The sequence below is a fragment of the Bradyrhizobium sp. CCBAU 53421 genome (genome assembly GCF_015291625.1).
GTDB lineage: Bacteria > Pseudomonadota > Alphaproteobacteria > Rhizobiales > Xanthobacteraceae > Bradyrhizobium.
Map to the genome: position 1 here is coordinate 8,700,871 of NZ_CP030047.1, position 115,343 is coordinate 8,816,213.

Below are 115,343 nucleotides of genomic sequence, written 5' to 3' on the forward strand. Positions count from 1 at the left end.
ACCGCCTGCAGGCGCTGCGCCGCGTTGCCGCGCGTACCTTCGCGCAGTGCGATGCGATCGTGCTGCCGACTGCGCCTACGGTCTATTCCACCGCCGACGTGCTGGCCAACCCGATCGAGCTCAACTCGCGGCTCGGCACCTACACCAACTTCGTCAACCTGCTCGATCTCTGCGGTCTCGCCTTGCCCGCCGCGATGCGGCAGGACGGCGCGCCGTTCGGCATCACCCTGCTCGCCCCCGCAGGCCACGACGCCGCGCTTGCCGGCATCGGCCGCGTATTCCATGCCGACACCGGACTTGCCGTCGGCGCCAAAGCGCTGCCGCAGCCGCCGCTCGCCGCCGTGCCGACGCAGGCCGGCGCCGACGAGATCACGATCGCGGTGGTCGGCGCGCATCTCTCCGGCATGGCGCTAAATCATGAACTGACCATGCTCGATGCGCGCCTGCTGGAAGAGACTGTCACCGCGGCGGACTACAAGCTCTATGCGCTCGATACCACGCCGCCAAAACCCGGCATGCTGCGCATCGAGCCGGGCGCGGGTCATGCGATCAAGCTCGAGCTGTGGGCGATGTCGCCGGCCGCATTCGGAAAATTCGTCGCCGCGATCCCGCCGCCGCTCTCGATCGGCACGATCAGGCTCGCCGACGGACGGCAGGCCAAGGGCTTCATCGTCGAGCCGGCCGCGATTCATGGCGCGAAGGATATTTCGGCCTATGGCGGCTGGCGGGCGTTCATGGCGGAGAAGAAGGTGTAACCGCTGGGCCGGTGCGCTCCTCGCCCCGCTCTTGCGGGGTCGAGACGAGCGAAGCTCGCTCTTAGAGGGTTGGGGTGAGGGGCATCTCTCCGCGTCGTGACTGTCGATAGACCTGTACCCCCTCACCCGGATCGCATCTGCGATGCAATCCGACCTCTCCCCGCAAGCGGGGGCGAGGTAAGAAGGCGCTACACCGACACCGCGTAGGTCTCGTATTCCCCGCGCACCTGCTCGATATGGGCGCGCATCGCAGCCGCAGCGCCGATCTTGTCGCCGCGCAGGATGGCGACGACGACGCGGTCATGCTCGGCATGGGATTTCGCCAGGCGCCCGAGGTTGCGGAACTGGGCGCGGCGGAACGGCTGCACACGCACCCGCGTCGCCAGGGTGATCTCGGCGATATAGGCGTTTTGCGAACCGGAGTAGATCGCGTTGTGGAAGCGCTCATTGACCTCGTGGAAGCGCTCGGGATTGCCGGTGTAGCTCAGCACCCGCAGTTCCTCGTGCACCGCCTCCAGCGCGTGGCGCTCCGCCGGCGTCATCCGCTCGGCGGCAAGACCGGCGCATATCGCTTCCAACTCGGCCATCGCCTCGAACATGCCGGTGAGCCGCTCGAGCGAAGGCCGCGCCACCACGGCGCCGCGATGCGCGCGCGCGTCGATCAGGCCGCTGGCAGCGAGCTGCCGCAACGCCTCGCGCACCGGCGTGCGCGAGACGTTGAAGCGGCGCGCCAAATCGGTTTCATCGAGCCCGGCGCCTGGCGGCAGCGTGCCGCGCACGATCTCGTCGGCGAGCTGCAGCCGCAGTTCTTCGGCGCGGGTGGTCTTGTCGACCAGCGACGCCGCGCGATCGACGCGCCGCACCAGCGGCTCCCCCTCGGTGCCCTGTGCCGATGGCGCGCGGGTCGGAAGATCGTCCAGGCTCATGGCTGAAACGCCCTTTCAATCACCCTGATCAGGCCCCCTCATTTAACCAACCTTGGGCTCATCAATGACGCTGACATGGGCGGCGACGATTCTCCAGCCCTCAGGGAAGCGAATCCATGTCTGCATCTGCCGCCCCACCCGGCCCGGGGCACTGTCCCGGTAGAACAGCGTCGAGGCGATCGCGGTGTCCCGGCCGTAGGTCGTGATCACGGTGCGGTCGATCCTGCGCATCAGCCCGACCGCCGGCCGCCCCGCACGAAACGCCGCGATCTCGGCGTAGCCATAGAGGCTCTCGCCGATGCCATAGCGCAGCGTGCGGGGATCGTTGCGGAACAGCTCGTCGAGCACGGCGACATCGTTCGAGACCAGCGCCTTCTCGTAGCGCTCGAACTGCGCGGTGACCTCGGCGAGCACGTCGGGAAGATCGATTTCCATTTTAGAGTCCTCTCGGCGCCGGCGCGGCCGCGACGCCCATCTGTTCCAACGCGTAGGCGACCCGAAGCGCAATGTCCTCGCACCAGGGCGCGGCAATGATCTGCACGGCGATCGGCATCGGTTCAAGCGGCACCGGCACGGCCGCCACCGGCAGGCCGATGAAGGAGATCGGCTGGGTGTGGATCCCGATATTGGGGCGGACCGGAAGCTCGACCCCGTCGAGCGTAAAGGTGGCCTGACCGATCTTCGGCGCCACACACGGCGTTGCCGGCGCCAGGATCACGTCGACCGACTGGAACAGCTCCAGCACCCTGGCGCGGTACCAGCGGCGGAATTTCTGCGCCTTGTCGACATAGACCGCCGGGATCATCGCGCCCGCAAACAAGCGGTCGCGCACCGGCGGATCAAAGTCGCGGGGCCGCTCGCGCAGCCGATCGAGGTGCAGCGCGGCGCCCTCGGTCGTGGTCATGATGAAGGCGGCCGCGCGGGCGCGCGCCGCCTCCGGCAGCTCCACGGTCTCTGTGGCGCCGAGCGCCTTGGCCACGCGCGCGACTGCTTCGACGGCCTCCGGCAGCAAATTCTGCTGGAAATAGCCGCCGGCGATCGCAACGCGGAGCCCGCTGATGCCTTCGGCAAGTGACGGCAGGGTCAGTTCGAGCGGCCGCGGAACGCAGGCGGGATCTTCAGTGTCGGGCCCCTGCATGACGTCATAGGCGAGCGCGAGATCCTTCACGCTGCGCGCAAACGGGCCGAGATGATCGAGGCTCGCAACGAACGGAAATGAGCGCGCGCGCGACAGCCGGCCATAGGTCGGTTTCAGGCCGAACGTGCCGCAGAACGACGACGGCACCCGGATCGAGCCGTTGGTATCGGAGCCGAGCGCGATCGGCACCAGCGCGCCGCCGACGGCGCTGCCGGAGCCGCCCGACGAGCCGCCGGCCATCCGCGTCGGATCATGCGGATTGCGCGACGGACCGTCATGCACGTTCTCGCCGGTGAAGTCGTAGGCGTATTCGCCCATGTTGAGCGCGCCGACCAGCACCGCGCCCGCCGCTTCCATCCGCTCGATCAGCGTGGCATCGCGCGGCGACGGCGGCAGATCGCGGTTGATCTTCGAGCCGGCGCGGGTCGAGAGGCCCTGCACGTCGAACAGGTTCTTCACCGCGAACGGCACGCCGGCGAGCGGGCCGGCCGGTTGGCCCGCCGCGATCGCGGCATCGATCGCCTTGGCTCTGGCCCGCGCGCGATCGGCGGTGACGTCGGTGAAGGCATTGAGCACCTTGTCGTGCGCCGCGATGCGCGCGAGCGCCGCTTCGGTCGCGGCGAGGGCCGTGATCTTGCGGTTTGAGACGGCCTGCGCGATCTCGGCGGCCGACATGGCAGTGGGAGTTTCGGACATCGCGATCTCAGGTCGAATAGACGGCGGCCGATGCGACGTCATCGGGCAGCGGGAAGTCATCGACCAGCCGCGCCAGCCGCAGCGCGACCTCGAGATTTGCGCGCACCGCCGGACGCCAGGCGTCTTCGAGCGGCAACCCCATCGCGCTTGCGACAGCGTTCATGTAGTCGTCGAGTTGATCGGCCATTTCGCTCCCAATGAGTTTCTCAAGCGACCGGCAACGGCGGATGCGGGATCGCCGTCAGCAGTTCTTTTGTATAGGCATCCTGTGGATTGCCCAAGACGTGTTCGGATGTGCCCTGCTCGACGATGCGGCCGCTGCGCATCACGATGACGCGATCACACAGCAGACGCACCACGTTGAGATCGTGCGACACGAACAGATAGCTCATGCCCATCGACTGCTTGAGGTCCTGCAGGAGATTGAGCACCACCGCCTGCACCGAGACGTCGAGTGCCGCGGTCGGCTCGTCGAGGATGACGAGCTTCGGGTGCAGCGCAATTGCGCGCGCAATACCGACGCGGGCCTTCTGGCCGCCGGAGAGCTGATGCGGAAAGCGGTCGAGCAGATTGACCGGCAGGCCGACCAGCCGCGCCAGCTCCTCGCAGCGGTGGCGGAGCGCATCGCGCCCCCTGATGTCGCCAAGCTGCATGATCGGGTCCGCAATCGCGCGAGCCGCCGTGAAACGCGGATTGAGGCTGTCGGTCGGATCCTGGAACACCATCTGGATCTGGCTGCGCCGCGGCAGCCGCGCGAAGGACTGCGGCGCGATGGCGCCGATGTCCTCGCCGTCGAACATGATGCGGCCGGAGGTCTGGTCGAGCAGCCGCATCACCATCATCGACGTCGTCGACTTGCCGCAGCCGGATTCGCCGACCAGCCCGACGCTCTCGCCGTGATCGACCTGGAAGCTGATGCCGTCGACGGCGCGGAAGATGTCCTCCTCGACCGGCGGCTTGCGGCCGAACAGTTTCGTGAGCACCGAGCCCGCGCCCTGGCGGGGATATTCCTTGACGAGCTTTTCGACCAGCAGGAGGGGCTCTATCCGCTCCCTCTCCCCGTTCTTTACGGGGAGAGGGTTGGGGTGAGGGGCTGTGTCCACGAGCACGGCTCGCGGAGAGTCCCCCTCACCCGCCACGCTGCGCGTGTCGGCCTCTCCCCGCACGCGGGGAGAGGCAAGGGAGTCATCCTCCGGCAACAGATCGCGCAATGACACCCCGAGCCGCGGCGTCGCGCGCATCAGCTTCTTCGTGTAGTCGTGCTGGGGCGCGGCGAAGATGTCGGCCGACTTTGCGGTCTCGACCACGCGGCCCTTCTCCATCACCACGACACGGTCGCAATAGGCGGCGGCGAGGCCGAGATCGTGCGTGATCAGGATCGTCGACATCGCCCGGCGCCGGGTCAGCTCGACGATCAGGTCCATCACCGCCTTCTGGGTGGTGACGTCGAGGCCGGTGGTCGGCTCGTCGGCGATCAGTAGTTGCGGGTTGCAGGCCAGCGCCAGCGCGATGACGACGCGCTGGCACATGCCGCCGGACAGCTCGAACGGATAGGCGTGATAGCGCTCGCGCGGACGCGCGATCTTGACCTGCTCCAGCGCCTCGATCGCCTTCTCGCCGCGATCGGTGACCTGCGCCTGCTGCACATGCTGGCGCAGCACGTCCTCGATCTGGTGACCGACCTTGCGGATCGGATTGAGTGCGGCGCGCGGATTCTGGAAGATCATCGAGACTTCGCGGCCGCGCAGGTCGCGCATCTGGCTCTCCGAGGCCGACTTGACGTCGATGCCCGAAAACATCACCGAACCATCGGCGATCCGGCCGGCGCGATCCAGGATCCGCATCACGGCATATGATGTCACCGACTTGCCGGAGCCGGACTCGCCGACGATGCCGACGGTCTCGCCCTTGCCGACGGAGATGTTGACGTGCTGCACCGCCTTGACGATCCCGCGGCGGGTGGTGAACTCGACGGTGAGGTCCTGGACGTCGAGCAATGGCTGCGCGGTCATCCGCACCTCCCTTGATGCGAGGCGTCATCCAAGAATCCGCAAAACAACCCCATGCAAAGTAAGGCGGGCACCGGTCTCACGCTCCCTCCCCCTTTGCGGGGGAGGGTTGGGGAGAGGGGTGGCCCCAGGCGAGGTCGGAGTTCGTGGCTACCCCTCTCCCTGCCCCTCCCCCGCAAGGGGGGAGGGAATGAGAGAGCAGTGCCCGCCTCACTTCCATACGTTGCGCTTCGCTGCCCGCTGCCCGTCATCACGTCCTCCGCTGCGGGTCGACGATGTCGCGCAGGCCGTCGCCGAGCAGGTTGAAGCAGAACACCGCGATCATCAGCGCAAGGCCCGGGAACAGCGCGATCCACCATTCGCCTGAGACCATGAAGCCCGCGCCCTCGGCGACCATGATGCCCCACTCGGCGGTCGGCGGACGGACGCCGAGGCCGATGAAGGACAGGCCCGCGGCATTGAGGATCGCGTAGCCCATGGTGAGCGACATCTGCACGATCATGATCGGCATGGTGTTGGGCAGGATGTGCCCCAGCAGGATACGGTATTCACCATTGCCGGACAGCCGCGCCGCCTGCACGAAGCCGGCGTTGCGACGGACGTTGGCTTCGGCGCGTGCGACGCGGGCATAGAGCGGAAAATTCACGATCGCGGTCGCGATGATGATGTTCTGCACGGTGTTGCCGAGCGCGGCGACGATGCCCATCGCCAGCACGAACAGCGGAAACGCCATGATGGTGTCGGCGATGCGGCCGACGATGCGATCGGTCCAGCCGCCGAAATAACCGGCGGCGATGCCGGCCAGTCCGCCCATCAGAAACACCAGCACGACGGAGGCGACCGCGATGAAGGTATCGAGCCGCGTCGCCACGATGACGCGGCTGAAGATGTCGCGGCCGAGCTGATCGGTGCCGAACCAGTGCGCGACCGACGGCGGCTTCAGCGCGGCCGCGGTGTCGGAGGCGAGCGGGTCGTAGGGCACCACATAAGGCCCGAACAGCGCGGCGAACATGATCAAGACCAGGAGCGCGAAGGCAAAGCCGGTGACCTTGTTCTCGCTCAGCACATAGCGGGTCTGCTCGAAGACTGCGGCGAGCCCGGAGGTGCGGGCGGGACCGACCGGCTCAACAGTGGGGGCAACGCTGCTCATCTGTCCTCCCTAGCCTTCCAACCTGACGCGCGGATCGATCACGCCGTAAAGGATGTCGATCAGCAGATTGAGCAGCACGTACATGACCGCCATGGTCAGTACGAAGCCCTGGACGGGTGCGAAGTCCGACGCGATCAGCGCCTCGACCGCGTAGGAGCCGATGCCGGGCCAGGCGAACACCTTCTCGACCAGCACATTGGCCCCGAGCAGGAAGGAGAACACCATGCTGAGCGTGGTGATGACCGGCAGCATCGCATTGCGAAAGGCGTAGGTGACGATCACCTTGCCGGGCGACAGGCCGCTGGCGCGCGCGGTGCGGACGAAATCGGACGCCAGCACCGCCAGCATCGAGGCACGCGTCATGCGCGCGATCGGCGCCAACGAGAAGATCGCGAGCGTCACCGCCGGCAGGATCAGCTGGCTGAGCGCAGAACGAAACGCCTCGAAGTCGCGCGCGATCAGCGTGTCGATGAGATAGAAGCCGGTGACGGTCGGCGGCGCGCTGTAGAACACGTCGAGCCGGCCGAGCGGCGCAGGTGCCCAGCCGAGCCGGAAATAGAACAGATAGACCAGCACGAGCCCGGTGAAGAACACCGGCAGCGACACGCCCGCCGTCGTGGTGACGCGGCAGAGATGATCGATCCAGGAGCCCGGCCGCGTCGCCGCCAGCACGCCGAGCGGGATCGCGATCACGATCGAGACGACGAGGCCGAGCAGCGTGAGTTCGGCCGACGCCGGCAGGCGGTTACGCAACTCGGCCGCCACCGGTTGCCCCGTGGTGAGCGACGTGCCGAGATCGCCATGAGCGAGATCGTTGGTGTAGCGGACGAACTGCTCGATCAGCGGCTTGTCGAAGCCCAGCTTCTTCCTGATCTGGTCGACCGCCTCCTTGGTTGCCGCAGGGCCGGCGAAATACGCCGCGGGATCGCCGGGCAGCGCGCGCGTCAGCAGGAACGTCACGATCACGACCCCGATCAAAGAGGGGATCGCGAACAGCAGCCGCTTGCCGATCAGGGTCAGCATGGCGCGCTCCGGATGTCGAAGAAAGCCGCAACGGGACTGGCAGGGCTCCCTCCCCCCTTGCGGGGGAGGGTTGGGGAGAGGGGTGCCGCTTGCTCCGATGCCAGATAGAACGCCGCGCCAATCCGCACGCGATGCGGCGAATGATTGGGTACGATCTCGCCGGACGTCGTCCTTGCGCGTATGCGGCGTACCCCTCTCCCCACCCTCCCCCGCAAGGGGGGAGGGAGCCCGAGAGATGTGCTCACCTCACTTGCGCGTGCCGATGCGTGGCGAACCGTCAGCATCTGCTCCTCACCCCTTCGCCATCGCGCGATAGTCCAGCCGGCGGTGGAACCAGTATTGGTAGCCGGAGATGTTCTTCTGCATCGCGACGTTGACGAACGGCTGATAGAGCGGGATGCGCGGGATGTCGGTGAAGGCGAGATCGACGAAGCCCTTGACGTCGGCGTCGTACGCCGCGGTGTCGCCGTTGGCGGCGGCGATGCGCGCGCCGTCGATGAGCTTGTCCATCTCGGGCGACTTGTAGCTCATCGTGTTGAAGATCGAATTGTTGCCGTGATAGCACCAGTAGAAGAAGTACTCGGGGTAATCGAGCCAGCCGGAGAACACGTTGGTGAACAGCGGCATTTCCTTCTTGGTGAGCTCGGTGCGCCAGTTGGCGCCGGGCACTTTGTTGATCGTGGTCTTGATGCCGAGCTGCGCGAGGCTCTCCTGCACCAAGACGCAGAGCGGCTCGTTGACACCAGCGAAATTCAGGTCGAACGAGATCGTGGTCTCGAAGCCGTTGGCGTAGCCGGCTTCAGCGAGCAGCGCCTTGGCCTTCTCCATGTCGGTGACATACTTGGTCGGCTGCGGCCAGGCGACCTCGGTCGGCTTGTCCTTGGCCGCGCCGAACATCGGGTTGGCGAGGCCGAACAGCACCGCATCCATGATCTTCTGATACGGCATCGCGTAGGCCATCGCCTGCCGCACCTTCGGATTGTCGAACGGCGGCTTGGTCACGTTCATGCCGATGTACTGGATGCCGTTGGAGAACGGCAGCGACACCACGTTGAGCTTGCCGTTGGCCTTCATCTCCTGGAAATCCTTGAACGGCAGTTCGTAGGAGATGTCGGCATCGCCGCGTTCGAGCAGCGCACGGCGGTTGCCGGCCTGCGGCACCATGCGCCAGATCACGCGCTTGATCTTCGGCATCGGGCCAGAGACCCAGTCGTCGTTGCGCTCCATGATCACTTCGGTGCCCGCGGTCCATTTGGTCACCTTGTAGGCGCCGGAGCCCGCGGTCTGCTGCTTGGTGAATTCGAGACCCCAGGGATCCTTCTCGCTCGCGTTCTTCTTCACCAGCTCGGAGTTGACGACGCAGGGCACGATGACCGCGAGGTCGGGGATCGTCAGCCTGTCTTTCTTCAGGAAGTCGACGCGCACCGTGCTGTCGTCGACGACGACGAACTGCTCGGGCTTGGTCAGCGAGCCCGCGCTCATCTGGAAGGTCGGGAAGCCGCCGACGCTGACGGCACGGTCGAGCGACCATTTGACGTCCTTGGCCGTCACCGGCGTGCCGTCGTGGAATTTGGCGTTCTTGCGCAGCTTGAACGTGACCGACATGTCGCCGACGTTGAAGTCCTCGGCGAGCTCGGGCTTGAACTTGTCGCGGTCGTAATAGGGCACGCCGCCCGGACCGCTCTTCATCTCGTGGCTGATCAGCCGGTCGTAGCAATTCCACGACACCTCATAGCCGGGCACGTTGGTGCCGATGCCGTGGATATCGAGATTGTTGGGACCGCCTTCGGAGACGATCAGCAGCGTCTCGGAGCGCGCGTCGGCTTTGGCCGGCGACCAGATCGCAGGCGCCGTCGGCGCCAGGGCGCCGGCGGCTAGTCCGGACACCGATTTGAGGAAATCGCGACGCTTCATGTGATGCTCCAACGCCCTTGAGAACGGCCTTGGAACTCAGATCGCAAGGATTGTGCCAACCCTTAACGAAACCTTATGAGGCGCTAACACGCTGCAAATATGGGAAAAATAGCTGAACGTATCTTGTTCTGACACCGATCAACGCGACTCGGATTGCATACAAAGGAGGGCCACCTGCCTAATAGATGGGCGCACACGGAGTGCTGCTCGCTTTCTGGCCGGCGACCGGTATCGCGTCCAAACAATTAGTCCGGCCAGATCAGCTCCTGCAGCTGGACGAAATCATCGACCCGGTCCGGCCAGCCGGCGATGCAGATGTGCCGGAGCGGATCGCTGGCCGAGTGCAGCATCAGGAGCGCCATCAGCCGCCGCTTCAGCGCGAAATTCACCTCGCTGCGCGGGATGCCGAAGCCGTCGAACAGGCTGCGCACCCGGCGCGGATGCCCGGCCGCCATGAAGGCGCTCGGACCAAGCAGGTCGTACTCGCCCCACCCGGTCCGGACGTCGCCGAAGTCGAACAGGCCGGCGACGTGCCAGCCGTCGGTGCGGCGGCCGAGCAGGAAATTCTCCGGGATGTACTCGCCGGTCAGGATCACCGGCGGCGCGTGCATCGGGATCAACTCAGCCGCGTCACGCAGCAGATCGTCGAGCGAGGTGAGGAATTTCGCCGGCAGGCCGAGCCGCTGATGCCGCGCCCTGCACTGCGCGATCTGGGCGCGCATGAAGGCCTCCCAGCGCGGCTCGAGCGCCAGCAGGCTGGCGGGCGGCACGCGCTGCACCTCGGCAATCACGGCGCCGATCTCGCCGAGCACGCGCTCCCGTTCGGCTTCCGGCAGCGCCGGCCACACCTGTGAGCCGACGGTGCCGGCGAGGTGCGTGATGACGACATAGGGCCAGCCGTCGCGCTCGCCTTCGGCGACGAGGTCGGGGATCGGAATGCCGAGCCGCCCGCGCAACTCGGCGAGCGCGCCGCGTTTGGAGATGAATTGCGGGCGCAGAAACGGCGGGAACAGTTTCAGGATCAGGTCGTCGCCTTCGATACCGATCACGAGATTGGTGCCGGTCGAGAACACATGCGGCGTAGCGCATGATAGCCCGTGGCCATCGGCGATATCGCGCGCCACCGGCAGCCAGCGCGACGTGTCGCCGCGCCAGGCGCGGTAGGTGTCATAGTCGGCGATGGGTGGAAGGGATATCATTTCAAGGAATCTCGTCGCCCAATCCATCCCCGTCATCCCCGCGCAAAGGCTTCGCCTTTGTCGCTGGAGGTGCGAGCGGAGCGAGCCTCGAAGGATGAATCGGCCCGACTGGTGGCCGTCGATCCTTCGAGACGCCGCTTCGCGGCTCCTCAGGATGACGGAGAAACAGTTGAGCAGTCTGGATGCCCCTCACCTATCCGGATTGGCGCGCTCGAACTGGCGCAGCAGGCGGTTGCCGCGTTCGACGGCGTTGTCCATCGCGGCCTGCGCCGAACGCTTGCCGGCGAACACCTGCTCGAGCTCCTCCTCGATCACGTCGCGGATCAGGACGAACGAGCCGAGCCGGATGCCCTTGGAATTGTCGGTCGGCGGCTTCAGCGTGACCTCCTCGATCGAGATCGAGGCGCCGGGATTGCGCTCGTAGAATCCCTGCGTGCGGCTGAGATCGAATGCGGCACGGGTGATCGGCAGATAGCCCGTGTTCTGGTGCCAGGCAGCCTGCACCTCGGGCCGCGACAGATAGGCGAAGAATTTTGCCACCCCGGCATATTCGGCGCGCGGCCGGTCGCGCAGCACCCACAGCGTCGCGCCGCCGATGATCGAGTTCTGCGGCGCGCCCTGCACGTCGGGATCATACGGCATCATGCCGTAGCCGACCTCGAATTTCGAGTTGGCCTTGATGTCGGCGCGCGTGCCCGACGAGCCGATGAAGATGCCGCACTCGCCCTTCTGGAAGCGCGGCTCGGCGGTCTGGCCGCGGCCGCTATAGTCGAATGTCTTGTCGGCCTGCCACTGCGCGAGCTGCGCGATGTGGCGCACCACCAGCGGGTTGTTGAAGATCAGCTGCGCATCGAGCCCGGAGAAACCGTTGGCCTTGGTCGCGATCGGCAGGTTGTGGAAGGCGGAAAAGTTTTCGACATTGATCCAGGACGGCCACGACGTGGTCACGCCGCACATCGCACCGGCGGCGCGCAGCCGCTTGGCGACGATGCCGAGCTCCGGCCAGGTCTTCGGCGGCTCGCTCGGATCGAGCCCGGCGGAGCGGAACATATCCTTGTTGTAGTAGAGGATCGGCGTCGAAGCGTTGAACGGGAACGACAGCATGTTGCCGTCGACATCGGCGTAATAGCCCGCCACCGCGGGCAGATAGGCCGACGGCGCGAACGCCGCCGATTGATCACGCATCAGCTCGAACACCGGATAGATCGCGCCGCGCGCCGCCATCATGGTTGCGGTGGCGATCTCGTTGACCTGGACGATCGCGGGCTGGCTGCGCGAGCGGAAGGCGAAGATCGCCGCGGTGACGGTCTCGGTGTAGTTGCCCTTGTAGGCGGGCACGATCCGGTAGTCGGATTGCGAGGCATTGAAATCGGCGGCGAGCTTCTCGAGCTGCTTGCCGAGCTCGCCCGACATCGCGTGCCACCACATGATCTCGGTCGCAGCTTGCGCTGGTGCCACAAGCAGCAGGGCCGCGACGACGAGATGCAAGACCGTCAAGACGGGCGTCAAGGCGAGCTTCAAGGCGGACTTCACGATGAGCCGTTTCCCGGTGCGAACACGCCGTCATACGGCGCTACAACCGCAAATTCAATCGACACCGCAGGTTGCAGCGCGGCTTTAACGTTTGGCCGATGGGCGAACCAGCGTCATTCTGCTAAAAAGCGTTGAACCTTTTCCTCCCGCCCTGGACACAAATCACAAGGGGAATTGTAGCCAGTGTACCGCCGCGCCGGCCTTTCGCGGACAGTAACGCTTGCCGTCGCGCTGTTATGCACAGTGGTCTCGGCGAGTACTTTCGCGCGCGAATTCCGCACCGCCGATACCCAGAATGAAGACTATCCGACCGTTCAGGCGCTGAATTACATGGACCGCCTGATCGCCGAACGCACCGGCGGCCGGCACCGCATCGTGGTCTTCCATTCCCGCCAACTCGGCGAGGAGAAGGAGACCCTGGAGCAGACCCGGGCCGGCGCCATCGACCTGAACCGGACCAATGTCGCGCTGATCGGAACCATGGCGCCTTCGGTGAATGTGCTGGCAATGCCGTTCCTGTTTCGATCCCTTGAGCACCTGCAACATGTGCTGGATGGCCCGATCGGCAACGACATCTTGAGCAGTCTCGAGGCCCACGGCTTCGTCGGGCTGGCCTTCTACGATTCCGGCGCCCGCTCGATCTATAACAGCGTCCGCCCGGTGCGCTCGCTCGACGACCTCAAGGGGCTGCGGTTGCGCGTGCAGCAGTCCGAACAGATGTCGGACATGATCCGCGCGCTTGGCGCCGAGCCGATCCAGATGGCCTATGGCCAGGTGCTGACCGGGCTCGCCAACCGGCTGATCGACGGCGCGGAGAACAACTGGCCGTCCTTCGTCACCACCGGCCACTACAAATACGCCGGCTACTATACGTTGACCCAGCACACCGTGAGCCCCGAAGTGCTGGTGATGTCGCGCAAGGCCTGGGCCAGCCTGACGCCGGATGAGCAGATCATCTTCCGCGAAGCCGCGCAGCGCTCCAGCCTCTACATGCGCGAGAAGTGGCGGGAGCTCGAGGAGCGCTCGCGCAAGCAGGCGGAGCTGGCGGGCGTCAAGGTCGTGGCCGACTTCGACCGCAGGCCATTCGAGGCGGCGATGGCCGGCATCTATGCCAAGGCGGAGCGCGATCCGGCGGTAGCCGAGTTGATCGAACGCATCCGCAACGTGGAGTGACCGGATCTTGGACGCGCCTCAACAGGACGGGACGATGCGACGGCGGACGGCCTTTGGGCCGCAGGGCCGTTTCCGCATCGTCCAGTTGCTGCGCGCGGTGCCGATCCGCTGGCGCATCCTCTCCATCGCGCTGCTCAATTCCGCCGTGGTGATCGTGCTCGCGGTGCTGATCTGGAACGGCTCGAAGGTACTCGGCTCGGCCTGGGACGATGTCCGCCAGGTCCGGGAATCCGACAAGATCCTGGCCAAGCTGGAAAGCGAGACCAGCCGTCTGCAGAACCTGATCCATCGCTACATCAACCAGCCGAGCCCGGACCTGTTCGCGGAGATCCTGCTGCTGCGCGAGGCCGTGCTCGGCACGCTGACCAACCGGGCCTCGACCGACCCGATGCTGTCGGGCTCGGTCGAGCAGCTGGAGCGCGTCACCAGCCGCTTCCTCGACGGCTTCGGTGAATTGCGCACTGTGCAAACCAGGATCTCGAAGACCTATGACGAGCAGGTGCTGAGCCCGACCAAGGACATGGCCGGGCTCTATTCGATCATCGAGGGCGCCACCGGCCATCGCGACGCACTGATCTGGCCCGCGCTCGGCAAGTCGCGCGAAGCCTTCACCTCGCTGCTGGTCGCCGCCAACGCCTACTACCTCTCGCTTGCCTCATCATCGGCCGAGGAAGCCCGCCGCAACATCGATACGATCGAGAAGACGATCCCGGTCATGACCGATCTGGCCGAGAACGATCTGCAGCGCATGGCGCTGGCGCGGCTCAAGGTCAAGACCGCCGAGCTGCGCGACGGGCTCGCCAAGCTCGGCGAACAGCTCACCAACCGCACCGATCTGCTGCGCAACTCGATCGACGCCAGCCAGGCCGATGCGATCGGCGCGATCGACGATCTCTCGGTGAAGATGCGCCAGCGCGAGCAGAAGGCGCAGGAGACGTTCGACAAGACGCTGACGTCGATCTCGCGCCGGGTGCTGTCGATCGCGGTGATCTTCCTCGGCGTCATCATGTCGGCCGGCGTCATGATCGCATTGTCGATCCGGCTGCCGCTGGCGCAGATCATGGCCGCGATGCGCACCATCACCTCGGGCGACCTCGACCGGCCGGTGCAGGGCACCTCCGCCAAGGACGAGGTCGGCGCGATGGCGCGCGCGGTCGAGGTATTCCGCGAGAACGCGATCGCCAAGCGCAAGACCGAGGACGAGCTGCGCACCGCCAAGGAGAAGGCCGAGAGCGCGCTGCTCGAGCTCAACGCCGCGCAGCAGAACCTGATCGATGCCGAGCGCCTTGCCGCGCTCGGCGGGCTCGTTGCGGGCGTCGCCCACGAGGTCAACAATCCGATCGGCATCAGCCTGACGGTGGCCTCGAGCTTCGCCCGCCGCAGCGAGATGTTCGAGAACGACCTCAAGACCGAGCCGCTGCGTCGCTCCAAGCTCGACGAATTCGTGCGCGCCTCGCGTGACGCATCGCAGCAACTGGTCTCCAACCTGCAGCGCGCCGGCGAGCTGATCCAGTCGTTCAAGCAGGTCGCGGTCGATCGCTCGCATGCCGAGCGCCGCCAGTTCGCCCTGAGCGAATCGACCGACCAGATCGTGGCGAGCCTGCGGCCGGTGCTGAAGAAGGCCGCGATCGCGCTGTCGGTCGATGTGCCCGACGGGCTCCTGATCGACGGCTATCCCGGCGCTTATGGGCAGATCTTAACCAATCTTTTCCTCAACGCCGTCAATCATGCCTTCGCCGGCGGCCGCTCCGGCAACATCACGATCTCGGCGCGCGGCCGCGGCGCTGATGATGTCGAGATCATCTTCGCGGATGACGGGGCTGGCATGACGCCGGACGTGCAGCGGCAGGCGTTCGACCCGTTCTTTACGACGCGACGCAACGAAGGTGGTACGGGCCTCGGCCTCCATATCGTCTATAACCTCGTCACCCAGCAGCTCGGCGGACGCATGATGCTGGAGTCAAGGGTAGGACAAGGCACCACTTTTCGCATTATCATGCCCAGGATCGCCAAGGGGGCCGTCAAGGGTGAGCCCACGATCACTGACGCAGCAGCCGACGGAACCAGTCAATGGCCGAACAGGACGATGTCCTCCAACTGATCGACGATACCGAGAGCCCCCCGGAGGACTCGTCGGCCCGCAAATGGAAGATCGCCGTGATCGACGACGATCACGCCGTTCATGAAGGCACCCGTTTTGCGCTGAGCGATTACAACCTGAACGGCGCCACGCTGGAGATCCTCTCCGCTTACTCTGCGGCCGAAGGCCGCACGCTGATGCGGGACAACCCCGACATCGCAGCCGTGCTGCTCGACGTCATCATGGAGACCGACATCGCCGGCCTCGAGCTCGTCGAATACATCCGCAACGAGATCAAGAACGAGACCGTCCGCATCATCCTGCGCACCGGCCAGCCCGGCCAGGCGCCGGAGCGGCGCGTCATCGTGCAATACGACATCAACGACTACAAGGCGAAGACCGAGCTCACCGCCGACAAGCTGTTCACCTCGCTGACGGCCGCGCTGCGCAGCTACCAGCAGCTCGAGCGCATGGTGCAGACGAGGCGCGGGCTCGAGATCATCATCGACGCGGCCTCGACGCTGTACGACTTCAAGTCGATGCAGCGGCTGGCCGAGGGCGTCCTGACGCAACTCGCCTCGCTGCTCAATGTCGATTGCGCCGGGATCCTGGTGCTGCGCGACGACGGCAATGCAGCCGCATGTGATTTCTCGGTGCTGGCCTGCTCCGGCTGCTACAGCCGCTTCATCGGCACGACGTCGTCGAAGGCGCTCGACGCCGATTTGCGGCATATGGTCGAGGAAGCATTCCAGCGCCGCAAGAACGAGTTCGCCGACCACCGCAGCGTGCTCTATTCGCGCACCGGCAGCGGCCGCGAAGTCGTGGTGCTGCTGCAGGCCGAGCGACAGCTCTCCGACACCGATCGTGCGCTGGTCGAGATCTTCTCGAGCCGGCTGTCGATCGCGTTCGACAACGTGATCCTCTACCAGCAGCTGCACGAGGCCAACACCCAGCTCGAGGATCGCGTCGCGCAGCGCACCCGCGCGCTGATGCAGGCCAACCGGCGGCTGTCCGCGCAATGGCTGCGGCTGCAGCGCGCCAACGGCTTCAAGAACGAAATCCTCGGCACCGTCGCCCACGACCTGAAGAATCCGCTCGGCGTGATCCTCGGCCGCACCGAGATGCTGACCGAACTGATCGGCGCCGGCTCGCCGAAGGAGAACGTCACCGCCCAGGTCGAGCACATCAGGGACGCCACCAAGCGGCTGACCTCGATGGTCGACCATCTGATCTCCGATGCGATGGCCGACGCCTTCGACATCACCATCCGCCGCGAGCCGGTCGACGTCGCGGCCCTCGTCAACGAGGTCACCGAGGCCAATCTGCCCTCGGCCGTCAACAAGCAGCAGAGCATCTCGGTGTCGGGGCCGCAGCATTTCGTCACGATGTGCGACGCCGACCGGATCCGCGAGGCGATCGACAATCTGGTCAGCAATGCCATCAAATATTCGCCGATCGGCGGCAAGATTACGGTCGGGGTCAGCCACGAGGGTGAGGACACCGTGATCCGGATCGCCGACCAGGGCCCCGGCCTCAGCCCCGAGGACCTCGGCCGGCTGTTCGGCCGGTTCCAGCGGCTGTCGGCCAAGCCGACCGCGGGCGAGAGCTCGACCGGCCTCGGCCTTTCCATCGTCAAGCGCATCATCGACATGCATGGCGGCCATGTGACCGCACAGAGCCCGGGCCCCGGACAGGGGTCGACCTTTACGGTTACACTCCCGGCGACAGAGACATCATGAACCAGAACCCGCATATCTTCATCGTCGACGATGAGGCGCCGGCCCGCGAGATGGTCGGCGATTACCTCAAGATGCACGGCTTCGGCGTGACGCTGTGCGATGGCGGCAAGAGCCTGCGCAAGGAGATCGAGAGCAGCACGCCCGATCTCGTGGTGCTGGACCTCAACATGCCCGAGGAGGATGGTCTGTCGATCATCCGCGACCTCAAGAGCAAGATCAACGTCCCCGTCATCATGCTGACAGCTACTGCCAGCCCGATCGACCGGGTGGTCGGGCTCGAGCTCGGCGCCGACGATTACGTGGCAAAACCCTGCGAATTGCGCGAGCTGATGGCGCGCATCCGCTCGGTGCTGCGACGGAGCGGGCCCGCGAAATCAGCCGCGCCGGAACCTTCGAGCGCCAAGGCCGAAAAGGAGCAGCTGGTGCGGTTCGGCACCAAATGGCTCGATCTCGAGGCCCAGGCGCTGCGCGACGACGAGGGTAATGAACACCCGCTGACCGCCTCCGAATTCGGCCTGCTCAAGGTGTTCGCGGCCAATCCGAAGCGCGTGCTGTCGCGCGAGCGGCTCTTGGAACTCGCCAATGCCCGCGACGCCGAAGCCTTCGACCGCGCGGTCGACCTGCGCATCATGCGCATCCGCCGCAAGATCGAATTCGACCCGACCAAGCCGTCGGTGATCCGGACCATTCGCGGCGGCGGCTACCTGTTCTCGCCGACCGGGGACAAGGCTTAGCGGTTTTGCCTTTATCCCCGTCATCCTGAGGAGCGCGCAGCGCGTCTCGAAGGATGAACGGCCCGGATGGTGGCCGTCGATCCTTCGAGACGCCTGCTACGCAGGCACCTCAGGATGACGGGTCTCAAATCCACCGAATTCGCTGTGCGGCACACCCGGAATCCACACAGCTAAGGCTGTCAATCCGCGCAAAAATCCCTAAGTTTCGGCCATGCCGAAAACAGCCTCCCAAGACCCCGCCAAGCCAGCCCCGAAGACCGCAGCCAAGCCCGTCGCCGCCAAGCCGGCGGCCAAGGGCGACCATATCTTTTTGGTCGACGGGTCGGGCTACATCTTCCGCGCCTATCACGCGCTGCCGCCGCTCAACCGCAAGTCCGACGGGCTGCAGGTCAATGCCGTGCTCGGCTTCTGCAACATGCTGTGGAAGCTGCTCCGCGACATGCCGGAGGACAACCGCCCGACCCATCTGGCGATCGTGTTCGACAAGTCGGAGATCACGTTCCGCAACAAGCTCTATCCCGACTACAAGGCGCACCGGCCGCCGGCGCCCGACGACCTGATCCCGCAATTCGCGCTGATCCGCGAGGCAGTGCGCGCCTTCCAGCTGCCCTGCCTCGAGCAGGTCGGCTTCGAGGCCGACGATCTGATCGCGACCTATGCGCGGCTCGCGACCGAGCGCGGCGCGACCACGACGATCGTGTCGTCCGACAAGGACCTGATGCAGCTCGTCAACGACAAGGTCGTGATGTACGACACGATGAAGGATCGCCGCATCGGCCGCGACGAGGTGATCGAGAAATTCGGCGTGCCGCCGGAGAAGGTGGTCGAGGTGCAGGCGCTGGCCGGCGATTCCACGGACAACGTGCCCGGCGTGCCCGGCATCGGCATCAAGACCGCCGCCCAACTGATCATCGAATATGGCGATCTCGATCAGCTGCTGTTCCGCGCCACCGAGATCAAGCAGCCGAAGCGGCGCGAGGCGCTGCTCGAGAATGCCGAGAAGGCGCGCATCTCGCGCCAGCTGGTGCTGCTCGACGACAAGGTCGATCTCGAAGTGCCGCTCGACGACCTCGCCGTGCACGAGCCCGATTCGCGCCGGCTGATCGCCTTCCTGAAGGCGATGGAGTTCTCCACCCTCACCCGCCGCGTCGCCGACTATGCGCAGATCGACCCGGCCAATGTCGATGCCGATCCCGGCAACAAGAGCGGCGCCAGCGTATTCTCGCCGCTGCCACCGTCGGATGTGACGCCCGCGCCGGGAGACGCGTCGACATCCGCGGCTCCCCTGCCGAAAGCCAAGCCGACCGGCGCCCGCGACGACAAGAACTCCAACCGCAGGGGCACGCCTGCGACGCTTGCCGAAGCGCGTGGCGAGGCAATCCGCAAGACCGGCTTCGATCGCAAGGCCTACCAGGCGATCGGCAGCCTCGACCAGCTCAATGCCTTTGTCGCGCGTGCGCACGACACCGGCTACATTGCGATCGAGGCGATGTCGGAATCGATCGACCCGATGCAGGCCGAGCTGTCGGGACTGGCGCTCGCCGTGGCGCCCAATGACGCCTGCTATGTGCCGCTTGGCCACAAAGCCGCCGGCGGCGGCGCCGGCCTGTTCGATGCCGGCCTCGCGCCCGGCCAGATCAAGACCGCCGACGCGCTGAAGGCGCTCAAGCCACTATTGGAATCCGCCGGCATCCAGAAGGTCGGCTTCAACGTCAAGTTCACCTCGGTGACCCTGGCGCAGCACGGCGTCACGCTGCGCAACATCGACGATGCGCAGCTGATGTCCTATGCGCTCGATGCCGGCCGCGGCTCGCACGCGCTGGAGGCGCTCGCCGAGCGCTGGTTCGGCCATGCCGTCGTCAGCTACGGCGGCCTCGTCGGCAGCGGCAAGGGCAAGCTGACCTTCGATCAGGTCACCATCGACAAGGCCACTGAATACGCGGCCGAAAGCGCCGACGTGATCCTGCGGCTGTGGCGGGTGCTGAAGCCGCGCCTCGTCGCCGAGCGGATGACGACGGTCTACGAGACGCTGGAGCGGCCGCTGGTGTCGGTGCTGGCGCGGATGGAGCGCCGCGGCATCTCGATCGACCGCCAGGTGCTGTCGCGGCTGTCGGGCGATTTCGCCCAGACCGCGGCGCGCGTCGAGGCCGAGATCCAGGAGATCGCCGGCGAGCCGGTCAACGTCGGCAGCCCGAAACAGATCGGCGACATCATCTTCGGCAAGATGGGATTGCCCGGCGGCACCAAGACCAAGACAGGCGCCTGGTCGACCACCGCCCAGGTGCTCGACGATCTCGCCGAGCAAGGCCACGAATTCCCGAAGAAGATTTTGGAGTGGCGCCAGGTCTCGAAGCTGAAGTCGACCTACACCGACGCGCTGCCGACCTACGTCAATCCGCAGACCCATCGCGTCCACACCACCTACGCGCTGGCCGCGACCACCACAGGCCGGCTGTCGTCGAACGAGCCGAACTTGCAGAACATCCCGGTTCGCACCGAGGACGGCCGCAAGATTCGCCGCGCCTTCATCGCAACGCCCGGCCACAAGCTGGTGTCGGCGGACTATTCGCAGATCGAGCTGCGGCTACTCGCCGAGATCGCCGACGTGCCGGTGCTGCGCCAGGCGTTCCGCGACGGGCTCGACATCCACGCCATGACCGCCTCCGAAATGTTCGGCGTGCCGATCAAGGACATGCCGAGCGAGGTGCGCCGCCGCGCCAAGGCGATCAATTTCGGCATCATCTACGGCATCTCGGCGTTCGGCCTCGCCAACCAGCTCGGCATCGCCCGCGAGGAAGCCTCGGCCTACATCAAGAAGTACTTCGAGCGCTTCCCGGGCATCCGCGCCTACATGGATGAGACCAAGGACTCTTGCCGCCGCAACGGCTATGTCACCACGTTGTTCGGCCGTAAGATGTACTACCCGGATATCAAGGCGTCCAACGCCTCGGTGCGCGCCTTCAACGAACGCGCCTCGATCAACGCGCGCTTGCAGGGCACCGCGGCCGACATCATCCGCCGCGCCATGATCCGGGTCGAGGACGCACTCGCCGAGAAGAAGCTCTCGGCGCAGATGCTGCTGCAGGTGCACGACGAATTGATCTTCGAGGTACCCGACGACGAGGTCGCGGCAACGCTACCCGTGGTGCAAAAGGTGATGCAGGACGCGCCGTTCCCGGCCGTGCTGCTGTCACTGCCGCTACAAGTCGACGCCCGCGCCGCCAACAATTGGGACGAGGCGCATTAGAGTCTCGGGAGCGGAGCTCGCCGACACTGGCTGTTCATTGGTGAAGTAAGCTCGCCGCGTATGCCGGGCCGCTCCAAGTAACGGTCCAAGTGAGGTGAGCACCGGCAGACGGGCTCCCTCCCCCCTTGCGGGGGAGGGTGGGGAGAGGGGTATCACACGACGCGCTCTCAACATCAGCTTCGATGACGCGCGGTTCGATATTGCACGAGCCGCGCGTCCATTGATCATCTGGCCCGCGGCTACCCCTCTCCCCACCCTCTCCCGCAAGGGGAGAGGGAGCCTGACCGATGTGCTCACCTAACTTGCGCCGCGACATTGCTCCGAGAGCAATTCCTGCATGGCTGCGCAGCTCATGACACGCTAGAAGTGCGTGCAGACCCATCATGCCCCACACATCCGCCCTGCTCGGCTTTGCGCTCGTCTGCCTCGGCATGGTGCTGACGCCCGGGCCGAACATGATGTACCTGATCTCGCGCTCGATCACGCAAGGGCCCGGGGCCGGCATCGTCTCGCTCGGCGGCGTCGCGCTCGGCTTCGTGTTCTACATGCTGTGCGCGGCGTTCGGCATCACCGCGCTGCTGTTTGCGATTCCCTACGCTTACGACGCGCTGCGTTTCGCCGGCGCCGCCTATCTGCTGTGGCTGGCGTGGCAGGCCGTGAGGCCCGGCGGCCGCTCGCCGTTCCAGGTCAAGGCGCTGAAGGTCGACGGCCCGCGCAAATTGTTCGCGATGGGCTTTCTCACCAATCTGCTCAACCCGAAGATCGCGATGCTTTATCTCGCGCTGCTGCCGCAGTTCATCGATCCCGCCGGCGGCAGCGTGCTGGCGCAGTCGGTGATGCTCGGCTCGATCCAGATCGTGATCAGTGTCAGCGTCAACGCGATGATCGCGCTCGCCGCCGGTTCGATCGCGGTGTTCCTCGGCACCCGCCCGACCTGGCTTTTGGTGCAGCGCTGGCTGATGGGCACCGTGCTCGCGGGGCTGGCGATGAAGATGGCGCTCGAGGCGCGAAAGGCCTGATCAGTATCCTCTCCCCTTGTGGGAGAGGGTGGCTTCGATGCTTCGCATCGAAGCCGGGTGAGGGGTCTCTCTCCACGAACTCACGCGCGGAGACAACCCCTCATCCGGCGCTTCGCGCCACCTTCTCCCACAAGGGGAGAAGGGAAGAGCGCGCTCCGCCGCCCTCAATCCAGCTTCGCTTCCATCCCGCGCTTGGTCGCCGGGCGGGCCATCAGTGTCTCGTACCAGCGCTTGACGTTGGGGAAGTCTGATAGCTCGACCTTGTGGCGCGGATGGCGCCAGGCCCAGCCGAGGATGGCGAAATCGGCAACCGAGAGATCGCCGGCGACGAATTCGCGACCATCCAGCCAGCGATCCAGCACGCCGTAGAGCCGCCGCGTCTCGGCCATGTAGCGCTTCAGGCCATAGGCGCGGTCCTGCTCGTTCTCCAGCGCGATGAAATGATGCACCTGGCCCGGCATCGGGCCGAAACCGCCCATCTGCCACATCAGCCACTCATAGACCGGGATCCGCTCGGAGAGCGGTTTCGGCAGGAACTTGCCGGTCTTCTCGCCGAGATAAAGCAGGATCGCGCCTGATTCGAAGATGCTGACCGGCTTGCCGCCGGGGCCATCCGGATCGACGATCGCCGGGATCTTGTTGTTCGGGCTGATCGCCAGGAAGGCGGGCGCCATCTGCTCGCCCTTGCCGATGTTCACCGGGATCACCTTGTACGGCAGCCCCATCTCCTCCAGCGCCACCGAGATCTTGCGGCCATTGGGCGTGTTCCAGGTGTGCAGCTCGATGGTCATTTCCGCTTCCCGTGCAAATGTTTGGCGCCTGCTTACGGGGAACGGAACGGCCGCACAACCCGCGCTTTCCGCACACCACTGCGCTGAAATGGCGGCGTAGGCACTGTTGACGGCGGGATTTACCCGCTGGAATGTGCGAAAGACCGCCGATAGATTGCCGGCCGCCTGAAACCCCCAAGAACCCCTCAAGGGAAAAAGCCTTTGTCCAAATCAGCCTCCCGCGCCCGCCTCGCCGAGATCATCCGCAAGCGTTCGTTCGGCCGCGGCGAGATCACGTTGGCATCGGGCCGCAAGAGCGATTTCTATTTCAACCTGAAGCCGACAATGCTCGATCCTGAAGGCGCGGCGCTGCTCGCGGAGCTCACCTATGAGGCGCTGAAGGACGACAAGCTCGATTTCGTCGGCGGCCTCGAGATGGGCGCGGTGCCGCTCGCGGGCGCCATCGCGCAGCTGTCCTGGCTGAAGGGTCATCCGATCGCCGCCTTCTTCGTGCGCAAGAAACCGAAGGAGCACGGCGCGAAGCTTTCGGTCGAAGGCCTCGCCAAGGGCGAGAGTCTTGCCGGCAAGCGCATCGTGATCGTCGAGGACGTCACCACCACAGGCGGCTCGGCGCTGAAGGCGGTGGAAGCGGTGCGCGAGGCCGGCGGCGAGATCGCGCTGGTCTTCACCATGGTCGACCGCGAGGAAGGCGCGACCGAGACGTTCGCTGAAGCCGGGCTGCAATTCCGCGCGCTGTACAAGGCTGGCGAGTTCCTGAAGGACTGACGGTCTTCTCCCTCGCCCCGTTCTTACGGGGAGAGGGTCGGGGTGAGGGGCTGCTTCCACGAGCCGTGAATGCGGTGAGAACTGTACCCCCTCACCCGGATCGCATTCCGCTCCGCTCCATGCGATCCGACCTCTCCCCGCAAGCGGGGCGAGGTGAAGAGAAGTTCCCGCGCCCGCGCCTGCTCCGTGTGACGCCGTCACCCCAAATCAATCGCTCGTTTACCATCCCGTCTTAAGGTGAAGCCGCCGGGGCACTTTGTCGCCGCGGCGTGGCGCGTCGGGTGGAGTTGGCGTTGCGTACAGAGTTGAGTGATCGGCGCATGCGGCGCCGCGTGATGCTTGCCGCCGCTGCGTTCGCGGGTTCCGTCCTGGTCGTGCCCGCGCCCGTCTCGGCCGAAGGGCTGTTCGACTTCTTCTTCGGCGGTTCCCAGAAGCAGCAGGGCCGGCAGGCCCCACCGCAAGCCAATTTCTTCGCCGATCCGTTCGGCCTCAACCAGCAGCCGGATCGGCAGCAGTCGGCGCCGATCTCGGCGCCGCGCGTGGCCGGCTCCGGACCGGCGTATTGCGTGCGCAGCTGCGACGGCAAGTATTTCCCGCTGACGATGCGCGGCAACGCGACGCCGGCGCAGCTCTGCCAGGCCTTCTGCCCGGCAAGCGCGACCAAGGTCTATTACGGCAGCCATATCGACAGCTCCGCCTCGGCCACGGGTGAGCGCTACGCCGACAGCGAGAACGCCTTCGCCTATCGCAAGGCACTGCGCGCCGATTGCACCTGCAACGGCCGCGATCCGGCCGGACTGGCGCCGGTCGACCTCGCGCTCGATGCCTCGCTGAAGGCCGGCGACGTGATCGCGACCACCGACGGCCTCGTCGCCTATACCGGCGTCCGCGTCGGCAACGAGCAGACGTTCGACTTCACGCCGGTCGCCTCCTATCCCGGGTTGACCGCCGCGGTCCGCGCGCGGCTCGGCGAGATGAAGGTTGCACCCGTCAGCGCCGAGCTCGCCGGCGATGCGCCGCTGCCGGAAACCAGGAGCGATGCCGCGCCGCCGGCGCCGACATCCGTTGTGCCGAAGGGCAATGCGGCAAAGCCCGCCAAGCGGGCCGAGGCGAACTGACGGCTTTGAGTTGGCGCGCCAATCAGCGCGCCACGATCACGCCGATCACGTTCGGCGCGGCCATGTATTTCTCCTCGATCGCGGCCCGCGCGGCGGCGCGGTTCTCCGGATTGAGGATGCCGCGCTTCTCGGCCAGGATCATCCAGCAATAGCCCCACCAGTCCGTCAGCATGCCCTGATCGTCGACCAGGTCGTAGCCCTGCTCGGCGGCAAAGATCCGCGCATGCGCCTCATCGAGCGAATCGAGCCAAGCGTGATCCTCCAATGAGAACAGCTCGTCGCTGAAATCGTCGGTGGTGTAGCCCCAGATCGACATGCAGACCGCGTTGAACTCGCGATCGAGCTGATCGTCGTCGATCGGCTGGCGCCGCGAGGCCTGGTGCAGCCGCGACAGCGAGCGCGCGAAATCGGCAATCCGGGTCAGGGCGAATTGATCAAAGGCGATGGTGGACATGTAGTCCTCGCGGAGACTTGGAGACCATAGATATTGTGTCGGCGCAGGCGCCGAATCACAATGATATATCAGAGACTTGCTAAAGTGTTCTTAATTCGTTCTGATGGGTTAATAGATCATCCCTCAGGCGTCGTCTGGCGAAAGCCAGGACCCATTACCCCGGCTGCTCGACATATTGCGAGCTTGGGCCCATCCATGAGCGCAGCAAGCAACTACTATGTCTACGTCCTCGCGAGCCGTCATCACGGAACGATCTACATCGGCGTCACCAACGATATTCGCCTGCGGCTCGAACTGCATCGTTCGGGCCGAGGCTCTAAGTTTGTCTATAAATATCGGGTCTTCCGTCTCGTTCACCTCGAGGAATTCGAGACACCGCAGGAGGCCATCGCCCGCGAGAAGCAGCTGAAGTTCTGGAAGCGCGATTGGAAGATCAAGCTGATTGAAGCGGAAAACCCGGATTGGAACGACCTGTCGGGCCTCATTTGACGATTGGGGTAATGGGTCCTGGCTTTCGCCAGGACGACGAAGCAGGCATCATCACTCGGTCGCGCGGATGGCAGCCCCCGCAAAGCAATTCGGGCCGCTGAGTGATGTCAGCGGCCCGTTGAAAATTGCTTCGGTATGAAATGCGTCGGAGCTTGAAAAATATGCCCGCCCCACGAGCGACAGGTGTGTTTGTAAAGAACTCGTTAAGCCTTGGAAATCCGTATCACTCCGGTGTTTCCGAACGCGCGCGAAGCCGCGTTGCGCGGCGGCTCAATTCGCTGCCGACAGCAGCTTGTCGCCGCAGGCATTGGCGTAGAACTTGCCGCCGCATTGCCGCTTGATGGCGGCGCAACGCGCGGCCGGCGATGCGTTCTGCTTGACGCTGAAGCCGCACGTCAGGCCGTCGGCGCTGCGGCCCGGTCTGCCCGCTGCATAGGCTGCGCTGGTCGCCGTGATGCACACGACGAGCAATGCCGCGGCCGCGATTTCAATCAGGAGTCTCATCACGCATCCTCCGCTAAATTGTCGCGAAAGCCCGGCTTTCAGGGCCCATCGTAGCATCGGCGGCGGGTGTCCTGAAGGGTTCCCGGAGCGGCCCGGTCCTTGCATAAAATCACGGCAGCGCTGTGTACGGCCTTGTTCCGGACGGTTTCGGTTGCCATGCAACGCGCGTATCATTGCGTCGGAGCATGAACGGGGAACCGCGGATATCGGAATTTCCGGGGACCATGCTCGAACAGGAGATGAGATCGTGATCATCGCATCACGATCGGCTTGAACGGCAGGGATTGGGCGCGTTGCAGGAACAGACAAACTACCCGGCATTGAACCAGCCGATCGACGAGCTGGCGCTGACCGAGATCAAGGGCGCGATCCTTGCCAAGCTCCGGCTTGCGATCGGCAAGGACGCCACCGTTGCGACCCGGCGCGACTGGTACAAGGCGGCGGCGCTGGCGCTGCGCGACCGCATCGTGCACCACTGGCTGACGGCCGAGAAGCAGAGCTACGACGCCGGCGCCAAGCGCGTCTATTATCTCTCGCTCGAATTCCTGATCGGCCGGCTGTTCACCGACGCGCTGAACAATATGGGATTGCTGCCGCTGTTCGAGGCCGCGCTCGGCGACCTCGGCGTCGACCTCTCTGACCTGCGCAAATGCGAGCCGGATGCAGCGCTCGGCAATGGGGGCCTCGGGCGGCTCGCGGCCTGCTTCATGGAGAGCATGGCGACGCTCGCGATCCCCGCGACCGGCTACGGTATCCGTTACGATTTCGGCCTGTTCCGCCAGATCATGAACCAGGGCTGGCAGCAGGAATATCCCGACGAATGGCTCGCCTTCGGCAACCCCTGGGAATTCCAGCGGCCCGAGGTGGTCTACAACGTCCACTTCGGCGGTCATGTCGAGCATGTCGACGACCGCGGCCGCGACCGCGCCACCTGGCATCCGGCGGAAACCGTCGAGGCGATGGCGTACGACACGCCGATCGTCGGCTGGCGCGGCCAGCACGTCAACGCGCTCCGCCTCTGGTCGGCGCATGCGCCCGACCCGCTCGAGCTCGACGTCTTCAACACCGGCGACTACGTCTCGGCGAGCGCCGAGCAGGCGCGCGCGGAAGCGATCTGCAAATTCCTCTATCCGAACGACGAGAGCGCGGCGGGCCGCGAGCTCCGCCTGCGCCAGGAATATTTCTTCGTCTCGGCCTCGTTGCAGGACCTCGTGAAGCGGCATCTCGCCTCCGATGGCGGCCTGCGCAACCTCGCGCAGAAGGCGGCGGTGCAGCTCAACGACACCCATCCGAGCCTTGCGGTCACCGAGCTGATGCGCATCCTGGTCGACCTGCACAATTTCCGCTGGGACGAGGCCTGGAAGATCACGGTCGCGACCCTGTCCTACACCAACCACACCCTGCTGCCGGAGGCGCTCGAGACCTGGCCGGTCGAACTGTTCGAGCGGTTGCTGCCGCGGCATCTGGAGATCATCTACCGCATCAACGTGGCGCATCTCGCGCTCGCCGAGGAGCGCTTCCCCGGCGACATCGAATACCGCGCCTCGGTCTCGCTGATCGACGAGCGCAGCGGCCGCCGAGTGCGCATGGGCCAGCTCGCCTTCGTCGGCTCGCATCGCATCAACGGCGTCTCCGCGATGCATTCCGACCTGATGAAGGAGACCGTGTTCCACGACCTGCATCACCTCTATCCGTCGCGCATCACCAACAAGACCAACGGCATCACCTTCCGCCGCTGGCTGATGCTGGCCAACCCGCGACTGACCGCATTGCTGCGCGAGACCTGCGGCGAGGCCGTGCTCGACGACTTCTCACTGCTCGAGCGGCTCGAGACCCATTCGAGCGACCTCGAATTCCAGAAGCGCTTCCGCGACGTCAAGCATCACAACAAGCTGTCGCTGGCGCGGCTGATCGGCGAGCGCAACCACATCAAGGTCGACCCGTCGGCGCTGTTCGACGTGCAGATCAAGCGCATCCACGAATACAAGCGGCAGCTGCTCAACATCCTGGAGACCATCGCGCTGTATCACGCGATGAAGGACGATCCGGGTGCGAACTGGGTGCCGCGGGTAAAAATCTTCGCGGGCAAGGCGGCGGCGAGCTACCGCTACGCCAAGCTGATCATCAAGTTGATCAGCGACGTCGCCGAGGTCGTCAACAATGACGCGTCGCTCGGCGGCAGACTGAAAGTCGCCTTCCTCGCCGACTACAATGTCAGCCTCGCCGAGGTGATCATCCCCGCCGCCGATCTCTCCGAGCAGATCTCGACCGCCGGCATGGAAGCCTCCGGCACCGGCAACATGAAGCTCGCGCTGAACGGCGCGCTGACCATCGGCACGCTCGACGGCGCCAATATCGAGATCCGCGACAATGTCGGCGAGGAGAACATCGCGATCTTCGGCCTCGAAGCCGGCGACGTCATGGTTCGCCGCAAGCAGGGGCTCGATGCCAGCGACATCATCCGCAAATCGCCGCGGCTCGAGCGCGCGATCCGCGCCATCGAGAGCGGCGAGTTCTCGCCGGGCGATGCGGCGCGCTTCGCCTCGATCGGGCACGCGCTGCGCTACCTCGACCACTACATGGTTTCGGCCGATTTCGATTCATACTATGCCGCGCAGCGCGGCATCGACGACCGATGGCAGGTACCCCCGGCCTGGACCCGCGCCTCGATCCTCAACGTGGCGCGCATGGCGTGGTTCTCCTCCGACCGCACCATCCGCGAATATGCCGAGGACATCTGGCACGTGCCGGTGCATCCGAACGCCTCGCCGCAGCTCGGCAATCAGCGCGAGGCGAAGGGCTAATCCCGGGACGCGGAAATCGATGACGTCCGACGTCATTGAATTCGGCACCCTCGCCGCGATATTGCATGTCGAGCGTCATTCCGAGCGTAGCGCGGCTGTCCATTGCACCCCACATGCGGATCGACGGATTGCTTCGGCCTTCGCTTAGGCTTCGGCGGACAAGTCGTCGCCCAATGACCGCGGCACAGTTTGGTATTTAGGGAATTGCATGCTCACCAAGGCTCCGCACCTCTTCGATGAAGCCACCGCCGTGACTGCCGGCGACAGCCGCTGGCAGGGACGGACCAGCCCGGATTACTGGGCGTTCGTCGGCCCGTTTGGCGGCTGCACCGCCGCGACGATCCTGCGCGCCCTGATGCAGCACCCGCAGCGCGCGGGCGAGCCGCTGGCGCTGACGGTGAATTACTGTGCGCCAGTCGCCGAGGGCGTGTTCGATCTGGACGTCCGCCTGGTGAGAAGCAACCGCTCGAGCCAGCACTGGTCGATCGAGATGACGCAAGGCGGCGGCGAGGTCACGACCTTGGCGACGGCGGTGTTCGCCGAGCGCCGCCCGTCGTGGTCGCACCAGCCGGCCGAGTTTCCCGGCGCGGTGCCGTTCGAGCAGCTGCGGCCCTATCCAAAGCTCGCGATGACCTGGGCCAACCAGTATGACTTCCGCTTCGCCGAGGGCGAACCCAAGCTTAACGGCGGCGCCGCGAAGCAGCCCTTGAGCCCCTACTCAAAACTCTGGATCGCCGACCGCGTGCCGCGCAAGCTCGACGCGCTGTCGCTGATGTCGATGTCGGACGCGTTCTTCGGCCGTGTGTTCCATGCGCGGCAGGAGCTGGTGCCGTTCGGCACGGTGTCGCTGACGACCTATTTCCACGTCGATGCCGCCGACCTGGACGCGGAGAATACCACCCGCGTGCTCGCCACCGCCGATGCCAAGAACTTCCACAAGAGCTATGGCGACCAGCACGGCGAATTGTGGTCGCCGTCCGGCCGCCTGCTCGCCACCACGACGCAGATCGCCTATTTCAAGGCGTAGTGCGTTTCCGAGCGAAGCCTGTCCCGCACTTGATGCGGGATGGGCACCGGTTCGCGGTGAAGAGAACGCGTCAAATCTGGACGCACGCCGCAACTATCCACATGGCCGGATTGGACCGGGTTGCCTATTTCAGGGGTTGAGGGAACATTGGCGGGTCGCTTCTGTTCCACGCCTTTGGGAGCCCCGCCGCATGTCCGAAGCCGACAACTCAAAACATCAGCGCATCGCCCTGCTTGGCGTTCCCATCGAGATCGGCGCGTCGCAGCCCGGCCCGCTGATGGGCCCGGACGCGCTGCGCACCGCAGGCATCGCGCGCCTGCTCGAGCAGCTCGACTTCCACGTCGATGATCACGGCAACCTTGCGATCCCGGCGGTCCTCGCCGACGGCCCGGCGCCGGCGAACACCAAATTCTACGACGAGGTGAAGACCTGGACCCGCGCGCTCTCGGAGCGCGCCTACTGGCTGGCGCATTCCGGCGCGATCCCGATCTTCATGGGCGGCGACCACTCATTGTCGATGGGGTCGATCAACGGCGTCGCGCGCTACTGGCAAGAGAAAGGCCGGCCGCTGTTTGCGTTGTGGGTCGACGCGCATGCCGACTACAACACGCCGGCCACCACCATCACCGGCAACATGCACGGCATGTCGGCGGCCTTCCTGTGCGGAGAGCCTGGGCTCGACGATTTGCTCGGCGGGCTGCCGCGCGCCTCGATCCCGCCGGATCAGCTCGACCTGATCGGCACCCGCTCGGTCGATCCGCTGGAGCGCAAGCTGCTGCGGCAACGCAACGTCTCGATCGCCGACATGCGCCAGATCGACGAGTTTGGCGTCGCCGTGCTCACGCGCCGCGTCATCGACCGCGTCAAGGCGAAGAACGGCGTGCTGCATGTCTCGTTCGACGTCGACTTCCTCGATCCCGAAGTCGCGCCCGGCGTCGGCACCACGGTGCCGGGCGGCGCGACCTATCGGGAAGCGCATCTGATCATGGAGCTGCTGCACGATTCCGGATTGGTGCGCTCGCTCGACATCGTCGAGCTCAACCCGTTCCTCGACGAGCGCGGCCGCACCGCGCGCGTCGCGGTCGAATTGATCGGCAGCCTGTTCGGATTGCAGATCACCGATCGCCAGACCCCGAGCAACGCGGTGCTGCCGGAGATGGGGGAGTAGCTGGTAGTCAGCGCGTAGCACGCACCCCGCCAGTCCCGTCATCCTGAGGAGCGCCGCAGGCGCGTCTCGAAGGATGCACGGCCCGGCCGGTGGCCGTCGACCCTTCGAGACGCGCTTCGCGCTCCTCAGGGTGACGGATCAAGTTAGCATCGCGCGCGACAGAGTAATCAAAACAAAAAGGCGGCCACCAGGGCCGCCTTTTCAAATCGCGAGATCAGCGCGAGCGGCTTACTCCGCCGCGAGCTTCACTTCCGGCGCGGCGGCGCGGACTTCGGCGTCGACCTGTGCTTCGAACTTGGCGAAGTTCTTCTGGAACATGCCGACCAGCGCACGCGCGGTCTTGTCGAACTCGGCCTTGTCGGCCCAGGTCTTGATCGGATCGAGGATGTGCGGCTCGACGCCCGGCAGCGAGGTCGGCACCGCGAAGCCGAAATACTTGTCGGTGCGGAAATCGGCATTGCGGAGCGAGCCGTTCAGCGCCGCGGTGAGCAGCGCGCGCGTCACCTTGATCGGCATGCGGCGGCCGGTGCCGTACTTGCCGCCGGTCCAGCCGGTGTTGACCAGCCAGCAATCGACATTGTGCTTGGCGATCAGCTCGCGCAGCATGTTGCCGTAGACCGACGGATCGCGCGGCAGGAACGGCGAACCGAAGCAGGTGGAGAATTCCGGCTGCGGCTCGTTGCCCAAGCCGCGCTCGGTGCCGGCGACCTTCGCGGTGTAGCCGGACAGGAAGTGATACATCGCCTGCGCCGGCGTCAGCTTGGCGATCGGCGGCATCACGCCGAAGGCGTCGGCGGCGAGCATCACGACGTTCTTCGGATGCGGCGCGCAGCCGGTGCGCGAAGCGTTCGGGATGAAATCGAGCGGATAGGCCGAGCGGGTGTTCTCGGTCTTCGAGCCGTCGTCGAAATCGGGCACGCGATCACTCGCACCGAGCACGACGTTTTCCAGCACTGCGCCGAAGCGCTTGCTGGCGGCATAGATTTCCGGCTCGGCTTCGCCGGATAGCTTGATGCACTTGGCGTAGCAGCCGCCTTCGAAATTGAAGACGCCGTCCTCGCTCCAGCCATGCTCGTCATCGCCGATCAGCGTACGCTTGGGATCGGCCGACAGCGTGGTCTTGCCGGTGCCGGACAGGCCGAAGAAGATCGCGGTGTCGCCGTCGGGGCCGACATTGGCCGAGCAGTGCATCGGCATCACGCCCTTCTCGGGCAGGTAATAGTTCAGCGTGGTGAACACGCTCTTCTTCATCTCGCCGGCATATTGCGAGCCGCCGATCAGGACGATCTTGCGGGCGAAATCGATCGCGACGACGTTCTCCGACTTGCAGCCGTGACGTTTCGGATCGGCGCGGAAGCTCGGCAGGTCGATGATTGTCAGCTCCGGCACGAAGCCCGCGAGCTCTGACGTCTCGGGACGAATGAGAAGCGTACGGATGAACAGCGAGTGCCAGGCGAGCTCGGTGAAGACGCGGGTCTTGATCCGATGCTTCGGATCGGCGCCGCCGTAGAGATCCTGCGCGAACAGCGTCATGCCTTCGGCATGCTTGAGGAAGTCGGCATGGAGCGTCGCGAACTGCTCCGAGGTGATCGACTGGTTGCCGGCCCACCACATGTTCTTGTCGGTGAGATCGTCGCGGACGGTGAACTTGTCCTTCGGGCTACGGCCGGTGAACACACCGGTGTCCGCGCAGAGCGCGCCGTCGGCCGAGAGCACGGCTTCGTTGTTGCGCAACGCGTGCTCGTAGAGCTGCGGCGCACCATAGTTCCAATGCACGCCCTTGAGATTTTTTAAGCCGAATTTGTCGGCGCCGAAGGCACCGTTATGCACGCCCGTCTCTTGCACGAAGAACCTCCTCGAACCCGCGTATCCTTGTTCGCGCGAATATCGCTAGTCGCGCTCCGCCGCGGTGACCGTCATCGGAATATAGCCTCTCGGCCCCGGTCCGGCGACCTAATAGTGGGGATCGCCGGGCTTGCCAAGCCAGTCGGATGGCTTTTGGTTGATTCCGAGGCAGGCACATGATCTGGCGCAAATACCGCAGCGCGAAACGCTTTCGCTTTGTTTTCGCTTTCTCGTCGTTTTCGCAGCGGTCGGGCGACGTTTCATAGCCTTTCGCGCTGCGCGCAAGGCGTTGCGATGCACAAAGAGTGCCAGCGATCGGCTTGTGTCTGCGCTGAGCGCAGCAGGAGGCACAGAGAATGCCGGGTATGCATTTCGCGCTGAGGATGTGTCGTTGAGATCGACTGCCGCGAGTTGAGGCGGCGCTGCAGTGCCGGGCCTGTCGTCCACGATCGTGTTGCACGCGGATAGCACCACTTGGTCGGTGTTGAGCTGCATTCGATCGAACTCAACACCACGCCGTCGAAGCTGGGTTACTTCAATGCCCGGCGGCGGCAAATGTTCCGCAGCGCGAACTGCGTTCGGCGGCAGCGCGATCACCGGCCGCTGCGATCGATGGTAACGCAATCAACGCGCGGCAACTCTCCGTCAGCGCGGTTGAACCTCGCGATCCCGCCGATTTTCCGATGCAGCAGCGCAAGCAATTCTGGCACGCGCATCGCGCCCGTCGGCAACCATAACGGCGCCGGCACGAAATGATCGCGCTGTCAGAAACGCCACACCGGCTTCGGCAACCATGCGCGGAAGCCGCATTGTGCGACACCATGCCTCGCCGCGCGCAGCACCGCCGTCCGGTGCCGTCGGGTCGCGCTCGCCATGCTCCGCTATCCCTTTCCTTTGGCGCGTGCTTCGCCGGCGAGCCGCACCAGCATCTTGCGCAGCTCGGTGCCGCTTGTGACCCGCTCCGGGAAATCGAGCCGCAGCGTGTCGCGACCGGCCTGCATGTCCATGCCGTCGGGGTCGCAGCCGGTGCACAGCCAGTCGGCACTTTGCGCGCCGAGCAGCCGTGTCGCGTAGAGGTTCATGGCCTCGCGGTGATCCTCGTTCATATGCGCGACCGCGCCTGGCTCGGCCTCCAGCAGCGCGTCGGCGCCACCGAGGTCGGTCAGAAACTGCGCAGGGCTGAGGTCGACGATCCGGCCGAACCCGGCCACCAGATGCGCGCCGCTCGGCCGGATCACGAAGAACGAGAAATCCTTAAATTCTACAAAAGCTTCCGCCGACGGATGGGCGCCGAGGTAGCGCCGTTGGGCGAGCTCCCGCTCGGCGTCCGCGACCTCCTCCGCCCGCCCCGCCAGCATGATCCGCGCGCCTTCCAGCGGATCGCCTTCGACACGCTCGTCCAGCATCAGCGACACCCTGCTGTCGGCCAGAATGTTCTTCGTGTGCAGCGCCAGCCGGGAAATCAGCAGGATCGGCGCGCCGTCGGGGTGGCTCGCCAGATTGACCAGGGAGCAATAGGGATCGCCGGAGCCGGCCATCAGCGTCGCGAGCGCGCCCTGGCGGCTGCGGCGGAGCAGCGAGCGGGCAAGGTGGGCAGGGTCGAAGTCGGCGGTCGGTTGCATGGGCTTATCGGGTCATTTTGAGGGCGAATCGGGCGGTTCCCGTCGAAAAAAGGGCCTTTTCTCACGATCTCAGGGTGCTATATGGGGTCCAACGCTTGGGTCGCAGAGCGTCTTTTGCGGAACTCGGTCACACTTCAGCCCAGCTTGCATTGCTCGTTGACCGCGTTCGAAGCCCATATTCTACGGCGAGTCGCCAGAGTGCCCGCCGTCCAAGCCACTCTCATTGTGAAAGCAGCTCATGCCCACAATCGCCTTGGTCGACGACGACCGCAACATTCTCACGTCGGTCTCGATCGCGCTCGAAGCCGAAGGCTATCGCATCATGACCTACACGGACGGTGCGTCGGCGCTGGATGGATTTCGCACCTCGCCGCCGGATCTGGCGATCCTCGATATCAAGATGCCGCGCATGGACGGCATGGAAACCCTGCGCCGGCTGCGCCAGAAGTCCGACCTGCCGGTGATCTTCCTCACCTCGAAGGATGAGGAGATCGACGAATTGTTCGGCCTGAAGATGGGCGCCGACGATTTTATCCGCAAGCCGTTCTCGCAGCGCCTCTTGGTCGAACGCGTCAAGGCCGTGCTCCGCCGCGGCCAGCCGAAGGATCCGACCGCCGCGCCGAAGGAGCCGGACGCCCGCGCGCTCGACCGCGGCCTGCTGCGGATGGATCCGGAGCGCCACACCTGCACCTGGAAGAACGAGCCGGTGACGCTCACCGTGACCGAATTCCTGATCCTGCAGGCGCTCGCCACCCGCCCCGGCGTGGTGAAGAGCCGCAACGCGCTGATGGACGCGGCGTATGACGACCAGGTCTATGTCGACGACCGCACCATCGACAGCCACATCAAGCGGCTGCGCAAGAAGTTCAAAGTGGTCGACGACGACTTCGAGATGATCGAGACGCTGTACGGCGTCGGCTATCGCTTCAAGGAAGCCTGATCTGCGCTACCGGAGCGGCTTGTTGACTGACAGGCTCCGCACGGCTGGGGTAAGCTTGGGCGACTGTCTGCTTCGCGGGACGACATCCATACCAACCGGCAGCTTTGCCAGTGCTTGATCGAACGCAGCTCGAGCAAGGCCAGAACACCGAGGACGCGTCGCAGCTCCTCGATCAAGAGGTCGTGGCCGACGATCTGGCGCGGGACAAAGGCTGGCGCCGACCGCTCGGCTGGCTGCGCCGCGCCGGTCAGTTCTTCTTCGCGCTGTCGTTCTCGAGCCTGACGCGCCGCATCGTCTCGCTCAACCTCGCCGGCCTCGTCGCGCTCGTCGCCAGCATCCTCTATCTCTCGCAATTCCGCGCCGGCCTGATCGAGGCGCGGACGCAGAGCCTGCTGGTCTATGCCGAGATCATCTCGGAGGCGATCGCGGCGTCCGCGACCGTCGAAGGCAATACCGTCACCATCGATCCCGATCGCCTGCTCGACCTCAAGCCCGGCGAGAGTTATGGCCAGCCGGATGAATCGGCGGATTTTCCGATCAACCCCGAGCGCGTCGCGCCGGTCCTGCGCCGCCTGATCGCACCGACCAAGACGCGGGCCCGCATCTTCGACCGCGACGGCGGGCTGATCCTCGACAGCCGCAACCTGTTCGCGCGCGGCGACGTGCTGCGCATGGAGCTGCCGCCGCCGTCGGAGAAGCCGTCGCTGTATGAGAAGACCAAGGCCACGATCAAGACCTGGCTCAACCGCGGCGACCTGCCGATCTACCGCGAACTCGGCCCGGAAGGCGGCAAGGGCTATTCCGAAGTCGCGCAATCGCTCGAGGGCATGAAGGGCAGCGCGGTGCGCGTCACCGATCGCGGCGCGATCATCGTCTCGGTTGCGGTTCCGGTGCAGCATTTCCGCGCCGTGCGCGGCGCATTAATGCTGACGACGCAAGGCGACGACATCGACCAGCTGGTGATGTCCGAACGCCTCGCCATCCTCAAGATCGGCGGGGTCGCCTCCGCCGTCATGATCATGCTGTCGCTGCTGCTGGCGAGCACGATCGCGGGCCCGGTGCGGCGGCTCGCCGAAAGCGCCGAGCGCGTCCGTCACCGCATCCAGACCCGCGTCGAGATTCCCGACTTCACCGGACGCCGCGACGAGATCGGCCATCTCTCCGGCGCACTGCGCGACATGACCAACGCGCTTTATAGCCGCATAGAGGCGATCGAGATGTTCGCCGCCGATGTCGCCCACGAGCTGAAGAACCCGCTGACCTCGTTGCGCTCGGCGGTCGAGACGCTGCCATTGGCGCGCAACGAGAACAGCCGCGCGCGGCTGCTCGCCGTGATCGAGCATGACGTCAAGCGGCTCGACCGCCTGATCTCCGATATCTCCGACGCCAGCCGGCTCGACGCCGAATTGCAGCGCCAGGACATGGCGCCGGTCGATCTGCGCCGCCTTCTGACCACGCTGACCGGCGTCGCCAACGAGACGAGGCTCGGCCACGACGTCGCCGTCGAAGCCCGCTTCGAGGGCCGCGGGCCGACCGACACACTCTCGGTGCCCGGCCATGATTCCCGGCTCGGCCAGGTGATCTCGAACCTCTTGTCGAATGCGCAATCATTCTCCAAGCCGGGCGACAAGGTGCGCATCATCTGCCGCCGCACCCGCGGCGAGGTCGAGATCGTGGTCGACGACGACGGCCCCGGCATCGGCGAGGACGCGCTGGAGCGGATCTTCGAGCGCTTCTACACCGACCGGCCGCACCAGGGATTCGGCCAGAACTCCGGCCTCGGGCTCTCGATCTCCAAGCAGATCATCGAAGCGCATGGCGGACGCATCTGGGCCGAGAACCGCTTTGGTCCCGCGGACGCAGACGGCAAGCCCACGGTCGCCGGCGCCCGTTTCGTGGTCAGGCTGCCGACGCTATGAGCGACAATTCAAGCGTGCACGCATCCGCCGTTCTGGTCGGCGAGCGTGCGGTGCTGATCCGCGGCCCGTCGGGGGCCGGCAAGTCGCGCCTCGCCTTCGATCTGATTCTCGCCGGACGCACCGGAGCGCTTCCGCCGGCCATTTTGGTGGGGGATGACCGTGTCCATCTCGACACAGCCGGCGAACAATTGTGGGTTCGCCCGGCACGGCAATTGGCCGGTCTGATCGAGATACGAGGCCTCGGAATCCGCCATTGTGCGTTCGCCGGCGAGGCCGTCGTCGGCCTGGTCGTCGACCTTGCTGCCGACGACGCCGAGCGGCTGCCGCCGCCCGAGGCGCTCAAGATCAGCATAAATGGTGTTTCAATACCGCGAATTCCCGTACCGGCCGGCTTCCAACCCCTGCCGCTGGTTGTCGCAGTGCTGACGACAACCTGAAAGTTCATGTTCCCGTAATCTTGCGGCCAATTGTGGGAAGGGAATTGGTAACCATATCACATCCACTATCGCGTCGGATTTTGCCGGCGCAGCCTCCCCTCTCTACCGCCAGGAACCGGGAGACTAGCCAAGATGCCCTCTTGCGCAGGGCCTCTGGATGGTCAAAGTGGCGCGTTCGTGCGGTGCACCAAAGGGCGCCCGCGAGGAGTTTCCGATGATTGGTCTAGTGCTGGTGACCCATGGGCGCCTTGCCGACGAGTTCAGAGCGGCGCTCGAACACGTCATGGGTCCGCAGAAACAAATTGAAGCAATTACGATCGGAGCCGAGGACGATTCCGATCTCTGTCGCAGCGACATCATCGAGGCGGTGAACCGCGTCGATAGCGGCGACGGCGTTGCGATCCTCACCGACATGTTCGGCGGCACGCCGTCGAACCTTGCGATCTCCTGCATGAGCCGCCCGAAGGTGGAAGTGCTCGCGGGCATCAATCTTCCCATGCTGGTCAAGCTCGCCAAGGTTCGCGAGGAGCGCTCGTTGCCCGACGCGATCGCGATGGCGCAGGAAGCCGGCCGCAAATACGTCACCATCGCCAGCCGCGTTCTCGCAGGCAAATGAGCGACGAGGCCCCGGGCGAAAACCATGTCGGCCCGGGCGTGCCAGCGGGCGCCATTTCGCGTGAACTCCTGATCGTCAACAAGCGCGGCCTGCATGCGCGGGCATCGGCGAAGTTCGTCCAGCTGGTCGAGCGCTTCAACGCCGAGGTCTGGGTGACGCGCGGCAGCGAAACCGTCGGCGGCACCTCGATCATGGGCTTGATGATGCTGGCCGCAGGGCCCGGCACCACCGTCATTGTCTCCGCGAAGGGCGACGAAGCGCAGCAGGCGCTCGACGCCATCGCCGAACTCGTCGCCAGCAAGTTCAACGAGGAAGGCACGTAAGGGCCGCCTCGCCCGCTACGCCAAGCGAAAGCCTAGCACCGTCATCCTGAGGAGCGCGAAGCGCGTCTCGAAGGGTCGACGGCCACCAGCGGGGCCGTACATCCTTCGAGGCTCGCTCCGCTCGCACCTCAGGATGACGGGAGCAGCACTGATGTCGCGAAGCGCTACTTCGCCGGCGGCACCAGATAGACTTTCCACGCCGTCGACGGACCGGGATGGCCGTTGAAGAAGCGCATGGTGGTCATCACAAGCGGCTCGGCATTCTTGGCATGCTCCGCCATCCACGCCTCGCAGGGCTGCAGGAACACCGGATCGGTGGTGTCGCAGACGCCGATGAAGCCGAGACGCCTGGCTTCGTCGAGCGAGGTCAGCCCCGACGACCACGCTTCGCCCGGCACCAGCGAGGCCGGATGATCCGGACTGTAGAACGTCATCGGCTCGCCGATGTCGGAGCGCGCGACGACCACCGCCCAGCGCGAATGGAATCTGTCCTGCCAGGTCTGGGTCAGCTCGCGCGCGAGTTCGGAGCGCGCGGCGTAGGTCGAGCCGCCGATCCGGTTGGACGCGATCTCCTGTGTGGCGATGCTGGGCGCGGCGATCAGCGTGGCGATCGTGGCCGCGAACCAGATCGCCGTGATGGCGAACAGCGCCATGCGCGGGAAACGCAGCGAGGGGATCGCAACCAATGCCAGCGGCACCAGGAAGAACAGCGGGATGCCCCAGTCGGTCTTGATGTAGACGGTGAATGCCAGCGCGCCGAGCGGCGGCCCGATCGCGACGATCGACTGGATGATCCAGACGTTGAGCGCCTGCGGAAGATTGACGGCCGGATTGGGTCCGCGCGACCAGATCCGCGCCAGCACGTCCGACGGCCGCCACGGCACCGACCCCAGCAGCAGCGCCACGAGGCCCAGCACGACCGGGATCGCGAGCAGGCCGAGATTGTGCAGGATGTAGCCGATCACGAGCTGGACGTTGAGCTCGCGGCTCGACAGCGCGTAGACGTCGCCGGCGTAGGTGAACGGCACGAAGTTCACCTCCTCCAGCCAGACCAGATGCGGAATCATCGCCACGATCATCGTGCCGATCGCAACCCACGGCGCCGGCGAGCGCAGGAATTGCGTGCGCTGCGGATGGATCAGCGCTGCAAGCCCGATGGCGCCGATCATCGTCACCACCCAGTACTTGGTCATCAGCGCCAGCATGCCGGCAAAACCGAGCCAGAGACCCGATTTGAAACTGCGTTTCTCGAACGCGTTCAGATAGGCCAGCACCAGGAGCGGCAGCGGCACCAGCTGCGCAAGGTCGGCGTTGTATTTGAAGCCCTTGAAATTGAAGATCGGGTAGAGCGCGAGCATCACCACCATGAAGAACGCACGGCGGCGATCGACGACGCGCAGCGCGATCAGCCAGCACACGACAAGCGCGAAGCTGACGGAGGCCATCGCGAGCGCATAGGTCGACCAGTTGGTGACCGGGAAGATCCGGAACCAGACCCCGGCGATCCAGCCCGACAGCGGCGGATGCTTGCCATAGCCGAGCAGGAAGCGCTGGCCCCAGGCATAGGCCTCCGCGACGTCCATGTGGACGTCCTGCGCGGCCTTGAGCTTGACCAGGATCAGCGTCCACAGCAGCGCGTGAACCAGCGCGAAGCCGATCACGAACCACAGGCTGGTCCTGGGATCGATGGCGCGCGAGGCGATCCAGGCGGCGATCCGCCGGATCGTCAGCCTACGGGTGGTACGCCTTGCGGCAGGGAGCGTGGTGGCGGTCGACATGGCCTGTGCCTGAGGCATGACCCGGAAACGTGGAAAGCGGTATTCCGGAAGGGTCATGCCCGAATGGAAGTGGAAGCGCGATGAGTGAATGCTCACCGGCACTTCAGCGCCCTTTAGCGCGTTTTTGTGGCCAGTGAAATCAGCTTGGCGTGAGAATGGCTCAAGAGCGGGATGGCTTTTCTTCGAATCGTCATCCCGCTCTATTTTCTTGTCTCGAGCACGATCTCTTCGGAAAGCCGCGGCACACTTTTCCGGATCATGCTCAAGCCGACCAGTTCACTTTTCGAGAAGCTCCGGCCGGTATTCGAAGTGCATGGTATCGTAGTGGTACCACTTGCCGCCCCAGATGAAGCCGTGGCGCTCGAAGATGTCGACGATCTCGCGCGGCATCCGGTTCTTGTAGGGGATGGTTTTGGCCTTGCCTTCCCCCTTGCCCGCCCACAGCCAGTAATCCGAGACCTTGAGGTTGAGGTCGATCGCCGCCGCATAACCGTGCATGCTCATCCGGCCGGTATCGGCAACAGTGCGACAAGACAGCACACCCGCGATCGGAAAGGCCGCGGCGCGCAGCGCCGGATCGAGCGCGTCGATCTCGGCGGAGACCCGCTTGAGACGCTCGGCGACGCCGTTGACCCGCGTCACCTGGACCGCCTTGCCCCAGGACCGCGGTAGCCAGGTGATCGTCACCAGGTTCCGCCGGACCTCGGCCGTGTTGCAGTCGCCATACATCTTCTTGAAGAAGGCCTCGTTGCGGAAGCGGCCGGGATCGACATTCGGGGCCGGCGGCGCCGCTGGCCCGGACGGATAAGGCAGCCGCATCTGGTCGAGGATCGAGGCATTGCGCAGCAGCTGATCGAACGGCTTGCCGGAGACGCCGTCATCGACCGGCATCACCGTGCCGTCGCGCCAGGTGATCGTGGTGTCGTCATGGGCGGCGAGCGCATCGGGATAGGCGCGCACCAGGCGGTCGAGCATCTCGCTGCTGCTTTGAGCGCGCGCAAGCGGCGGCAGCAGTGTCAGCAAGGCAACGATGCAGGCGGGCCAGCGCGCGGCCATTCAGCGTTTTCCGACCTGATCGATCAGCGCGACGTTGGCCTCCTCGATCGCGTTCAGCTTCGGATTCCAGCTGTTCGGCGCATACCAGGGAAAGCGCGAAAAATACGCCTTTAGATCGGCGGAGTCGAAATAGCGTCCTCGGCGGGCGAAGATCTCGTTGCGCGCGATCCGCAGCTCGTCCCGCGACAGCCGTCGCAGATCGGCGGGCGTCAGTAGACGCCGGTCGGAATCCGGGAAGATGAAGCCGCTCGGCGCGGCACCGCCGCCGGATTCGAAGCGATCGATCAACGCGACATTGGCGCTCTCGATCGCACTGAGCGGCGGATCCCACGAGCGCGGCACGTACCACGCGAACCTGCTGAACCGCGCGGTCAGGTCGGGTGCGTTGAAGTAGCGTCCGCGACGCGCGAAGATCTCGTTGCGCGCAATCCGCAGGTCGTCCTTGCTGAGCGCCCTGAGATCGTTCTCCGACAACAGGCGGCTGTCGGAATCCGGAATGATGAAATCCGATTGCGTGCGCACCGCCGGCGACGCGGATGGCGGCGCGTTCTGCGGCGGCAGCGTCTGCTGCGGCGGGATCACCGTCGCCGGCGGATCGGCGGTCGCGACCTGGTTTGTCAAGTTCTGTGCCGGCGCGTTGCCGGCAAAATAGAACGCGCCGTCGATCGGCGAGGTCGAGACCCAGGGCTGCTGTGCGTTGCCGGTGGCGCGCTTGACGACGAGGCCGACCTGATTGAACGCCTGCAGCACGTCGAGCCCAGGCTTCTGCACGACGTCGACGAGGGCGCGCGTGTAGGGGCTGTGACCGTCATCGCCGTCGAGCGCGACGTTGCCCGGCTGGGTCGCATACGACAGCAGCGTGCCCTCCGGCGCGCGGATCTGGGCGAGGCCACCGTCGGCGGCGCGCAGGCCGCGCCCGCCGAACGGATTGTTCCGGCAGGCGTCGAGGATGACGATGTTGAGCCGGGTGCCCGCGCCTTCCATCTGCCGCAGCACCAGGCCGACGTCGACCATCTGGAAATCGACATCGGCCTCGCGCGTGGGGTTCGCGGAGACCGGCACCAGATAGTTCGTGCCGCGAACCTGGATGCCGTGGCCGGCGTAATAGAACAGCGCGACATCCGCCCCCATCAGCTGGCTGCCGAAGCGCTGGATCGCGGCATCGAAGCCGGCCTTGTCGAGATCGACCTGGGCCTGCCCGCCGATGAGCGCAAAGCCGAGCCGCTGCAGCGTGCCGGCCACGAGCTCGGCATCGTTCTTCGGGTTCTGCAGCCGCGGCACGTTCTGGTAGGCCGAATTGCCGATCACCAGCGCGACACGCTTGTCGGCGGCCGCCGGCGCCGCGAACAACACGGCGAGCAATCCGGCGGCGAGAAGGGTCCAGCGCATCGTCAAATCCACGATTTTCGGGCCGCCAGACCTAGCAGAAACATGCCCGAAAATCGATCATTGCAACCCTGCCGGAAACGCCCCCGTGATTCGCCGTCACACCCCTGCAAAATACCGCAATATGGTTGCCCGCGCGGGGGTGCGGATGCTATCCCGCGCCCCATGACAACTGCCCCGATTTCGAACATCCGCAACTTCTCCATCGTCGCCCATATCGACCATGGAAAATCGACCCTTGCCGACCGCCTGATCCAGATGACGGGCGGCCTGTCGGATCGCGAAATGGCGGGCAAGGAGCAGGTGCTCGATTCGATGGATATCGAGCGCGAGCGCGGCATCACCATCAAGGCACAGACCGTCCGGCTGAACTACCGCGCCAAGGACGGCGAGGATTACATCTTCAACCTGATGGACACGCCCGGCCACGTCGACTTCGCCTACGAGGTCTCGCGGTCGCTGGCGGCCTGCGAGGGTTCCCTGCTGGTGGTCGACGCCAGCCAGGGCGTCGAGGCGCAGACGCTCGCCAACGTCTACCAGGCGCTCGACAACAATCACGAGATCGTGCCGGTCCTGAACAAGGTCGACCTGCCCGCGGCCGAGCCCGAGAAGGTCAAGCAGCAGATCGAGGACGTGATCGGCATCGACGCCTCGGACGCCGTGATGATCTCGGCCAAGACCGGCGTCGGCGTGCCCGACGTGCTGGAAGCGATCGTCACCCGCCTGCCGCCGCCGAAGGGCGACCGCGACGCGACCTTGAAGGCGCTGCTCGTCGACAGCTGGTACGACGTCTATCTCGGCGTGGTCGTGCTGATCCGCGTGGTCGACGGCGTGATGAAGAAGGGCCAGCGCATCCGCATGATGGGCACGGGTGCGGCCTACGACATCGAGCGCGTCGGCTTCTTCACGCCGAAGATGCAGCAGGTCGACGAGCTCGGCCCCGGCGAGATCGGCTTCATCACCGCGGCCATCAAGGAAGTCGCCGACACCCGCGTGGGCGACACCATCACCGACGACCGGAAGCCGGTCACCGAAATGCTGCCGGGCTTCAAGCCGGCGATCCCGGTGGTGTTCTGCGGCCTGTTCCCGGTCGACGCCGACGATTTCGAGACGCTGCGCGCGGCGATGGGCAAGCTGCGCCTGAACGACGCCAGCTTCTCCTTCGAGATGGAAACCTCCGCCGCGCTCGGCTTCGGCTTCCGCTGCGGCTTCCTCGGGCTGCTGCACCTCGAGATCATCCAGGAGCGGCTGTCGCGCGAGTTCGATCTCAACCTGATCGCGACCGCGCCAAGCGTCATCTACAAGATGAAGCTGACCGACGGCACCGAGCTCGAGATCCACAACCCGGTCGACATGCCCGACGTGGTCAAGATCGCCGAGATCGAAGAGCCGTGGATCGAGGCGACGATCCTCACGCCGGACGAATATCTCGGCAGCGTGCTGAAGCTGTGCCAGGACCGCCGCGGCGCGCAGAAGGAGCTCACCTATGTGGGTTCGCGCGCGATGGTGAAATACGATTTGCCGCTCAACGAAGTGGTGTTCGACTTCTACGATCGCCTGAAGTCGGTGTCCAAGGGCTATGCCTCGTTCGATTATCATCTGACCGACTACAAGCCGGCCGACCTGGTCAAGATGCAGATCCTGGTCAACGCCGAGCCGGTCGACGCGCTGTCGATGCTGGTGCATCGGACCCGCGCCGAAGGCCGCGGCCGCGCCATGGTCGAGAAGATGAAGGAACTGATCCCGCCGCACATGTTCCAGATCCCGATCCAGGCGGCGATCGGCGGCAAGGTGATCGCGCGCGAAACCGTTCGCGCGCTGCGCAAGGACGTCACCGCGAAGTGCTACGGCGGCGACATCACGCGCAAGCGCAAGCTTCTGGAGAAGCAGAAGGAAGGCAAGAAGAAGATGCGGCAGTTCGGCAAGGTCGACATCCCGCAGGAAGCCTTCATCGCCGCGCTCAAGGTGGACAGCTGAGGCGCGGTCACCGCCGCGCCTGTTCCGCCCTAACCGAAAATCTCGAAAACAACCCCATGCACAGTAGCCGGATAGCTGACGCGCTGTCGCAGGCGCGCTTGTTGCCCGTCCTTGTCCCAGCAACAAAACGCACCATGATTTGAATCGCCATCGCAGGGCGGCCCGACTAAGCTTCGACCATGTTGCGCATCCTGTCCCTCCTTGTCGTCATCCTCGCATTGCTGCAGCCGGACCTGAGCTCGGCCGCGTCCTCGAAAAAGCGGCACGGCTCTACCCGCTGGCATGGCTATGGCTTCCTGCCCGGCTACCGGCAGCCGCCCAATCAGACCATTCCGGTGCTCGGTCCGCGCGGCGCCGCCCGCGGCTACCCGGACTTTTCGCCTGAGTATTACTATGGCGGCGATTGGCACTATTTCGGCCGGCCCGGCTTCCATGGCGGCGGGCGCTACAATGGCGGCAGCTACGGCCCGTGCTGGGTCTGGACGCCGATCGGACGCGCTTGGCAGTGCGGCTAGCCGCGCGTCGCTGCGACATTCTTGCGCATGCAACGCACAATCCGTTGATCCCGGAATGAGAGGCATGTTGCCCGTCATATTGCCCCTGGACCTCGGATAGGCCACCATCCCTACTGCGCGCACCACAACAAACAACAGCGCCGGGGAAACGCATGAGCAAGGACGCTCGGTTCGACTATGGCTGGGTCGTCGTCGGCGCGGGCGCGCTGATGACCTGCGTCGGCTTCGGCACCATGCTGTCGCTCGCCGTGTTCCTGCAGCCGATCTCGGATGCGATGGGCTGGTCGCGTGCCGGCGTCTCGGCGGCCGCGACGCTGGATTTCCTCTGCATGGGTTTTGCGGCGTTCGCCTGGGGCGCGCTGTCCGACCGCTTCGGCACCCGCATCCTGGTGCTGGCGGGCAGCGTGCTGCTCGGGCTTGGCGTCGTGACGGCAAGCCAGGCGCAGAGCCTGTGGCAATTCCAGCTCTGCTTCGGCGTGCTGATCGGGATCGCCGCCGGCAGCTTCTATGCGCCGATGATGGCGCTTGCCAGCGCCTGGATCGACAAGCATCGCAGCCTCGCCGTCGCCCTGGTGTCGGCCGGCATGGGCGTGTCGCCGCTGACGGTCGCACCATCCGCGAGCTGGCTGATCACGGCCTATGACTGGCGCTTCGCGATGCTCGTGATCGGCATCGCCGCATGGGCGCTCTTGATCCCCGCATCGTTCCTGGTGCGCCCGGCGCCGCAGGGATCGAACGTCGCGATGCCGACCGCGGCAAGCGCGCCGCGAGCGGAATGGACCGTGGCGCAGGCGCTGCGCACGCCGCAATTCATCACGCTCGCGTTGGCGCATTTCGCCTGCTGCGCGGCGCATTCCGGCCCGATCTTCCACATGGTGTCCTACGCCATGGTGTGCGGCATCGCGCCGCTCACCGCGGTCACGGTCTACAGCCTCGCCGGCTTTTCCGGGCTCGGCGGACGCCTGCTGCTCGGCGTGCTGGCGGACCGGCTCGGCGCCAAGCCGGTTTTGGTCGGCGGCCTCCTGGTCCAGGCGCTGTCGATCGCGACCTATCTTGCGGTGGCGCAGCTCGGCCAGTTCTACGCGCTGTCTGTCGTGTTCGGCCTCGCCTATGGCGGCGTGATGCCGCTCTATGCCGTGCTGGTGCGCGAGTTCTTCGGCGCGCGCATCATGGGCACCGTGTTCGGCGCGGTGTCGGCCTTCGCGAGTCTGGGCATGTCGCTCGGGCCATGGGCCGGCGGTTATGTGTTCGACACGTTCCATGGCTACACATGGCTGCACGCCGGTTCCTTCGCGATCGGCCTTGCCGCGGTTGCGGTGGCGCTGAGCTTCTCGACCAAGCGCCAGCCGTCGCTCGATCTTGGCCGCGCCGCCGCCTGAGCGCGGACGCATCGTCGATCGCGCGAAGGCGCCGCGCGCGGATGGCTGATCTGCGCATCATCCCGCCTTGCCCTCCCTTGCCGGATGAGCCACCATCGCTTGGCCGCCCAACAAGAACGACAGAAGGCGCCGAGGACACGCATGAACAAGCCGCAGGGAGTAGACCTTGTCGAGCGGGCGCGCGCGCTGGCGCCTTTGATCATCAGCGAAGCCGACGAGATCGAACGGACGCGGCGGCTGACGCCTTCGGTCACCGCGGCCCTGGTCGACAACGGGCTGTATCGCGCGCTGCTGCCGAAGCGTTTCGGCGGCGCCGAGGCGACGCTGGACGCCTTCATGCAGATGCAGGAGGAGATCGCCAAGGCCGACGCCTCGACTGCGTGGTGCCTTGGCCAGTGCAGCGTCTGCGCCATGACCGCGGCCTATCTCGAGCCCGACGCCGCAAACGAGATCTTCAACACCGCGCCCGGCATCCTCGCCTGGGGCGCGATCGCCCACGAAGTGCGCGCCGAGCCCGGCGGCTACCGCGCCAGCGCGCGCTGGGATTTCGCCTCGGGCTCACGGCAGGCGAGCTGGCTCGGCGCTCATGTTCGCGTCGTCGAGGCCGACGGCTCGCCGCGCAGGAAGGCGGACGGTTCGCCGGAGATCCGCACCATCCTGTTCCCGATGTCGTCAGCTACGATGTACGACGTCTGGGACGTGATCGGCCTGAAAGGCACCGGCACCGATTCCTACTCGGTCGACAATCTCTTCATCCCGGAAAAATTCGCCGCGCTGCGCGACGATCCCGCCGCGTGCCGCGAACCGGGCCCGCTCTACAAGCTCTCCACCAACATGGTGTTCAGCATGGGCTTTGCCGCCACCTCGCTCGGCGTCGCCCGCGCCATGCTGGATGCGGCAACCGAGCTTGCCCGCGGCAAGACCCCGCAAGGCCTCAAGGCAATGCGCGACAACAACGCCGTGCAGGGCCAGATCGGCCGCACCGAGGCGAGCCTGCGCGCCGCGCGCGCCTATCTGTATGCGACGGCGAACGACGTCTGGAGCGATCTCGCCCGCGGTGAAGCGATCAGCGAGGCGCATCGCATCGCGATCCGTATCGCCTCGACCTGGACCATCCACCAATCCGCCGCGGTGGTCGACGTCGCCTATCACATGTCGGGCGCGACGGCGGTGTTCGCGAAAAATCCGTTCGAGCGCCGGTTTCGCGACATGCACGCGATCGCGCAGCAGATCCAGGCCCGCGACACCCAGTACGAGGACGCCGGCAAGGCGATCCTGGCGGGCAATCTCTCCGCGCCGCCGACCGCGCGATAAAGGCGTGATGAAGTCAGATTGAACCGGGGGCGTGGTCTCATCAATCCGCAGTGTCGGCTCTGCCCCTTAAGACCTGACATCGCCGGTAACCACGGCATGCGGGTTTGGGCCAAGGGCGGACGTTCGGATGTGGAGCATCAATCCTAAGCCGCAGGCGAGCCGCTGCGTTGATGAAACAGCCGAGGTGCGCCGTCCGGAAGTAGCCCGTAAGCCTGGAGCACGGCGTAAACGAGTGCCGCTAGAACTATGAAGCCGACAATGCGATTTAGTTTGAACATATCGCTAGCCGCACTTTGGAATGAGGCCAAGGAGAGGCAAACTTAGGAAGCCGCCGCCCGGGCAGATCAACGTTTATCGATTGCGATAACCGATATCCGCCACCGGTACGATGCGTCATGAAGTCTGCTGCGGGTCAAAGCCGCGAATAGCGACCGAACCCTAGGAGCTTCCGCTTCACTTCGGAGAGCCGACGTTCTCGATGGCCAGACCGCCAGCCATGAGCCGAACCGGACCTGTCTCAAACCGCGCGTCGCTGCGCGATTCTGGCAAACGCCGCGGCCCGGGACAAGCCACGATCATGGCTGGCAGCCAGGATCGCGGGAGCGTTCTCTTTTGTCCGCCGCCGGTGTTTGATCGCGACCGGCGGGAGGACGGGCGATGCGGGGATCCCTCGGCGAGAAGATCAACCAGGGCGGCACGGCGGACATCCACGCCTGGGCGCCGGGTCAGATCGTCAAACTGTTCAAGGAAGGTTTTCCGCCGCAGCTCGTCCGGCAAGAGGCACGGATGACCCGGGCGGTCTTCGCCGCCGGCGTGCCTGCGCCGGAGGTGTTCGGCGAGGTGACGCTCGACGGACGCTTCGGCATCGTGCTCGGCCGCCTCGACGGACCGACACTGCTGCAGGTCACGCGCAGCGGCGCCGTGACGTTCGCCCAGGCCGGCGCGATCCTTGCGTCCCTCGTCCTGTCCGTTCACAGGATGTCGCCGCCGCCGGAGGCCTTGCATCTACGACGCTGGATGGACATCGCCTTCAGGGACTCAGGTGACATCGTGCCCGAGCACATCGCCTCCGGTATCCTCGCGCTGATCGACCGCCTGCAGCAGCCGGGGGACTTGCTGTGCCATGGCGACATCCACCCTAACAACGTGATCATGACTGCGGACGGTCCGCGGCTGATCGACTGGACCTTTTCGATCCGCGCGCCCGCGGCCTTCGATCACGGGCACTTTCACATCAACCTGACCGAGCTCGCCCTCGACGTCACCGACAATCCGCAGCGGCCGCTTGCGGTCTACGCGGCCGCGCAAGCCGAATACGCGCGGCTGTCCGGCATCCCGACAGCGGCGCTGAAGCAAGCGATGGAGACCTGGCTGCCGATCGCGATCGTCCGCTACTTCCTGCTGATAGGCGGGCCGACAAGCGAGCGATGGCGGCGAATGATGCAGCGCGCCGAAGCGGCCCTGCGCCCGCAGGACTGAATCCTTCATCGCGCGCGCGTGGCCGTCGATGCGGCTGCTCGGTGTCGGCTTCGGGTCAAGAGCCATCGATCGCGACCGAACCCGGGCACTTCCAGACCGTCAACTATGGGCCGGAAGCAGAAGTCCGCGAGAATTGGCAACAGCGTGAATTTGTCAGGGCCCCGGTCGGTGCCTTCGTTGGGCAAATACAACGTTCGACATTGTTCGTTCGCCGTGTTTCCGGCCGTCGCACCTTGATTATCAGAGCCGTCGCACTATCAGGCCTATCTTACAAGAGGCAGGGTGATCTCGAATGTTGAACCCTGCGGCCCCGATTTGCCAAGAACCAAACGGCCGTTATACCTCTCGATGATCGTGCGGCATATCGCTAGTCCCAATCCCATGCCCGCCGGCTTGGTCGTAAAGAACGCCTCAAATACGCGGTCCTGATCCTGCGGAGGCACTCCAATGCCAGTATCCTGGATGGACAGGAGAACGAACGAATTTCGCTCGATCCGCGTATCAACGTTCAATCGGCGGCCGTCGCGGGGAGTGAAGACCATCGCGTCGATGGCGTTTTTTAACAGGTTCAGAATTACTTGCTGCAGCTGTACCGGATCCGCATGCACGAAAGGCGCTTCGACTCGAAAGTCCGTCACGACGAGGACCTCGTTGAACTGCAATTCGTGCTGCAGCAGCCGTAACACCTGTCGCGCGACACCCTCGATGCTGATCATGGCCGGTTGATCGGTCGCATCCTTGAACAGCCTGCGAACGCTTTTGATTGTCTCGCTTACCCTGAGGCTGGCTTCGCCAATATCTTTGAGAATGGCAACTACCTCTTCGAGCCGGGGAGGTTGTGCGACAAGCACCTCCTGAGCAGCGTCTGCGTTTAACGTGATTGACCCCAGCGGCGACCTTATTTCATGAGCAATTGCCGCAGTGGCTGCATCTATACTCACGAAGCGATTGGCGCGCTCGCGCCGCTGCATCACCAGGGCGCTGGCCAGCCGCGAATAGAGGACGGTCATTTCTGTGACCAGTACGGACAGCAGCAAGCAGCTCGCGATCAGGGCGAAGCCGCGAGCGGTGTACCAACCTACGGAAAACCGAGCCGAGCCAGCATATGCCGCCACCAGAAAGTTAGGGACCGCGGCAAACAACGTGACCATCAGCCATAGGTCGAGCACTGTGCGTCTACGGACAAAAAGCACGAGGAGTACGAAGCAACCCAGTAGCGCGAGGCCTACGTTGAATTGATTGCTGAGTGGCGTCTGCAGCATGAGACCTGTGGTGAAGAATCTCGGCAGATGCTCGACTTCGCCTATCGCCAGCCACGACAGAACAGCTATTGTCGCCACTACACATATCAGCGTGATCGCGATGCTTGCCGTCGTCGACCGGCGCGAGGTCTTTCCCTTATCCTTGAGCAGCGCATAGGCAAGGACACTTAGTGGAAATGTGGTGTACCAAAGTACGAAGAACCAAGCCGGCGTGTTGTAGACGTCCCCTATGAGCCCGTTGGGTGCATAGCTGCCCGGAAAACTCAAAGTCTGCAGAAAGGCAAACGAGCCAGCGAAGATGTATCCACTCGCCACGACCAGCAAGGCGCGGTGCGGCTGCACCGAATATTGAGCGAATAAGAGGATTGCCGTTAGCAGATCAGCCGCGCTCAATACCGTCTGAACGACCGGGAGAAAGCTGTCAATTCTGCCAATTTGTAGGCTCACGAAAGGAGCGATAAGCGCTGAAACGGCCAGCATACCGGCCACGACACTGACAGCTATCGCTCGGTGTCGGGGGGTATAAGGCATCAAAGCGACCACTATCGGAGGGTCGTGATCCGCAGCGAGCGCAAACTGACGGGTATCCGCGTTCAGCATTGTGGCCTCGTCTATCCCCGATGTTAGCAGCATATCGAAGGTTTCGGCATTCGATTAAATGCCTGCGCCAGGTCATTCTCAGCCGATTTCAACGTGGCATCGCGATGTCTGCTCGTTCTCCGGAAGCGGACATCGGATCGCTGGCGTTTATGAGCGCACGGCCGCGAGCAGGCTGCGCTCCAACTCCCGCTTACGGGGATGGCTGGGGTCGCCTGTCGCGAATCGCATCGTGGAGCGAGCCCCCAACCGCCGCAAGCAGGAGAGGCGAAGCGAGTCCCCGGTCGAACTGCTTCAACCCAATCTCATCGCGCTTTAGCCGCCCAGTACGAAAGTAGCACCAGCGGCAACGGTCGCGGCGCGAACTTTCGGCGGCGCAACATCCGGTTGTTAAGCTTTTTCTGAGAGTTTGCGGACGGCGCTAATGCCTGGAGTTCCACTGGCCCCATGTTCAAGCTTCGATCGATTGCCGCCCGCCTGATCCTGGCGATTTCACTGACCGTTGCGGTCGCCTGCGCCATCCTCGGCGGCTTCTCCATCAGCCAGCAGCGGGCACTGACACGGCTCGCGCTCGATCAGCAGCTCAAGCTGCAATATGACAGCGTGATTGCAGCGATCGACTACGAGGGCCGCACCGCGCTCGCGGTCTCGGCGGTCATCGCCGCGTTGCCGCCGGTCGAGGATGCCATCGCCAAGGGCGACCGCGATGGCCTCGGCAGGCTGCTCGGCGCGCCCTGGGCCGCGATCAAGGCGCAGGGCATCCCGCTGATCTCGTTCTGGCAGGCCCCGGCGACCAGCTTCTACCGGGTCCACACGCCAAAAATCTTCGGCGACGACGCCTCCACACGGCGCATAACCGTGGTGGAATCGATCAAGGCCGGCAAGCCGATCGTCGGCGTAGAGCCCGCCCGCGAAGCCCTTTCGATCTTCGGCATGACCCCGGTCATGCACGACGGCAAGACGCTGGCCAATGTCGACATCGGCGTCGCCTTCGGCAAGGAATTCGTCGATCGCGCCAAGAAGCGCTTCGGCATCGACCTCGCCGTGCATTCCTTCGACGGCAAGACCTTCAAGCGGCTATCCTCGACCTTCGGCGACAGTGTGGTTGCGACCGAGGACGAGCTCAAGAATGTGATGAACGGCGCGGCGCTGCTGCGCGACGCAACGCTCGATGGCCACGCGGTCGAGCTCTATCTCGGGCAGATCAAGAACTATGCCGGCGAACCGGTCGCCGTGCTCGAGATCGTCAAGGACACCAGCGACTATGAAGCCGCCGCGGCGAGCGCGCAGCGCAATCTGATCCTCGGCACCGTCGCGATCCTGGCCGCGGCCGTGCTGCTCGCATTCCTGCTCGGCCGCGGCCTGTCGCGGCCGCTCGCCGCGATCACCGCGGTCATGAACCGCCTGTCCAGCGGCGACACCGGCGTCACGATCCCCGGCAGCGAGCGCCGCGACGAGCTCGGCACGATGGCGAAGGCGGTCGACGTGTTCCGCCGCAGCATGATCGAGACCTCCTCGCTGCGCGATGCGCAGGAGGCGGACAAGGTGAAGGCAGCGGCCGACAAGCAGGCGCTGCAGCGGCAGATGGCCGACCGCTTCGAATCCGACGTCAAGGGCATGGTCGCCGCCGTCGCGCAGTCGTCGAGCGCCATGCAGCGCGTCGCGGGCGAGATCACCACCAGCGTCAACGGCACCTCCGAACGGACCGCGGCGGCGGCCGCCGCGTCCGAGGAGGCGTCGGCGAGCGTCAATGCGGTCGCGGCCGCAACCGAGGAGCTGGCCTCCTCGATCACCGAGATCGGCCGCCAGGTCACCCATTCCAGCCGCGTCGCCGACAATGCCGTGGCCAAGGCGATGGAGACCACGGAGATGGTGACGAGTCTCGCCGCATCCGCGGAGAAGATCGGCGACGTGCTGCGCCTGATCAGCGCGATCGCCAGCCAGACCAATCTGCTGGCGCTCAACGCCACCATCGAGGCTGCCCGCGCCGGCGAGGCCGGCCGCGGCTTTGCCGTGGTCGCCGCCGAGGTGAAGGAATTGGCGAGCCAGACCGCGAAGGCGACCGACGAGATCGCCGGCCAGGTCGGCGCGATCCAGTCCGCCACCGGCAATTGCGTCAGCGCGATCGGCGACATCAGCGGCACCATCCGCGAGATCTCGGGCATCGCCACCGCGATCGCGGCCGCCGTCGAGCAGCAGGACTCGGCGACGCGGGAGATCGCCCGCAGCGTACAGCAGGCGTCGTCCGGGACCGTCGAGGTCTCCGCCAATATCGCGGGCGCGAGCGAAGCCGCCGGCCAGTCCCGCGCCCTCACCGGCAATGTGCTGGATACCTCAAGCCAGCTCGGCGATCACGCCTCCGCGCTGTCGCACAGCGTGGACACGTTCCTCGCCGGATTGCGCAACGCGGCCTGAGCGGTCGCGGTCTGGATGACGTTCAAGGCGCTGTGGTAGACAGACGCGGGACGTCCTCCTCGCGGAGCCTACCATGCGCAAGCCGGCGACATCGACCAGCAAGGCGGCACGACGACCGCAAGCGAAGGCTGATGCGCTGTTCGACGCCTATCCTGCCCCCGTGAAGACAAAACTGCTGGCGCTGCGGCGCCTGATCTTCGAGATCGCGAAGACAACCAAGGGCGTCGGCGCGCTGGAAGAGACGCTGAAATGGGGGCAGCCGAGCTATCTCACGCCGGAGACCGGCAGCGGCAGCACGGTCCGGATCGATCAGGTGAAGCCGGCCGCCGACCAGGTCGCGGTCTATTTCCACTGCCAGACCAATCTGGTCGAGACTTTTCGCGAGCTCTATCCCGAGCTCAAATACAGCGGCAACCGCGCGATCCTGCTCGATGTCGCGGGCAAGCTCCCCGAGCCGGCGCTGCGCCACTGCGTGGCGCTGGCGCTGACGTATCATCTCAACAAGCGGACGACTGGCAGCGGCAAGTAACCCACCCGTCATTGCGAGCGAAGCGAAGCAATCCATGCCTCCGCGTGTGCGGGACGATGGATTGCTTCGTCGCTTCGCTCCTCGCAATGACGCTATGGCAACGACCGTTCCTACGCCGCCGTCGCGACGCGCTGCGCCCTCAACAGGCTGATGACCTCGGCGTTCGGCCGGGCGCGGCTGAACAGAAAACCTTGGCCCTCGTGGCAGCCTTCGGCGCGCAGGCAGCTCAGCTCCGCCTCGGTCTCGACGCCCTCGGCGGTGATGGTGACGCCGAGCCCGACGCCGAGGCTGACGATCGAGCGCACGATCGCCTGCGCGTCTGGGTTGGCGCCGAGGTCGCGCACGAACGACTGGTCGATCTTGATCTTGTCGAACGGAAAGCTGCGCAGATAGCTCAGGCTCGAATAGCCGGTACCGAAATCGTCCATCGACATCCGCACCCCGAGCGCGCGCAGCGCATGCAGCGTCGCCAGCACCTGGCTGCTCTTCTCGAGCAGCAGCGTCTCGGTGATCTCGAGCTCGAGCCGCCGCGCCGGCAGGCCGGATTGCCGCAGCGCGTCGGTGACCAGCGCCAGCAAATTGCCGGTGCGGAATTGCAGCGGCGACAGATTGACCGCGACGCGCACGTCGTCGGGCCACTGCGCCGCGTCCATGCAGGCGCGATGCAGCATCAGCGAACCGAGCGGATTGATCAGGCCGGTCTCCTCGGCCACCGGGATGAACTCGCCGGGCGAGATCATGCCGCGCTCCGGATGCGGCCAGCGCACCAGCGCCTCGAAGCCGGTGATGCGCCCGCTGGTGAGATCGACCAGCGGCTGGTAATAGGGTTGCAGGCCCTCATTCTGGATCGCATCGCGCAGATCGATCTCGATCTTGCGGCGGCTCTGCGCGCGCGCATCCATCTCGGCCTCGAAGAACGAGAAGGTGCCGCGGAATTCGCTCTTGGCGCGCGACAGCGCCATGTCGGCGCTCTTCAACAGCTTCTCGGAATCCTCGCCGTCGCCGGGCGACATCGCGATCCCGATGCTGGCGCCGACCACCACCGAATGGCCGTCGAGCAGATAGGGCTCGCCGATCGCATCCAGGATCCGCCGCGCCAGCAGCACCGCATCCTCGGGCCGCATCACGCCGCCCTGCACGATGGTGAATTCATCGGAGTTGAGCCGGGCCAGCGCGTCTTCCTCGCGCAGCGTCGAGCGCAGCCGCTTGGCGACTCCGCGCAACAGCTTGTCGCCGATGCCGTGGCCGAGCGTGTCGTTGACCGCCTTGAAATTGTCGAGCCCGAGCATCAGCACCGCGACCTTGTCGGTGGAGCGGCGGGTGTGCTGCAGCATGTCTTCCATCTGCTGGCGCAGCAGATTGCGGTTCGGCAGGCCGGTCAGGCTGTCGTGCTGGGCCATGAAGGCGAGCCGCGCCTCGGCGCGCTTGCGCTCGGTGATGTCCATCAGCGCGAGCAGCATCGCCGGCTGGTCGCCATGCATCAGCTGGCGCGAATAGATCGCAAGATCGATCAGCGTGCCGTCCGCGCGCACATGCTTCCAGGTCCGCGCCGCCTGCTCGTCGCTGCTGCGGCCTGCGGCCCAGGGCAGCTCGGCATCGAACGCCTGCAGGCTCCTGATCGTCATCTTCTCGAATTCGGCACGCACATAACCATAATGCGCGATCGCGGCGTCGTTGACGGCGAGGATCCTTTCGCCGTCGAGCGCGCACAGGATCATCGGCACCGGATTGCCGTCGAACAGCAGGCGGAACGACGCCTCGCGCTGCTTCAGTTCGGTGATGTCGACGCGCAGGCCGACGATGCCGCCATCCGAGGTCAGCCGCTCCTCGATCAGCACCACGCGGCCATCGGCGAGCACCTGCTCGTGCCGCTCGCCCGGCCGGTACATCTTTGCGAGCCGCTCGGCGATCCACGCCTCCTCGCGGCCGGCGGCCTCGGGATAGTCGCCGCGCGCGACGCCGATGCGGATGGTATCTTCCAGGCGCGCGCCGTGTTCGAACAGGTCGGAACTGCGCTTGTAGATTTCCGAGTATTTCTTGTTCCAGAGAGTATAGCGGCCTTCGGGGTCGAGGAACACGATGCCTTGCGGCAGGATGTCGATCGCCTCGCGCAGCCGCGCATTGGACTTGCGGGCCTCGGCGATCGCGGCATCGGCCTGCGCGCGCTGGCGCACCAGTTCGCCGATCTCGACGGCTGCGCGGCGCGAACCGCCGGACATTTTCGGCAACGGTCTCGGCCGGCGGCCCTGAGGACCTGACAGTTTGGCCTGCTTCGGTTTCTTGGTCTTTTTCGGCCGCATCATTGCTATCGCACGCCCACGCGCATTCCAGTTCGGTGACATTTCTGCGATAAGTCTCTGAAAAATTGGTATCTCTCGGCGAATGGCTGCGCTGGCTGAGAAAGCCGTCCATGCCTGCTTTGCGGGCGAGTTCACGCCCAACGCGAGGGGCTGGTACTGCGCAAGCGGCGCTCCGCCCCAATTTGCGGCGTGGAAGCGCCACGGCGTGGTGAAGGAAGAGTAAACCCGTGCGCGTCTGCACAATGAATGCGCGAAACGCTGCAACCGCGACAATGCTTGTCAGCGTGCGACAGGGTTATCGCGCGGTAAACGCGCGACCGGACTGACGCGTTTTTGTCACGCGAACCGATCCACTTCGTTCGAAAACGCTTTTAGTTAGTGATCTCGATCCGCGTGCCGCCGCGGCCGTTGCGTTCGACCAGCCCGTAGAGCTGCGCCGCGTGCGAGGGATTGAGGCGCACGCAACCATGCGAGACCGGCCCGCCGAGACGCGTGAGCTCGTAGGTGCCGTGGATGGCGAAGCCGCCGTGGAAGAAGATCGCGTACGGCATCGGCGAATTGTAGTATTTCCGCGAGTACCAGCGGCGCGCCATCATCTGCGGGCGGAACACGCCGCTCGGCGTGCCGTAGCCGCGGCGCCCGGTCGACACCGGCCAGTTGTAGCGCGTCATGCCGTCGACGCTGACCGCCATGCGCTGCGATGATTTATCGATGTGAACGACGATGTCGGCTTTCGCCGGCGAGAATGCCAATGTCGACGCGGCAATCGCGGCGGCACATGCCGGCCGTACGCAAGATACGCTTGTCATAATAACGCCAGCCCTGAAATTATCGTGCGCATGATGTCGCCTGCAACGTGTGCTTGTAAAGTGGCGTGGATCACATGCGGGTCGGGAAGCCGCGGGTAATCTTAATCCGCCTTGTGGGCGATCAAGCAAATGGGATGAAAGCGCGGTTCGCCTGCTTCGAATCCATGTTAGCGTTGCGCAGACAGAGTGATCCGAATGACACCCCGCCTGCGTCTGATCCCGCTCCTGATCCTATCCCTCCTCGCCGGCAGCATCTCCGCGCGCGCGCAGGACAAGGGCTCGCTCAATCCGCAGCCATTGCCGCCGCTCGCTAACCCTAGCGATCCGACGATTGGAGCGAAGCAGCTGTTCGCGCGCAAGGTGTTGCCGGCGGCGATGCCGACCCAATCGATCGGCGGCTACACCAAGGGCTGTCTCGCCGGAGCCGCGCAGATGCCGCTCAATGGCGACACCTGGCAGGTGATGCGCCTGTCGCGCAATCGCTATTGGGGCCACCCCGCCATGGTCGCGCTGCTGAAGCGGCTGGCCGCCAACGCCCACAGGGACGCCGGCTGGCCCGGCATCCTGGTCGGCGATATCGGCCAGCCACGCGGCGGCCCCGCGCTCTCGGGCCATGCCAGCCACCAGATCGGGCTCGACGCCGACATCTGGCTGACGCCGATGCCGGACCGCAAATTGTCGCGCGAGGATCGCGAGGAGATGTCCGCAGTGATGATGGTGCGCGACGACCGGCTCGATATCGATCCGCGCGTGTTCACGCCGGCTCATGTGCTGGTCATCCGCGATGCCGCGCGCGAGCCCGCCGTGCAGCGCATCTTCGTCAATCCCGCGATCAAGAAGGCGCTGTGCCGCGAGGCCAAGGGCGACCGCCGCTGGCTGTCAAAGATCCGGCCGTGGTGGGGCCACGACTACCACTTCCATATCCGCATGCGCTGTCCGCCAGGCAGCCCTGCGTGCGAGGCGCAGAAACCGCAGACGGAAGGCGAAGGCTGCAAGCCTTCCGATCTCGCCTTCTGGTTCAAGGACTCGGTGCTGCATCCGAAGCCTCCGCCGAAGCCGCCGAAACCGCGCCCGCCGATGACGCTGGCGCAGATGCCGGCGGCCTGCAAGACGGTGCTGGACGCAGCCGACGCCAAACAGCAGCTGCCAGGGCAATAACATCTTCGTCAGGCGGCTATGCCGGCCGGCTTGAACTGCGTTATGATCCCGCGTCGTCGCGCCGTAAGCGCGATCGAGCGATGGATCGGGGCCGCTGATCTATTTTCATCCGTCACAATTGCATTGGATCAGACATGCGCACATCGCTCCTCGCCGCATCGCTGCTGCTTGCCTCAGTTCCCGCCTTCGCGGCGGAGGAGCCGAGCGGCTGCGACAAGTTCAAATGGTCGATCGACCGCGCGCGCGCCGCGCTCACCGCGCCCGATCGCGCCAAGCTCGCCTCGGGCAGCGAACAGGCCGCTCTGCCGCCAACCGCCATCACGCTGGCGCTGGTCGCCCCCGCCGATGCCAAATTGCCGACCCCGCCGGAGCGCGCGCCGAAGGACGGCACCTTCGCCGGCTTCACCAGCTTCAAGGCCGCGCCGAAGGCCGGGCTCTATACCGTCAGCCTGTCGGCCGGCGCCTGGGTCGACCTGGTGCAGGACGGGCACTTCCTGAAGCCGAAGGCGTTCAGCGGCGCGACCGACTGCGACGGTATCCGCAAGACCATGAAATACAACCTCGCCGCCAGCCCGTTCGTGCTGCAGGTCAGCGGCTCGAAGGACAATTCGCTGTCGATCGCGATCCAGCCGTCGGACGAATAGGGCGCCCTGTTAGACAAACGGTCGCCTTTACCGTAAGTCCCAGCCTGCTATGTTTGCAGTGCGATATCCCCGAGGACCGTAAGTCCTTCGGAGACCAGCGGAACAGCGCTTTCCGTCCGTCGCGCCCAGACCCCACCAACGCCTGATTTGCGCGTGCCGTTCGCGCGCGAGCTCGCACGGAGCGCTTTCGATGTCACGACTTTCAATTTCACGACTTGCCGGACTTTTCACTGCCTTCGTCATCCTGCTCGGCGCGATCCATTCGCCCGCGCGCGCCGAAGACAAGACCCTCACCGTCTTTGCCGCAGCCTCGATGAAGAATGCGCTCGACGAGATCGATGCGGCCTACACCGCCAAGACCGGCGTCAAGATCAGCGCCAGCTATGCCGCGAGCTCGGCGCTCGCAAAACAGATCGAGCAGGGCGCGCCGGCCGACGTGTTCGTCTCCGCCGACACCGACTGGATGGACTATGCGATCAAGCAGAAGAACGTCAATGAAGCGACGCGGGTGAACCTGCTCGGCAATTCGATCGTGCTGATCGCGCCGAAGGATTCCAAGATCGACAACGTCAACATCGCACCCGGCTTCGATCTCGCCAAGCTCGCCGGCGACGGCAGGATCGCGACCGGCGACGTCAAGGCGGTGCCGGTCGGCAAATACGCCAAGGCCGCGCTCGAGAAGCTCGGCGCCTGGCAGGCGGCGGAGCCGAAATTCGCGATGGCCGAGAGCGTGCGCGCGGCGTTGACGCTGGTGGCGCGCGGCGAAGCCGTGCTCGGCATCGTCTATTCGACCGACGCCAAGGTCGAACCGGGCGTCAAGATCGTCGGCACCTTCCCGGCCGACACCCATCCCACGATCATCTATCCGGTCGCGGCGACCACGACCGCGAAGCCCGAGACCACCGACTACCTCGCCTTCCTGCGCTCGTCCGCGGCGAAGACGATCCTCGAGAAGTACGGCTTCAAGTTCCTGATCAGCCCGACGACTTAATCGCGTGTTCGAGATCTCGCCGACCGAATGGACGGCGATCCTGCTGTCGCTGCGGGTCGCCATCATCGCAACGCTGGTGGCGACCCCGTTCGGGATCGCGCTCGCCTGGCTGCTGGCGCGGCGCGATTTCTGGGGCAAGTCGCTGCTCGATGCCGCGGTGCATCTGCCGCTGGTGCTGCCGCCCGTCGTCACCGGCTATTTGCTGCTGCTGACCTTCGGCAAGCGCGGCCTGGTCGGCGGCTGGCTGGCCGATCACCTCGGCATCGTGTTCGCATTCCGCTGGACCGGCGCCGCGCTTGCCTGCGGCGTAATGTCGTTTCCGCTGCTGGTGCGCCCGATCCGCCTGTCGATCGAAGCGGTCGACCGCCGCCTCGAGCAGGCGGCCGAGACGCTCGGCGCCGCGCCCTGGCGGGTGTTCGCAACCGTGACGCTGCCGCTGGCGCTGCCTGGCGTGCTGGCCGGCATGGTGCTCGGCTTTGCCAAGGCGATCGGCGAGTTCGGCGCTACCATCACCTTCGTCTCCAACATCCCCGGCGAGACCCAGACCATTTCATCGGCGATCTATTCGCTGATCCAGACACCCGACGGCGACGCCGCGGCGGCGCGGCTCGTGATCATCTCGGTCGTGCTCGCGGTCGGCGCGTTGATCGCCGCCGAAGTGTTCGCGCGCCGCGCCACCGCGCGCCTGCACGGGCAATAGAGCATGCTGCGCGTCGACATCACCAAGCAGCTCGGCGAATTCACGCTCGCGGCGTCGTTCAGCAGCGAGGGCCGCGTCACCGGCCTGTTCGGCGCGTCCGGCTCCGGCAAGACCTCGCTCATCAACACGATCGCAGGGCTGGTGCGTCCCGATCGCGGCACCATCGTGATCGACGGCGAGACGGTCGACGATACGTCGGCCGGCATTCACGTCCCGACATATCGCCGCCGGATCGGCTACGTGTTCCAGGACGCGCGGCTGTTTCCGCATCTTAGTATCAGGCAGAACCTCGACTATGGCCGCCGGATGAACGGCCTCACCGAGGATCCCGCGCAGCACAAGCGCGTCGTCGACCTGCTCGACATCGGCGCCTTGCTCGACCGCCGCCCCGGAAAGCTCTCCGGCGGCGAACGCCAGCGCGTCGCGCTCGGCCGCGCGCTGCTGTCCAGGCCGCGGCTGCTGCTGCTGGACGAGCCGCTCGGCGCGCTCGACGAAAGCCGCAAGCTCGAGATCCTGCCCTATCTGGTCCGGCTGCGCGACGAGGCCGGCGTCCCGATGGTCTATGTCAGCCACGACGCGGCCGAGCTGCGCCAGCTCGCCACCCAGATCGTGATGCTGCGTCGCGGCCAGGTCACCGCGTTCGGCGGTGTCAAGGTGTTGACGGGCGGCACCTAGAGCTACGGTTCTGGTCTCGAGGCGTTTTCTTCACGCGAACCGGTGCCCACTTCGCTCGAAAACGCCCCGGCTGGCCGTTTTTCCGAAAGTCGGCATAAGATAGCCCATCTTGTCTGCTAGGCCCGGATCGGGACGTCCGATCGAGCATGGGGAAAGGTGCACTTTGCGACTGACTGGCTGGGTATTGCTGCTGATCGGCGGGCTGCTGTGCGCCACGATTTCGTGGGCCGCACTCGGCTTCCTGCTGATGGGCATCGGCCTGATCTCGCTGCAGATCGCCGAGCGGCGTCGGCGCGAGGGGGATGCCCCCGTGCCGGCCGGGGCTGGCGGATTCACCCCGCCGCGCCTCAGCGCCGGGCTGCAGCCGCCGACCTTCGACCCCGTCACCAGCCAAGACACTGGCCAGGACACCGGCCAAGACAGCGGCCAAGACAGCGGACCACAGCGCCAGCCGCGCCGGGTGGCCTGGCCCGACAAGAAGGACGACGCCCCCTACGACCGGCAGACCTGGCGCCGGCTGGTCGAGAGCGATCCCGATCTCGCCCAACTGGCCAAGGTGCTGGCCGATTACGGCCCGCAATATGTCGATGAGCTCGCGGCGAGCTATCTCGCCGCCCCCGACAAGAGCCGGCTCGGCGAGATTGTCGACGGCATCATCGCGCGCGCCCGGGACGGCCAGCCCACGCCGCCGCCCACGCCGGTCGAAGCTTCGCGGCCACCGCCCCTGCCGCCCCGGCCGGAGCCAAAGCAGGCGGCCGCCCCTGCCGCCAAGCCAGCGGCTTCGGGCAATCCCGCCGATGCGCTGGAAGCGTCCCTGCTCGCCACGGTCGAGGAGGCTTCCGCCAGGATCGCCGCCGAACGCGCGGGACTCTTCAAGCCTGGCAAGGAGCTTGGTAGAGAGCCTGGCAAGGCCACCGACAGCCGGCCGTCGACGGCGGGCCAGCGGGAACCGCTGTTCGGTCGCGCCCCCCGGGACGCGAAGCCCGCCGCGCCGCCAATGCCAGCGGCGCCACCGCCGATGCCAGCCGCAGCCCCGGCCATGCCGGCGGAGACGCCCGCCGATCTCGAAGCATCGTTGATCGCCGCGGTCAGCAAGTCCGCCGCAAGACGGGCGGACACATCCAAGCCGGTCCCGGTACCGGAGCCGACAAAGCCGCCCCCGGCGGAGGCCGAGATCGACGCCAACCCGCCGAAGCCCACCCCGCCCCCGCCCGCCAGCGCGCCGCCTGCCAAGACATCGCCTGCCAAGACACCGTCTGCGAAGACGGCGGCCGACAATCTCGACGAGACGCTGCTCGCGGCGCTGGCCGAGATTTCCGGCCAGAAGTTCAAGGATGAGCCGAAGTCGGACGCTGCGTCGAAGGGCTCACCGGCCGACGACGGCCTGTCCGACATGATCAAGAAGTTCGCCCCGGATTCGAGCTTCCTGCGCAAGCAGTGACGGCCGGTCTTGTTCTGACGCGTTTTCTTCACGCGAACCGGCATCCACTTCGCTCGAAAACGCTTTAGACGCCGGCGACCGACGCCCAGATATCGGCGAGCTTGCGCCGGACGGTCTGCATCCGCGTCTGCGGCACGACCACCTCGTCTTCCTCCGGCAGGCGCAGGCCGACCACATTGACGCGGCCGCCGCTGATGCTGCGTGCCACCAGCACGATCTCGTCGAGCGCAAGCTCGGCGCCTTCCTTCGGCGCGCGGTCGAGATTGACGTCGAAATAATCCGCCAGCGTCAGCTTGGCCTGGTGCTCGTCGACCTTGACGCCGTAGATCTCGGCGAGCTCGCCGAGCGTATGCTCGCCCGACACCATGAAGTCGCCGAGCAGATGCGGATCGGGCGCTGACGACGGCGCCATGTCGACGAAGAAGCGGTCGAGCGCCTCGGCGCGCTCCGGCGGCGCCAGCAGGTAGATGTAGTCGCCGGGCGCGACCGGATCGGCCTCGACCGGGGTCAGGATCCGCTCCTCGCGGATCACCAGCGTCGGCTTCGACCAGGACGGGATCAGCCCGCGGCGGAAATACAGGCTCTTCGGCCGCACCGGATAACCGACCAACTGCTGCTCGAGCTGGCCCGGCAGATCCAGCTCGACACGGCGCGGGCCGCGTTCGGCGCGGGGCAGTGCGACGTGCAGCCGCCGCGCCGCCGGCGCCAGCGTCCAGCCCTGCAGCAGCAGCGAGATGATGACGACGACAAAGGCGACGTCGAAATAGAGATAGGCCTTCGACAGCCCGACCAGCATCGGGATCGAGGCGAGGAAGATCGCGACCGCGCCACGCAAGCCGGTCCAGGCGATGAAGACCTTCTCGCGCCAGTTGAACTTGAACGGCGCAAGGCAGATCAGCACCGCCAGCGGCCGTGCCACCAGCATCAGCGCGAACGCCACCAGCACAGCGCCGCCGGCGCTGGAGAGCAGGCGATGCGGCGAGACCAGCAGGCCGAGCAGCACGAACATCACGATCTGCGCCAGCCAGGTCGCGGCGTCGAGGAACGTCACCACCGAATTATGCGCGCGGGTCGGCCGGTTGCCGATGATGATACCGGCGAGATAGACCGCGAGGAATCCCGAGGCATGCACCATCTGCGAGCCGCCGAAGATCACCAGCGCCGCGGTCGTGACGAACGGCGCATGCAGGCCCTGCGGCAGCGCCACGTAATTCAGCGCGATCACCACCAGCCGGCCGCCGATCACCCCGATGATGGCGCCGAGCACGGCCTCCTGGATGAACTCCATCGCGATGTGCGAAGCCGAGCTCTGGCCGATCGAGATGAACTCGACCAGCATCAAGGTGAGGAAGATCGCGAACGGATCGTTGGTGCCGGACTCCGCCTCCAAGGTCGCGCCGACGCGCGGGCGCAGGCGCAGGCCCTGGGTGTGCACCAGCAGGAACACCGCCGCGGCGTCGGTCGAGGCGACGACGGCGCCGACCAGAAGCGACTCGGTCCAGTTGAGGTCGAGCACGTAGCGGGCGACCGGCGCCGTGATCAGCGCGGTCAGCAGCACGCCGGCGGTCGCCAGCATCATCGAGGGCGCCAGCACGGTGCGGATGCTGGCAAACCGCGTCTTCAGTCCGCCGTCGAACAGGATCAGCGCCAGCGCCACCGAGCCGACCAGATAGGTGGTGCGGACGTCGTCGAACTGCAGCCGGCCGGGGCCGGAATCGCCAGCCAGCATGCCGACCAGCAAGAACACCAGCAGCAAGGGGGCGCCGAACCGCAGCGCCAGCAGGCTGGACAGGATGCCGGCCATCACCAGCACCGCACCGAGCAGGATCGCTATACTGACGGAGTCGAGGGATGCCATGCGTCTTTGGAGGTCTCAAGGACTTCGGAGGTCTCAAATACTTGCAATTGCATCCTTATCGTCGCCACACTGGGACGCCAACCGATTTCTGTCCTAAGCGGCAATGTGCCCGATCCTCCCGGGCCTAGGTCGCCCCGACACTGTGGTGTATCGATGGTCGCGTGCGCGCCATTGTGGGATTCTGGCTGCACCTTCGAATCACATTTGCCTGACCCGCGCTTCGAGTTGAGACTTTGCAGATGGACATGAGCTGGAAGGACGTTCTGGAATCGATCCAAATGGCGGCGCGCTCGGTCGGCGCCGAGGTCGCCTCGCCCTGGTTCTATCTGCAGTTCGGCATCATCCTCGCCGCCGCAGGCCTCGCCTACGCCGCCGATACCGCCATCCATGCGCGGGTCAACATGTCGACGCTGGCGAGCCGCTGGCCGCTGCCGCTCCGGCACTTTGCCCGCGTGATGGTGACGAGCGCCTCGACCGCGGTGTTCGCGGCGCTGATGGTGATCTCGCGCATCGTGATGTGGCACGCGACCTGGCCGAGCCGCAGCTATCTGATCGCGGTGTCCGCCAAGCTGGCGCTGGCCTGGCTCGTGATCCGCCTCGTCACCTCGGTGATCGACAACGCCTTCATCGTCAAGCTGGTCTCGATCGCGGCCTGGGTGGTCGCCGCCCTCAGCATCATCGGCCAGCTCGACTGGGCGGCCGATACGCTGGATTCGTTCGCCGTCGTCATGGGCGGTCTGCGGCTGAGCCCGCTGCTGCTGATCAAGGCCGGCGCGGTGCTGATCCTGGCGCTGTGGCTGAGCAATATCGCCAGCAATTTCATCGACGGCCAGATCACCCGCTCGACCGATCTGACCCCGTCGATCCAGGTGCTGCTGGTCAAGATCATCCGCATCGGCCTGATGGTGGTCGCGGTCGCCATTGCCTTGAGCGCGGTCGGGATCAACCTGTCGGCGCTCGCGGTGCTGTCCGGCGCCGTCGGCGTCGGCATCGGTTTCGGCCTGCAGAAGATCGTCGCCAACTTCATCTCGGGCATCATCCTGTTGGTCGACAAATCGGTGAAGCCCGGCGACCTCGTCACCATCGGCGACAGCCAGGGCCGCATCAGCGCGATGAAGACCCGCTACATCTCGGTCGCCGCCGGCGACGGCCGCGAGTTCCTGATCCCGAACGAGGATCTGGTGACGCAGAAGGTCACCAACTGGACCTATACCGACAAGAATACCCTGGTGAAGATCGCTTTCGCCGCCAATTACGACGCCGATCCGCGGCTGGTCTGCAAGCTCGCGATCAATACCGCCACGGCCCACGCCCGCGCGCTCAAGGGCAAGCCGCCGAACTGCATCCTGACCGAATTCGCCGAGCTCGGCATGAAGTTCTCGCTGACCTTCTGGATCGCCGACCCTGACGGCATGGACGGTGTGAAGAGCGACGTCATGCTGGCGCTGTGGGACGCCTTCAAGCAGGACGGCATCAAGGTGCCCTACCCGGTGCGGGAACTCCGCATCCGCGGCGGCGCGCTGCCGGTCGAGAGCGTGGTCGAGGTCTCCAGCTAGCGCTTCCGCGCGGTTTTTCGGACCAGCGGCCGTCGCTGCTCCGGATTTGGCCGGGAAATCAAGCCGTTTGGACATTGTCCCCATGCCCAACCTTGGCTTGCGCCGGGCGCGCCGATCATTAGATTAGGGCCTGAAATCAGCCCCTTGCCTGCAGAAACATCCCGCCCATGAGCTATATCGACGCCACCGACACCTCGCTTCGCAAGACCGGCCAGATCAAGCTGCACGGACCGAGCGGCTTTGCCGGCATGCGCAAGGCTGGCGCCCTGGTGTCGAAATGCCTCGACGCGCTCACCGACATCGTCAAGCCGGGCGTCCCGACCTCGGTCATCGACGAGTTCGTCCGCAAGTTCGCGTTCGATCACGGCGCCTATCCGGCGACGCTGATGTATCGCGGCTACCGCTACTCGACCTGCACCTCGATCAATCACGTGGTCTGCCACGGCATGCCGGGCGACCGCCCGCTGAAGGAAGGCGACATCGTCAATGTCGACGTCACCTTCATCGTCGACGGCTGGTATGGCGATTCCAGTCGCATGTATGCGATCGGCGCGATCGCGCGGAAGGCCGAGCGGCTGATCGAGGTGACCTATGAGGCGATGATGCGCGGCATTGCCGCCGTGAAGCCCGGCGCCACCACCGGCGATATCGGCCACGCCATCCAGAGCTTCGTCGAGCCGCAGGGCATGAGCGTGGTGCGCGACTTCTGCGGCCACGGCCTCGGCCGCCTGTTCCACGACGAGCCGAACATCATCCATATCGGCCGCCCCGGCGAAGGCGCGCCGCTGAAGCCCGGCATGTTCTTCACCATCGAGCCGATGATCAATCTCGGCAAGCCGCATGTGAAGATCCTGTCCGACGGCTGGACCGCGGTGACCCGCGACCGCTCGCTGTCGGCGCAGTTCGAGCACTCGGTCGGCGTCACCGCCGACGGCGTCGAGATCTTCACGCTGTCCGAGCGCCACGGCGAGAAGCCGTGGGTTCAGGTGTGATCGGGTTCAAGTGTAATCCGCGACAAGTTCAATAATCGCTCCGCGTGCGCTCGATGATCTCCTCGGGCGTATGGTTCTCGCCGATCGACATCGCGCAGATCCGCGACAGATGCAGGTAGGACAGCCCGGTCTCTTCCGCCCAGGCGTTGAACTGCGCCTGCACCTTGGCAAGGTCGCGCTTCGACTTCACTTCCTCGGCGATATCGACGCCGGCATCGCGCAGGCAGGCGACGACGTCGCGCGAGGTGACGAAGCCGTCCCAGCCGAGGAAGCGCAGCAGCATCTGCCCGGTGTTGCCGCCGAGCCGGCTGCCGCGCTTGGTGAGCAGGTCCAGCAGCCCGACCTCATCCGATGACGGCCAGGCGCTAAGGAATTTGCCGAAGCTGCCATGCTCGCGTGCGATCTCCTGCACGAAGCGGCCATTGTCGCGCACCGACATGATCTTGGCGCCGTTGCGCACGATCCTGGCGTCGCTCGTGAGCTTCTCCCAAAATTCGTCGGGCTTGAAGGCGAGCTTGGCCGGCTGAAAGCCGAGGAAGGCCGCCTCGAAGCCCTGCCATTTGGCGTCGATCACGCTCCAGGCAAAGCCCGCGCAGAACACGCGCCTGGTCATCTCGGCCAGCACGCGGTCGTCGCCGAGCTTGGCCAGCGCCTTGGCGCCGGCCGGCGGCCGCAGCAGTTTCTCCAGCGCCTTCGGCCCGCCCTTGCGCTTCTCGGCGCGCGCGCGGATCACCTTGAACGATGTCACGCCGCCCTCCCTTTTCGATCCCAAACGTTGCGGCCGACGGTAATTCGCCCGCCGCATCGTGGCAAACCGGGAAGTTGCATCGGCTCTTGCAAAACCCGGCAGGCACGGCATGGTTGTGGCCGATGCCCGCCAAACCCGATGCCAGCAACGATGAGGCCGACGAGACGCCGCACTATCACGGCCATCGCGAACGGCTGCGCGAGCGCTTTTACGCCGCGGGGCCGGAGACGCTGACCGATTATGAGCTGCTGGAGATGGCGCTGTTCGCCGCGATCCCGCGCCGCGACACCAAACCCCTGGCCAAGGCGCTGTTGAAGAAGTTCGGCTCGTTCGCCGAGGTCGTGCATGCGCCGCCGGCGCGACTGCGCGAGGTCGAGGGCGTCAAGGATGCCGCGATCAACCAGCTCAAGCTGCTCGCCGCGGCCGCCGGCCGCATCGCCAAGGGCGAGATCAGGCGCAACATCGCGCTGTCGTCCTGGAACGACGTCATCGACTACTGCCGCACCGGCATGGCGTTCGCCGACAAGGAGCAGTTCCGCCTGCTGTTCCTCGACAAGCGCAACCAGCTGATCGCCGACGAGGTGCAGCAGACCGGCACCGTCGACCACACCCCGGTCTATCCGCGCGAGGTGATCAAGCGCGCGCTGGAATTGTCCGCGACCGCGCTGATCCTGGTGCACAACCACCCCTCCGGCGACCCGACGCCGTCGCAGGCCGACATCCAGATGACGAAAGCGATCGTCGATATCGCGAGGCCGCTGGGGATTGCCGTGCATGATCACATCATCGTCGGCAAGAACGGGCACACGAGCTTCAAGGGGATGCGACTGATTTAGGCTGGCCAAGTGTGCTTTCGCGTATGTCGGCAGGCACGCCCGCGTGGACTCGGAAATACAATGCGTTCACGCTTCCGCACCGCTTTCCTCGTCTACCAAGAACTTGGCAACATCCTCGTCGATCGTGAACTCATCACCGCGCAGTTCGGGATTGTCCCATGCGAGGAAGCGCCGCCAGTTGCGCGTATAATCCTCGGCCCACAGTGCCGCCGCCACGCCCTTTGCGACGCGCTCTGCGCCGACGCTGATCGCCGGGACGTCGCCGGTAATGGGCCCGTGGCTCAGAAAGGCCGGGAAGTTGAAGCAGTGCACGCGCTCGACCCATGGCGCCGTGCCCGCGGCCCGCTCGAGGAATTCGAGATCGGTCCAAGGAACGGGTGGTCGGCCTGGGCGAATTCGCGATCGGCGGGCGCGAAGCGATCGCGCCATTTGAGGACATGCGGCGCGAGCGCGGCCAGCTCCGGTCGGCGCGGCCAATCCACGGTGAAGCCCGTGGCGAGAATCAGGAAATCGAACGCGAGCCTTCCACGCGTCGTGTCGAGCACGACGCGGCCGTTGCGCAACGCGATGTCGCGCGGGGCGCAGCGCGTGACAATGGAAAAGTTGCTGTGCCGCGAGCATCGAAGCATCGAGGCGCGCGGCGGTGGGACCGCCGCATCGTCGATGCCCTGCACGAACGACCAGCGCTGAGCAAGCGTCAGCCGGTTGAAGCCGTGCCACATGCCGGGGCTTCCGATGCCCATGCCGCGATTGAAGCGCGGCACGTCCGTGCGCCGAACCAGCATCGCGACGCGCGTTGCCCCGGACTCCAATGCCTCGGCTGCGGCGTCGACGGCGGATGCGCCGGAACCGATCACGCCGACCACCTTGCCGCGCAGTGCGGCGAAATCGATGTCGTCGCTGGTGTGCGCGCAGCACTTTCGGTCAAGCCCGGCAAACAGCTGCGGCACATAGGCGCCGCCGAGACCGTCGCGGCCACTGGCGAGGATGAGACGACGTGCGGCCACGCGCTCGATGCCGGCAGCCGAGCGCAGGGTAAGCAGCACCGTCTCGGAATCGCCGCCGAGGTCGACGAGCTCGGTGCGGTTCTCGACCGGCAGGTCGGTCACTTTGCGGTACCAGCGCAGATAGTCCGACCACTGCAACCGCGGGATACGATGCACCCCGGTCCAGGCCACCCGACCGAACTGCGCCTCGAACCAGGCACGGAAGGTTAGATTGGCGAAGCCGAGCGCGGGGCCAGCAAGCTCCGGGGGCGAGCGCAGCGTCTCCATGCGCGCGAAGGTCGCCCACGGCCCCTCGAAGCCTTCCGGGGAGCGGTCGAACACACGCATGTTGCGCACGCCGAGGCATTTGAGCGCAAAGCCTGCAGACAGCCCGGCCATCCCGGCACCGACAATGGCGACATCGAGCACCGGTCCCCACTCGGGATGGGTTCGCGGCTCAAGCCAGTCCTTCGCCGGCGGCGACAACGCCAGAAAGTCGAGATCGCGCGCAAGGCGCGCCTCAAGCTCGGCGAGCGAGCGCGGCCCGGGGTCATCAGCCGGAAATGCGATGGCGTCGTCCATGGCTCGTCTCGGATCAGCACCCGACGGCTCGAATGACACATATTACTTGAACCGGTCATGCGGATCTCATGCTATTGTTGGATGAGCTCATATCAATACCGTCATGGGGGACGCCGCCATGCAGTTGAGCGAACGCGTAGGCCGCCGAATGAAGTTGCGAGACCTCCATGTCTTCATGACGGTGGTGCAGGCCGGCAGTATGGGGAAGGCGGCACAACGCCTCAACACGGGTCAGCCCGCAGTATCGAGATCGATCGCAGAACTGGAGCACGTGCTCGGTGTGCGCCTGCTCGACCGCGACCGCCAGGGCGTAGAGCCGACGCCTTATGGTCGCGCCCTGCTCGATTGCGGAGTGACCGTATTTGACGGCTTGCGCCGGGGCGTGAGGGACCTGGAGTTCCTGGCCGATCCTGCCGCGGGGGAAGTGCGGATTGGATGCAATCCGTTTTTGGCTGCAGGCTTCGTCTCAGCCGTCGTTGATCGGTTGTCGCGGCGCTATCCCCGCATGGCGTTCCACCTGGTGACGGAGCAGACCGAGACACTCTATCGGAGCCTGAATGAGCGCGACGTCGATTTCTTGATCGCAGTATTGCGCGCTCCCGTCGCCAATGAGCGACTGGAGCTTGAAGCGCTCTATGAGGATCCCTTGATCGTCGCTGCGGGCGTGCAGAGTCCGTGGGCGCGGCGGCGAAGGATTGAGCTTTCCGAACTCGTGAATGAATCCTGGGTATTGGCCCCGCCGGAAGCAACGATCTCGTCGCTCTTCGACCAAGCCTTCCTCGTCAACGGGCTCCCGTGCCCTCGTGCGACTGTGGTCGCCGTCCCACCTGAAGCGCGGATCAGCCTCGTGACAACCGGACGCTTCCTTTCGGTTTTGCCGGCTTCCGTGTTGAGGTTCTTCAGTCGGCGCGCCGAGGTAAAGATCTTGCCCGTCGAACTGCCCGTCACGGGCATACCAAACGGAATAGTGACACTGAAGAATCGCACGCTCGGCCCCGCCTCGCAAAGATTCATCCAGGCCGCGCGCGAGGTTGGGCGATCGTTTGCAGCGCCTTAGAGACGGGTCGGACGGGCGCTTTCGTGTGTTAACGTGATCGCGAGGCCGCTCGGCATAGCCGTACACGCACACCGAGGCGCCTCAACGGAGACGATGATGTCGAATGGTCCGAGCGCGATTCTCTCGTCCGACGAGATCGGTGCGATCGCGCGTGACGCGGTTGCAGAGGGACAGGCGGGCCACACGCTGGCGGCATCGCAAAGGATCGAACCGTTGCGAAAGGCCCAGCGCCGTCAGGCCGAGGCGGCGATGGCATTGCTGTGGATCGTCGACAGGCGAAGCCTTGCGAGGGAAGAGGCGGCCGGCATCCTTGCCGAGATAGCCGATGCCCACGATGACGACTTGGCTATCCTCTCGAGGCTCGGCCTGTGCCTCGAAGCCGTCCGCGACATTGACGATCTGAATGCGCCCCCGCCGGAGCACCCGATATTTCAGACGATGGTCGCAAGACTGGACCGCCTGGCCAGGCGCTACGAGGGGCGGCCCGAACATGAGCAGATCCTGCGCGGGCTCGCCACGGCGGCGCGAATGACGGCGCGCCAGAACGATGCGATCGCCGAGGCCAGTCTTCGCAGGCTGATCGAAATTGATCCGCAAAGAAGCGCACATCATTACAATCTGGGGCTCTTCTACAAGACGCGCGGCAGATTCGCGGAAGGCGTTGCGGCAAACCGGGCCGCAGCAGACCTGTCGCAAGAGGTCGTCGACAGCACCGAATGGAACCTCGGCATCTGCGCCACGGGAGCTCTGGATGCCGAAACCGCCTTGGGCGTGTGGAAGCGGATGGGGCAGAAGATCGAGCATGGACGCTTTGGGTTGCCGGAGGGTGGATATCCCGCTTGCAAGGTGAGGCTTGCCGCGCGTCCGCTCGCTGAGCGGACGGCTGACGGTGACGACCCGGGCGAGGAGGAGACGGTCTGGATCGAACGGCTGTCTCCGTGCCACGGCATTGTCCGCAGCGTGCTGTACGGCGATCTCGGCGTCGACTATGGCGACGTCATCCTGATGGACGGCGCACCGATCACGCATCACGCCTACGGTGACGAAGAGATCCCCGTCTTCCCGCATCTGGCAACGCTGCTGCGGCAAAACTACCAGTTCTTCGATTTCGCGGGCACGCAGGAGACCACACGGCAATTGGCCGGCATCAGCGCGGAGTTGGACGGGGACGCCGTCGTCTATTCGCATTCGGAAAGCGTCAAGATCATGTGCGCCAATTGCTGGCGCAACCCCGACATCGATCACGCCGATCACGAGACGATGGAGAAGCACGTCGTCATCGGTCGCATCGCCGCGCCTCCCGACCTCACGCCCGCGCAGCTTCTGGACATGATCGACAAGGCGATCGAAGCACGCGGAAGCTGCCAGCTCTACGCGCCCGATCTTTGCGCCGCAGCCGGACAATCGGCGCGCGAGCGGATCGACCGACGGCGGTTTGCGCTGTTGACGGACAATTAGTGCCGTCGTCCTGGCAAGGGCGGGTAACTCAGTGATTGAACGTTAGGTAAGCACCGAAGGAAGGGTTCCCTCTCCCCTTGCGGGAGAGGGTTAGGGAGAGGGGTGCCGCTTGCTCCGCTGTTGATCAAAGGGCGGGCGCTCCCTCGGCATCGGCTTGTTGATGAAACGCTCCATCATTCGCATCTCGCCTGGGGCCCCCTCTCCCCACCCCTCCCCGCAAGGGGGGAGGGAGCCTAACCAGCGTGCTCACCTCCCTCTCATTGCGGCGCCGTCTCCGAACGACGAGAGAGACGCAGCATCGCTTGAAGCGTCACACGAACCACTGGCAACTGCCGCTAAAATCGCCATGCAACGTTTTCCGCGCGGCGGCGTTTGTTGCAGGTTGATTTCATGGCTGGGGGACCGATGTCCGATTTCGTGATCGAGGAGGGGCTGCCCTATCCGCTGGGCGCCCATTGGAGCGGCCACGGCACCAACTTCGCGGTGTTTTCCGCCAATGCCACCAAGGTCGAGGTCTGCCTGTTCGACGGCGAGCGCGAGACGCATCGCTTCGAGCTGCCGGAATATACCGACCAGGTGTTTCACGGCTTCATCAACGGCGTGCAGCCCCGCACATTCTACGGCTATCGCGTCTACGGCCCCTACCAGCCCGACGGCGGCCACCGCTTCAACGCGAACAAGCTGCTGCTCGATCCCTATGCTTGCGCCCATGCCGGCAGCCTCACCTGGAATCCGGCGGTGTTCGGCTACAAGATGGAGACCGGCGACGACCTGACCTTCGACGAGCGCGACAGCGCGCCGTTCATGCCGAAATGCGTGGTGGTCGATCCCAATTTCGACTGGGTCCAGGAAGCGCAGCGGCAGGACGTGCACTGGGACGAGACCGTCGTCTACGAGACCCACGTCAAGGGTTTTACCAAACAGCATCCGGGCATCCCTGAGAACCTGCGCGGCACCTATGCCGGCTTTGGCGCGGACGCCGCGCTCGATCATCTCAAGGCGCTCGGCATCACCTCGGTCGAATTGCTGCCGGTGCATTCCTTCATCAACGACAGCAACCTGCTGGAGAAACATCTCACCAATTACTGGGGCTACAACACGATCGGCTTCTTCGCGCCGGACCCGCGCTACGCCGCCGACGTGCCGAACAGCCTGCGCGAATTCAAGGAGATGGTGTCGCGGCTGCACGGCGCCGGGCTCGAAGTCATCCTCGACGTGGTCTACAACCACACCGCCGAAGGCAATGAACGCGGCCCGACGCTGTCGTTCAAGGGCATCGACAATGCGAGCTATTACCGGCTGCTGCCGGACAAGCGGCGCTATTACATCAATGACACCGGCACCGGCAACACGGTGAACCTGTCGCATCCGCGGGTGATCCAGATGGTGATGGACAGCCTGCGCTACTGGGCCGGCCACATGCATGTCGACGGCTTCCGCTTCGACCTCGGCACCATTCTGGCGCGCGAGGTCTACGGCTTCGACGAGCAGTCCGGCTTCCTGAAGTCGATGAACCAGGACCCGCTGCTCGCGACCGTGAAGCTGATCGCAGAACCCTGGGACTGCGGTCCCGGCGGCTACCAGGTCGGCGGCTTCCCGCCGGGCTGGGCGGAATGGAACGACAAGTACCGCAACACCGTGCGCGATTTCTGGCGTGGCGAGGCGGCGCCCGGCACGCTGGCGCCGCGGCTGCTCGGCTCGCACGACGTGTTCAACCGCGAGGGACGCCGCACCTGGGCCAGCGTCAACTTCATCACCGCCCATGACGGCTTCACGCTGAACGACTGGGCGAGCTACAACTCCAAGCACAACGAGGCCAACGGCGAGAACAACAACGACGGCTCGTCCGACAACCATTCCTGGAATTGCGGCGCCGAGGGCCCGACCGACAATCCCGATATCCGCACGTTGCGCGAACGCCAGAAGCGCAACATGCTGGCGACGCTCGTGGCCTCGCAGGGCACGCCGATGCTGCTCGGCGGCGACGAGTTCGGCCGCACCCAGCGCGGCAACAACAACGCCTATTGCCAGGACAACGACATCTCGTGGTTCGACTGGAATTTTTCCGACGACGGCAACAAGCTGCTCGCATTCACCAGGCGGATGATCAAGCTCAGGCGCGACTATCCGATCCTGCGCCGCAGCCGCTTCCTGTCCGGCGATCGCGATCCGCAGCTCGAGATCCGCGACGTGGTCTGGATCAACGCCTCGGGCGTGGAGATGACACAGGCCGACTGGAGCACCGGCTGGATCAAATGTTTCGGCGCCGTGCTCGATGGCCGCGCGCGCAAGACCGCGATTGCCCGCGAAGGCGAGGACGACACCGTGCTCGTGATCCTCAACAGCTATCAGGGCGAGGTGGATTTCAAGCTGCCGGCGACGTCCGCCGGCCCGCACTGGTCGCTGCTGCTCGATACCAATACGCCAGAGGAACCGGCGGGCGCGCAGTTTGCGTTCGACAGCACATACAAGGCGGCGGGGCGCTCGTTCGTGCTGCTCACGGCCGGGGCGGTGAAGTAGCTCCATCCGGGCTACAAGCCCGCCTTCTCCTTCCCCCTGAAGGGGGGAAGGTCGGGATGCGGGTCAGCCGCGGGCTCCGCTGCAAGTGGAGAGAGCGGATCCCCACCCGCTTTGCTCTCGCGAGCAAAGCGACCTCCCCTTTTCAAGGGGAGGTTGGCCACTCAAACCGTGCAGGCCTGAACGATCTTCGGCAGATAGCCCTGGCAGAAATCCAGATAAGTGCGCACGATGGTCGATTGGTGACGGTGCGGCGGGTAAAGCAGATTGAGCGACCACTCCGGCAGCGGATGCTGTGGCAGCAACCGGACCAGACGCTTCTCGCGGATTGCCGCCGCGGCCAGGAAGGGCGGCAGCTCCGTGACCACGTCGCCGCGCAACGCCCGCGTGCACAGATGATGGTAGTCGTTGGTCGACAGCACGGCCCTGGGCTCGACAGCATGGTCACCCAGCTCCCATCGCACGGGGGTATCGACCCGCGACGCCCATACGCCGCACGGCAGACGATCAAGCGCGTCCGGATGCTTCGGCAGCCCGAAGCGTTTGATCAAGCGCGGACTGGCGACGAGCACATTGCGGAACGACAGCACGCGGCGCGCCACCATCGCCTCGTGAACGATCGCGCCGACCCGAAGCGCGACATCGATGCCGTCCTCGACCAGATCGACGCGGCGCTCGGTCGAGTAGAGGTGAATTTGAATATCCGGATAGCGCTGCTGGAAGGCAGCCAGCAGCTCCCACCACGGCTCGAATGTCTGCGGCAGCGACAGGCGCAAGCGCCCCTTCAACTTCATCTGGTCGTCGACGACGGCCTGCTCGGCCTCCAGCAGTTGCTCGATACCTAGCCCGGCACGCTCGTACAGCCGCGCTCCGGCGTCGGTGAGTTTCGCGCCGCGTGCCGAGCGCGCGAGCAGCTGCACATTGAGCTGTCGTTCGAGGTCCCGGATGCGGCGGCTCAATGTCGGCAGCGGGACGTCGAGGCGGGCGGCCGCCGCCGAGAGGCTGCCGGCCTGAACGACCGCGACGAACATCCTGACCGCGTTGAGATCCATGAGTCAGCCTATCATATCTGGAAGGCTTGTTGCCAATCCTAGGCATTCATTTTCATATTTGACTGCCTACGTCTCCGGCCATGAGGGACCTCATCTCCGGAGAGCCAATGAAAACGAGCATCCTGACAGCCATGACGTTCGCGCTCGCGAGTTCGGCCGCATCGGCACAAACACCGGTGTCACCGCCGCAACCCGTCACCATCGAGACCTACAATCGAGCCCAGACCGACGTCTATTTCGCCGGCGTGGTCAAAGGCGGCGGCTTCGGAAAATTCCGTCACGGCCGCGAACTTGCCCCACCGCTGCCGTCAGGCATCGTCCGTCCGAACCGCGATACGCTGTACTCGTTCGCGATCTTCGATCTCGATGCCGGACCGGTGACGATCACGCTGCCGGACGGCGCCAGGCGCTTCATGGCGATGCAGATCGTCAATGAGGATCAATACACCACGGGCGTCTACTACGGCGCGGGCAGCCACACCTTGACGCGGGAGATAGTTGGCACGCGCTATGCCATTGCAGTGGTCCGCTTCCTGGTCGATTTTTCGAACGCCGACGAGATCCAGCACGTCCACGCTTTGCAGGACGCGATCGCATCGAAGCAGGAACACCCCGGCGCATTCGAGATTCCGAACTGGAACGAAGCCAGCCTCGGCAAAGTGAAGGCAGCGCTGCTGCAACTCGGCACCACGGTCTCCGACACACGGCGCATGTTCGGCGCCGACGCGCACCAGGTCGATCCGGTGAAGCACCTGATCGGCAGCGCCATGCTGTGGGGAGGCAATCCCGAGAGGGACGCGCTGTATCTTCCGATCACGCCGGCGCGCAACGACGGCAGCACCGTCCACACGCTGACGGTGAAGCACGTTCCCGTCGACGGCTTCTGGTCGCTCACGGTCTACAACAGTGAGGGCTATCTGCAGCCGAACCCGACCAACAGCTACGCGGTGAACAGCGTGACTGCCAGGACAGCCGCCGATGGCGCGATCACCATCCAGTTCGGCGGCTGCGACGGCCAGGTCGCCAACTGCCTGCCGATCACGCCGGGGTGGAATTACACCGTGCGGCTGTTTCAACCGCGCGCTGCGGTTCTCGACGGCAGCTGGAAATTTCCCGAGGCGCGGCCTGCGGATTGAGTCGCGTCTGCGGCTGCGATCCCTCCAAGGTCTCCTCCCCGCGACCGCGTCGGCCAATTGACATTCGGCCATGGGCTGCCAGACTTCGCGGAAAATTAGGGGTGGAGACCTCTGGATGGCCAATCTTTCGGCCTCAAATCACGTTGCCCGTGTCTTATCGGCGGCCAATCAGGTGGCCGGCGTCGACACCGAGGCGCGGATTGCGGCGTCCTGGCGGCGCTGCGTGGTCAATCACAACCTTGATCCGGCCCGGCGCGGGCCGCCGCAGACCCTCACCGAAGCCGAGGTCCGGCATATCGCCGAACCGATGGAGGATTTGATCCAGGTCGCGGTCCCGGAACTCGAGGACCTTGCCCGCCTGCTCCACGACGCCGGCTACTGCGTCAACCTCGCCGATCCCAACGCGACCATGCTGGTGAGCCGGCTGCCCGGGGGCGACTACGCGCGGATGTTCCTGGAATGGAAGATCTACACCGGCTCGAACTTCGCCGAGACCTTCGAGGGCACCAACGGGCTCGGCACCGCGCTCGCCGAGCAGCGGCCGATCATCGTGCATGGCGACGAGCATTTCCGCGAGCAGTGGCACATGTTCACCTGCGCGGTGTCGCCGCTGTTCGACCATGCCGGCCGGCTCGCCGGTGCCGTCAACATCTCCTCGTGCCGCAGCGATCTCGGCCGCAGCGCGCATGAACTGGCACTCGCCGTCACCACGGAGGCGACGCGGCGGATCGAGCAGTCGTTCTTCCGCCGGCGCTACCGCGCCGCCTGGATCGCGACCTTGCCCGGCGACGGGCACGGCATGCTCGCCTATGACGACGACCGCCGCGTGGTCGGCGCCTGCCGCACCGCGCGCGGCGTATTCGGACTGACCGACGCGATGATCGATGACGGCATCGACCTGTCGCATCTGATTCAACTGGACGATCGCGCGACGCGGGCCGCGGACGAGCCGGTCACGCTACGCCGCGCCGACGGCACGCCATGGGGCCGCGGCCGCGTGGCGCCGCCGGTGCGCACGGGTGTCTCCCGTACGCCGACGGCGCCGTCGCGAGAGGTGCCGGCCGGACAGTTCGGCGCCCAGCATCGGCTCGCGGGCCGCGATCCCGTGCTGATCAAGGGCGTGAAGCGGCTGATGACGGTCGGCAATCTCGATCTGCCGATCCTGCTGCGTGGCGAGACCGGCGCCGGCAAGGACGTGTTCGCGCGCGCCATCCACGCCGCCAGCAACCGCGCCGGCCGCAACTATGTCGCGCTGAACTGCGCGGCGATGCCGGAGAGCCTGATCGATGCCGAGCTGTTCGGCTACGAGGCCGGCGCCTTCACGGGCGCGCGGCGCGACGGATCGAAGGGGCTGATCGTGCAGGCGAGCGGCGGCACGTTGTTCCTCGACGAGATCGGCGACATGCCGCTTGCGCTGCAGACGCGGCTGCTGCGCGTGCTGGAGAATCGCGAGGTCTGGCCGCTCGGCGCGCTGAAGCCGGTGCCGGTCGACATCCGCCTGATCAGCGCCACGCACCGTGATCTGGCGCGGATGGCCGAGGACGGCAGCTTCCGCTCCGATTTGTACTACCGGCTGCGCGGCATGGAGATCCGCCTGCCCGCCTTGCGCGAACGCGCCGACCGCAGGGACGTCGTCGCGCAGATCGCCGACGAGGAAGCACCGCACTGCCACATCGCGCCGGACGCCTGGGCGCAGCTGATGGCCTATCCGTTCCCCGGCAACATGCGCCAGCTCCGCCATGTGCTGCGGCTCGCCGGGGCCACCGCCGAGGGCGGCGTCATCACCGAGGCAGACCTCGATCTGCCGCTAGTCGGCACGCGCCATGTGGAGGCCGATCACACTGCGCGCGAGCGCGCCGCGATCGTCGAGACGCTGCGCGCCAATGACGGAAGAGTGACGAACGCTGCCAAGGCGCTCGGGCTCAGCCGCGCGACGTTGTACCGGAAGATCAAGGCGTTAGGGATCGAGCTGGACAGCTAGACCCGAAGCGCAGCTGTTGTTCCGGCCGTGCGGGAAAGGTGCTATCCTACGCCTTTCATTCAACGCCACGGAGCGGGTCCCATGACACGGTTTCCCCTCGCTGTGGTCGTTGGCCTCATTGCCGCGACCATTTCGCAACCTGCTGCTTCCGATTCTACTGAACAACGATTGGGCAAAGTCCATTTTGCAACGTCCTGCAAGCCCGAGGCGCAGGAGCTGTTCGATCGCGCCATGCTGTACCAGCATTCGTTCTGGTACAGCGCATCGCGACGCACCTTCGAGGAGGTGCTCGAAGCCGACCCGCAATGCGCCATCGCCTATTGGGGGATCGCGCTCAGCTATCTCTACAATCCGCACGGGCCGCCACCACCCGAGAACCTTCCGCTCGGCCTTGAGGCCGTGAAGAAAGGCCAGGCGCTGAATGCCGGCACGCCGCGCGAGCGCGAGTACATCGATGCGATCGCGGCGATGTATGTCGACTACGACAAGGTCGATCACCGCACCCGCGTGCAGCGGTTCCTCGCGGCCGAAGAGCAGGTCGCGGCGCACTATGCCGACGATGACGAGGCCCAGATCGCCTATGCGATCACGCTCAACGTCGCGGCATCGCCGACCGACAAGACCTATGCCAACCAGCTGAAGGGCGCGGCGCTGCTCGAACCGATCTTCAAGCGCCAGCCCGAGCACCCCGGCATCGCCCACTATCTGATCCATCTCTACGACTATCCGGCGCTCGCGGAGAAGGGCCTGCCCGCGGCGATGCGCTATGCCAAGATCGCCGAACAGGCGCCGCATGCCCAGCACATGCCGTCGCACATCTTCACGCGCGTCGGCTACTGGAAGGAGTCGATCGCATCGAACAAGGAATCCGCCCGCATCGCCAGGGAAGACGGCGAGCAGCAGGACCAGGCGCATGCGATGGACTATCTGGTGTATGCCTATCTCCAGCTGGGCCAGGACAAGGAGGCACGGGCGGTGGTCGACGAGCTCGGCCAACTCCAATTCAAGCAGGATCGGTTCGCCGGCCCCTTCGCGGTGGCGGCAAGCCAGGCCCGCTATGTGTTCGAACGCGGTGACTGGAAGGGAGCCGCCGCGCTTGAAGTGCATCCGACCAAATACGCTTATGCGGATGCCATCACCTATTTCGCCCGTGCGGTCGGCGCCGCGCGCTCCGGTGACCCCGGCGCCGCCAAGGCCGATGTCGCCAAGCTGGTCGAGCTGCGCGACAGACTGAAGGACGCCAAGGACGCCTACTGGTCCAATATCGTCGACATCCAGCAGCAGATCGCGAGCGCCTGGGTGCTGTACGCCGAGGGCAAATACGACGAGGCGCTCGGTGCGATGAGTGCCGCCGCGGAGGCGGAAGACAAGACCGAGAAGCATCCCGTCACCCCGGGACCGCTGGCGCCGGCGCGCGAGCTCTACGCGGCGATGCTGCTCGATCGCGGCAAAGCCGCCGACGCGCTCGCCGCCTACGAGGCGGTGCTGAAGAAGGAGCCGAACCGGCTCGCGGCCTATGTCGGGATGATCAAGAGCGCCAAGGCATCCGGCGATCAGGCCAAGACTCAGGAATGCGCAGCGCAGATCGCTCGGCTCACCGCGGATTCCGACGTATCGAGACCGGAGCTGATCGAACTGCGCCAGACCACCGGAAGCAAGCTGTGATGCCGCTGACGACATGGCGCAATGAAGGATGGCGCAACGGTGGGGCGGCGCTGCTCGGCGCCGTCGCGCTGTCGCTTTGCCACGTGCCGCCGCTTGGCGCGATGGAGATCCTCGGCCAGGCCGGCGTGCTCGGCGAATGGGAGCTGACCGGGCATCTCACGGAAAGCGCGCCGGGCGCGCGCGGGCAATTCTCCGGACCGTTGAAGATGAAGCATGTCGGAATCTGCACGCAGGACGGGCCGGAGGAGCGCGCCGGCGAGATCCGACTGCAGATCACCGGTGCGGATTCGCAGGTCACGGCCGAGCTGGTGCTGGACGGCGCGCCTTGCACCTACAGCGCCCGCAAGGCGCGCAACTACGAGGGCACGCTGTCCTGCGAGGGCCGCGCGCCCGTACCACTGCTGGTGTGGCTCAAATAGACGTTGCCGTCAGTCAGGCGGCGGGCCGCGAGCGGCGCAGCCATTCGTTCAGATCGATGCGGCCGATGCGCGCCTCGCCCAGCGGCACCAGCGAGTGCTCCTCGACCCGTCCACCCCAGTAAAGCGCATCGGGATCCTTCACCACCTGACGCGGGTCGCCTTTTGCCTTCAGGTAGCGGGCGACGATGTCGTTGAACGGCGCGCGGTCGGGACCGGCGATCTCGACGATGCCGTTGCGCGGGGCCTCCAGCGCGACATCGGCAACGAGCGCAGACACGTCGTCCGCCGCGATCGGCTGGAACAGACCGGGCGAGAGCCTGATGGTGTCTCCAACCGCACTGGCATCGGCGATGGCTCCGACGAACTCCATGAACTGGGTCGCGCGGATGATGGTGTAGGGAATGCCTGACGCCTCGATCAGTTTCTCCTGCGCGACCTTGGCGCGGAAATAGCCGTTCTCGGGCGTGCGGTCGGTGCCGACGATCGAGAGCGCGACGTGATGCTTGACGCCGGCCGGCTTCTCCGCCGCGAGCAGGTTGCGGCCGGAGGTCTCGAAGAATTCCATCACCGCCTTGTTCTCGAATGACGGCGAATTGGCGAGGTCGATCACCACGGCCGCGCCGGACAGCGCCTCTTTCAGCCCCTCGCCGGTGATGGTGTTGATGCCGTTCCTGGGCGAGGCGGCGACGACCTCGTGGCCGCGCTGGCGCAGAATGGCTGTCGTCCTGGAGCCGATCAGCCCGGTGCCGCCGATCACAACGATCTTCATGGTTGGGTCTCCCTTGTCGATGACTGGAGATCTCGAGATGCGCTTGGGGTCCCAAACTGCCGACGGAAAGCGCAGCGGCGCTTATAGCATGCCGCTCACGCGCATGACGCGCGCGTCAAAGTGATCAGGATTGGTCAGCGGTGCTGATTGACTATGGCAGGCGTGCCGCGCGCCAGCCGCTTCAGGAAAACTCGTTCCAGCTGACGCGCCGCGCGTCGACGTCGCCGAGCGTGATCGGATCATGAATGTTGCGTACGCTCTGGAAGCCGCTTCGCAGATAGATCAGCGGATCGACCGTGGTCGCGGCACGGACGTGCTGGACCTCGCCGATGAAGATCGAATGGGTCTTGGTCTCGAGCTCCTGCGCCAGCACGCAGTCGAACGCCGCGACCGCATCCTCCAGCACCGGGGCGCCGGTGGCGCCGGTGGTCCAGCGGCCGAACGCAAACCGGTCGTCGCCGTTGACGCCCTTCTGACCGGAGAAGGTCAGCGCCAGCAGCGCGTGGTCCTCGTTCAGGAAGTTGATGACGAAATGGCGCTCGGCGCGGATGCGCTCGTGCGCGCTGGCATTACGGTTAACGCAGACCAGGACCGAAGGCGGGTTGTCCGACAACGAGCAGGCCGAGGTCACGGTCAGGCCGGTGCGCTGTCCCGGCTCGCGGCCGACCGTCACCAGCGCCACCGCGCCGGCGCAATGCCGCATCGCCTGCTTGAAACTCTGTGCGTCGACCGTCATGCCGCAAAACCTCATAGAAAAGCTCCATCTAAGATATGCGACGGGGGGTGCGAGGCAAGCCCCGCACCCCGCGCAGCTGTCATGCGGCCTTCTCGAACTCGGCGCCGAGATGCTTCAGCCGCGGCATCACCTCGTTCTTGAGCAGGTCCAGCGAGTGCCGCCAGGCCTCCGGCTTGTGCTTGTAGTCGAAGCCGAACACGCAGAGCACGCCGAAGCCGCCGACCTCCCGGTAGATCTTCTCGATCTTCTCGGTGACCGTCGCCGGCGAGCCGACGATCCAATTCCGGCGTGCGCAATATTCGACGGTGACGTCGCTGTCGGGCACGTCAGGGGCGTGCTTCAGATAGTCCTTGAAGCCGAAATGGCCGAGCAGCGGCAGGAAGTACTCGCTCATCATCCGGCCCATCATGTCGCCGGTCGACAGCTTCCACGCCTCCTCATCGGTATCAGCCACGAACACCTCGCGCACCAGCCGCCAATCCCTGCGGCTCGGCTTGCGGCCGGTCTTGGCAGCTCCCGCTTCGACCGACTCCCAGTGACTGCCGACATAGGCCGGGTTGAGGTTGAGGCTCATCGGGATGAAGCCGCGCTCGCCGGCGAGCTTCAGCGTGTCCGAGTTCTTCGACAGGCCGGCAACGCCGATCGGTGGGTGCGGACCCTGCAGCGGCTTGATGTGTGGTTTGAGGAAGTCGAACATCGTGTCCGGCTTGCTCACCGTCCAGTACTTGCCCTTGTGCGTCCAGGGGCCGGGCTCCGACCACATCTTCAGGATGATCTCGAGCGCCTCGCGGGTCATGTCACGGTTCTGGCCCGACATGCCGTCGACATTGAACATCGCCCAGTCGCTCGGCAGGCCCGAGGCGGCGACGCCGAAGTTGAGCCGCCCGTTCGAAAGATGATCGAGCATCGCGACGCGGTTGGCGAGCTCGGCGGGATGATGATACGGCAGCAGGAAGCCGCCAGGGCCGATGCGCAGATTCTTGGTCTGCGATAGCGCCTGCGCCACCAGCAGGTCGGGCGACGGGTGCGGCTCCCAGGGTGCGGTGTGATGCTCGCCGATCCAGGCTTCCTGATAGCCGAGCTCGTCGAGCCAGCGCAGCGTCTGCAGGTCCCAGTCGTGGCCCTCCTTCAATCCGCACTCCGGCGGGTGCGAGGGCATGGTGAAGTAGCCAAGCTCCATGTGCGTTTCCTTCCTTCGCGTTTGGGTTCAGTCGTGCAATGCGTCTTGCGCGCATTCGCACGACGTTCAGCAAGCGCTGTGCCAGCGAGGAAATCGCAGGGAATGGGCGGGATCGGCGGGATTTCGGCAGGCTGCGGCCGATCGCCAGGCTCAAGAGAGCTGACAGCGTCTCACCGTCGCGAGACGGGTCGCAACCGTGAGACGCGCCGATCGCGTTCAGTTCGTCTACTCCCTCTCCCCGTTCTTACGGGGAGAGGGTTGGGGTGAGGGGCTTTCTCCGCACAAAAGGGCGGCAGTTGAGCTCGCGGAGCCTCCCCCTCACCCGGATCGCATCTCCGATGCGATCCGACCTCTCCCCGCAGGCGGGGCGAGGTGAAGCGGAGCGGCAGATCAGCCCGCAGCGCGGCGCGGCAGCGTGTTGGCGTCGGGCTCGGAGGGCGAGGGAAGCTGCATCAGGATGGTCTGGCCCATCGAGGCGATCTCGATGCCCTCCTCCTGGAAGCGCCGCTTCATGCGGCGGTTGAACTCGCGCTGCACCGACCAGCGGCCGCTATCAGTACAGCGGATCTGGCCGACGATGGTCACGACCGAGCCGTCGACCTTGTCGACGCCCCACAATTCGAGGTCGCCGCGGATGAATGCGCGATACGCCGTCTCCTGACGCATTTGGGCGACGATGTCCTTCAGCACCTCGCCGGCACGATCCGTATCCTCCTTGTAGGACACGTTGACGCTGACCGCGGCATTGCCGGCGCCGCGGCTGGAGTTGGTGATCGTCGTCACCGCGCTGAACGGCACCACATGCACCGAGCCGTCGCCGGCGCGCAGCCGCATGGTGCGGATCGAGACGTTCTCGACCACTCCGGAGAGGCCCGACACCGTGACGGTGTCGCCGACCTGCACGGTGTTCTCGATCAGGAGGAACAACCCGGTGATGAGATCCTGCACCAGTTTCTGCGAACCGAAGCCGATCGCGATGCCGACGATGCCGGCACCGGCGAGCAGCGGCGCGACATTGACGCCGATCTCGCTGAGCGCGGTGAGCCCGACCACCGCGACGATCATGCAGAACAGCGCGGTGCGCAGCATCGGCTGGAAGGTGCGCAGGCGCGCGGCGCGGGCGTAATGCCCTTCGCGCGACAGCGTGTCGATCTGCCGGTCCATCAACGCGTTGGCGACTTCCCAGATCACGGCGGCGGCGAGCGCGGCAATGCCGATCGTCACCAACGCCGAGATCAGGCGGGAGCCGATCTGGCCGCCATAGAACCAGACGATGGCATCGACGCCCCAGACCTCGAGCAGCGCGACGAAGCCAACCAGCGCGATCACCGCCGTGACCACCCTGCGCAGCAGCGGCAGATAGCGGTTGGCGCGGGTCTCCAGTCCCGGGAAGCGCTGCATCAGGTCCGGGCTGATGCGGAAGCCGCGATCGATCAGGCTCAGCACCACCATGGTGACGAGCCGGGTGACCAGCAGCACCGCGACGGTGCCGACGAAATATTGCAGCAGCAGCGAATAGCCGTTGCGGATGTTGAGCGCCCATACCGCCCACAGCGCGAGGTCGAGCGCGATCGCCAGCACGTGCCAGAGCGAAGCGAGACGGTTGCGCGTCCGCGCCGCGAGGCCGGTGCGATCGGCCGGCGCGCGGATGACGTCGGCGACCTGCCGGCGGCACTGCAGAATGATGACGACGATGAAGAGGTGCACCACCAGCATCACCAGCCGGATCAGCGCGGCGTAGCCTGCGCGATGCAGCCCGAGCAGCAGCGCGACATTGGCAAAGGCGATGCCGGAGACGCCGACGGCGACGATGCGCCGCGCCCAGATCTCGACATAGGCCGCGGTCTCGGCACGGACGCGGAACAGGCCGAACGGGCCGGCCAACGCGCGCACCACGCAGATCAGCGCGCGCGAGAACGCATAGGCGTTGACGACCGCGAGGATCACCAACCGCGTGGTCGACTGATCACCGATCTCGGTGCCGAGCAGCGCGGTGGCGACGCCGCCGAACACGACCACCGGCAGCAATTCGAGCAGCAGGCGGCCGAGCACGAACGGCACCCGGACCAGCGACTGCCAGGCCCGCGCCAGGCTGATCCGGCGGCGATGCAGATCGCCCTCCGGCGTGACGTCGGTAACCGATGACGGCGGATCGGCGCTGGCGAGCACCGGCACCGGAACACGCGCGGTCTGCGGCAGCCGCGCCTCCAGGAACGCGACGGGCCGCTTGATCAGGCGGAACACCACCCATTCGGCGGCCAGCGCGCAACCGAACACCAGTGCCAGCTTCCAGGCGATGTCGATCAAGAGGCCATAGGCGGCCGGATCATTGGCAGTGCGCACAAACCAGTAATAGAACGCCGAAAAATTCGTCAGCGTGCGCGCGACGTCGGCGATCTCGTGCGACATCTCGCCGACCTGCTCCGAGACCATCAGCAGGAGCTGCGCGCCGAGGCTGTCCGCATTGAGCGGAATCGGCGAATGCTGCTCGGGTGCCGGCTCCGCGGCAGCCGGCTGCGGCGAGGCATTGGCGATGGCGCGCAACGTGTTGATGATCTCGCCGCGCTTCTTGTCGTCCTGCAGCGTGTCGAGCGCGCGCTTGGCCTGCTCGGGCGTCAGTGTATCGCCGGCCACGGGTTGCGGCGGCGCCGGCTTCGCGGCCGCCTGCGCCAGCGCGGGAGAGACGAACAAGATGAGGATGAGCAGAAGCGCAAAGCGAAGTGTGTGCGACACGAGGGCCTCTTATTAAAATAATTGCGCGACCGCAGCTCCCCCTTAAGGACTCTGCTCTCGCGCTCGCGCCATGTCGGATCGCCCCTTTTCGCCTTGATGATGTGTCGGAAGTTTGCCGCTGCGACGACCATCTCTTGGCATTTGCCGCAACACAAACGTCACAAGTGTTGAGCGGCGTTTACGCATGCAGGCGTGTTCCCGGCTCAGCCGGCCGATCGGCGCATCACACGTCAGAGATGAGGCGGCAGAATCTTTCGCTTGACGCGCAAGGGCCGCCGTGATGTTCTTATTTTGTTCTTTTTGTTTCCGATTGCGTTTCGAGGTGACCATGCACGACGTCTTTGCCGAGAACGGTCCGATCAGGCTCTTCATTCACGACGACAGCGAGACACCGATAGAATTCATGCGCGACCTGCTGCGCACGGTATTCGGCAAATCCCGGAAAGAGGCGGTTGCCGCTGCCGCACGAATCGAGACCCAGAACGGAATCGCATGCGGTCCCTATCCAGCACCTGTGGCCCAAGCCCTGCTGGAGTCCGCACAGCAACTGATCCGCAGCAATGGCCATCCGTTAACGATCACGACGGAGGCTGCCGACGCGGCGCGGCCATGCAACCTCTGTGGCTCACTGGAACCCGTGACGGATGTCTTTCTCTTCCGCAAGACGATCTGCCTGTGCAGCAACTGCTTGCTCGCTGCCAGGGCCAGCTCGGAAAAACTGCCGGGCGAAGAATTCAGATATGCCTTTATAGCACTCGATTGGCATTTTGCCGGAGTGCCGCGCAACCAGATCATGACCCGGTCGCGGCAGTTTCCTGGTCACATGCGTGCCGATGTTCAGATCGCGATTGACAGGCTGTTCGACGCGCCGATCCATTTCTTCGGCCTTCATGAGGAACACCGCTACGAGACCTTGGCCTTCGCCGCACTGATGGAGAACAGCCGCAACGCGCCGGCGATCGCCCCGCCGCAGTATCACGACGTCGACGTCGGGGAGTCCGAGCCGGTGAAATGCCTCACCAACGGGCTGTGGCTATGCCAGACCGAAGAGCTGCGCTACGCGGTGCTGCTCAGCTATCATCGCGATTATCGAAGCGAGCCGGGCTTGCGGCTCGAGCTCGCGGTGCCCGCAGGCGCCGCGGGAAACACCCTGGTGCAGCGGACCTTCGCCGAGCTGGAAGCTGCCGTGCATGCGGCACGGTCCTATCGCGGCAAGATCCTGTCGCTGGAAGATGCCCCGGACTATCGCGGCCGCGCCCGCGGCGTGACCGTGCATCGGCTGCCGACGGTTGCGCGCGATGACGTGATCCTGCCGGAACGGACGCTGCGGCTGCTCGACCGCAACGTGCTTGGCTTTGTCGAAAGCCGCGATCTGCTGCGCAAGCTCGGCCAGTCGACCCGCAAGGGCATCCTGCTGTACGGACCGCCCGGCACCGGCAAGACCCACACCATTCGCTATCTCGCCACCAACCTGCCGGATCACACCACACTGATCATCACCGCCGAACAGGTCGGGCTGCTCGGCGCCTATATGAATCTGGCGAGGCTGCTGCAGCCGACCATGGTCGTGATCGAAGATGTCGATCTGATCGCGCGCGACCGTGAAGACATGGGCGGACCGTGCGAGGAATCCCTGCTCAACAAGCTGCTCAACGAGATGGACGGCCTGAAGGAGGATTGCGACATCCTGTTTCTGCTGACCACCAACCGCCCCGAAGAGCTCGAGGGCGCGCTGGCCGGCCGGCCCGGCCGCATCGACCAGGCGATCGAGGTACCGCTGCCCGACGAGACCGGACGCGACAAGCTGATCCGGCTCTATGGCAAAGGCCTGCCGCTCGAACAGCCCGTCATCGACGAGGCCGTGCGGCGCACCGAAGGCGTCAGCGCCGCCTTCATCAAGGAGCTGATGCGCCGTCTCGCCCAGGCCAGCATCGTCCGCGACGGTGGCGGGGACGTCACCGCCTCCGACCTCGACGGCGCGGTCAGTGAAATGCTGTTCGACGGCGGTCGGCTCAATGCCAAGCTGCTCGGCGGTGCGCAGGGGATGAGTGCGGGATGACGGCCCATCACATCGCCGCTGCTGGCAGCAACAGCTCGCGCTCCCCTCGCGCGACACGTGCAAGCTCGTCGGACATCCGTGTCAGCACGCCCTCCCAGGCCTGCGGTCTGTCCTGGCGGAACAGCCGCATGGTCGGATACCACGGCGTGTCGGCGCGATCGCGCAGCCAGCGCCAGTCGAGCGCATAGGGACACAACATCCAGACCGGGCGGCCGAGCGCGCCGGCGAGATGCGCCACCGAGGTGTCGACGGCGATGACGAGATCGAGCGCGCAGACAGCCGCCGCGGTATCGGCGAAATCGCCGAGCGTCGGCGCGAGGTCGACGATGTCGGAGCCGAGATGCCGCAGCACCGGGGCATCCTCCGGCCGCGGCTCCTTCTGCAGGCTGTAGAGCTGCACGCCTGACGTGACCAGCCGCGGCAGCACGGCGTCGGCCGGCAGCGAGCGCTGGCGGTCGCCCTTGTGTCTGACATTGCCGGCCCAGACCACGCCGACTTTCAACGCGGCCACGCCAGCAAGCGCCTCGCGCCAGCGCGCGAGCTTGATGCCGTCCGCCTGCAGATAGGACACGGCCGAGGGAATGGTCTCGACGGTCGTGCGGAAGATCCGCGGCAGGCTGAGCAACGGCAATTGCAGGTCGAACCGCGGCAATGGCTCGCCGCGGGCGAATACCGCGACATCGGGCAGCATCGGCCGCAGCAGCGAGACCAGTGCCGGCTGCACCTGCAGAATGATCCGGCCGCTTTTGCCCGCCAGCATCGGCACATAGCGGACGAAATTGACGACATCGCCGAGCCCGTATTCGGCGAACAGGAGCAGCGTGCGTCCCGCCAGCGGCTCGCCCTGCCATTCCGGCTCATCGAACACGGGATCGCCTTCGCTGAGCATCTTGGTCTTGCGGCGCCACCGATACTCCTCAAAACCTTCCTCGAACTCTCCGTTCATCAGGAGGAAGTGCGCGTGGTTGTAATGCGCCAGCGGCTGCTCGGGATCGAGCGCGATGGCCCGGCGCGAGGCCACCAGCGCCGCATCGATCTCGCCGGCGTTGCGCAGTGCGACCGCAAGATTGGCGTGACCCTTGGCATAATTGGGTTCGAGCTCGATCGCCTTCCGATGCGCGGCCACCGCCGCGTCGACCAGATTTTGCGCCTCGAAGATGATCCCGAGATTGGTGTGCGCGGCGGCATAGTCCGGCTTGAGAGCCAGCGCGAGCTCGGCGCAGGCGATGGCGTCGTCGACCCGTCCGAGCTCGAACAGGCAGGCGCCGAGGTTGTTGAGGATAACGTGATCGGACGGATCGCGGGCCGAGACCTTTCGATAGATGCGCGCCGCCTCCTCGCGCTCGCCCAATTCGTGCAACACCATGGCCAGCAGGCGCCACGGCGCCGGATTGTCGGGATCGAGCGCGGTCGCACGGCGATAGTGCAGGACGGCGTCCTCCAGCCGGCCGAGGCGATAGAGCGCCGCGCCGAGGCCGCTATGCAGGCCGGGATTGTCGGGGTCTGTGCTGAGCCCACGGCGATAGGCGGTGGCGGCGGCGTCGTGCTTCTTCTGATCGGTCAACGCATTGCCGAGGTTGAGCCAGACGCCGCGATAGGCGGGATCACGCGCGATCACCTCGCGATAGGCCTGCTCCGCCTCGACCGGCCGCTGCTGCCCGGCCAGCGCAACGGCAAGGTTGAACCGCGCCCGCGTCAGGCCGCCATCGAGTGCGATCGCGCGGCGAAACGCCGCCTCGGCCTCGCCGAAGTGCGACACCTCGCACAGCGCGACGCCGAGCTTGATGTGCAGCCCGGCATCCCTCGGCCGCAGGGCCACGCCGCGCTGGAACGCCGCCACCGCGCCCTCGTGCTCGCCCTTCACCGCGAGCGCATCGCCGAGCGTGGCGAACGCCGGTCCGTGATGCGGATCGAGGCTGAACACGCGATTCAGCAACACCGCGCCTTCGGCAGCACGGTCGGTTACGAAGGCGATGACGGCGGACAGATGCAGCGCCGGAACATGGTCGGGATCGGCGGTGAGGATGTCGCCGCACAAGGTGCCGGCCTCCGCCGCGCGGCCCGCGCCATAATGCGCCACCGCATCCAGCAACATCCGATCAACCGCCACACTGCCCACGATACCGCCCCCGCCAAAGATCCCGATGGGGATTAAACGGGCGATGCCGCCAAATCCGGCACGCAAATCCGGGTTGAAGAGGTCATATCCTGATCGCTTCTCCTTCCCCTGAAAGGGGGAAGGTCGGGATGGGGGTCAGCCACGAGCTCCGCTGTTCGCGCAAAGAGTTGATCCCCACCCGCTTTGCTCTGGCGAGCAAAGCGACCTCCCCTTTTCAAGGGGAGGTCAGAGCCCGGCCATGGCGCGATGATGCCCGGCATCGCCCTATTGACGCGCGGCCTTTCATGCAACATATGGAGTTACATGATACGCGATAGCCGCCTCTCCGGTGTCCTGCACGGCCTGCTCCACATGATCGGAGCGGGTGAACCGGTCACGTCGGAGCAACTTGCACAGGCGATGGCCACCAACCCGGTGGTCGTCCGCCGCGTGATGGCGGGCCTGCGCGAGCAAGGCCTGGTGCGTTCCGAGAAGGGTCATGGCGGCGGCTGGACGCTGGCGCGCGATCCCGCCGACATCTCGCTCGCCGACATCTATCGCGCGGTCGGCGCGCCCACGATCGTTGCGATGGGCCATCGCTCGGACAATCCCGGCTGCCTGGTCGAACAGGCCGTCAACGACGCGCTGTCAGGCACGTTTCGCGAGGTCGAGGCGCTGTTCCTGAAGCGGCTCGGCGCGGTGACGCTCGACGCGCTTGCGAAGGATTTCAAGCGCCGGCTCGCCAAACACAAACAAAGCCTCGAGGACCAGATTCATGCAGTCAAGTGAGCAGGCAAAGCCGCTTCCGTTCAACGATCCCGCGCACTGGGACAAGATGGTCGCCACCTACGAGGCGCAGTCGCAGCCGTTCACGACACATTTCGCCGAGGCCGCGGTCGCGATGCTCCCGATCGGCCGGTCGTCGAAGGTGCTCGATGTCGCCACCGGCACGGGTGCCGCGGCGCTTGCGGCCGCGCGCAGGGGCGCCGACGTCACCGCGATCGACTTCTCCGCCGGCATGGTGGCACGGGTCCGCGCGCATGAGGTGGCGAATATCGAGGCGCGGCAGATGGACGGCCAGGCGCTCGATTTGCCGGATGCCGCGTTCGATGCAGCGGTGTCGGTGTTCGGCGTCATGCTGTTTCCGGACTGGCGCGCCGGACTGCGCGAGATGGCACGGGTGACGCGACCGGGCGGATCGGCGGCGATTGCAGTCTGGAAAAGCGCCGACGGCGCCGCGGTGTATCTCCTGCTCTCGCAGATCATCCGCCGGCTCTATCCCGACCACGTCACGCCGATGCCCTGCACCGGCCTCGCCGAGCTCGCCGATCCCACCCGCCTCAGCGCCGCGATCATTGCCGCCGGCTTCTCCGATCCTGTCGTCGCCGAGATCACCCACGACTTCCAGCTCAATGTCGTCAATCCTGCCGACGTCGACAAGCTGTTCGAGTTCATGCCGCATTGGGGCGGCCTCGATGCGGACCAGAGCGACACCGTTGCGCGCGCCTTCCGGGGCGAGATCGAGCGAGGCCGTGTCGGCGACAGTTTTGCGATTCCCTCGACCGCGCTGATCGCGACGGCGCTGCGACCCTCACCTCGCTCTCCGGCAGCAACCGCCGCGCCTGGATGCGCGATCAATCGGCACATTGCGTGCGCCGGATCGACCTCATCTGCGCTTGCGCCTGTCGTCGCCCTGCTTGTCTGCGTCACTTGGCGGCTGCAGGCCGGCGCTGTTGGCCCAGCGGTCGAGTTCCTCGATGATCCGCCGATGGCTCGGCCGCAGTGTCGACGGAGCACCGGGCTCCTGAGACAATTTTCGGGGCAGCTTGACCTGTTCTGGCATGGCTAGGCTCCAGAGCTGGGCAGTACGCACGATACTAGTGGCGATCGCTACGCACGCGACTTGAGGAGATCGCGAATCTCGGTGAGCAGTTCTTGCTCCTTGGTCGGCTTCGGCGGATCGGCCGGCGCCGCCGGCGCTTCGCGCTTGAGCTGATTCATGAGGCGGACCACGATGAACAGCACGAAGGCGACGATAAGGAAGTTGAGCGTGAGGGTCAGGAAGTTGCCCCAAGCCAGCACCGCACCCTGCTTCTTGGCATCGGCGAGGTTGGTCGCCGTCACCGACTTCGAGAGCGCGGTGAAATAATTGGAGAAGTCGAGCCCGCCGCTGACCGCGCCGATGATGGGCATGATGATGTCGGCCACCATCGACGAGACGATCGCGCCGAACGCCGCGCCGATGATCACGCCGACGGCGAGATCGACGACGTTGCCCTTCATGGCGAATTCCCTGAATTCCTTCAGCATGTGATCTCCTGTTCCAGGAAAGCGTCGGGACGGCCCGGCGACTGCATCACCGGCCGCGACAAAGGTGCGAACGATTATTGGTGGGCTGCCGGCTTCGCGGGCGCCGCGACCGGCTGCGCAGGCGCGGCCTGTTCCCACGGCGCCGGCAGGATGACCCGCGCCGGCGGCAGGGTCTGCGCGGCGCGCTGCACGCCGGCATTCACATGCGCCGGCTGCGGCTCGTCGCCGGTGTTATCGGCACGGGCAACGGCGATGCCGAGCGCCAAGCCGGCGAATCCAAGTCCGGCGACAAGTCCCGCGCCGATCGACGCGGCAGTCCGCACCAGGCGGGGTCTGTCCAGGATGGCAAGATGAGATGAGGTCACCGCAACTGCTCCTCACGCAATACACTTCGTTCGAAGCCGGCGGGACGCTGCCGTCCCGCGCGGCTCAAGGCAAATCGTCAGGTCTTGATGTCGGCCGGCAGCTTGCCGCCATTGGCGGCGAGCTTGGCCATCACCTGCTGATGCAGCCAGACGTTCATGGTGGCGGTGTTGTTGGTATCGCCGGTGTAATGCAGCTCCTTGGCGAGCTCCTTGCGCGCGGCGAGGCTGCTGTCGAGGCCGAGCGCCTTCATCAGGTCGACGATCGAGGTGCGCCAGTCGAGCTTCTCGCCGCTGGCCGCGGCCGCCTTGTCGACGATCGCCGCGACGTCGACGGATTGCGCGGCGGGCGCCGCCGACGCGGGAGCTGATGATGTTGATGCCGGTGCGGTGCCAGGCGCAGCCGTCGTTGTGCCCTCAGGTGTCTTGGCCTGGGCGCCGTGACCGAAGATTGCACCCATGATGCTTCCAAAAATGCTCATGTTCTCTCACTCCGTGCGCCCGGGACACCGTTCGTCCCGTGGCTGGTTCCGGTGACGGGCGGACGATAGGCAGGCCATTGGCCGAGTGGAAGATGACCATCGTCACTATCGGAGTGTGGGGCGGCGTGGTGCAGTCGGGGGAGAATCGCGCGGTCGTGCACCGCACGTCGCGCGCGTTTCATCGTACGCCCCACGTGCGATGAAGTCAGCCGTCCCGGCCCGATTCGCCAGCCCCGAGAAGTCGGGACGGCTGACACCAACATGCGCTTGCGTTGCGTGAACTAGAGCTGGCGGCGGCGGATGGTCTGCGCGAGCTCGACAAAGCTTTCAGCGATGCCGACGCCGGTCTTGGCGCTGACCGATTTGACGCTCGACTTGGCGAGCCCGGCAATCGCGCCGGCGCTGCCGGCGGCTTCCGGCAGGTCGATCTTGTTCAACAATGCGCGGTAGGGCCGGCCCGGGAATCGCTCCTCGAAACCGCGCACCAGCTCGACCATGCGGGTCACGGTCTGCGGCCGCGTGACGTCGGACACGATGATGGCCGCGGATGCGCCGGTGACGTAGACGGTGTCGAAGATCTGCGTGCCGAAATCGCCGTCGGTGTCCCACAGCACGAGCCGCATCGGATCGCTGCCGTCCGCCGGCGCCACGTCGTGGCTCAGGATCTCGACGCCCAGCGTCGATTTATACTGGCCCTCGAACCGGTTGTAGATCAGGCGGTAGAGGATCGACGTCTTGCCGACCCCCATGTCGCCGAGCAGCATGACTTTTGCGGTGAGCATCAGCGGGCCACTTCGCCTCGATAGACCGTCTCAAACGCGACGCGGCGGTTGCCGCCGACGGTGGTGTCGAGCCGGTCGGTGATCGGCATCGTCGCGGCGCGCGAAACCAAAATCAGCCGCGACGGGTCGACCCCGAGCGCGGTCAGCCTGCGCTGCACCTGCTCCGCTCGCTTGCGACCCAGTGTCTTGTTGGTGCCCTCGGTGCCGCTCTGATCGGCATAGCCGACGATGCGCAGCCTGAGATCGTTGTTCGTCATGAGTCCGGCGAGTTCGCGCAGCTGCTGCTCGGCCTGGTCGTTGTCGAGGAATTCGTCCGAATTGTTGACGAAGAAGATCGCGGTCGAGGCGATGAAGCGGTCGAGCCGCGCCGCCGGCCCGTCGGCGACGGACTGCAGCTTGGTGACTTGCTCGCCCAGTTTCGCGGACTGCTCGCCGAGTCTGTCATATTGCGCGGCGAGACCGGCATATTTCTCATCGCCCGACTTCGCCTGCGCGCCGATCGCCTCACGCATCTGGTCGAGACTCGCCTGCAGGCGCGTCAGGCTCTGCTGCAGGCCCGCGATGCCGGCCTGCGATGCCGCCGCCTGTTCCGGCGTGGACACCAGCCCGATGCGGTCGACGACCTTGTAGGGCGCCGCGGCCGCAGCGAGCGCGTCGATCAGCGGCGCCGTCTCCAGCTGGTTCGGCTCGATACCCGACACGGCCACGCTTGCCTTGCCGTGATCGAAGTCGAGCCGCAGCGGGAAGGTGACAAGCAACGGCTGCTTGGCGGCGAGCTGCTCCAGCGCCGCATGGGTGCGCCGCTCCAGGAGGGCGCGCGTCACCGAGGTCGCGGCAAGCCAGAGCGACAGCGCGGCCGCCGCGGCGAGCACGGCACACAGGATCACCTTACCGCGCCGGCTCGCGATCCGCCGCGGCGCGTCGTCGGTCTCGATCGCGGCGGCGAGCGAGGCGAGCATCGGGCCATCGCAATCCGCGCCGCGGTCGATGCGCTCGATCGCGTCGAAGAACAGCGAATTGATCCGGGCATTGTCGGCGGGACGCAGCGGCCCCAGGCACTCCGCCGCCAGGATGAAACGGGGCGAGGCGCGCAGCGCGAGCTGCCGGCCGCCGAAATCGAGCGTCTGCAGATTGCCTTCGCCGGCCAGCGCCTGCACCGAGAATTCGAGAATCGCCGCGACCATCGCGCTGAGCAGGTCGGCGCGCTCGTCGGCGGTGGCCTCGCGCTTCCAGTCGGCGATCAGGCGGCCATTGCCGCGTTCGATGATCAGGAGCCGGTTGATCTGCGGCGGACTGTCGGCGAGCACGAACTCGCTGATCGGACGTCCCGTCACCAGCGACTTGACCCGCCCGACCCACAATTGCGCCGAGGTCAGCGCATTGATGCGCTGTTCGAGCGAAGCAACCAGTTCCCGGAACGCGTTCGCGACCGCGGCGCTGACCAGCCGGCCGACGATCGGATAAAGCGCCTCGATCATCTGCTCGCGCGAATTCTTGATCTCGCTGCGGATCGCGGAGACCACGACCGGCGCGATCGCGCTGGCGAGCTCGCGCGGCCGGTTGACCTCGGCGCGCTCCAGCGCCTCGACCAGGATGCCGGCGGTGGCCGCTTCCAGACGATCGGCGTTCCCGACATAGCGCTGCAGCGTATCGAGGTCGGCCTCCAGCGACGTCAGACGCGTCGCCTCGGGCTGAAACAGCAATGTCTTGAGCTGCTCGATCTCGCGGTTCTGGCCGGCAGCAGCTGCCATGCTATTTGCCCGTGCGGCCGGATCCCAATCCGCTGATCGCAGCGCCGAGCTGGGTGATGGCCGCACCGACATCCTTCAGCGAATCGAGGCGCTTCTGCTCGGTATCGCGTTCGAGGTCGGAGAGCCGCGCCTGCAGCGCGGTGAGCTCGTTGGTGAAGTCCGCCTGCATCTGCTTCAGCGACGCCTGCATCTCCTCGCGCAGACCCGAGAGGTTGGTCTCGAGCGAGCGTTGCGCGCCGCCAAACAACAGGTCGCGGACCTGATCGATCGCCGCCATGCCATGCGCCGCGGCATCCGCGCCGTTGCCGGCCGCCGCGTTTGCCGGACCGTCGGTGTCCTTGGTCTGGCGCTCGATACCCTTCATGGTCATTTCCCGCTTACTCACAGCTGCGCAATCCGGACCTGCGGTGTCAAAAAGCAAATCCGAAACAACCCTATAGCCAATTTTGTCGGCGCGGCCCAGAGAAAGGCGAGCAATCTCAGCAAGATCAACCGCATGGTTGTGCGATCGGGGGCAATTATTTCTAGTAAGTTATTGCCTTTATTGCGAGTTCCGTACGGTTCTTGACCTGGCATTTCTCCAGGATGGTGCTGACATAGTTCTTCACCGTGCCCTCGGCCAAATGCAGCCGTTCACCAATCTCGGTATTGCTCTTGCCCTCGACGATCAGCGTGAGAATTTCATTCTCCCGCGCCGTCAGCCCGTCGCGAACCGGCAGCTTCGCCGAGACGCGCGGGCCGCGCAGCCGTTTGAACTCGTCGAGGATGCGCGCGGCGACGCTGGGCGACAGCCCGGACTGGCCGTTGATCACCGCGCGGATGGTCGAGGCGATCTCCTCCATCCTGGCGTCCTTCAAGAGATACGCCTTGGCGCCGGCGCTGACCGCCTCGAAGATCAGATCGTTGGTCTCGAATGTCGTCAGGACGACGATATGGGTCTGCGGCAGCTCGCGGAGAATCCGCTGGGTCGCCGCAATGCCGTCGACGCGCGGCATCTGCAGGTCCATCAGGATCACGTCCGGCCGATAGCGCCGCGCGAATTCGATGGCCTGCTCGCCGTCGGACGCACCGGGAAGGATCTCGAAATCGTCGTTCTGCTGGGCCAGCAGTGTGGCGATACCTTCCCTGATCAGGGTCTGATCCTCGGCGATCAGCACCCGCACCTTCTCAATTCTGCTCACGTCATCCTCTTGAAGGTCCTGAGCATGATCCGATTGAATCGGATCATGCTCCTGTCGTTTTGTTGGTCGCGCTTTTCTGGCGCGAACTGGTACCCACTTCGCTCGAAAACGCGCTGAATAGGCAGCAACGACATCAGTCCGCCAGCACGCCGTCGGACGCTGCCGGCGGCACCGCCACGGGAAGCGATATCCGGACCAGCGTTCCTTGCCCGGGCGCGCTCTCCACCGCGCAGCTTCCGCCGACGAGTTCAGCAAATTCGGTCATCCCGATCAATCCGAAATGTCCGGGAGTAGGAACCGCGAGATCGAAGCCGCGGCCGTCGTCGCGGATCTCGACAACGAGCTTGCGGCCGACCGCGGCCGGCTCATCGTACGCGTGAAAGGAGACACGGCGTGCCTGCGCATGGGCCTGAACATTGCGCAATGCCTCGCTGAGGATGCGCTGAACCGTCAAGCCGCAATCGCGCAAGCCGGGACGCGCCTCCTCGTCGATCTGGATCGACACCCTGACACCGCTGCGCGCGGCGAAGTCGCTGAGCAGCCCCTCGACATCGGGATCGAGCTTCAGATCGTCTGGTGTGCGCAGGCGATCGATGGCCTCGCGGGCACGCGAGAGACCGCTCGCTGCGGCGTCTTCGGCTGTCGCAAGGCTGTCCGCCACCCGCACGGGATCGGCCGACAGATAGTGCCTGATCAGCCGGATCTGGGTCAGCAGCGCCACGATCGAATGCACCAGCGTATCGTGCAGGTCGCGCGCCAGCCGCAGCCGCGTCCGCGCCAGCGAGGCGAAACGCACTTCCGCGCTCGCCGCCTCGAGCTGCTGCTCCATCAGGCGGCGAGCCCGGCGTTCGCTTCCAAGCAGCGTTTCGACCTGACGGCCCGCGAAATCCGGCGTGGCGATGACGAAGTAATGTGACTGCGCACGATTCCACAGCACGACCGCCGACAGCGGCTGTGTGATGTCGGGCGAGGCGCCACGCACGCCGGCCAGTGCGATCATGTCCCGCTGGCCTTCAGCAAGCGCCGCCAGCTCGGCCTCCATGCCGACCAGCAGCATGCATTCGCAACAATCGACGCCGATGGCGGGAAGCCATTCGACCAGCCGTCCGATCTTCCGCTGCATGGTCCGGTCGGCACCGATGACGGCGAGACCAATGACGTCGGCTCCGGCCGCCGCAAGCAAATCCGCGCTCAGATCGATCATGCGTTGCCCATCAACTCAGCGAGCAGCCCACTTTGGCGTAAGCCCGCGCCGGCCGCAAACGAATATGACTTTCGTCACAACTGATCCTGACTTTCGTCAGATGCCGCTGCCGCTCGAAATGCGGTTCTGTCTCACGAATGAGCAACAGCGCAAGCCATGATGTGCCACATGCCGGCGTCCATGGCGATGCCGGCCGGGCGCCGGGCCTCGCGGAAGGTCGCGCCAGTCGGCCGGAGTGTGAGCTGACAATGAAGGCCGCGCCGCGCAAATCGTTGGGTATCGAGCTCATGCGGGCGGAAGCGGAGAAGCCCGCGCGGCGCCGGCGCCTGAGCACGACCCAGAAGCTGGCATTGCAGGAAGCGCTCGCCGGACGCCTGCAGCTCTACCCGCGCGGATATGCCGCGAGCAAGACCGGGCCGTTCCACTCGCGGCGCGCCATCCTCGGACTGGTGCGCGCCGGCCTGATGAGCCTCAGCGCGACCGCGCGCTATGCGGCCGTAACCAGACGCGCTCGGGACATGTACGCGGCGCCGACAACCGGCGAGAGCGAGTAATCGCAGGTCATCGGCACTGCGCATCTCGGGCCGACGCTTAGTCCGGCTGGGGCGCGCCCCAGCTTGCCGTCACGTTGCCGCCGAGCCTCGGATTGTTAAACGGCCTTCGCGAGCGGATAATTGGCGGCAAGCGCTGATCGTGAAATCGGGCGTAATACGGTTCCATCCATGCAAGGTCTCCCTGAAACGTCCAAGGGAAAACCTGCTGCGGAACGTTGGTGAGAGCGCCGAAGCTGCGCTCGTCCTGCACCGCGCGAACGATCGGGTCGGCGAGCCGATGGATCGCTCCATTATTCTCCGCGTAGAGATCGATCTTCCGGCGGCTGGCGAGCTCGGCGCAGAACACCAGCGGAATCAGCGCAAAGTTGTGGTAATGCAGCGCGCGCTCGCCGCGCTTCAGCTCGCGTTGCAATTCGCCGTGAGCCCCGATGTCCCCGATACCCTGACGCGCCCGGGAAATGCCGGCATCGATCAGATCGCTCCGATCCGTCAGAGTGCCGATCGACATCAGATCGAGCCCAGCCCAATAGACCAGATTGTTGCCGAGGTGGTTGATGCGATCGGCATCGCGGGTTTCCTCGGCAATCCGGATCAGCCACGGCTTGATCTGCTGGAATCGATGGTCGGCCTTCGTCGACGCAACAGGGAAGCGCAGCAGCGCCAATGCGAAATCGGTCCCGGCCCAGGAGCGTTCGAAATCGCCCTGGTAGCTCGCGCCGATCGTCAGCAGCGCATCTCCCCTCGCCCAGCTTGCGAGCAGGTTCAGCACGCAATCCTGGTCGTGTTCATCGGCGGCCTTGTTGACCTGCGCAATGAACGCATGCAGGGGCTTGATCGCCTCCGCGTAACCGCCGGCATCCTGGTAGAAGCCGGGCGGATCGACCGACGCCAGCGCCGGCGGCGCCTCGCAGGTCCGGGCCGCAGCAGGCTGCCCGAGGCAAGGGAGGGCGATCGACACGCTGATCGTCGTGAAACCAATCCAACGCTTCATGGAGAGAACTTCGCGAGCCACCGCGGGGGGACGAGACGCCACATCGCGGGCGCAAGCGCAGTCATCGGCAATCACGCGCAAGAAGACAACAAAACCTAATGTGATGCGCTCAAGAGTCGGGTTCAGGCGCGGTTCAGCTTTGAAGCTTCGTCCGGCAAGGCGCTGCGACGACGCCCACGATCACGGGAATATGAAGCTAGACTGCGAAGGCAATCTTTACAGTTTATCTTCATATCTGCTAGTGTCACTGACATGAACAATGCAGCGGCACGTACCGGCTCGGCGCGCACATCCGCGCTGGCCGAAGACCTTCGCCTGTTGATCGGAACGCTGAAGCGCCGGCTGCGCGAGCAGGGCCAGCGTGAAGATCTTCCGCCGTCCCAGGTCGCGGTGCTGCTGCGGCTCGAGAAGAATGGCCCCGCGACCGTGTCGAGCTTGGCGCGGTCGGAAGGCATGCGGCCGCAGTCGATGAGCTCGGCGATAGCGGCGCTCGAGGCCGCGGGCCTGGTCCGCGGCGCGCCCGATCCGGACGACGGCCGCCAGACCATCATGTCGCTCACCGATAGCTGCCGCGAGCGGCTGCGCACCGGCCGCGCCGCGCGGCAGGACTGGCTGTCGCGCACCATCGCCGCACGGCTGTCGGCGCGGGAACAGGATGAACTCGCCGCCGCCGTGGGCCTGCTGAAGCGGCTGGTCACGGACTAACGCCGGCCGCGCCGCGCCAATCGCAAGAATAAGGAGACGATGATGGCTCTGACGACGCTCGATCCGATCACCGCTCTCATTGTCGTCGATCTGCAAACAGGACTCGTCGGCGCCCCCTTCGTCCATCCGTTCGAAGGCATCGTCGCGCGCGCCCGCGCCCTCCTCGATGCGTTTCGACAGCGTGGACTGCCGATCGCGCTGGTCAATGTCGACGGCACGGCACCAGGACGAACCGAGCGGCCACGCCACAACGGACAATTTCCCGACGGCTGGACCGACCTGATTCCAGAGCTCGACCGGCAGCCAGGCGACATCATCGTCACCAAGCGGACATGGGGCGCGTTCGCCAGCACCGATCTCGAGGATCAGCTGCGCGCCCGCGGCGTTACCCATGTCGTGATCGCCGGCGTTGCGACCGGCACCGGCGTCGAATCGACGGCACGGCAGGCCTACGAAGCCGGCTTCAACGTCACACTCGCGATCGACGCCATGACCGATGCGCGCCCGCACGCACATGACTACAGCATCGAACAGGTATTCCCGCGGCTCGGCGAAACCGGCTCGACGCAGGCGATCATCGACCTGCTTGAAAGGACCAACGCACATGAACTGGCTTGACCTCGTCGCCTACTTCTTCGGCGGCGCCTTCCTCACCAACGCGATCCCGCATGTCGTCGCCGGCATGATGGGCGAGCCATTCCAGAGTCCGTTCGCCAAGCCGCCGGGCGAGGGCCTGTCGTCATCGACCGTCAACATCGTGTGGGGCTTCTTCAACCTCGCGGTCGGATATCTGCTGGTTTGCCACGTCGGCGACTTCGGCCTGAAGACCACCGGCGACGTCGCAGCACTCGGCCTCGGCGGCCTCTCGATCGGCCTGTTCCTGGCGCGGCGGTTCGGACGGTTTCACGGCGGGAATGACCCGCAGAGAACATGAGACGCGTCTTTCGATCACTCGCAAGCTTCAACTATCGGGTCTGGGCGGCCGGCGCGCTGGTGTCCAACATCGGCACCTGGATGCAGCGTGCCGCCCAGGACTGGCTCGTTCTCACCCAGCTGACGCAGCATAGCGCATCCGCCGTCGGCATCGTGATGGCGCTGCAATTCGGGCCACAGCTATTGTTGATGCCGTGGAGCGGCTTTGCCGCCGATCATTTCAACCAGCGCAAGCTCTTGATGGCGACCCAGGCGACGATGGGCGCGCTCGCCCTCGCCCTCGGAATTCTCACCGTCACGGGACTGGTGCAGCTCTGGCACGTCTATGTGTTCGCCTTCCTGTTCGGCTGCAGCGCCGCGCTCGACGCGCCGGTGCGCCAGACCTTCGTCGCCGAGCTGGTCAGCGACACCAACCTGTCGAACGCGATCGCGCTGAATTCGACCTCGTTCAATGCCGCGCGCATGATCGGCCCCGCCGTCGCCGGCCTCATCATTGCCTCCGTCGGCACCGGCTGGGCGTTCCTGTTCAACGGCGCGTCGTTCCTGGCGGTGCTGACCTCGCTGACCTTGCTGCGCACCTCGGAGCTGCGCCCGAACGCGCGGGCCCATCCCACCAAGGGCAGCGTCATGCAGGGCTTCCATTATGTCTGGTCCCGCCCGGACCTCCGCGCGACACTGATCATGCTGTTCCTGATCGGGACCTTCGGACTGAACTTTCCGATCTTCATCTCCACCATGGCGGTCGGCGTGTTCCACACCGATGCGCGCGGCTTCGGCCTGCTGTCGTCGATGATGGCGCTTGGCACGATGTCGGGCGCACTGCTGGCCGCGAGCCGCGACCAGCCGCGGTTCTCGTCCCTGATGCTGGGATCGGCGATCTTCGGCCTCGGCTGCACGCTCGCCGCCCTGGCGCCCAACTATTGGCTGTTCGCCGCCGCGCTGGTCGTGATCGGCGTCGCCGCGCTAACCGTCGCCAACACCTCGAACGCGCTGATGCAGCTCTCGACCGAGCCCGCGATGCGCGGCCGCGTGATGGCGCTGCGGCTCGGCGTGGCGCTCGGCGGCACGCCGATCGGCGCACCGATCGTCGGCTGGGTCGCCGATCACCTCGGCCCGCGCTGGGCACTCGGCATCGGCGCCGCCGCCGGCTTCGCCGCCGCGATCGTTGCCCTCGGCATGCTATCGCGGGCAACCGCCGAAGCCGGACATGACAGCGGACATGGCAGCCTGCCGCCGGCGGAGTGACCTTAGCGATGCAGCGCCTCAGACGAAGGCGCTCAATCCCGTGATCGACTTGCCAACGATCAGGGTATTCATCTCGCGGGTGCCCTCATAGGAGTAGATCGCCTCGGCATCGGCGACAAAGCGGCCGACATGGTTCTCGAGCAGGATGCCGTTGCCGCCGAGCAGCTCGCGCGCATAGCCGACAGTCTCGCGGCATTTGACGGTACAGAACGCCTTCGCCAGCGAGGCGTGCTCGTCCAGCATCACGCCCTCGTCCTGCATCTGCCCGAGCCGCAACATCATCGCCTGGGTCGCGGTGACGTTGCCGAGCATCCGGACCAGCAGATCCTGCACCAGCTGGAAGCCGCCGATCGGCTTGCCGAACTGCTGCCGCTCGGTCGCATAGCGCAGCGCATGCTCATAGGCGCCCATCGCGCAGCCGACGGCAAACCACGCCACGCCGGTGCGGGTCATGCGCAGTACCTTGGCGGTGTCCTTGAAGGAATTGGCGTTCTGCAACCGGTCCGCCTCGGGCACGCGGCAGTCCTTCAGGGTGATCAGGCCGTTCTGCACCACGCGCAGCGCCATCTTGGTCTTGATCTTCTCGACCGAGAAGCCGGGATTGTCCTTGGCCACGACAAAGCCCTTGACCTGGTTGGAGCCCTCCTCACGCGCCCAGATCACGTTGAGGTCGGCGAAGGTGGCATTCCCGATCCATTTCTTCTGGCCGTTGAGGAGCCAGACGTCGCCCTCGCGCCGGCAGGTCGTCAGCATCCCGCCCGACGTCGCCGAGCCGACCAGCGGCTCCGTCAGACCAAATGAGCCGATCTTCTCGAAGCGCATCATCGCCGGCAGCCAGCGCTGCTTCTGCGCCTCGTCGCCGCACAGATAGATCGAGCCCGCCGACAGCCCGGTGTGCACGCCCCAGAAGGTCGCGACCGAGGAATCGACCCGCGCCAATTCCATCGCGACAAAGCCGTTCAGCAGCCAGCTGCCGCCGGCCGCGCCATAGCCCTGATAGCCGACGCCGCCGATGCCGATCTCGGCCATCTTTGGGATGATCGCGAACGGAAATTCGTCGCGACCCCAGTATTCCTCGATCACAGGCGCGACGACGCCCTCGGTGAACTCGCGCACGCGCCGCACCAGCGCGCGCTCCTTGTCGTTGAGGACGCTGGCAATCCCGTAGAAATCGCCGTTGATCGGCGGCGGCGCGTAATCCGGCCTGGCCGCCCGTGTCGCCTGCGCGTTAGCCATGGTGTCCTCCCTGATGCATGGCGATGCTTCGCCGTTGTCCCGCGTTCCCGGCAGAGCCCACGCTCCGCCGGGATTCGTCCCACCGTGACGTCAGGTCGGCTTGTTCGGACGGACGCTGGCGCGGAACTCCTCGAAATTCTCCTTCATCCGATCCTGGATGATCTTCACCGCTTCCGTGGTCGACTGCCGCGCCGTCGATGCGCTGTCCTGCGCGCCCTTGACCGCGATATCGAACACCTTGCGCGCGAATTCGGTTTGCAAGGCGAGGTTCTCGTGAATCTTGCCGAGCGGCTTGTACTCGCGCGCCAAGGTCGAGGCCTCGCGCAAGCCCGCCTCAATCACCTCGCGTTGCTTCTGAGCCACCGATTGCGCGCCTTGCGCCGCAACCTTCGCGCTCTGGCCGAGCGCCTCGAGGTTCTTCCGCTGCGCCTGCAGCAATTCATCCACGTTCAGCTTCGGCAGGCCGAGATCACTGCCGAACTTCCGGAGCATGTCGATGTAAGAGGTATTGTCGGTCACGATATCCTCCCTGGTTGCTGTGTTTTAAGGCTTCTGGCGTCCGCCTCCGGACGTTGGAACGAGATCCCTGAAGTAGCTCGTGGTTCGCGAGAGCAGCGATGACGACACGGCCTGACGGCTCTCGTCGGCGAGAAACGCTTCGATCAGGCCGGCGGTTTCCTTTGGCCGCGTCACCATGAACAGGTGCCCGTCGTCGATCAGGCGCAGCTCGGCGTTAGGGATCAGGCCAGCCATGATGTGACCGTTGACCGGCGGCACCAGCGGGTCGTCGCTGCCCATCAGGATCAGGGTCGGTTGCGGCAACGACCACAGCCAGGGCAGGCTGCTCCAGCCGGTCATCGCCAGCAGCTGATAGAAGTAACCCATGCTGCGCGCGCCGTGCATCGCGGCGGCATGCCGGCCGATCAACGACGGATCGTCGCGAAACGCCCCGCCGTAGATATCGGCGGCGATCGTCTTCATGTAGCCCTTGTCGGTGTAGCGGCGCGGCGTCGCCATCTTCCACAGCACCGAGGGACTAGCCGGCACCATGGTGAAGCCGGGTGCGGTCGCGGCCAGCACCAAGCGGCGGCAGCGCTTCGGAAACTGATGCGCGAATTGCTGCGCGATACCGCCGCCCCAGGACACCCCGGCGACGTCGACCTCGGCGTAGCCCAGCTCCGCAACGAGCTCGGCGGCAAGCCGCGCCAAGGTCGACGGACGATACGGCCACGCCGGCCGCGGCGACCCGCCGACGCCGGGCACGTCGAAGATGATCGCGGTGGTGCCGGTGAGCGCGTCGAGGAACGGCTTCGCCAGCTCCCAATTGGCGCCGATGCCGTTGAACAGCAGAAGCGGCGGCCCGTTGCCGTCGCCGTGCCGGATCGCGACCTGAAGCAGCTGGCCGTCGATCGTGATCTGCCGCGTCTCGATCGTGCCGCGCTGCGCCACCATCGCCGGCGCGGCCTCGCCACTGCTGGTGAGATCGTCAGTCAAAGACGTAGGTCCCCGGTGCCGCGCCAAGGGATGGATAGCGAGCGCTGCCGAGCGTGGCAGGTGCCGGCACCTCGTCGCCCGAGCGGGCCTGTAGCCAGTCGCGCCAGTCGAGCCACCAGCTGCCCTTGCGCTTCTCGGCCGAGGCCATGAACGCATCGGGCTTGTCGTCGGAGATCGGCCCGATCATGAAGGACGCCTTCGGATTGCTCGGCGGATTGAGCAGGCTCTGCAGATGTCCGCTGTTCGACAGCACGAAGGTGGTGCCTTCACCCATGATCTGGGCGGTCTTGTAGACGCCCTTCCACGGCGTGATGTGGTCGGTCACCCCTGCGACGACGTAGCTGTCGGCCTTGACCTTGCTCATGTCGATCGTCTTGTCGTTGAGCTTAAGCTTGCCGGCGTTGACGAACGGGTTGGAGAAATAGAGATCGAGATAATCGCCGTGCAGCGCCGCCGGCAGGCGGGTCGTGTCGGCGTTCCAATAGAGAATGTCGAACGCCGGCGGCTGGTTGCCGAGCAGATAGTTGTTGACCCAGTAGTTCCAGATCAGGTCGTTGGGCCGCATCCAGGCGAACATCCGCGCCAGGTCGTGGCCGTCGACGATGCCGCGCAACTGCGAGGTCGCCTTGGCCGCGCGCATGGTCTCCGGCGTCATCAGGCAGCCGAACGCACTCTCTTCGGCCGAGTTGGGATCGAGCAGGCAGACCGCCAGAACCAAATTCTTGATCTTCTTCTCGGCGGCGCTGCCCAGCGTCGCGAAATAGGCGGTCGAGGTGATGCCGCCGGAGCAAGACCCCATCATCGAGATGTCTTCGCTGCCGGAGATCTCGCGCGCCGCATCGACGGCTTCGTCGAGCGCCGCGACATAGGTGTCGAGCCCCCAGTCGCGGTGCGCCGCGGTCGGGTTGCGCCAGCTCACCGCGAAGACCTGGATGCCGCTCTCCAGCAGGAAGCGAACCATGCTCTTGTCCGGCGAGAGATCGAGCGCGTAGTACTTGTTGATCTGCGGCGGCGTGATCAGCAGCGGCCGCTTCCTGACCGTCGGCGTGGTCGGGGTGTACTGGATCAGCTCGAGCAATTCGTTGCGGAAGATCACCGCCCCCGGCGTGGTCGCGAGGTTCTCGCCGACCTTGAAGGCGTTCATGTCGACCATCGACGGCATGCCGCGATTCTGCGTCAGGTCGCCGATATAGTTCTTCAGCCCGCTCCACAGGCTCTGTCCGCCGGTATCGATGAACTTGCGGACCGCCGCCGGGTTGGTGAGCATGGTGTTGGTCGGCGCGACCGCATCGATCAGGATGTCCGTGATCAGATGCGCGCGCTGCTTGTCGATGTCGCTGAGGCTGGTCTTGTCGACCAGACCGTTCACCGCCTCGCCCCACGCCAGATAGGCCTTGAGCAGGCCGGAGTGCAGCGAGCTCTCCTTCCAGGTCGGATCGGCAAACCGCTTGTCGCCGGCCTTCGGCGCCCGCTCGGACTTGCCGGCGGCAATCGAGCCGAGCTCGCTGACGAACGACAGCCACTGCTCGGTCGCGACCTTCGGCTCGTTGATGACCGCCTTGAACAGGATCCCGGCCCCCTCGACGAGATCCTGGCCCTGGATGCCGACCAACGGATTGAGTGCCAGCGTATTCCTGGATGCCGCCTCGGACATGTCGGATGCCGAGGAATCCGGACTGCGATTTTCCGTGCTCATTGCTTGGCTCCCGCTGCGGGAATCAGAAGCGCCAGCGTCTCGGCGATCAGCGCCGGCTTCTCCGATCCTTCGACCTCCAGCGTGTTCAGGGTCTTCATGATCACCTGGCCACCGTCCCTCGGCTCGATGCCGGACAGCACGACCCGCAGCCGCACCCGCGCGCCCGCTGGCACCGGCGCCAGGAAACGGACCTTGTCGACGCCGTAGTTCAGCCCGGCGGCGGCATCGCGCGGAATGATGCCGACCTGCATCGCCAGCGGCGCCACCATCGCCAGCGTCAGGTAACCATGCGCGATCGGGCCGCGGAACGGGCTCTCGCGCTTGGCGCGTTCGACGTCGACGTGGATCCATTGATGATCGCCGGTGCAGGACGCAAAATTGTCGATGCGCTGCTGGTCGATCGCGACCCAGTCGGAAAGCCCGAGCTCCTTTCCGACGTGTTCGCCGAGGCCGGCCAGGGTGAGGTTGCTCATGATGTCGTCCTCCTCGATCCGTTCTTGGCTGTGCCGGACCGTCACATGTCGCCGTACTGCTCGCGCAGCTCCTTCTTGTTGATCTTGCCGACGCTGGTCTTGGGAATGCTGTCGATGAACAGGATCTTGCCGGGGATGCCGTATTTCGAGATCACGCCCTTGTCGGCGAACACCTTGAGATGGTCCTTGATGGCCTCGTCGCTGAGGTCGTCGGCGCCGGCCGGCTTCTTGACCACGAGCGCGAGCGGCCGCTCGCCCCATTTGTCGTCCTTGACGCCGATCACCGCGGCCTCGGCCACGCCGGCGCATTGCGAGATCAGATCCTCAATCTGCAGCGAGGACACCCATTCGCCGCCGGTCTTGATCACGTCCTTGATCCGGTCGGTGATGTGGACGTAGCCGCCCGGGGTGACCACGGCGATATCGCTGGTGTGCAGATAGCCGCCCTCCCAGAGCTGCTCCGAGCCTTCGGGATTGTTGAAGTAGCCCTGGGTGAGCCACGGCGCCCGCAGCACGATCTCGCCGGCGGACTTGCCGTCATGCGGCACGTCCTTCATGTCGGGATCGACGATGCGCAGATCGACCAGCGGGCCGGCCATGCCCGCGCGGGTGCGGAATTCGACCTCGCCGTCGGGATCGCCGCTGAGATCCCTGGACTGGACATGGGAGACCGCGGCAAGCGGACCGGTCTCCGACATGCCGTAGCCTGCGAAGATGTCGATGCCGGCCTCCATCGCCTGCTTGGCCAGCGCCTTCGGCAACGCCGAGCCGCCGATCACCATCTTGAGGCCGTTGAGATCGACCTTGGCGGCGGCGGCGGCATTGAGCAGCATCTGCAGGATGGTCGGCACGCCGTGGGTGAAGGTGACGCCTTCGCTCTTGATCAGCTTGACCAGCATCGCCGGCTCGTAGCGGCCGGGATAGACCTGCTTGGTGCCGGCCAGCGTCGCCGACCACGGGAAGCCCCATGCGTGGACGTGGAACATCGGCGTGATCGGCATGTAGACATCGTCGCGCGAGAAGCGGCCCTGCGAGCCGGCCATGCCGAACAGCGCGAGACCGGCGATCGTGTGCAGCACGAGCTGGCGGTGGCTGTAATAGACGCCCTTGGGCAGACCGGTGGTCCCGGTGGTGTAGAAGGTGGTGGCCTGGGTGTTCTCGTCGAAATCGGGAAAGTCGTAATCGGGTGAAGCTGCCGCAAGCAGGCTCTCATACTCGCCGATGAAGGGCAGGCTGCCGGTCTGCGGCGACGGCTTGTCCGAGATCACGATCATCCGCTTGACCTTGGGCAACTGCGCCTTGATGCCTTCGAGCAATCCGACGAATTCGTCGTTGACCAGCAGCGTCGATGCGCCGGCGTGATCGATCGTGTAGGCGATCTGCTCCGGCGACAGGCGGACATTCACCGTCTGCAGCACGGCGCCCATCATCGGGATCGCGAAGAACGCTTCGAGGAAGCGATGGCTGTCCCATTCGAGCACGCCGACGGTGTCGCCGGGCTCGACGCCTGCCTTGCTGAGCGCCGAGGCGAGGCGGCCGATCCGCTCTCTGGTCTGTCGATAGGTCTGGCGCTTGAGATCGCGATAGACGATCTCCTGATCCGGCGCCTGCACGCGCGGCGTGTGCCAAAGCTGCTTGAAGATGAGCGGATAGTGATAGGCGGATTGGGCAGTCTGAATCAGCCTTCCAACCATGGAAGCCTCCCTCGACCTGGCATGTCCTCCGACCGTTGCGTCCGCAGTTCTAAGGCGAGCGGATCGCGTGGCCTGCCGTCCTCATGTCGCAACGGTCTGACCGCGTGACATTACGACCAAGCCTCGCGTGGCGCCCGAGATTTGTGAAGGTCCGAAACGGACATCAGCGGGGTCTCAACCGGACAATGCGCGCTCATCAATGGCGACTGTCTTGCTGCTACGCAGCAAGAGCGACCCATTGATAAGTCTCGATAACTCTTGGGTTATGGCGCGAACCGGCTATGTTCCAAGGGCTTGCGAACGGAAATCCGCTCGGGCCAGGTTTGCGGCGCACTGCTTCCCGATCGAAGGAAAGGCTGGTTCATTTTGCAACCAACCACGCGACTGAAGAGGCCTGCGGGCTCCCGCAACGACATCCTGACCGTCGGCACCGGCGACAAGGTCTATGAGACGACCAAGCTTGGCGCCGTGTTCGACATGCTGGCCGGCGCCGGCGTCCCTGCCGACGCCATCCTGCGCGACACCAAGATTCCGCTCGCCGACGTCCACTCGCCGCAGGCGCGGATTTCGCTGACGCAGTTGATGACGGTTTGTCAAAACGCACTGCGCCTGTCGACCGACCGTCATTTGCCGTATCGCATCGGCGCATCGATCCACATCTCGACATACGGAATGTACGGCTATGCGCTGCTGTGCTGCCCGGACTTTCGCAAGGCAATGGAATTCGCGATGCGCTACCACGCGCTCGCCGCGCCGCTGGCTGCGATCGAATTCACCGAGGACAAGGCCCATGCGAGATGGACCATCGAGCCCAATCTGCACGCGCTGGCCGATTCCGCGCTTTACCGGTTCGTCGCCGAGATGCAGATCGGCATCCATATTTCGCTGATGCGCGACATCATGGGGCCGGGCTTCGCTCCCCATGAAATCACCCTCGCCTATCCGCAAGCGCAGGACTTCGAGCTTCCGCCCGATCATGTCGGTTGCCCGGTGCGCTTCGATCAGCCCGCCAACCAGATCGTCTTCAAGGCGCAATGGCTGGACCGGAGCGCGGACCTCGGTAACAAGACGACGTATCCGACCATCGTCGCGCTGTGCGACAACCTGCTCGGCGACTTGAGACTACGGACCGGCGTTGCCGGAAAAATCCGCGCCATCCTGCTTCGCGACATCGCCAATCCCCCGACGTTCGAAGCGATCGCAAAGCTGCTCGGCGTGAACGAGCGGTCGTTGCGCCGTCAGCTTCGTCAGCAGGGCTTTTCCTTTCGGGGGCTGCACGATGAGCTGCGGACCCAGATCGCGCTGAAATATCTCCGCAACACGACGCTCGCCAATGAAGATATCGCATTGGCGCTCGGCTTCAGCGACGCGGCAAATTTCAGGCGCGCGTTCCACCGCTGGACCAACAAGGCCCCGAGCGATATCCGCGGCGAGTAGCATTCGCCCGCTGTACGTTTTCAGGGCGCCTTCCCTAAAAAGCGTAGGAGTTCGCGTTAGGTTGTACCGTCAGCCGGAAAGCGATGTCGGTCGAACCGTCCATCCTCTCGAGGACTTCACTGCAAACCAGGCATCGAAACTCGCCCGCCGGGCCGCCCTTCGACGTCAGTTCGATCCGGCGATAGCCGGCTTGGTATTTTGGACACGTCACATCGGATTTGCGCATGAAGTCAGCAAGCGGTTGAGAATCAGTAAGCGGTTGCCGTCTTCATTTTCCCATACGCCACCATCGGAAATGTGACGAGTCACATCTCCAAGATCGAGCATCATTGGACATCGACGATCGTCACCGACGTCCGACCGGCGATGTGTAGACCGGCGCGGCCGGACGATAGGGAAAGGCCGAGACCCCGAAGTTACGGCCATATTGCTGCTGCACCGCCGGGACGTTGACCACGCCCACCTTGAGATCCTGCGATTTCGCGTCGATCGGCGGCGTGTTGGTCACGGGCGGATTGACCTGATCGACCTGCTTCCTCAATCGCTCATTGATACAGCCAAGCGAGGCCGCATCGCCGCAACGCTCGGCGGGCGCGACGCCGCCACCTCTCGCCGCAGCCCGACCGGTGCCGCCACTGGTGTCGCGGTTGAGGTTGAGCGCTGGCGGCGGTGTGCCGACGACAATTTCCGGCAGCGGCGTGTGCTGCTGCGTCTGCGCTTCCGCCTGCATCGCCGACAATCCGGCGACGGCGACCGCCAACATGATCACTTTCATCGGTGCTGCTCCTTGCAGAACCAGAACTGTTTCAAACGATAGGAAGCCAAGGGCAGATATCAAGCGAGGACAGGCAACGATGTGAACGAGAGAGGCGCGGCGTTGCTATTTCCCTCCCCGGGCCTGGATCACAAGCGCGTTGAGCCGTGTGTTGAGCGCGACGAGATCGACGCGGCCGATGCGTCCGCCGCCGAGGCATTTGCGGCCGCATCCGCCGCTACCACCACCCCCGGCGCGCCCCGGTTCGCCGAAGGTCGCGACCGGCACGGTTCCCGTCACCCGGAAGCCGCGCGCAAATAGCCGGGCGCGCACCGCCACGCAATAATTCACCGACAGATATGAGAAGCGGGTCTCGCCATGGCCTGCGCGGTACTTCATGACCGCGGTGCACAGGTCGCCGCCGGCAAGGCGCCACGCCTGCGCAAGATACATGACACCGAAGTGAATATTGTTTTCGGGAATCGCGAGTTCGGCAAGCGAACCGGAGAAGCCGAGCATGCGCGCGGTCGACGGCAGGAGCTGCATCAGTCCGATTTCGCCGACGCCGCCGATCACGTCGGGATTGTAGCCGCTCTCCACACCCATCACCGCCTCGGCGATCTCGGGCGCGAGCCCACTTCCCGCCGCCTCCTTCTCGATCAGCGCGCGATAGCGCATGCGCGCGTCCGAAACCGCGGGCTGGCCCACGGGCGGAGGCGGAAGGGTTTTCGTGCCGACATCCTTCGCCGCATCCTTTGCCGGCGCGGCTGGCTTCGTCGCGGTCTCGGCTGGTGGCCTTGCCGTCGCGTCGGCTGACGGTTCGGCCGCCTCGACCGCGGCAAAGCGCGTGCTGAACGACGGCGCCGGCGTCGCTTCCTCCGCGTGAGCGGACTGGGCGAGACATAGTGCGAGCGCGAGGCCAGCGGCTCCGATGCAGCCGCCCCGACGACGCGCAGGATCGAGCAGCTTCCGCCAACGGCTGAAGCTGCTCGCCTTCGTCGTGGAGGAACCGTCATTCATGGCTGTTTGCGGCCCCGATCGTCGCGCGTCCGCACGACTACTGGATCGTGGGAGTTGTCCCCGCTTCCGCGGCGCGCTCATGCGACGGCTGCTGGGCCGGTGCAGCGGGCTGCGGCGCAGCCGCGGCGCCATTCCGCGCGACGATCTTCGGCAGCTCCTCGCGCAGATAGGCGATCAGCTCCTGAACCAGCCGGTCCCAGACCTCGATCTGGGCCCGCACGAAGTTCGGCGCAACGCCGCCGGCCACCGAGAGATCGAGGCAGAACATCAGGAACGGCTGGCTGAACTGCAGCCGCCCGAACCGCCGCGTCGTGTTCCAGCGATTAACGAGGTCGAGCGGCAGCTCGCCCTGCACCTGAAGCGTGGTGACCAGCGTGGCGTCGACGAAATCCTGCTCGTCGCCGACCAGCTGGTTTCCCGGCCGGATCTCGAAGCCGAGCCCCGCCGTCGCCGAGCGCAGATAGGTCGTGTTGGCGACCGGATCGGTCAGCGTTTCGACGCGATAGCCGACACTCTGGAAGCTGTCGCGCAATCCGTCGATGGTGAGCCTGGTGATGATCTCGGACATTCTGGTCTCCGTATTACTTCTTCGACGCGTCGAGCAGGCTCGACAGTGCAAGTTCGTTGAGGACGGGCGGATGCTGCTTCAGCAGCTCGGCAAGATAGGCCCGCCGCATCATGTTCGACCGCTCGGAGCGGATCTGCAGCACCAGCTGGTCGCGCACTTCCGGCAAGGTGCGCGTATAGGACGCCTTGGTGTCGATCAGCTTGATGATGTGCCAGCCGTCGTCGAGCTTGATCGGCTCGGACATGCTGTTCTTGGCGAGCCCCATCACCTGGTTGCGGATCTCCGGGCGGATCTGGCTCTCGGCGACCCAGCCGAGGTCGCCGGCATCCTTGGCGGCGTTGTTGTCGCCGCGCGCGATCGCCGCGAAATCGGCTCCCGGCGCCTTCAGCTTGCGCTGCACGTCGTCGAGCTCCTGCTTCGCCTTGTCCTCGGCGGCCTTGTCGCCCTCCTTCGGAGCGGCGATGAAGATTTGCGCAAGCTGGAATTGCCGC

At 65.5% G+C, this 115,343-nt stretch carries 102 protein-coding genes (2 of these 102 only partly in view); 52 read left to right on the forward strand and 50 right to left on the reverse strand.

All coding sequences use genetic code 11. The annotated features are described in order from the left end of the window. Positions 1-755, forward strand: the 3' end of a protein-coding gene (gene atzF, locus XH92_RS40285; RefSeq protein ID WP_194456980.1) for an allophanate hydrolase. It extends 1,063 nt beyond the left edge of the window; only the last 755 of its 1,818 coding nucleotides appear in the window; the start codon falls outside the window, past its left edge; it ends in the stop codon at positions 753-755. A gap of 188 nt (positions 756-943) precedes the next feature. On the opposite strand, the gene XH92_RS40290 is transcribed toward atzF, so the two are convergent. From XH92_RS40290 to ugpB, 10 genes are all read right to left on the reverse strand, one after another. After that, the gene (locus tag XH92_RS40290; protein ID WP_194456981.1) at positions 944-1,681 is read right to left on the reverse strand and encodes a GntR family transcriptional regulator; all 738 of its coding nucleotides are present in this window, start codon (positions 1,679-1,681) and stop codon (positions 944-946) included. Positions 1,682-1,723: 42 nt separating this feature from the next. Continuing rightward, positions 1,724-2,116 (reverse strand): oxalurate catabolism protein HpxZ, encoded by a 393-nt coding sequence (gene hpxZ / locus XH92_RS40295; protein ID WP_194456982.1) that lies wholly within the window; start codon positions 2,114-2,116, stop codon positions 1,724-1,726. A gap of 1 nt (position 2,117) precedes the next feature. Next, the gene (locus tag XH92_RS40300; protein ID WP_194461666.1) at positions 2,118-3,494 is read right to left on the reverse strand and encodes an AtzE family amidohydrolase; all 1,377 of its coding nucleotides are present in this window, start codon (positions 3,492-3,494) and stop codon (positions 2,118-2,120) included. Between the two features lie 28 nt (positions 3,495-3,522). After that, on the reverse strand, positions 3,523-3,702 hold the full coding sequence (locus tag XH92_RS40305; protein ID WP_194456983.1) for a DUF4089 domain-containing protein: 180 nt from the start codon (positions 3,700-3,702) through the stop codon (positions 3,523-3,525). 19 nt (positions 3,703-3,721) lie between these two features. Next, entirely contained in the window at positions 3,722-5,527 is a 1,806-nt protein-coding gene (locus XH92_RS40310; protein WP_194456984.1) for an ABC transporter ATP-binding protein, read from the reverse strand. 247 nt (positions 5,528-5,774) lie between these two features. Then, positions 5,775-6,674: an ABC transporter permease gene (locus tag XH92_RS40315; RefSeq protein ID WP_194456985.1), complete on the reverse strand. Its 900-nt coding sequence runs from the start codon at positions 6,672-6,674 to the stop codon at positions 5,775-5,777. Between the two features lie 9 nt (positions 6,675-6,683). After that, the gene (locus XH92_RS40320; RefSeq protein ID WP_194456986.1) at positions 6,684-7,697 is read right to left on the reverse strand and encodes an ABC transporter permease; all 1,014 of its coding nucleotides are present in this window, start codon (positions 7,695-7,697) and stop codon (positions 6,684-6,686) included. A 291-nt stretch (positions 7,698-7,988) separates the two neighbouring features. After that, on the reverse strand, positions 7,989-9,611 hold the full coding sequence (locus tag XH92_RS40325; protein WP_194456987.1) for an ABC transporter substrate-binding protein: 1,623 nt from the start codon (positions 9,609-9,611) through the stop codon (positions 7,989-7,991). 245 nt (positions 9,612-9,856) lie between these two features. Further along, positions 9,857-10,810 carry a phosphotransferase gene (locus tag XH92_RS40330; RefSeq protein WP_194456988.1) on the reverse strand — a complete coding sequence of 318 codons (954 nt, stop codon included), beginning with the start codon at positions 10,808-10,810 and terminating at the stop codon, positions 9,857-9,859. A gap of 189 nt (positions 10,811-10,999) precedes the next feature. Continuing rightward, complete coding sequence (ugpB, locus tag XH92_RS40335; protein ID WP_246788632.1) at positions 11,000-12,238, reverse strand: sn-glycerol-3-phosphate ABC transporter substrate-binding protein UgpB; 1,239 nt, start codon at positions 12,236-12,238, stop codon at positions 11,000-11,002. 288 nt (positions 12,239-12,526) lie between these two features. Here ugpB and XH92_RS40340 point away from each other — a divergent pair, with 288 nt between their 5' ends. The 6 genes from XH92_RS40340 (at position 12,527) to XH92_RS40365 (ending at position 22,335) form a co-directional block, all read left to right on the forward strand. After that, positions 12,527-13,516: a TRAP transporter substrate-binding protein gene (locus XH92_RS40340; protein ID WP_194456989.1), complete on the forward strand. Its 990-nt coding sequence runs from the start codon at positions 12,527-12,529 to the stop codon at positions 13,514-13,516. Positions 13,517-13,550: 34 nt separating this feature from the next. Then, on the forward strand, positions 13,551-15,617 hold the full coding sequence (locus XH92_RS40345) for a HAMP domain-containing sensor histidine kinase (RefSeq protein ID WP_194456990.1): 2,067 nt from the start codon (positions 13,551-13,553) through the stop codon (positions 15,615-15,617). Then, the gene (locus XH92_RS40350) at positions 15,587-17,335 is read left to right on the forward strand and encodes a DUF3369 domain-containing protein (RefSeq protein ID WP_194456991.1); all 1,749 of its coding nucleotides are present in this window, start codon (positions 15,587-15,589) and stop codon (positions 17,333-17,335) included. The genes XH92_RS40345 and XH92_RS40350 overlap by 31 nt, the downstream gene beginning before the upstream one ends. Further along, positions 17,332-18,069 (forward strand): response regulator, encoded by a 738-nt coding sequence (locus XH92_RS40355; RefSeq protein WP_097676907.1) that lies wholly within the window; start codon positions 17,332-17,334, stop codon positions 18,067-18,069. Before XH92_RS40350 ends, XH92_RS40355 begins: the two co-directional genes overlap by 4 nt. A gap of 211 nt (positions 18,070-18,280) precedes the next feature. Next, complete coding sequence (gene polA, locus XH92_RS40360; RefSeq protein ID WP_194456992.1) at positions 18,281-21,316, forward strand: DNA polymerase I; 3,036 nt, start codon at positions 18,281-18,283, stop codon at positions 21,314-21,316. 383 nt (positions 21,317-21,699) lie between these two features. Beyond that, the gene (locus tag XH92_RS40365) at positions 21,700-22,335 is read left to right on the forward strand and encodes a LysE family translocator (protein WP_194456993.1); all 636 of its coding nucleotides are present in this window, start codon (positions 21,700-21,702) and stop codon (positions 22,333-22,335) included. A 164-nt stretch (positions 22,336-22,499) separates the two neighbouring features. Here the strand turns inward: XH92_RS40365 and XH92_RS40370 are convergent, their stop codons facing one another. Continuing rightward, the gene (locus XH92_RS40370; RefSeq protein WP_194456994.1) at positions 22,500-23,126 is read right to left on the reverse strand and encodes a glutathione S-transferase family protein; all 627 of its coding nucleotides are present in this window, start codon (positions 23,124-23,126) and stop codon (positions 22,500-22,502) included. A gap of 201 nt (positions 23,127-23,327) precedes the next feature. On the opposite strand from XH92_RS40370, the gene pyrE reads away from it, so the two are divergent. After that, on the forward strand, positions 23,328-23,891 hold the full coding sequence (gene pyrE, locus XH92_RS40375; RefSeq protein WP_057019495.1) for an orotate phosphoribosyltransferase: 564 nt from the start codon (positions 23,328-23,330) through the stop codon (positions 23,889-23,891). Between the two features lie 320 nt (positions 23,892-24,211). Next, a complete protein-coding gene (locus XH92_RS40380) occupies positions 24,212-25,009 on the forward strand; it encodes a DUF2865 domain-containing protein (RefSeq protein ID WP_194456995.1) in 798 nt (265 codons plus the stop codon). Between the two features lie 22 nt (positions 25,010-25,031). On the opposite strand, the gene XH92_RS40385 is transcribed toward XH92_RS40380, so the two are convergent. Further along, positions 25,032-25,463: a hypothetical protein gene (locus tag XH92_RS40385; protein WP_194456996.1), complete on the reverse strand. Its 432-nt coding sequence runs from the start codon at positions 25,461-25,463 to the stop codon at positions 25,032-25,034. A gap of 195 nt (positions 25,464-25,658) precedes the next feature. Here XH92_RS40385 and XH92_RS40390 point away from each other — a divergent pair, with 195 nt between their 5' ends. Then, the gene (locus XH92_RS40390) at positions 25,659-25,952 is read left to right on the forward strand and encodes a GIY-YIG nuclease family protein (protein WP_194456997.1); all 294 of its coding nucleotides are present in this window, start codon (positions 25,659-25,661) and stop codon (positions 25,950-25,952) included. A gap of 270 nt (positions 25,953-26,222) precedes the next feature. Here XH92_RS40390 and XH92_RS40395 read toward each other — a convergent pair whose 3' ends face one another. Continuing rightward, positions 26,223-26,456, reverse strand: a complete 234-nt coding sequence (locus tag XH92_RS40395; protein WP_194456998.1) for a hypothetical protein — start codon at positions 26,454-26,456, stop codon at positions 26,223-26,225. A gap of 284 nt (positions 26,457-26,740) precedes the next feature. Between XH92_RS40395 and XH92_RS40400 the strand changes: the two genes are divergently transcribed. The 3 genes from XH92_RS40400 (at position 26,741) to rocF (ending at position 31,455) form a co-directional block, all read left to right on the forward strand. Next, entirely contained in the window at positions 26,741-29,260 is a 2,520-nt protein-coding gene (locus tag XH92_RS40400) for a glycogen/starch/alpha-glucan phosphorylase (RefSeq protein WP_371817898.1), read from the forward strand. Positions 29,261-29,468: 208 nt separating this feature from the next. Beyond that, positions 29,469-30,287, forward strand: coding sequence for an acyl-CoA thioesterase II (locus XH92_RS40405; RefSeq protein ID WP_194457000.1), 819 nt, complete (start codon positions 29,469-29,471; stop codon positions 30,285-30,287). 190 nt (positions 30,288-30,477) lie between these two features. Then, positions 30,478-31,455 carry an arginase gene (gene rocF / locus XH92_RS40410; RefSeq protein WP_194457001.1) on the forward strand — a complete coding sequence of 326 codons (978 nt, stop codon included), beginning with the start codon at positions 30,478-30,480 and terminating at the stop codon, positions 31,453-31,455. A 228-nt stretch (positions 31,456-31,683) separates the two neighbouring features. On the opposite strand, the gene XH92_RS40415 is transcribed toward rocF, so the two are convergent. Beyond that, positions 31,684-33,300 carry a phosphoenolpyruvate carboxykinase gene (locus tag XH92_RS40415; RefSeq protein WP_194457002.1) on the reverse strand — a complete coding sequence of 539 codons (1,617 nt, stop codon included), beginning with the start codon at positions 33,298-33,300 and terminating at the stop codon, positions 31,684-31,686. 474 nt (positions 33,301-33,774) lie between these two features. Here XH92_RS40415 and XH92_RS40420 point away from each other — a divergent pair, with 474 nt between their 5' ends. Continuing rightward, positions 33,775-34,056 (forward strand): hypothetical protein, encoded by a 282-nt coding sequence (locus XH92_RS40420; RefSeq protein WP_194457003.1) that lies wholly within the window; start codon positions 33,775-33,777, stop codon positions 34,054-34,056. Between the two features lie 125 nt (positions 34,057-34,181). Here XH92_RS40420 and XH92_RS40425 read toward each other — a convergent pair whose 3' ends face one another. Then, positions 34,182-34,922 carry a HugZ family protein gene (locus XH92_RS40425; protein ID WP_194457004.1) on the reverse strand — a complete coding sequence of 247 codons (741 nt, stop codon included), beginning with the start codon at positions 34,920-34,922 and terminating at the stop codon, positions 34,182-34,184. A 238-nt stretch (positions 34,923-35,160) separates the two neighbouring features. Here XH92_RS40425 and XH92_RS40430 point away from each other — a divergent pair, with 238 nt between their 5' ends. The 5 genes from XH92_RS40430 to XH92_RS40450 all read left to right on the forward strand — a co-directional run bounded on the left by XH92_RS40430 (position 35,161) and on the right by XH92_RS40450 (position 39,157). Next, on the forward strand, positions 35,161-35,862 hold the full coding sequence (locus XH92_RS40430; RefSeq protein WP_016843287.1) for a response regulator transcription factor: 702 nt from the start codon (positions 35,161-35,163) through the stop codon (positions 35,860-35,862). A 182-nt stretch (positions 35,863-36,044) separates the two neighbouring features. Further along, entirely contained in the window at positions 36,045-37,781 is a 1,737-nt protein-coding gene (locus tag XH92_RS40435) for a stimulus-sensing domain-containing protein (protein ID WP_371818114.1), read from the forward strand. Continuing rightward, positions 37,778-38,218, forward strand: coding sequence for an HPr kinase/phosphorylase (locus tag XH92_RS40440; protein WP_194457006.1), 441 nt, complete (start codon positions 37,778-37,780; stop codon positions 38,216-38,218). The genes XH92_RS40435 and XH92_RS40440 overlap by 4 nt, the downstream gene beginning before the upstream one ends. A gap of 214 nt (positions 38,219-38,432) precedes the next feature. Then, positions 38,433-38,834 carry a PTS sugar transporter subunit IIA gene (locus XH92_RS40445; RefSeq protein ID WP_021076632.1) on the forward strand — a complete coding sequence of 134 codons (402 nt, stop codon included), beginning with the start codon at positions 38,433-38,435 and terminating at the stop codon, positions 38,832-38,834. Then, a complete protein-coding gene (locus XH92_RS40450) occupies positions 38,831-39,157 on the forward strand; it encodes an HPr family phosphocarrier protein (RefSeq protein ID WP_194457007.1) in 327 nt (108 codons plus the stop codon). The genes XH92_RS40445 and XH92_RS40450 overlap by 4 nt, the downstream gene beginning before the upstream one ends. A 164-nt stretch (positions 39,158-39,321) precedes the next feature. On the opposite strand, the gene XH92_RS40455 is transcribed toward XH92_RS40450, so the two are convergent. The 3 genes from XH92_RS40455 to XH92_RS40465 all read right to left on the reverse strand — a co-directional run bounded on the left by XH92_RS40455 (position 39,322) and on the right by XH92_RS40465 (position 43,380). Continuing rightward, positions 39,322-40,935, reverse strand: a complete 1,614-nt coding sequence (locus XH92_RS40455) for a glycosyltransferase family 39 protein (protein ID WP_194457008.1) — start codon at positions 40,933-40,935, stop codon at positions 39,322-39,324. Positions 40,936-41,211: 276 nt separating this feature from the next. Beyond that, positions 41,212-41,991, reverse strand: a complete 780-nt coding sequence (locus XH92_RS40460) for a M15 family metallopeptidase (protein WP_194457009.1) — start codon at positions 41,989-41,991, stop codon at positions 41,212-41,214. Next, a complete protein-coding gene (locus tag XH92_RS40465) occupies positions 41,992-43,380 on the reverse strand; it encodes a YARHG domain-containing protein (RefSeq protein WP_194457010.1) in 1,389 nt (462 codons plus the stop codon). It abuts the gene before it with no gap. A 162-nt stretch (positions 43,381-43,542) separates the two neighbouring features. Here XH92_RS40465 and lepA point away from each other — a divergent pair, with 162 nt between their 5' ends. The 5 genes from lepA to XH92_RS40490 all read left to right on the forward strand — a co-directional run bounded on the left by lepA (position 43,543) and on the right by XH92_RS40490 (position 50,041). After that, entirely contained in the window at positions 43,543-45,354 is a 1,812-nt protein-coding gene (lepA, locus tag XH92_RS40470) for a translation elongation factor 4 (protein WP_194457011.1), read from the forward strand. A 179-nt stretch (positions 45,355-45,533) separates the two neighbouring features. Further along, the gene (locus XH92_RS40475; protein WP_194457012.1) at positions 45,534-45,869 is read left to right on the forward strand and encodes a hypothetical protein; all 336 of its coding nucleotides are present in this window, start codon (positions 45,534-45,536) and stop codon (positions 45,867-45,869) included. A gap of 152 nt (positions 45,870-46,021) precedes the next feature. Next, on the forward strand, positions 46,022-47,248 hold the full coding sequence (locus XH92_RS40480) for an MFS transporter (protein ID WP_194457013.1): 1,227 nt from the start codon (positions 46,022-46,024) through the stop codon (positions 47,246-47,248). 141 nt (positions 47,249-47,389) lie between these two features. After that, a complete protein-coding gene (locus XH92_RS40485) occupies positions 47,390-48,562 on the forward strand; it encodes an acyl-CoA dehydrogenase family protein (protein ID WP_194457014.1) in 1,173 nt (390 codons plus the stop codon). A 657-nt stretch (positions 48,563-49,219) separates the two neighbouring features. Continuing rightward, positions 49,220-50,041 carry a phosphotransferase gene (locus XH92_RS40490; protein WP_194457015.1) on the forward strand — a complete coding sequence of 274 codons (822 nt, stop codon included), beginning with the start codon at positions 49,220-49,222 and terminating at the stop codon, positions 50,039-50,041. 263 nt (positions 50,042-50,304) lie between these two features. Here XH92_RS40490 and XH92_RS40495 read toward each other — a convergent pair whose 3' ends face one another. Continuing rightward, a complete protein-coding gene (locus XH92_RS40495; protein WP_194457016.1) occupies positions 50,305-51,903 on the reverse strand; it encodes an MASE4 domain-containing protein in 1,599 nt (532 codons plus the stop codon). Between the two features lie 444 nt (positions 51,904-52,347). On the opposite strand from XH92_RS40495, the gene XH92_RS40500 reads away from it, so the two are divergent. Next, positions 52,348-54,315, forward strand: a complete 1,968-nt coding sequence (locus XH92_RS40500) for a methyl-accepting chemotaxis protein (RefSeq protein WP_194457017.1) — start codon at positions 52,348-52,350, stop codon at positions 54,313-54,315. A 73-nt stretch (positions 54,316-54,388) separates the two neighbouring features. After that, positions 54,389-54,844 (forward strand): DUF1801 domain-containing protein, encoded by a 456-nt coding sequence (locus XH92_RS40505; protein ID WP_194457018.1) that lies wholly within the window; start codon positions 54,389-54,391, stop codon positions 54,842-54,844. Between the two features lie 110 nt (positions 54,845-54,954). On the opposite strand, the gene XH92_RS40510 is transcribed toward XH92_RS40505, so the two are convergent. After that, positions 54,955-57,147, reverse strand: a complete 2,193-nt coding sequence (locus XH92_RS40510) for a bifunctional diguanylate cyclase/phosphodiesterase (protein ID WP_194457019.1) — start codon at positions 57,145-57,147, stop codon at positions 54,955-54,957. Between the two features lie 368 nt (positions 57,148-57,515). Further along, positions 57,516-57,953, reverse strand: a complete 438-nt coding sequence (locus XH92_RS40515; protein ID WP_246788079.1) for a L,D-transpeptidase — start codon at positions 57,951-57,953, stop codon at positions 57,516-57,518. A gap of 195 nt (positions 57,954-58,148) precedes the next feature. Between XH92_RS40515 and mepA the strand changes: the two genes are divergently transcribed. From mepA to XH92_RS40545, 6 genes are all read left to right on the forward strand, one after another. Then, complete coding sequence (gene mepA / locus XH92_RS40520; RefSeq protein ID WP_194457020.1) at positions 58,149-59,111, forward strand: penicillin-insensitive murein endopeptidase; 963 nt, start codon at positions 58,149-58,151, stop codon at positions 59,109-59,111. Between the two features lie 134 nt (positions 59,112-59,245). Next, on the forward strand, positions 59,246-59,755 hold the full coding sequence (locus XH92_RS40525; RefSeq protein WP_194457021.1) for a hypothetical protein: 510 nt from the start codon (positions 59,246-59,248) through the stop codon (positions 59,753-59,755). Between the two features lie 205 nt (positions 59,756-59,960). Continuing rightward, on the forward strand, positions 59,961-60,746 hold the full coding sequence (gene modA / locus XH92_RS40530; RefSeq protein ID WP_194461669.1) for a molybdate ABC transporter substrate-binding protein: 786 nt from the start codon (positions 59,961-59,963) through the stop codon (positions 60,744-60,746). 4 nt (positions 60,747-60,750) lie between these two features. Next, entirely contained in the window at positions 60,751-61,446 is a 696-nt protein-coding gene (modB, locus tag XH92_RS40535; protein ID WP_194457022.1) for a molybdate ABC transporter permease subunit, read from the forward strand. A gap of 3 nt (positions 61,447-61,449) precedes the next feature. Further along, entirely contained in the window at positions 61,450-62,121 is a 672-nt protein-coding gene (gene modC, locus XH92_RS40540) for a molybdenum ABC transporter ATP-binding protein (RefSeq protein ID WP_194457023.1), read from the forward strand. Positions 62,122-62,284: 163 nt separating this feature from the next. Continuing rightward, positions 62,285-63,562: a hypothetical protein gene (locus XH92_RS40545; RefSeq protein ID WP_194457024.1), complete on the forward strand. Its 1,278-nt coding sequence runs from the start codon at positions 62,285-62,287 to the stop codon at positions 63,560-63,562. 64 nt (positions 63,563-63,626) lie between these two features. On the opposite strand, the gene XH92_RS40550 is transcribed toward XH92_RS40545, so the two are convergent. Next, on the reverse strand, positions 63,627-65,420 hold the full coding sequence (locus tag XH92_RS40550) for a potassium/proton antiporter (protein ID WP_194457025.1): 1,794 nt from the start codon (positions 65,418-65,420) through the stop codon (positions 63,627-63,629). A gap of 239 nt (positions 65,421-65,659) precedes the next feature. Between XH92_RS40550 and XH92_RS40555 the strand changes: the two genes are divergently transcribed. Next, positions 65,660-66,976, forward strand: coding sequence for a mechanosensitive ion channel family protein (locus XH92_RS40555; protein ID WP_194457026.1), 1,317 nt, complete (start codon positions 65,660-65,662; stop codon positions 66,974-66,976). A 167-nt stretch (positions 66,977-67,143) separates the two neighbouring features. Beyond that, positions 67,144-67,968, forward strand: coding sequence for a type I methionyl aminopeptidase (gene map / locus XH92_RS40560; RefSeq protein WP_050426054.1), 825 nt, complete (start codon positions 67,144-67,146; stop codon positions 67,966-67,968). 28 nt (positions 67,969-67,996) lie between these two features. Here map and XH92_RS40565 read toward each other — a convergent pair whose 3' ends face one another. After that, positions 67,997-68,716: a DNA-3-methyladenine glycosylase I gene (locus XH92_RS40565; RefSeq protein WP_194457027.1), complete on the reverse strand. Its 720-nt coding sequence runs from the start codon at positions 68,714-68,716 to the stop codon at positions 67,997-67,999. 122 nt (positions 68,717-68,838) lie between these two features. On the opposite strand from XH92_RS40565, the gene radC reads away from it, so the two are divergent. Continuing rightward, on the forward strand, positions 68,839-69,552 hold the full coding sequence (radC, locus tag XH92_RS40570) for a DNA repair protein RadC (RefSeq protein WP_194457028.1): 714 nt from the start codon (positions 68,839-68,841) through the stop codon (positions 69,550-69,552). 66 nt (positions 69,553-69,618) lie between these two features. On the opposite strand, the gene XH92_RS42880 is transcribed toward radC, so the two are convergent. Next, positions 69,619-69,864 carry a hypothetical protein gene (locus tag XH92_RS42880; RefSeq protein ID WP_210345525.1) on the reverse strand — a complete coding sequence of 82 codons (246 nt, stop codon included), beginning with the start codon at positions 69,862-69,864 and terminating at the stop codon, positions 69,619-69,621. Beyond that, on the reverse strand, positions 69,834-71,120 hold the full coding sequence (locus XH92_RS40575) for an NAD(P)-binding domain-containing protein (protein WP_210345526.1): 1,287 nt from the start codon (positions 71,118-71,120) through the stop codon (positions 69,834-69,836). The genes XH92_RS42880 and XH92_RS40575 overlap by 31 nt, the downstream gene beginning before the upstream one ends. Before the next feature lie 118 nt (positions 71,121-71,238). On the opposite strand from XH92_RS40575, the gene XH92_RS40580 reads away from it, so the two are divergent. The 3 genes from XH92_RS40580 to glgX all read left to right on the forward strand — a co-directional run bounded on the left by XH92_RS40580 (position 71,239) and on the right by glgX (position 76,155). Next, positions 71,239-72,177, forward strand: coding sequence for a LysR family transcriptional regulator (locus XH92_RS40580; protein ID WP_194457029.1), 939 nt, complete (start codon positions 71,239-71,241; stop codon positions 72,175-72,177). Between the two features lie 33 nt (positions 72,178-72,210). After that, positions 72,211-73,635, forward strand: a complete 1,425-nt coding sequence (locus XH92_RS40585; protein WP_246788081.1) for a prenyltransferase — start codon at positions 72,211-72,213, stop codon at positions 73,633-73,635. A gap of 405 nt (positions 73,636-74,040) precedes the next feature. Further along, positions 74,041-76,155: a glycogen debranching protein GlgX gene (gene glgX / locus XH92_RS40590; RefSeq protein WP_194461671.1), complete on the forward strand. Its 2,115-nt coding sequence runs from the start codon at positions 74,041-74,043 to the stop codon at positions 76,153-76,155. A 161-nt stretch (positions 76,156-76,316) separates the two neighbouring features. Here glgX and XH92_RS40595 read toward each other — a convergent pair whose 3' ends face one another. Next, positions 76,317-77,183, reverse strand: coding sequence for a LysR family transcriptional regulator (locus tag XH92_RS40595; protein ID WP_246788083.1), 867 nt, complete (start codon positions 77,181-77,183; stop codon positions 76,317-76,319). A gap of 128 nt (positions 77,184-77,311) precedes the next feature. On the opposite strand from XH92_RS40595, the gene XH92_RS40600 reads away from it, so the two are divergent. The 4 genes from XH92_RS40600 to XH92_RS40615 all read left to right on the forward strand — a co-directional run bounded on the left by XH92_RS40600 (position 77,312) and on the right by XH92_RS40615 (position 82,405). After that, positions 77,312-78,340, forward strand: a complete 1,029-nt coding sequence (locus XH92_RS40600) for a DUF1254 domain-containing protein (RefSeq protein WP_194457031.1) — start codon at positions 77,312-77,314, stop codon at positions 78,338-78,340. 115 nt (positions 78,341-78,455) lie between these two features. Further along, positions 78,456-80,321 (forward strand): sigma-54-dependent Fis family transcriptional regulator, encoded by a 1,866-nt coding sequence (locus XH92_RS40605; RefSeq protein WP_194457032.1) that lies wholly within the window; start codon positions 78,456-78,458, stop codon positions 80,319-80,321. Between the two features lie 168 nt (positions 80,322-80,489). Further along, complete coding sequence (locus tag XH92_RS40610; RefSeq protein ID WP_194457033.1) at positions 80,490-81,986, forward strand: hypothetical protein; 1,497 nt, start codon at positions 80,490-80,492, stop codon at positions 81,984-81,986. Further along, positions 81,986-82,405: a hypothetical protein gene (locus XH92_RS40615; RefSeq protein ID WP_194457034.1), complete on the forward strand. Its 420-nt coding sequence runs from the start codon at positions 81,986-81,988 to the stop codon at positions 82,403-82,405. The genes XH92_RS40610 and XH92_RS40615 overlap by 1 nt, the downstream gene beginning before the upstream one ends. A 13-nt stretch (positions 82,406-82,418) precedes the next feature. On the opposite strand, the gene XH92_RS40620 is transcribed toward XH92_RS40615, so the two are convergent. The 4 genes from XH92_RS40620 to XH92_RS40635 all read right to left on the reverse strand — a co-directional run bounded on the left by XH92_RS40620 (position 82,419) and on the right by XH92_RS40635 (position 87,823). Next, positions 82,419-83,174, reverse strand: coding sequence for an SDR family oxidoreductase (locus tag XH92_RS40620; RefSeq protein WP_194457035.1), 756 nt, complete (start codon positions 83,172-83,174; stop codon positions 82,419-82,421). Between the two features lie 181 nt (positions 83,175-83,355). Further along, complete coding sequence (locus XH92_RS40625) at positions 83,356-83,910, reverse strand: flavin reductase family protein (RefSeq protein WP_194457036.1); 555 nt, start codon at positions 83,908-83,910, stop codon at positions 83,356-83,358. A 79-nt stretch (positions 83,911-83,989) separates the two neighbouring features. Continuing rightward, positions 83,990-85,090, reverse strand: coding sequence for an LLM class flavin-dependent oxidoreductase (locus tag XH92_RS40630; RefSeq protein WP_194457037.1), 1,101 nt, complete (start codon positions 85,088-85,090; stop codon positions 83,990-83,992). Between the two features lie 390 nt (positions 85,091-85,480). Next, positions 85,481-87,823: a mechanosensitive ion channel family protein gene (locus tag XH92_RS40635; protein WP_194457038.1), complete on the reverse strand. Its 2,343-nt coding sequence runs from the start codon at positions 87,821-87,823 to the stop codon at positions 85,481-85,483. A 328-nt stretch (positions 87,824-88,151) separates the two neighbouring features. Between XH92_RS40635 and XH92_RS40640 the strand changes: the two genes are divergently transcribed. Next, positions 88,152-89,882 carry an ATP-dependent Clp protease adaptor ClpS gene (locus XH92_RS40640; RefSeq protein WP_194457039.1) on the forward strand — a complete coding sequence of 577 codons (1,731 nt, stop codon included), beginning with the start codon at positions 88,152-88,154 and terminating at the stop codon, positions 89,880-89,882. A gap of 7 nt (positions 89,883-89,889) precedes the next feature. Here the strand turns inward: XH92_RS40640 and XH92_RS40645 are convergent, their stop codons facing one another. Next, the gene (locus XH92_RS40645; RefSeq protein ID WP_194457040.1) at positions 89,890-91,977 is read right to left on the reverse strand and encodes a tetratricopeptide repeat protein; all 2,088 of its coding nucleotides are present in this window, start codon (positions 91,975-91,977) and stop codon (positions 89,890-89,892) included. 327 nt (positions 91,978-92,304) lie between these two features. Between XH92_RS40645 and XH92_RS40650 the strand changes: the two genes are divergently transcribed. After that, positions 92,305-92,769 carry an Rrf2 family transcriptional regulator gene (locus XH92_RS40650; protein ID WP_194457041.1) on the forward strand — a complete coding sequence of 155 codons (465 nt, stop codon included), beginning with the start codon at positions 92,305-92,307 and terminating at the stop codon, positions 92,767-92,769. Continuing rightward, complete coding sequence (locus XH92_RS44190; RefSeq protein WP_371817899.1) at positions 92,756-93,829, forward strand: class I SAM-dependent methyltransferase; 1,074 nt, start codon at positions 92,756-92,758, stop codon at positions 93,827-93,829. Before XH92_RS40650 ends, XH92_RS44190 begins: the two co-directional genes overlap by 14 nt. 41 nt (positions 93,830-93,870) lie before the next feature. Here XH92_RS44190 and mscL read toward each other — a convergent pair whose 3' ends face one another. The 8 genes from mscL to XH92_RS40695 all read right to left on the reverse strand — a co-directional run bounded on the left by mscL (position 93,871) and on the right by XH92_RS40695 (position 100,052). Further along, complete coding sequence (gene mscL / locus XH92_RS40660; RefSeq protein ID WP_194457042.1) at positions 93,871-94,290, reverse strand: large conductance mechanosensitive channel protein MscL; 420 nt, start codon at positions 94,288-94,290, stop codon at positions 93,871-93,873. Positions 94,291-94,364: 74 nt separating this feature from the next. Further along, positions 94,365-94,655 carry a hypothetical protein gene (locus tag XH92_RS40665; RefSeq protein WP_194457043.1) on the reverse strand — a complete coding sequence of 97 codons (291 nt, stop codon included), beginning with the start codon at positions 94,653-94,655 and terminating at the stop codon, positions 94,365-94,367. A gap of 77 nt (positions 94,656-94,732) precedes the next feature. Then, positions 94,733-95,134: a DUF3597 domain-containing protein gene (locus tag XH92_RS40670; RefSeq protein WP_194457044.1), complete on the reverse strand. Its 402-nt coding sequence runs from the start codon at positions 95,132-95,134 to the stop codon at positions 94,733-94,735. A 281-nt stretch (positions 95,135-95,415) separates the two neighbouring features. Then, positions 95,416-95,916, reverse strand: a complete 501-nt coding sequence (locus XH92_RS40675) for a GTP-binding protein (RefSeq protein WP_057018933.1) — start codon at positions 95,914-95,916, stop codon at positions 95,416-95,418. Then, positions 95,916-97,667: an OmpA family protein gene (locus XH92_RS40680; protein WP_194457045.1), complete on the reverse strand. Its 1,752-nt coding sequence runs from the start codon at positions 97,665-97,667 to the stop codon at positions 95,916-95,918. Before XH92_RS40680 ends, XH92_RS40675 begins: the two co-directional genes overlap by 1 nt. A gap of 1 nt (position 97,668) precedes the next feature. Beyond that, positions 97,669-98,031, reverse strand: a complete 363-nt coding sequence (locus XH92_RS40685) for a hypothetical protein (protein ID WP_246788085.1) — start codon at positions 98,029-98,031, stop codon at positions 97,669-97,671. 160 nt (positions 98,032-98,191) lie between these two features. Beyond that, positions 98,192-98,848, reverse strand: a complete 657-nt coding sequence (locus tag XH92_RS40690) for a response regulator transcription factor (RefSeq protein WP_050406118.1) — start codon at positions 98,846-98,848, stop codon at positions 98,192-98,194. Positions 98,849-98,981: 133 nt separating this feature from the next. Beyond that, positions 98,982-100,052, reverse strand: a complete 1,071-nt coding sequence (locus tag XH92_RS40695; protein WP_194457047.1) for a sensor histidine kinase — start codon at positions 100,050-100,052, stop codon at positions 98,982-98,984. Between the two features lie 248 nt (positions 100,053-100,300). Here XH92_RS40695 and XH92_RS40700 point away from each other — a divergent pair, with 248 nt between their 5' ends. Beyond that, positions 100,301-100,606, forward strand: a complete 306-nt coding sequence (locus tag XH92_RS40700) for a hypothetical protein (protein WP_246788087.1) — start codon at positions 100,301-100,303, stop codon at positions 100,604-100,606. A 37-nt stretch (positions 100,607-100,643) separates the two neighbouring features. On the opposite strand, the gene XH92_RS40705 is transcribed toward XH92_RS40700, so the two are convergent. Next, positions 100,644-101,597 (reverse strand): alginate lyase family protein, encoded by a 954-nt coding sequence (locus XH92_RS40705; protein WP_194457049.1) that lies wholly within the window; start codon positions 101,595-101,597, stop codon positions 100,644-100,646. Between the two features lie 252 nt (positions 101,598-101,849). Here XH92_RS40705 and XH92_RS40710 point away from each other — a divergent pair, with 252 nt between their 5' ends. The 4 genes from XH92_RS40710 to XH92_RS40725 are packed head-to-tail and all read left to right on the forward strand — an operon-like array spanning position 101,850 to position 104,480. Beyond that, the gene (locus tag XH92_RS40710) at positions 101,850-102,302 is read left to right on the forward strand and encodes a MarR family winged helix-turn-helix transcriptional regulator (RefSeq protein ID WP_194457050.1); all 453 of its coding nucleotides are present in this window, start codon (positions 101,850-101,852) and stop codon (positions 102,300-102,302) included. A 42-nt stretch (positions 102,303-102,344) separates the two neighbouring features. After that, positions 102,345-102,920: a cysteine hydrolase family protein gene (locus XH92_RS40715; RefSeq protein ID WP_194457051.1), complete on the forward strand. Its 576-nt coding sequence runs from the start codon at positions 102,345-102,347 to the stop codon at positions 102,918-102,920. Continuing rightward, positions 102,907-103,236, forward strand: a complete 330-nt coding sequence (locus XH92_RS40720) for a hypothetical protein (protein ID WP_194457052.1) — start codon at positions 102,907-102,909, stop codon at positions 103,234-103,236. The genes XH92_RS40715 and XH92_RS40720 overlap by 14 nt, the downstream gene beginning before the upstream one ends. After that, entirely contained in the window at positions 103,233-104,480 is a 1,248-nt protein-coding gene (locus XH92_RS40725; protein ID WP_194457053.1) for an MFS transporter, read from the forward strand. The genes XH92_RS40720 and XH92_RS40725 overlap by 4 nt, the downstream gene beginning before the upstream one ends. 18 nt (positions 104,481-104,498) lie before the next feature. Here the strand turns inward: XH92_RS40725 and XH92_RS40730 are convergent, their stop codons facing one another. From XH92_RS40730 to XH92_RS40755, 6 genes are all read right to left on the reverse strand, one after another. Beyond that, a complete protein-coding gene (locus XH92_RS40730; RefSeq protein ID WP_194457054.1) occupies positions 104,499-105,716 on the reverse strand; it encodes an acyl-CoA dehydrogenase family protein in 1,218 nt (405 codons plus the stop codon). Positions 105,717-105,806: 90 nt separating this feature from the next. Then, positions 105,807-106,235, reverse strand: coding sequence for a phasin family protein (locus tag XH92_RS40735; RefSeq protein WP_194457055.1), 429 nt, complete (start codon positions 106,233-106,235; stop codon positions 105,807-105,809). Positions 106,236-106,259: 24 nt separating this feature from the next. Next, complete coding sequence (phaZ, locus tag XH92_RS40740; protein WP_246788089.1) at positions 106,260-107,210, reverse strand: poly(3-hydroxyalkanoate) depolymerase; 951 nt, start codon at positions 107,208-107,210, stop codon at positions 106,260-106,262. Then, positions 107,203-108,906 (reverse strand): alpha/beta fold hydrolase, encoded by a 1,704-nt coding sequence (locus XH92_RS40745; protein WP_194457056.1) that lies wholly within the window; start codon positions 108,904-108,906, stop codon positions 107,203-107,205. The genes phaZ and XH92_RS40745 overlap by 8 nt, the downstream gene beginning before the upstream one ends. After that, a complete protein-coding gene (locus XH92_RS40750; protein ID WP_194457057.1) occupies positions 108,903-109,379 on the reverse strand; it encodes a MaoC family dehydratase in 477 nt (158 codons plus the stop codon). Before XH92_RS40750 ends, XH92_RS40745 begins: the two co-directional genes overlap by 4 nt. 41 nt (positions 109,380-109,420) lie before the next feature. Further along, entirely contained in the window at positions 109,421-111,073 is a 1,653-nt protein-coding gene (locus XH92_RS40755) for a fatty acid--CoA ligase (protein WP_194457058.1), read from the reverse strand. 366 nt (positions 111,074-111,439) lie between these two features. On the opposite strand from XH92_RS40755, the gene XH92_RS40760 reads away from it, so the two are divergent. After that, on the forward strand, positions 111,440-112,510 hold the full coding sequence (locus XH92_RS40760) for an AraC family transcriptional regulator (RefSeq protein WP_194457059.1): 1,071 nt from the start codon (positions 111,440-111,442) through the stop codon (positions 112,508-112,510). Between the two features lie 346 nt (positions 112,511-112,856). On the opposite strand, the gene XH92_RS43535 is transcribed toward XH92_RS40760, so the two are convergent. Together XH92_RS43535 and XH92_RS40770 are read right to left on the reverse strand one after the other, a co-directional pair. Next, positions 112,857-113,285 (reverse strand): hypothetical protein, encoded by a 429-nt coding sequence (locus tag XH92_RS43535; protein WP_246788091.1) that lies wholly within the window; start codon positions 113,283-113,285, stop codon positions 112,857-112,859. A gap of 105 nt (positions 113,286-113,390) precedes the next feature. Then, positions 113,391-113,942, reverse strand: coding sequence for a lytic transglycosylase domain-containing protein (locus tag XH92_RS40770; RefSeq protein ID WP_371817900.1), 552 nt, complete (start codon positions 113,940-113,942; stop codon positions 113,391-113,393). 52 nt (positions 113,943-113,994) lie between these two features. Here XH92_RS40770 and XH92_RS44195 point away from each other — a divergent pair, with 52 nt between their 5' ends. After that, entirely contained in the window at positions 113,995-114,150 is a 156-nt protein-coding gene (locus XH92_RS44195; protein ID WP_371817901.1) for a hypothetical protein, read from the forward strand. A 171-nt stretch (positions 114,151-114,321) separates the two neighbouring features. Here XH92_RS44195 and XH92_RS40775 read toward each other — a convergent pair whose 3' ends face one another. Together XH92_RS40775 and XH92_RS40780 are read right to left on the reverse strand one after the other, a co-directional pair. Continuing rightward, the gene (locus XH92_RS40775) at positions 114,322-114,852 is read right to left on the reverse strand and encodes a YbjN domain-containing protein (RefSeq protein WP_194457061.1); all 531 of its coding nucleotides are present in this window, start codon (positions 114,850-114,852) and stop codon (positions 114,322-114,324) included. A gap of 13 nt (positions 114,853-114,865) precedes the next feature. Continuing rightward, positions 114,866-115,343, reverse strand: the 3' end of a protein-coding gene (locus XH92_RS40780; RefSeq protein ID WP_246788093.1) for a peptidylprolyl isomerase. The gene runs 593 nt beyond the window's last position; 478 of the gene's 1,071 nt are visible here — the last part of the coding sequence; the start codon falls outside the window, past its right edge — the gene reads right to left on this strand; the stop codon is at positions 114,866-114,868.

Coding starts and splice junctions, on each gene's coding strand:
- XH92_RS40290 (WP_194456981.1), bottom strand. CDS start 1,681: ATGAGCCTGGACGATCTTCCGACCCGCGCGCCATCGGCACAGGGCACC.
- hpxZ (WP_194456982.1), bottom strand. CDS start 2,116: ATGGAAATCGATCTTCCCGACGTGCTCGCCGAGGTCACCGCGCAGTTC.
- XH92_RS40300 (WP_194461666.1), bottom strand. CDS start 3,494: ATGTCGGCCGCCGAGATCGCGCAGGCCGTCTCAAACCGCAAGATCACG.
- XH92_RS40305 (WP_194456983.1), bottom strand. CDS start 3,702: ATGGCCGATCAACTCGACGACTACATGAACGCTGTCGCAAGCGCGATG.
- XH92_RS40310 (WP_194456984.1), bottom strand. CDS start 5,527: ATGACCGCGCAGCCATTGCTCGACGTCCAGGACCTCACCGTCGAGTTC.
- XH92_RS40315 (WP_194456985.1), bottom strand. CDS start 6,674: ATGAGCAGCGTTGCCCCCACTGTTGAGCCGGTCGGTCCCGCCCGCACC.
- XH92_RS40320 (WP_194456986.1), bottom strand. CDS start 7,697: ATGCTGACCCTGATCGGCAAGCGGCTGCTGTTCGCGATCCCCTCTTTG.
- XH92_RS40325 (WP_194456987.1), bottom strand. CDS start 9,611: ATGAAGCGTCGCGATTTCCTCAAATCGGTGTCCGGACTAGCCGCCGGC.
- XH92_RS40330 (WP_194456988.1), bottom strand. CDS start 10,810: ATGATATCCCTTCCACCCATCGCCGACTATGACACCTACCGCGCCTGG.
- ugpB (WP_246788632.1), bottom strand. CDS start 12,238: ATGTGGTGGCACGCGATGTCGGGCGAGCTCGGCAAGCAGCTCGAGAAG.
- XH92_RS40345 (WP_194456990.1), top strand. CDS start 13,551: ATGCGACGGCGGACGGCCTTTGGGCCGCAGGGCCGTTTCCGCATCGTC.
- XH92_RS40350 (WP_194456991.1), top strand. CDS start 15,587: ATGGCCGAACAGGACGATGTCCTCCAACTGATCGACGATACCGAGAGC.
- XH92_RS40355 (WP_097676907.1), top strand. CDS start 17,332: ATGAACCAGAACCCGCATATCTTCATCGTCGACGATGAGGCGCCGGCC.
- polA (WP_194456992.1), top strand. CDS start 18,281: ATGCCGAAAACAGCCTCCCAAGACCCCGCCAAGCCAGCCCCGAAGACC.
- XH92_RS40365 (WP_194456993.1), top strand. CDS start 21,700: ATGCCCCACACATCCGCCCTGCTCGGCTTTGCGCTCGTCTGCCTCGGC.
- XH92_RS40370 (WP_194456994.1), bottom strand. CDS start 23,126: ATGACCATCGAGCTGCACACCTGGAACACGCCCAATGGCCGCAAGATC.
- XH92_RS40380 (WP_194456995.1), top strand. CDS start 24,212: ATGCGGCGCCGCGTGATGCTTGCCGCCGCTGCGTTCGCGGGTTCCGTC.
- XH92_RS40385 (WP_194456996.1), bottom strand. CDS start 25,463: ATGTCCACCATCGCCTTTGATCAATTCGCCCTGACCCGGATTGCCGAT.
- XH92_RS40390 (WP_194456997.1), top strand. CDS start 25,659: ATGAGCGCAGCAAGCAACTACTATGTCTACGTCCTCGCGAGCCGTCAT.
- XH92_RS40395 (WP_194456998.1), bottom strand. CDS start 26,456: ATGAGACTCCTGATTGAAATCGCGGCCGCGGCATTGCTCGTCGTGTGC.
- XH92_RS40405 (WP_194457000.1), top strand. CDS start 29,469: ATGCTCACCAAGGCTCCGCACCTCTTCGATGAAGCCACCGCCGTGACT.
- rocF (WP_194457001.1), top strand. CDS start 30,478: ATGTCCGAAGCCGACAACTCAAAACATCAGCGCATCGCCCTGCTTGGC.
- XH92_RS40425 (WP_194457004.1), bottom strand. CDS start 34,922: ATGCAACCGACCGCCGACTTCGACCCTGCCCACCTTGCCCGCTCGCTG.
- XH92_RS40430 (WP_016843287.1), top strand. CDS start 35,161: ATGCCCACAATCGCCTTGGTCGACGACGACCGCAACATTCTCACGTCG.
- XH92_RS40440 (WP_194457006.1), top strand. CDS start 37,778: ATGAGCGACAATTCAAGCGTGCACGCATCCGCCGTTCTGGTCGGCGAG.
- XH92_RS40445 (WP_021076632.1), top strand. CDS start 38,433: ATGATTGGTCTAGTGCTGGTGACCCATGGGCGCCTTGCCGACGAGTTC.
- XH92_RS40450 (WP_194457007.1), top strand. CDS start 38,831: ATGAGCGACGAGGCCCCGGGCGAAAACCATGTCGGCCCGGGCGTGCCA.
- XH92_RS40455 (WP_194457008.1), bottom strand. CDS start 40,935: ATGTCGACCGCCACCACGCTCCCTGCCGCAAGGCGTACCACCCGTAGG.
- XH92_RS40460 (WP_194457009.1), bottom strand. CDS start 41,991: ATGGCCGCGCGCTGGCCCGCCTGCATCGTTGCCTTGCTGACACTGCTG.
- XH92_RS40465 (WP_194457010.1), bottom strand. CDS start 43,380: ATGCGCTGGACCCTTCTCGCCGCCGGATTGCTCGCCGTGTTGTTCGCG.
- lepA (WP_194457011.1), top strand. CDS start 43,543: ATGACAACTGCCCCGATTTCGAACATCCGCAACTTCTCCATCGTCGCC.
- XH92_RS40475 (WP_194457012.1), top strand. CDS start 45,534: ATGTTGCGCATCCTGTCCCTCCTTGTCGTCATCCTCGCATTGCTGCAG.
- XH92_RS40480 (WP_194457013.1), top strand. CDS start 46,022: ATGAGCAAGGACGCTCGGTTCGACTATGGCTGGGTCGTCGTCGGCGCG.
- XH92_RS40485 (WP_194457014.1), top strand. CDS start 47,390: ATGAACAAGCCGCAGGGAGTAGACCTTGTCGAGCGGGCGCGCGCGCTG.
- XH92_RS40490 (WP_194457015.1), top strand. CDS start 49,220: ATGCGGGGATCCCTCGGCGAGAAGATCAACCAGGGCGGCACGGCGGAC.
- XH92_RS40495 (WP_194457016.1), bottom strand. CDS start 51,903: ATGCTGAACGCGGATACCCGTCAGTTTGCGCTCGCTGCGGATCACGAC.
- XH92_RS40500 (WP_194457017.1), top strand. CDS start 52,348: ATGTTCAAGCTTCGATCGATTGCCGCCCGCCTGATCCTGGCGATTTCA.
- XH92_RS40505 (WP_194457018.1), top strand. CDS start 54,389: ATGCGCAAGCCGGCGACATCGACCAGCAAGGCGGCACGACGACCGCAA.
- XH92_RS40510 (WP_194457019.1), bottom strand. CDS start 57,147: ATGATGCGGCCGAAAAAGACCAAGAAACCGAAGCAGGCCAAACTGTCA.
- XH92_RS40515 (WP_246788079.1), bottom strand. CDS start 57,953: ATGACAAGCGTATCTTGCGTACGGCCGGCATGTGCCGCCGCGATTGCC.
- mepA (WP_194457020.1), top strand. CDS start 58,149: ATGACACCCCGCCTGCGTCTGATCCCGCTCCTGATCCTATCCCTCCTC.
- XH92_RS40525 (WP_194457021.1), top strand. CDS start 59,246: ATGCGCACATCGCTCCTCGCCGCATCGCTGCTGCTTGCCTCAGTTCCC.
- modC (WP_194457023.1), top strand. CDS start 61,450: ATGCTGCGCGTCGACATCACCAAGCAGCTCGGCGAATTCACGCTCGCG.
- XH92_RS40550 (WP_194457025.1), bottom strand. CDS start 65,420: ATGGCATCCCTCGACTCCGTCAGTATAGCGATCCTGCTCGGTGCGGTG.
- XH92_RS40555 (WP_194457026.1), top strand. CDS start 65,660: ATGGACATGAGCTGGAAGGACGTTCTGGAATCGATCCAAATGGCGGCG.
- map (WP_050426054.1), top strand. CDS start 67,144: ATGAGCTATATCGACGCCACCGACACCTCGCTTCGCAAGACCGGCCAG.
- radC (WP_194457028.1), top strand. CDS start 68,839: ATGCCCGCCAAACCCGATGCCAGCAACGATGAGGCCGACGAGACGCCG.
- XH92_RS40575 (WP_210345526.1), bottom strand. CDS start 71,120: ATGGACGACGCCATCGCATTTCCGGCTGATGACCCCGGGCCGCGCTCG.
- XH92_RS40580 (WP_194457029.1), top strand. CDS start 71,239: ATGCAGTTGAGCGAACGCGTAGGCCGCCGAATGAAGTTGCGAGACCTC.
- glgX (WP_194461671.1), top strand. CDS start 74,041: ATGTCCGATTTCGTGATCGAGGAGGGGCTGCCCTATCCGCTGGGCGCC.
- XH92_RS40595 (WP_246788083.1), bottom strand. CDS start 77,183: ATGTTCGTCGCGGTCGTTCAGGCCGGCAGCCTCTCGGCGGCGGCCGCC.
- XH92_RS40600 (WP_194457031.1), top strand. CDS start 77,312: ATGAAAACGAGCATCCTGACAGCCATGACGTTCGCGCTCGCGAGTTCG.
- XH92_RS40605 (WP_194457032.1), top strand. CDS start 78,456: ATGGCCAATCTTTCGGCCTCAAATCACGTTGCCCGTGTCTTATCGGCG.
- XH92_RS40615 (WP_194457034.1), top strand. CDS start 81,986: ATGCCGCTGACGACATGGCGCAATGAAGGATGGCGCAACGGTGGGGCG.
- XH92_RS40620 (WP_194457035.1), bottom strand. CDS start 83,174: ATGAAGATCGTTGTGATCGGCGGCACCGGGCTGATCGGCTCCAGGACG.
- XH92_RS40625 (WP_194457036.1), bottom strand. CDS start 83,910: ATGACGGTCGACGCACAGAGTTTCAAGCAGGCGATGCGGCATTGCGCC.
- XH92_RS40630 (WP_194457037.1), bottom strand. CDS start 85,090: ATGGAGCTTGGCTACTTCACCATGCCCTCGCACCCGCCGGAGTGCGGA.
- XH92_RS40640 (WP_194457039.1), top strand. CDS start 88,152: ATGCACGACGTCTTTGCCGAGAACGGTCCGATCAGGCTCTTCATTCAC.
- XH92_RS40645 (WP_194457040.1), bottom strand. CDS start 91,977: ATGTTGCTGGATGCGGTGGCGCATTATGGCGCGGGCCGCGCGGCGGAG.
- XH92_RS40650 (WP_194457041.1), top strand. CDS start 92,305: ATGATACGCGATAGCCGCCTCTCCGGTGTCCTGCACGGCCTGCTCCAC.
- XH92_RS44190 (WP_371817899.1), top strand. CDS start 92,756: ATGCAGTCAAGTGAGCAGGCAAAGCCGCTTCCGTTCAACGATCCCGCG.
- mscL (WP_194457042.1), bottom strand. CDS start 94,290: ATGCTGAAGGAATTCAGGGAATTCGCCATGAAGGGCAACGTCGTCGAT.
- XH92_RS40670 (WP_194457044.1), bottom strand. CDS start 95,134: ATGAGCATTTTTGGAAGCATCATGGGTGCAATCTTCGGTCACGGCGCC.
- XH92_RS40675 (WP_057018933.1), bottom strand. CDS start 95,916: ATGCTCACCGCAAAAGTCATGCTGCTCGGCGACATGGGGGTCGGCAAG.
- XH92_RS40680 (WP_194457045.1), bottom strand. CDS start 97,667: ATGGCAGCTGCTGCCGGCCAGAACCGCGAGATCGAGCAGCTCAAGACA.
- XH92_RS40685 (WP_246788085.1), bottom strand. CDS start 98,031: ATGAAGGGTATCGAGCGCCAGACCAAGGACACCGACGGTCCGGCAAAC.
- XH92_RS40695 (WP_194457047.1), bottom strand. CDS start 100,052: ATGATCGATCTGAGCGCGGATTTGCTTGCGGCGGCCGGAGCCGACGTC.
- XH92_RS40700 (WP_246788087.1), top strand. CDS start 100,301: ATGAAGGCCGCGCCGCGCAAATCGTTGGGTATCGAGCTCATGCGGGCG.
- XH92_RS40705 (WP_194457049.1), bottom strand. CDS start 101,597: ATGAAGCGTTGGATTGGTTTCACGACGATCAGCGTGTCGATCGCCCTC.
- XH92_RS40710 (WP_194457050.1), top strand. CDS start 101,850: ATGAACAATGCAGCGGCACGTACCGGCTCGGCGCGCACATCCGCGCTG.
- XH92_RS40715 (WP_194457051.1), top strand. CDS start 102,345: ATGGCTCTGACGACGCTCGATCCGATCACCGCTCTCATTGTCGTCGAT.
- XH92_RS40720 (WP_194457052.1), top strand. CDS start 102,907: ATGAACTGGCTTGACCTCGTCGCCTACTTCTTCGGCGGCGCCTTCCTC.
- XH92_RS40725 (WP_194457053.1), top strand. CDS start 103,233: ATGAGACGCGTCTTTCGATCACTCGCAAGCTTCAACTATCGGGTCTGG.
- XH92_RS40730 (WP_194457054.1), bottom strand. CDS start 105,716: ATGGCTAACGCGCAGGCGACACGGGCGGCCAGGCCGGATTACGCGCCG.
- XH92_RS40745 (WP_194457056.1), bottom strand. CDS start 108,906: ATGAGCACGGAAAATCGCAGTCCGGATTCCTCGGCATCCGACATGTCC.
- XH92_RS40750 (WP_194457057.1), bottom strand. CDS start 109,379: ATGAGCAACCTCACCCTGGCCGGCCTCGGCGAACACGTCGGAAAGGAG.
- XH92_RS40755 (WP_194457058.1), bottom strand. CDS start 111,073: ATGGTTGGAAGGCTGATTCAGACTGCCCAATCCGCCTATCACTATCCG.
- XH92_RS43535 (WP_246788091.1), bottom strand. CDS start 113,285: ATGAAAGTGATCATGTTGGCGGTCGCCGTCGCCGGATTGTCGGCGATG.
- XH92_RS40770 (WP_371817900.1), bottom strand. CDS start 113,942: ATGCGCTATCGCGCGCTGATCGAGAAGGAGGCGGCGGGAAGTGGGCTC.
- XH92_RS40775 (WP_194457061.1), bottom strand. CDS start 114,852: ATGTCCGAGATCATCACCAGGCTCACCATCGACGGATTGCGCGACAGC.